106 protein-coding genes and 1 tRNA gene (2 of these 107 running past the window's edge) are annotated in these 112,046 nt (G+C 66.8%); 34 read left to right on the forward strand and 73 right to left on the reverse strand.

Features of this window, described 5'->3' with window-relative positions; all coding sequences use genetic code 11:
* The 11 genes from AC1RGU_RS27710 to AC1RGU_RS27760 all read right to left on the reverse strand — a co-directional run.
* A protein-coding gene (locus tag AC1RGU_RS27710; protein ID WP_492699443.1) for a YeeE/YedE family protein crosses the window boundary here: on the reverse strand, window positions 1–102 show its 5' end (the start). Its footprint begins 1,014 nt before the window's first position; the window shows 102 of its 1,116 coding nt (coding positions 1–102); its start codon is at window positions 100–102; its stop codon lies off the left edge, out of view.
* Between the two features lie 42 nt (window positions 103–144).
* Window positions 145–1,869, reverse strand: a complete 1,725-nt coding sequence (soxB, locus tag AC1RGU_RS27715) for a thiosulfohydrolase SoxB (RefSeq protein WP_492699445.1) — start codon at window positions 1,867–1,869, stop codon at window positions 145–147.
* Window positions 1,870–1,888: 19 nt separating this feature from the next.
* On the reverse strand, window positions 1,889–2,542 hold the full coding sequence (gene soxX, locus AC1RGU_RS27720) for a sulfur oxidation c-type cytochrome SoxX (RefSeq protein WP_492699447.1): 654 nt from the start codon (window positions 2,540–2,542) through the stop codon (window positions 1,889–1,891).
* A gap of 13 nt (window positions 2,543–2,555) precedes the next feature.
* Window positions 2,556–3,359, reverse strand: coding sequence for a sulfur oxidation c-type cytochrome SoxA (gene soxA / locus AC1RGU_RS27725; protein WP_062473848.1), 804 nt, complete (start codon window positions 3,357–3,359; stop codon window positions 2,556–2,558).
* Between the two features lie 67 nt (window positions 3,360–3,426).
* Window positions 3,427–3,738, reverse strand: a complete 312-nt coding sequence (soxZ, locus tag AC1RGU_RS27730; protein WP_172438442.1) for a thiosulfate oxidation carrier complex protein SoxZ — start codon at window positions 3,736–3,738, stop codon at window positions 3,427–3,429.
* Window positions 3,739–3,783: 45 nt separating this feature from the next.
* Complete coding sequence (soxY, locus tag AC1RGU_RS27735; protein WP_056576806.1) at window positions 3,784–4,242, reverse strand: thiosulfate oxidation carrier protein SoxY; 459 nt, start codon at window positions 4,240–4,242, stop codon at window positions 3,784–3,786.
* 19 nt (window positions 4,243–4,261) lie between these two features.
* The gene (locus AC1RGU_RS27740; protein ID WP_492699449.1) at window positions 4,262–5,308 is read right to left on the reverse strand and encodes a c-type cytochrome; all 1,047 of its coding nucleotides are present in this window, start codon (window positions 5,306–5,308) and stop codon (window positions 4,262–4,264) included.
* Entirely contained in the window at window positions 5,292–6,656 is a 1,365-nt protein-coding gene (soxC, locus tag AC1RGU_RS27745; protein ID WP_095747119.1) for a sulfite dehydrogenase, read from the reverse strand. The genes AC1RGU_RS27740 and soxC overlap by 17 nt, the downstream gene beginning before the upstream one ends.
* Before the next feature lie 19 nt (window positions 6,657–6,675).
* A complete protein-coding gene (locus tag AC1RGU_RS27750) occupies window positions 6,676–6,993 on the reverse strand; it encodes a c-type cytochrome (RefSeq protein WP_307581966.1) in 318 nt (105 codons plus the stop codon).
* Window positions 6,994–7,137: 144 nt separating this feature from the next.
* On the reverse strand, window positions 7,138–7,608 hold the full coding sequence (locus tag AC1RGU_RS27755; RefSeq protein WP_492699451.1) for a thioredoxin fold domain-containing protein: 471 nt from the start codon (window positions 7,606–7,608) through the stop codon (window positions 7,138–7,140).
* Window positions 7,605–8,564 (reverse strand): MBL fold metallo-hydrolase, encoded by a 960-nt coding sequence (locus AC1RGU_RS27760; RefSeq protein WP_492699453.1) that lies wholly within the window; start codon window positions 8,562–8,564, stop codon window positions 7,605–7,607. The genes AC1RGU_RS27755 and AC1RGU_RS27760 overlap by 4 nt, the downstream gene beginning before the upstream one ends.
* 111 nt (window positions 8,565–8,675) lie before the next feature.
* Between AC1RGU_RS27760 and AC1RGU_RS27765 the strand changes: the two genes are divergently transcribed.
* On the forward strand, window positions 8,676–9,089 hold the full coding sequence (locus tag AC1RGU_RS27765) for a DsrE family protein (protein ID WP_492699455.1): 414 nt from the start codon (window positions 8,676–8,678) through the stop codon (window positions 9,087–9,089).
* 40 nt (window positions 9,090–9,129) lie between these two features.
* Here the strand turns inward: AC1RGU_RS27765 and AC1RGU_RS27770 are convergent, their stop codons facing one another.
* Complete coding sequence (locus tag AC1RGU_RS27770; RefSeq protein ID WP_062473861.1) at window positions 9,130–9,456, reverse strand: ArsR/SmtB family transcription factor; 327 nt, start codon at window positions 9,454–9,456, stop codon at window positions 9,130–9,132.
* 287 nt (window positions 9,457–9,743) lie between these two features.
* Between AC1RGU_RS27770 and AC1RGU_RS27775 the strand changes: the two genes are divergently transcribed.
* From AC1RGU_RS27775 to AC1RGU_RS27795, 5 genes are read left to right on the forward strand one after another with little or no spacing between them, the layout of a single operon-like run.
* Entirely contained in the window at window positions 9,744–10,850 is a 1,107-nt protein-coding gene (locus AC1RGU_RS27775; RefSeq protein WP_492699457.1) for an efflux RND transporter periplasmic adaptor subunit, read from the forward strand.
* Window positions 10,847–13,945: a MexW/MexI family multidrug efflux RND transporter permease subunit gene (locus tag AC1RGU_RS27780; RefSeq protein WP_492699459.1), complete on the forward strand. Its 3,099-nt coding sequence runs from the start codon at window positions 10,847–10,849 to the stop codon at window positions 13,943–13,945. The genes AC1RGU_RS27775 and AC1RGU_RS27780 overlap by 4 nt, the downstream gene beginning before the upstream one ends.
* Before the next feature lie 12 nt (window positions 13,946–13,957).
* Complete coding sequence (locus tag AC1RGU_RS27785) at window positions 13,958–15,400, forward strand: efflux transporter outer membrane subunit (RefSeq protein WP_492699461.1); 1,443 nt, start codon at window positions 13,958–13,960, stop codon at window positions 15,398–15,400.
* Window positions 15,401–15,435: 35 nt separating this feature from the next.
* A complete protein-coding gene (locus AC1RGU_RS27790) occupies window positions 15,436–16,101 on the forward strand; it encodes a helix-turn-helix transcriptional regulator (RefSeq protein ID WP_492686917.1) in 666 nt (221 codons plus the stop codon).
* 54 nt (window positions 16,102–16,155) lie between these two features.
* A complete protein-coding gene (locus AC1RGU_RS27795) occupies window positions 16,156–16,737 on the forward strand; it encodes a superoxide dismutase (RefSeq protein WP_487847486.1) in 582 nt (193 codons plus the stop codon).
* A 50-nt stretch (window positions 16,738–16,787) separates the two neighbouring features.
* Here AC1RGU_RS27795 and AC1RGU_RS27800 read toward each other — a convergent pair whose 3' ends face one another.
* Both AC1RGU_RS27800 and AC1RGU_RS27805 read right to left on the reverse strand, forming a co-directional pair.
* Complete coding sequence (locus AC1RGU_RS27800; RefSeq protein ID WP_492699463.1) at window positions 16,788–19,373, reverse strand: hypothetical protein; 2,586 nt, start codon at window positions 19,371–19,373, stop codon at window positions 16,788–16,790.
* Window positions 19,374–19,478: 105 nt separating this feature from the next.
* Window positions 19,479–19,856 (reverse strand): VOC family protein, encoded by a 378-nt coding sequence (locus tag AC1RGU_RS27805; RefSeq protein WP_095747129.1) that lies wholly within the window; start codon window positions 19,854–19,856, stop codon window positions 19,479–19,481.
* Window positions 19,857–20,101: 245 nt separating this feature from the next.
* Between AC1RGU_RS27805 and AC1RGU_RS27810 the strand changes: the two genes are divergently transcribed.
* On the forward strand, window positions 20,102–21,091 hold the full coding sequence (locus tag AC1RGU_RS27810) for a Bug family tripartite tricarboxylate transporter substrate binding protein (protein WP_492699465.1): 990 nt from the start codon (window positions 20,102–20,104) through the stop codon (window positions 21,089–21,091).
* A gap of 149 nt (window positions 21,092–21,240) precedes the next feature.
* Here the strand turns inward: AC1RGU_RS27810 and AC1RGU_RS27815 are convergent, their stop codons facing one another.
* Genes AC1RGU_RS27815 through AC1RGU_RS27830 form a run of 4 tightly spaced genes read right to left on the reverse strand, consistent with a single transcriptional unit; the run spans window position 21,241 to window position 23,601 of the window.
* Window positions 21,241–21,498, reverse strand: coding sequence for a hypothetical protein (locus AC1RGU_RS27815; RefSeq protein ID WP_062473877.1), 258 nt, complete (start codon window positions 21,496–21,498; stop codon window positions 21,241–21,243).
* A 16-nt stretch (window positions 21,499–21,514) separates the two neighbouring features.
* Complete coding sequence (locus tag AC1RGU_RS27820; RefSeq protein ID WP_492699467.1) at window positions 21,515–22,288, reverse strand: SDR family NAD(P)-dependent oxidoreductase; 774 nt, start codon at window positions 22,286–22,288, stop codon at window positions 21,515–21,517.
* A gap of 58 nt (window positions 22,289–22,346) precedes the next feature.
* Window positions 22,347–22,826: a hypothetical protein gene (locus AC1RGU_RS27825; RefSeq protein WP_062473882.1), complete on the reverse strand. Its 480-nt coding sequence runs from the start codon at window positions 22,824–22,826 to the stop codon at window positions 22,347–22,349.
* A 10-nt stretch (window positions 22,827–22,836) separates the two neighbouring features.
* The gene (locus tag AC1RGU_RS27830) at window positions 22,837–23,601 is read right to left on the reverse strand and encodes a Crp/Fnr family transcriptional regulator (protein WP_062473884.1); all 765 of its coding nucleotides are present in this window, start codon (window positions 23,599–23,601) and stop codon (window positions 22,837–22,839) included.
* A gap of 84 nt (window positions 23,602–23,685) precedes the next feature.
* Between AC1RGU_RS27830 and AC1RGU_RS27835 the strand changes: the two genes are divergently transcribed.
* From AC1RGU_RS27835 to AC1RGU_RS27865, 7 genes are all read left to right on the forward strand, one after another.
* Window positions 23,686–25,650, forward strand: coding sequence for an AMP-dependent synthetase/ligase (locus AC1RGU_RS27835; RefSeq protein ID WP_492699469.1), 1,965 nt, complete (start codon window positions 23,686–23,688; stop codon window positions 25,648–25,650).
* Complete coding sequence (locus tag AC1RGU_RS27840; RefSeq protein WP_062473888.1) at window positions 25,647–26,432, forward strand: ABC transporter ATP-binding protein; 786 nt, start codon at window positions 25,647–25,649, stop codon at window positions 26,430–26,432. The genes AC1RGU_RS27835 and AC1RGU_RS27840 overlap by 4 nt, the downstream gene beginning before the upstream one ends.
* 2 nt (window positions 26,433–26,434) lie before the next feature.
* Entirely contained in the window at window positions 26,435–27,364 is a 930-nt protein-coding gene (locus AC1RGU_RS27845) for a branched-chain amino acid ABC transporter permease (protein WP_070062998.1), read from the forward strand.
* A gap of 2 nt (window positions 27,365–27,366) precedes the next feature.
* Window positions 27,367–28,431, forward strand: a complete 1,065-nt coding sequence (locus AC1RGU_RS27850) for a branched-chain amino acid ABC transporter permease (RefSeq protein ID WP_062473892.1) — start codon at window positions 27,367–27,369, stop codon at window positions 28,429–28,431.
* Between the two features lie 68 nt (window positions 28,432–28,499).
* A complete protein-coding gene (locus tag AC1RGU_RS27855; protein ID WP_062473894.1) occupies window positions 28,500–29,831 on the forward strand; it encodes an ABC transporter substrate-binding protein in 1,332 nt (443 codons plus the stop codon).
* A gap of 85 nt (window positions 29,832–29,916) precedes the next feature.
* Complete coding sequence (locus AC1RGU_RS27860; RefSeq protein WP_062473897.1) at window positions 29,917–30,729, forward strand: ABC transporter ATP-binding protein; 813 nt, start codon at window positions 29,917–29,919, stop codon at window positions 30,727–30,729.
* Window positions 30,730–30,775: 46 nt separating this feature from the next.
* On the forward strand, window positions 30,776–32,023 hold the full coding sequence (locus AC1RGU_RS27865) for a phenylacetate--CoA ligase family protein (RefSeq protein WP_307581995.1): 1,248 nt from the start codon (window positions 30,776–30,778) through the stop codon (window positions 32,021–32,023).
* On the opposite strand, the gene AC1RGU_RS27870 is transcribed toward AC1RGU_RS27865, so the two are convergent.
* Together AC1RGU_RS27870 and AC1RGU_RS27875 are read right to left on the reverse strand one after the other, a co-directional pair.
* Entirely contained in the window at window positions 32,014–32,967 is a 954-nt protein-coding gene (locus tag AC1RGU_RS27870; protein WP_492699534.1) for a hypothetical protein, read from the reverse strand. The two genes, AC1RGU_RS27865 and AC1RGU_RS27870, sit on opposite strands and share 10 nt — an antisense overlap.
* Window positions 32,968–32,983: 16 nt before the next feature.
* On the reverse strand, window positions 32,984–34,168 hold the full coding sequence (locus AC1RGU_RS27875; protein WP_487847494.1) for a M48 family metalloprotease: 1,185 nt from the start codon (window positions 34,166–34,168) through the stop codon (window positions 32,984–32,986).
* Window positions 34,169–34,372: 204 nt separating this feature from the next.
* Here AC1RGU_RS27875 and AC1RGU_RS27880 point away from each other — a divergent pair, with 204 nt between their 5' ends.
* Window positions 34,373–35,347: a tripartite tricarboxylate transporter substrate-binding protein gene (locus AC1RGU_RS27880; RefSeq protein WP_139700556.1), complete on the forward strand. Its 975-nt coding sequence runs from the start codon at window positions 34,373–34,375 to the stop codon at window positions 35,345–35,347.
* A gap of 80 nt (window positions 35,348–35,427) precedes the next feature.
* Here AC1RGU_RS27880 and AC1RGU_RS27885 read toward each other — a convergent pair whose 3' ends face one another.
* On the reverse strand, window positions 35,428–37,554 hold the full coding sequence (locus AC1RGU_RS27885; protein ID WP_492699472.1) for a carboxypeptidase regulatory-like domain-containing protein: 2,127 nt from the start codon (window positions 37,552–37,554) through the stop codon (window positions 35,428–35,430).
* A 181-nt stretch (window positions 37,555–37,735) separates the two neighbouring features.
* Between AC1RGU_RS27885 and AC1RGU_RS27890 the strand changes: the two genes are divergently transcribed.
* A complete protein-coding gene (locus tag AC1RGU_RS27890; protein ID WP_062473909.1) occupies window positions 37,736–38,719 on the forward strand; it encodes a helix-turn-helix transcriptional regulator in 984 nt (327 codons plus the stop codon).
* A 69-nt stretch (window positions 38,720–38,788) separates the two neighbouring features.
* Here AC1RGU_RS27890 and AC1RGU_RS27895 read toward each other — a convergent pair whose 3' ends face one another.
* A complete protein-coding gene (locus AC1RGU_RS27895; protein ID WP_492699474.1) occupies window positions 38,789–40,921 on the reverse strand; it encodes a PQQ-dependent dehydrogenase, methanol/ethanol family in 2,133 nt (710 codons plus the stop codon).
* Between the two features lie 143 nt (window positions 40,922–41,064).
* On the opposite strand from AC1RGU_RS27895, the gene AC1RGU_RS27900 reads away from it, so the two are divergent.
* On the forward strand, window positions 41,065–42,324 hold the full coding sequence (locus tag AC1RGU_RS27900; protein ID WP_492699476.1) for a helix-turn-helix domain-containing protein: 1,260 nt from the start codon (window positions 41,065–41,067) through the stop codon (window positions 42,322–42,324).
* 4 nt (window positions 42,325–42,328) lie between these two features.
* Here AC1RGU_RS27900 and AC1RGU_RS27905 read toward each other — a convergent pair whose 3' ends face one another.
* The 4 genes from AC1RGU_RS27905 to xylF all read right to left on the reverse strand — a co-directional run bounded on the left by AC1RGU_RS27905 (window position 42,329) and on the right by xylF (window position 46,639).
* On the reverse strand, window positions 42,329–43,483 hold the full coding sequence (locus tag AC1RGU_RS27905) for an ROK family transcriptional regulator (RefSeq protein ID WP_492699478.1): 1,155 nt from the start codon (window positions 43,481–43,483) through the stop codon (window positions 42,329–42,331).
* Between the two features lies 1 nt (window position 43,484).
* Entirely contained in the window at window positions 43,485–44,288 is an 804-nt protein-coding gene (locus AC1RGU_RS27910) for an ATP-binding cassette domain-containing protein (RefSeq protein ID WP_095747145.1), read from the reverse strand.
* Window position 44,289: 1 nt separating this feature from the next.
* On the reverse strand, window positions 44,290–45,480 hold the full coding sequence (locus AC1RGU_RS27915) for a sugar ABC transporter permease (RefSeq protein ID WP_070062989.1): 1,191 nt from the start codon (window positions 45,478–45,480) through the stop codon (window positions 44,290–44,292).
* Window positions 45,481–45,616: 136 nt separating this feature from the next.
* Window positions 45,617–46,639 carry a D-xylose ABC transporter substrate-binding protein gene (gene xylF / locus AC1RGU_RS27920; protein WP_390349644.1) on the reverse strand — a complete coding sequence of 341 codons (1,023 nt, stop codon included), beginning with the start codon at window positions 46,637–46,639 and terminating at the stop codon, window positions 45,617–45,619.
* Window positions 46,640–47,119: 480 nt separating this feature from the next.
* Between xylF and AC1RGU_RS27925 the strand changes: the two genes are divergently transcribed.
* The 3 genes from AC1RGU_RS27925 to AC1RGU_RS27935 are packed head-to-tail and all read left to right on the forward strand — an operon-like array spanning window position 47,120 to window position 49,566.
* The gene (locus AC1RGU_RS27925) at window positions 47,120–48,142 is read left to right on the forward strand and encodes a thiamine pyrophosphate-dependent dehydrogenase E1 component subunit alpha (RefSeq protein ID WP_492699480.1); all 1,023 of its coding nucleotides are present in this window, start codon (window positions 47,120–47,122) and stop codon (window positions 48,140–48,142) included.
* Entirely contained in the window at window positions 48,133–49,095 is a 963-nt protein-coding gene (locus tag AC1RGU_RS27930; RefSeq protein WP_492699482.1) for an alpha-ketoacid dehydrogenase subunit beta, read from the forward strand. Before AC1RGU_RS27925 ends, AC1RGU_RS27930 begins: the two co-directional genes overlap by 10 nt.
* A gap of 21 nt (window positions 49,096–49,116) precedes the next feature.
* Complete coding sequence (locus tag AC1RGU_RS27935; protein WP_070062984.1) at window positions 49,117–49,566, forward strand: MarR family winged helix-turn-helix transcriptional regulator; 450 nt, start codon at window positions 49,117–49,119, stop codon at window positions 49,564–49,566.
* Here the strand turns inward: AC1RGU_RS27935 and AC1RGU_RS27940 are convergent.
* Complete coding sequence (locus AC1RGU_RS27940; RefSeq protein WP_369645539.1) at window positions 49,554–50,330, reverse strand: SDR family oxidoreductase; 777 nt, start codon at window positions 50,328–50,330, stop codon at window positions 49,554–49,556. The two genes, AC1RGU_RS27935 and AC1RGU_RS27940, sit on opposite strands and share 13 nt — an antisense overlap.
* A gap of 123 nt (window positions 50,331–50,453) precedes the next feature.
* On the opposite strand from AC1RGU_RS27940, the gene AC1RGU_RS27945 reads away from it, so the two are divergent.
* Both AC1RGU_RS27945 and AC1RGU_RS27950 read left to right on the forward strand, forming a co-directional pair.
* On the forward strand, window positions 50,454–51,383 hold the full coding sequence (locus tag AC1RGU_RS27945) for a LysR family transcriptional regulator (RefSeq protein ID WP_492699485.1): 930 nt from the start codon (window positions 50,454–50,456) through the stop codon (window positions 51,381–51,383).
* Window positions 51,384–51,454: 71 nt separating this feature from the next.
* Entirely contained in the window at window positions 51,455–52,492 is a 1,038-nt protein-coding gene (locus tag AC1RGU_RS27950) for a Bug family tripartite tricarboxylate transporter substrate binding protein (RefSeq protein WP_095747153.1), read from the forward strand.
* Between the two features lie 125 nt (window positions 52,493–52,617).
* Here AC1RGU_RS27950 and AC1RGU_RS27955 read toward each other — a convergent pair whose 3' ends face one another.
* Complete coding sequence (locus tag AC1RGU_RS27955; RefSeq protein ID WP_070062980.1) at window positions 52,618–52,947, reverse strand: DUF1840 domain-containing protein; 330 nt, start codon at window positions 52,945–52,947, stop codon at window positions 52,618–52,620.
* Between the two features lie 17 nt (window positions 52,948–52,964).
* On the reverse strand, window positions 52,965–54,233 hold the full coding sequence (locus tag AC1RGU_RS27960; RefSeq protein ID WP_062474832.1) for a class I SAM-dependent methyltransferase: 1,269 nt from the start codon (window positions 54,231–54,233) through the stop codon (window positions 52,965–52,967).
* Window positions 54,234–54,352: 119 nt separating this feature from the next.
* Here AC1RGU_RS27960 and AC1RGU_RS27965 point away from each other — a divergent pair, with 119 nt between their 5' ends.
* The 6 genes from AC1RGU_RS27965 to AC1RGU_RS27990 are packed head-to-tail and all read left to right on the forward strand — an operon-like array spanning window position 54,353 to window position 61,296.
* Window positions 54,353–56,737 carry a bifunctional salicylyl-CoA 5-hydroxylase/oxidoreductase gene (locus tag AC1RGU_RS27965; protein ID WP_095747154.1) on the forward strand — a complete coding sequence of 795 codons (2,385 nt, stop codon included), beginning with the start codon at window positions 54,353–54,355 and terminating at the stop codon, window positions 56,735–56,737.
* Window position 56,738: 1 nt separating this feature from the next.
* Entirely contained in the window at window positions 56,739–57,218 is a 480-nt protein-coding gene (locus AC1RGU_RS27970; RefSeq protein WP_056576953.1) for a MarR family winged helix-turn-helix transcriptional regulator, read from the forward strand.
* A complete protein-coding gene (locus AC1RGU_RS27975) occupies window positions 57,215–58,069 on the forward strand; it encodes an enoyl-CoA hydratase family protein (protein ID WP_492699487.1) in 855 nt (284 codons plus the stop codon). The genes AC1RGU_RS27970 and AC1RGU_RS27975 overlap by 4 nt, the downstream gene beginning before the upstream one ends.
* A gap of 5 nt (window positions 58,070–58,074) precedes the next feature.
* A complete protein-coding gene (locus AC1RGU_RS27980) occupies window positions 58,075–59,268 on the forward strand; it encodes an acyl-CoA dehydrogenase family protein (RefSeq protein ID WP_307582028.1) in 1,194 nt (397 codons plus the stop codon).
* A 4-nt stretch (window positions 59,269–59,272) separates the two neighbouring features.
* Window positions 59,273–60,901, forward strand: a complete 1,629-nt coding sequence (locus AC1RGU_RS27985) for an AMP-binding protein (protein WP_492699490.1) — start codon at window positions 59,273–59,275, stop codon at window positions 60,899–60,901.
* The gene (locus AC1RGU_RS27990; protein ID WP_056576966.1) at window positions 60,898–61,296 is read left to right on the forward strand and encodes a RidA family protein; all 399 of its coding nucleotides are present in this window, start codon (window positions 60,898–60,900) and stop codon (window positions 61,294–61,296) included. The genes AC1RGU_RS27985 and AC1RGU_RS27990 overlap by 4 nt, the downstream gene beginning before the upstream one ends.
* 204 nt (window positions 61,297–61,500) lie before the next feature.
* Here AC1RGU_RS27990 and AC1RGU_RS27995 read toward each other — a convergent pair.
* From AC1RGU_RS27995 to rplN, 18 genes are all read right to left on the reverse strand, one after another.
* Window positions 61,501–61,577, reverse strand: a tRNA-Met gene (locus tag AC1RGU_RS27995).
* 18 nt (window positions 61,578–61,595) lie between these two features.
* Window positions 61,596–61,994 (reverse strand): 50S ribosomal protein L17, encoded by a 399-nt coding sequence (gene rplQ, locus AC1RGU_RS28000; protein ID WP_056576970.1) that lies wholly within the window; start codon window positions 61,992–61,994, stop codon window positions 61,596–61,598.
* Between the two features lie 94 nt (window positions 61,995–62,088).
* The gene (locus AC1RGU_RS28005; protein ID WP_056576973.1) at window positions 62,089–63,078 is read right to left on the reverse strand and encodes a DNA-directed RNA polymerase subunit alpha; all 990 of its coding nucleotides are present in this window, start codon (window positions 63,076–63,078) and stop codon (window positions 62,089–62,091) included.
* Between the two features lie 142 nt (window positions 63,079–63,220).
* On the reverse strand, window positions 63,221–63,844 hold the full coding sequence (rpsD, locus tag AC1RGU_RS28010) for a 30S ribosomal protein S4 (RefSeq protein WP_056576976.1): 624 nt from the start codon (window positions 63,842–63,844) through the stop codon (window positions 63,221–63,223).
* Window positions 63,845–63,974: 130 nt separating this feature from the next.
* Window positions 63,975–64,379 (reverse strand): 30S ribosomal protein S11, encoded by a 405-nt coding sequence (rpsK, locus tag AC1RGU_RS28015; RefSeq protein WP_009124825.1) that lies wholly within the window; start codon window positions 64,377–64,379, stop codon window positions 63,975–63,977.
* A gap of 12 nt (window positions 64,380–64,391) precedes the next feature.
* On the reverse strand, window positions 64,392–64,757 hold the full coding sequence (gene rpsM, locus AC1RGU_RS28020) for a 30S ribosomal protein S13 (protein WP_013544105.1): 366 nt from the start codon (window positions 64,755–64,757) through the stop codon (window positions 64,392–64,394).
* A 23-nt stretch (window positions 64,758–64,780) separates the two neighbouring features.
* A complete protein-coding gene (gene rpmJ / locus AC1RGU_RS28025; protein WP_013544106.1) occupies window positions 64,781–64,894 on the reverse strand; it encodes a 50S ribosomal protein L36 in 114 nt (37 codons plus the stop codon).
* Window positions 64,895–64,960: 66 nt separating this feature from the next.
* Window positions 64,961–66,274 (reverse strand): preprotein translocase subunit SecY, encoded by a 1,314-nt coding sequence (gene secY, locus AC1RGU_RS28030; RefSeq protein WP_056576979.1) that lies wholly within the window; start codon window positions 66,272–66,274, stop codon window positions 64,961–64,963.
* 27 nt (window positions 66,275–66,301) lie between these two features.
* Complete coding sequence (gene rplO / locus AC1RGU_RS28035; RefSeq protein ID WP_056576982.1) at window positions 66,302–66,733, reverse strand: 50S ribosomal protein L15; 432 nt, start codon at window positions 66,731–66,733, stop codon at window positions 66,302–66,304.
* Between the two features lie 11 nt (window positions 66,734–66,744).
* Window positions 66,745–66,927, reverse strand: a complete 183-nt coding sequence (gene rpmD, locus AC1RGU_RS28040; protein WP_019653974.1) for a 50S ribosomal protein L30 — start codon at window positions 66,925–66,927, stop codon at window positions 66,745–66,747.
* Window positions 66,928–66,962: 35 nt separating this feature from the next.
* Window positions 66,963–67,481 (reverse strand): 30S ribosomal protein S5, encoded by a 519-nt coding sequence (gene rpsE, locus AC1RGU_RS28045; protein ID WP_056576983.1) that lies wholly within the window; start codon window positions 67,479–67,481, stop codon window positions 66,963–66,965.
* 18 nt (window positions 67,482–67,499) lie between these two features.
* On the reverse strand, window positions 67,500–67,865 hold the full coding sequence (gene rplR / locus AC1RGU_RS28050; RefSeq protein ID WP_056577252.1) for a 50S ribosomal protein L18: 366 nt from the start codon (window positions 67,863–67,865) through the stop codon (window positions 67,500–67,502).
* A 14-nt stretch (window positions 67,866–67,879) separates the two neighbouring features.
* Entirely contained in the window at window positions 67,880–68,413 is a 534-nt protein-coding gene (gene rplF / locus AC1RGU_RS28055) for a 50S ribosomal protein L6 (protein ID WP_062474819.1), read from the reverse strand.
* Between the two features lie 24 nt (window positions 68,414–68,437).
* Entirely contained in the window at window positions 68,438–68,833 is a 396-nt protein-coding gene (rpsH, locus tag AC1RGU_RS28060; protein WP_062474816.1) for a 30S ribosomal protein S8, read from the reverse strand.
* Between the two features lie 20 nt (window positions 68,834–68,853).
* Window positions 68,854–69,159 (reverse strand): 30S ribosomal protein S14, encoded by a 306-nt coding sequence (rpsN, locus tag AC1RGU_RS28065; RefSeq protein ID WP_056576989.1) that lies wholly within the window; start codon window positions 69,157–69,159, stop codon window positions 68,854–68,856.
* Window positions 69,160–69,167: 8 nt separating this feature from the next.
* Entirely contained in the window at window positions 69,168–69,707 is a 540-nt protein-coding gene (gene rplE, locus AC1RGU_RS28070; RefSeq protein ID WP_056576993.1) for a 50S ribosomal protein L5, read from the reverse strand.
* Between the two features lie 11 nt (window positions 69,708–69,718).
* On the reverse strand, window positions 69,719–70,051 hold the full coding sequence (gene rplX / locus AC1RGU_RS28075; RefSeq protein WP_062474813.1) for a 50S ribosomal protein L24: 333 nt from the start codon (window positions 70,049–70,051) through the stop codon (window positions 69,719–69,721).
* Window positions 70,052–70,063: 12 nt separating this feature from the next.
* Window positions 70,064–70,432, reverse strand: a complete 369-nt coding sequence (rplN, locus tag AC1RGU_RS28080) for a 50S ribosomal protein L14 (RefSeq protein WP_009124801.1) — start codon at window positions 70,430–70,432, stop codon at window positions 70,064–70,066.
* Between the two features lie 215 nt (window positions 70,433–70,647).
* Here rplN and AC1RGU_RS28085 point away from each other — a divergent pair, with 215 nt between their 5' ends.
* The gene (locus tag AC1RGU_RS28085) at window positions 70,648–71,832 is read left to right on the forward strand and encodes an esterase-like activity of phytase family protein (protein ID WP_492699492.1); all 1,185 of its coding nucleotides are present in this window, start codon (window positions 70,648–70,650) and stop codon (window positions 71,830–71,832) included.
* On the forward strand, window positions 71,829–72,686 hold the full coding sequence (gene proC / locus AC1RGU_RS28090) for a pyrroline-5-carboxylate reductase (protein ID WP_369630561.1): 858 nt from the start codon (window positions 71,829–71,831) through the stop codon (window positions 72,684–72,686). The genes AC1RGU_RS28085 and proC overlap by 4 nt, the downstream gene beginning before the upstream one ends.
* Before the next feature lie 13 nt (window positions 72,687–72,699).
* Here proC and ubiA read toward each other — a convergent pair whose 3' ends face one another.
* The 22 genes from ubiA to AC1RGU_RS28200 all read right to left on the reverse strand — a co-directional run bounded on the left by ubiA (window position 72,700) and on the right by AC1RGU_RS28200 (window position 101,440).
* On the reverse strand, window positions 72,700–73,563 hold the full coding sequence (gene ubiA, locus AC1RGU_RS28095; RefSeq protein WP_492699494.1) for a 4-hydroxybenzoate octaprenyltransferase: 864 nt from the start codon (window positions 73,561–73,563) through the stop codon (window positions 72,700–72,702).
* Between the two features lie 95 nt (window positions 73,564–73,658).
* Window positions 73,659–74,243 (reverse strand): Dps family protein, encoded by a 585-nt coding sequence (locus AC1RGU_RS28100; protein ID WP_369630563.1) that lies wholly within the window; start codon window positions 74,241–74,243, stop codon window positions 73,659–73,661.
* A gap of 137 nt (window positions 74,244–74,380) precedes the next feature.
* Window positions 74,381–75,346 carry a LysR substrate-binding domain-containing protein gene (locus AC1RGU_RS28105; RefSeq protein WP_062474802.1) on the reverse strand — a complete coding sequence of 322 codons (966 nt, stop codon included), beginning with the start codon at window positions 75,344–75,346 and terminating at the stop codon, window positions 74,381–74,383.
* Window positions 75,347–75,414: 68 nt separating this feature from the next.
* Window positions 75,415–76,158 carry a hypothetical protein gene (locus AC1RGU_RS28110; RefSeq protein ID WP_492699497.1) on the reverse strand — a complete coding sequence of 248 codons (744 nt, stop codon included), beginning with the start codon at window positions 76,156–76,158 and terminating at the stop codon, window positions 75,415–75,417.
* Between the two features lie 434 nt (window positions 76,159–76,592).
* Entirely contained in the window at window positions 76,593–77,276 is a 684-nt protein-coding gene (locus AC1RGU_RS28115) for a hypothetical protein (protein ID WP_492699499.1), read from the reverse strand.
* The gene (locus AC1RGU_RS28120; protein WP_492699501.1) at window positions 77,273–79,486 is read right to left on the reverse strand and encodes a hypothetical protein; all 2,214 of its coding nucleotides are present in this window, start codon (window positions 79,484–79,486) and stop codon (window positions 77,273–77,275) included. The genes AC1RGU_RS28115 and AC1RGU_RS28120 overlap by 4 nt, the downstream gene beginning before the upstream one ends.
* 11 nt (window positions 79,487–79,497) lie before the next feature.
* Window positions 79,498–82,134 carry a type VI secretion system Vgr family protein gene (locus tag AC1RGU_RS28125; RefSeq protein ID WP_492699503.1) on the reverse strand — a complete coding sequence of 879 codons (2,637 nt, stop codon included), beginning with the start codon at window positions 82,132–82,134 and terminating at the stop codon, window positions 79,498–79,500.
* Window positions 82,135–82,287: 153 nt separating this feature from the next.
* The gene (locus AC1RGU_RS28130; RefSeq protein ID WP_492699505.1) at window positions 82,288–82,806 is read right to left on the reverse strand and encodes a hypothetical protein; all 519 of its coding nucleotides are present in this window, start codon (window positions 82,804–82,806) and stop codon (window positions 82,288–82,290) included.
* Entirely contained in the window at window positions 82,803–83,702 is a 900-nt protein-coding gene (locus tag AC1RGU_RS28135; RefSeq protein WP_492699507.1) for a DUF6708 domain-containing protein, read from the reverse strand. The genes AC1RGU_RS28130 and AC1RGU_RS28135 overlap by 4 nt, the downstream gene beginning before the upstream one ends.
* Before the next feature lie 36 nt (window positions 83,703–83,738).
* Window positions 83,739–84,281 (reverse strand): DUF6708 domain-containing protein, encoded by a 543-nt coding sequence (locus AC1RGU_RS28140; RefSeq protein ID WP_492699509.1) that lies wholly within the window; start codon window positions 84,279–84,281, stop codon window positions 83,739–83,741.
* Window positions 84,223–85,050, reverse strand: coding sequence for a hypothetical protein (locus tag AC1RGU_RS28145; protein ID WP_492699511.1), 828 nt, complete (start codon window positions 85,048–85,050; stop codon window positions 84,223–84,225). Before AC1RGU_RS28145 ends, AC1RGU_RS28140 begins: the two co-directional genes overlap by 59 nt.
* Before the next feature lie 44 nt (window positions 85,051–85,094).
* Window positions 85,095–87,923, reverse strand: a complete 2,829-nt coding sequence (locus tag AC1RGU_RS28150; protein WP_492699513.1) for a T6SS effector BTH_I2691 family protein — start codon at window positions 87,921–87,923, stop codon at window positions 85,095–85,097.
* Complete coding sequence (locus tag AC1RGU_RS28155) at window positions 87,920–88,843, reverse strand: DUF4123 domain-containing protein (RefSeq protein ID WP_492699515.1); 924 nt, start codon at window positions 88,841–88,843, stop codon at window positions 87,920–87,922. The genes AC1RGU_RS28150 and AC1RGU_RS28155 overlap by 4 nt, the downstream gene beginning before the upstream one ends.
* A complete protein-coding gene (locus AC1RGU_RS28160; RefSeq protein ID WP_492699517.1) occupies window positions 88,840–91,674 on the reverse strand; it encodes a type VI secretion system Vgr family protein in 2,835 nt (944 codons plus the stop codon). Before AC1RGU_RS28160 ends, AC1RGU_RS28155 begins: the two co-directional genes overlap by 4 nt.
* 38 nt (window positions 91,675–91,712) lie before the next feature.
* Window positions 91,713–94,439, reverse strand: coding sequence for a type VI secretion system ATPase TssH (gene tssH, locus AC1RGU_RS28165; protein WP_492699519.1), 2,727 nt, complete (start codon window positions 94,437–94,439; stop codon window positions 91,713–91,715).
* Between the two features lie 41 nt (window positions 94,440–94,480).
* The gene (gene tssG, locus AC1RGU_RS28170; protein WP_159274859.1) at window positions 94,481–95,602 is read right to left on the reverse strand and encodes a type VI secretion system baseplate subunit TssG; all 1,122 of its coding nucleotides are present in this window, start codon (window positions 95,600–95,602) and stop codon (window positions 94,481–94,483) included.
* Window positions 95,566–97,416 carry a type VI secretion system baseplate subunit TssF gene (tssF, locus tag AC1RGU_RS28175; protein WP_492699521.1) on the reverse strand — a complete coding sequence of 617 codons (1,851 nt, stop codon included), beginning with the start codon at window positions 97,414–97,416 and terminating at the stop codon, window positions 95,566–95,568. Before tssF ends, tssG begins: the two co-directional genes overlap by 37 nt.
* A gap of 29 nt (window positions 97,417–97,445) precedes the next feature.
* Window positions 97,446–97,937 carry a type VI secretion system baseplate subunit TssE gene (gene tssE, locus AC1RGU_RS28180; RefSeq protein ID WP_062474770.1) on the reverse strand — a complete coding sequence of 164 codons (492 nt, stop codon included), beginning with the start codon at window positions 97,935–97,937 and terminating at the stop codon, window positions 97,446–97,448.
* A gap of 109 nt (window positions 97,938–98,046) precedes the next feature.
* Window positions 98,047–98,559, reverse strand: coding sequence for an Hcp family type VI secretion system effector (locus AC1RGU_RS28185; protein WP_062474768.1), 513 nt, complete (start codon window positions 98,557–98,559; stop codon window positions 98,047–98,049).
* An 84-nt stretch (window positions 98,560–98,643) separates the two neighbouring features.
* Window positions 98,644–100,134 carry a type VI secretion system contractile sheath large subunit gene (gene tssC / locus AC1RGU_RS28190; protein WP_062474765.1) on the reverse strand — a complete coding sequence of 497 codons (1,491 nt, stop codon included), beginning with the start codon at window positions 100,132–100,134 and terminating at the stop codon, window positions 98,644–98,646.
* A 2-nt stretch (window positions 100,135–100,136) separates the two neighbouring features.
* Window positions 100,137–100,652 carry a type VI secretion system contractile sheath small subunit gene (tssB, locus tag AC1RGU_RS28195; protein ID WP_062474762.1) on the reverse strand — a complete coding sequence of 172 codons (516 nt, stop codon included), beginning with the start codon at window positions 100,650–100,652 and terminating at the stop codon, window positions 100,137–100,139.
* Window positions 100,653–100,771: 119 nt separating this feature from the next.
* Complete coding sequence (locus AC1RGU_RS28200) at window positions 100,772–101,440, reverse strand: tetratricopeptide repeat protein (RefSeq protein ID WP_157755218.1); 669 nt, start codon at window positions 101,438–101,440, stop codon at window positions 100,772–100,774.
* Between the two features lie 218 nt (window positions 101,441–101,658).
* Here AC1RGU_RS28200 and tssJ point away from each other — a divergent pair, with 218 nt between their 5' ends.
* The 4 genes from tssJ (at window position 101,659) to tssA (ending at window position 105,676) form a co-directional block, all read left to right on the forward strand.
* Window positions 101,659–102,279, forward strand: a complete 621-nt coding sequence (gene tssJ, locus AC1RGU_RS28205; RefSeq protein ID WP_062481131.1) for a type VI secretion system lipoprotein TssJ — start codon at window positions 101,659–101,661, stop codon at window positions 102,277–102,279.
* A gap of 79 nt (window positions 102,280–102,358) precedes the next feature.
* Complete coding sequence (gene tssK / locus AC1RGU_RS28210; RefSeq protein WP_062481129.1) at window positions 102,359–103,705, forward strand: type VI secretion system baseplate subunit TssK; 1,347 nt, start codon at window positions 102,359–102,361, stop codon at window positions 103,703–103,705.
* 16 nt (window positions 103,706–103,721) lie between these two features.
* Window positions 103,722–104,519 (forward strand): type IVB secretion system protein IcmH/DotU, encoded by a 798-nt coding sequence (icmH, locus tag AC1RGU_RS28215; protein WP_062481127.1) that lies wholly within the window; start codon window positions 103,722–103,724, stop codon window positions 104,517–104,519.
* Complete coding sequence (tssA, locus tag AC1RGU_RS28220) at window positions 104,516–105,676, forward strand: type VI secretion system protein TssA (RefSeq protein WP_492699524.1); 1,161 nt, start codon at window positions 104,516–104,518, stop codon at window positions 105,674–105,676. The genes icmH and tssA overlap by 4 nt, the downstream gene beginning before the upstream one ends.
* A 57-nt stretch (window positions 105,677–105,733) precedes the next feature.
* Here tssA and AC1RGU_RS28225 read toward each other — a convergent pair whose 3' ends face one another.
* The 4 genes in view from AC1RGU_RS28225 to AC1RGU_RS28240 are tightly spaced (at most 24 nt apart) and all read right to left on the reverse strand, a layout consistent with a single transcriptional unit that may run on beyond the window.
* Window positions 105,734–106,573, reverse strand: coding sequence for an OmpA family protein (locus tag AC1RGU_RS28225; protein WP_307582083.1), 840 nt, complete (start codon window positions 106,571–106,573; stop codon window positions 105,734–105,736).
* Between the two features lie 7 nt (window positions 106,574–106,580).
* On the reverse strand, window positions 106,581–107,564 hold the full coding sequence (gene tagF, locus AC1RGU_RS28230) for a type VI secretion system-associated protein TagF (protein WP_095950376.1): 984 nt from the start codon (window positions 107,562–107,564) through the stop codon (window positions 106,581–106,583).
* Window positions 107,561–111,427, reverse strand: a complete 3,867-nt coding sequence (gene tssM / locus AC1RGU_RS28235) for a type VI secretion system membrane subunit TssM (protein ID WP_492699526.1) — start codon at window positions 111,425–111,427, stop codon at window positions 107,561–107,563. The genes tagF and tssM overlap by 4 nt, the downstream gene beginning before the upstream one ends.
* A 24-nt stretch (window positions 111,428–111,451) precedes the next feature.
* Window positions 111,452–112,046 carry the final stretch of a hypothetical protein gene (locus AC1RGU_RS28240; protein ID WP_492699528.1) on the reverse strand. It continues 878 nt past the right edge of the window, so only the last 595 of its 1,473 coding nucleotides appear in the window; the start codon falls outside the window, past its right edge; the stop codon is at window positions 111,452–111,454.

Below are 112,046 nucleotides of genomic sequence, written 5' to 3' on the forward strand. Positions count from 1 at the left end.
GCAAAAGCGCGTGGCGCGCGCGACGGCGCCGAACACCGCCGACAGCACGAAGGCCGCCACGAGCGCGAGCGTGGTGAGAAGGGAAAGCTGCGCGATGGACATGCCCCGATTCTAGGGAGCGACCCCGCGCGTGCGGGGGCCCATTCAGCCCAGGCCGGGGTTCGGCGCGATGTTCTTCAGCACGGGTTCGTCGAGCCGGCGCGTGGTCACCACCTTGCGCGACTTCAGCCACGGCTCGATGACCTCCCACACCGGCTTGTTGCCGGCGGTGCGCGCCTCTTCGCTCACGGGCGCCCAGCCCGCGACCTTGTAGCTGCGGCTGGCGTCGATGGGCTTGCCGCCCAGGCGCATGTCCTGGATGCGCTGGCCCATGGCGGCCGTCGGGTCGCAGGTGTATTGCAGCCCGCCCACGCGCACCATGTCGCCGCCCTGCTGGTAGTAGGGGTCGGGGTTGAAGAGGTTGTCGCAGACGTCTTCGAGCACGGTCTTGAGCGTCTCGCCGGTCATCTGCGTCACCGTCGCGTACGAGTACGTGGTGGCCGTCATGTCCATCAGCCACTCGCGCGTGATCGCCTGGCCGGGCAGCAGCGAGGTGCCCCAGCGGAAGCCGGGCGAGAAGGCGATGGGCGCGTCCTGCACTTCCATGAGCGCGTCGAGCAGCAGCTGGTCGCCGGTGCCGTTGAAGTTGCCGCGCCGGTACAGCGCGCCGTCGGTGTGCGCGAGGGTTTCGGACAGCTTGGCCTCGTAGGGCGCACGCACGCGGGTGATGAGCGCGTCCATCTCCTTGTCGGCCGGAATCAGGTCGGAGAACACGGGCAGCAGGCGGTAGCGGAAGTCGCTCACCTTCTTGCCCTTGACGTCGAAGTCGATCACGCCGAGGAACTTGCCGTTGGAGCCGCCGTTGACCACGATGGTCTTGCCGCCCGCGTTGCTCACGAGCGTGGGCATGGGCGTGCCGTCGTGCGTGTGGCCGCCCAGGATGGCATCGATGCCGGTGACGCGGCTGGCCATCTTCAGGTCGACGTCCATGCCGTTGTGCGACAGCACCACCACCACCTGCGCGCCCTTGCCACGCGCCTCGTTCACCACGCGCTGCAGGTTGTCGTCCTGGATGCCGAAGGTCCAGTCGGCCACCATGTAGCGCGGGTTGGCGATGGGCGTGTACGGAAAGGCCTGGCCGATGATGGCGCAGGGCACGCCGTTGATCTCGCGCATCACGTACGGCTTGAACACCGGGTCGCCGAAGTCGGCGGTCTTGACGTTCTGCGCCACGAACTCGACCTTGCCGGCAAAGTCCTTCTCGATGATCTGCTGCACCCGCGCCATGCCGTAGGTGAACTCCCAGTGGCCGGTCATCACGTCGACGCCGAGCAGCTTGCAGGCATCGACCATGTCCTGCGCATCGGTCCACAGCGAGGTGGCCGAGCCCTGCCAGGTGTCACCACCGTCGAGCAGCAGCGCGCCGGGACGGCTGGCCTTGAGCTGTTTCACCAGCGTGGCCAGGTGCGCAAAGCCGCCGACCTTGCCGTAGCGCTGCGCGGCCTTGTCGAAGTCGAGGTAGGTGAGCGCGTGCGCCATGCGCGTGCCGGGCTTCACGCCCGCGGCTTTCAGCAGGTGCTCGCCCACGAGGTGCGGCACCTTGCCGCGCATGTTCCCCACGCCAATGTTGACGCCCGGCTCGCGGAAGTACAGCGGCTTGAGCTGCGCGTGGCAGTCGGTCATGTGCAGCATCGACACGTTGCCGAAGGCCGGCACGGTGTACATGCCGTCGAGGCCGGCGGCCATGCTGCTGCCGTGGCGGCCCAGGCCCAGCCCGGCGACAGCGCCGGCACCGAGCATCTGGACGAACTCGCGCTTGGAAAGGTTCATGAAGAAAGAAGCCGGGCGTTCAGCGGTTGACGGGAGACTGGGGGTCGAGCAGCAAGCCCATCACGTCGCGGATCTGCTTCTCGTTGAGGATGCCGGAATGGCCGACGCGCGGCATGTTCGAGCAGGCGTTGTAGGCGCGCGCGTTCCACAGCTTGCCCCAGGTGTATTCGACGATGGGCTTGGACGCGGCGCTGGTCGGGTCGCTCACGCCGCGCAGCTTGCCGTAGTGGTACAGGCTCGGGCCGAGCGTGCCGAAGGAGATTTCTTCCTTCGACATCTGATGGCAGTTGTAGCAATTGCCGCCGTTGGCCGCATTCGCAGCGTCGGTCCAGGTGAGGCCGCGGCCGTTCTGCGCGATCTTCTCGCCCTCGCGCCAGTCGCCGACGAACTTGCCGTCGGAAGGCCAGCGCACGGTCTTCATGTTGGCGGCCTCGATCTCCTTGGTGCGCTGCTCGTCCAGCGGCTTGCCGCTGGCCTCGGCCTCGCTGCACGCGAGGTTGGCGGGGTCTTGCACGAGGCGGTCGACCTTGGCGATGCCCTGGTCGCGGAAGGAGCGCTGCAGCGCGTCGGCGGTGAGCTTGTCGAGCTCGGCGGCACTGTCGACGGACGCGCAACCGAACACGGTGAGCGCGCAGGCCACGGCGGCCAGGCCGAAGAAGTGATCTGATTTCATGGGCGTGGCTCCTTCAGCGCTTGATGGCGGGCGCGGTGGTCTTGCCGCCCTTGCCGTTGACGCCCATGTACACGGCCAGCGCCACGGTCACGTCGCTGGCGTAGCCCGGGTACGGAAAGCGCTGCTGGCGGAAGCAGTCGTTGAGCCGCCGCTGCATGCCCCACAGCTCGCCGGACGACACGCGGTAGGCCGGCCAGGCGCCGAAGCCTTCACCGGCGCCGGGGTTCTTCGTGAGGTTGGGCAGGTCCTGCAGGCGGATGCGCTTGCCGTCGGCGCCGTGGCAGGTGGCGCAGGCAAAGTCGTGCGGGCCGGCGCGCAGGAAGAACAGGCGCTTGCCCACTTCGTACGCACGGCGTTCGCTCGCATGCGACTGCGGCAGGTTCAGCGGCAGGCCTTTCGATTCGGCCGAGATCCACGCCACCAGCCCCTCGAGGTTCTTCTGCTCGCCCTGGCCGAACGGCGTCTTGGCGATGGCGGCGGCGTCGAAGCCCTGCAAGGTTTCCATGCAGGTGAGCAGGCGCGACTCCATGTCCTGCACGCGGCCGGTGTCGGGAAAGTAGCGCGGCAGTTCGGCGAACGCGCCCTTCACCACGCCCGGACCCTTGCCGAGGTCGCACTTCTCCATCGACGCGGCCTTGGGGCCGCGCTTCTGTTTCCAGAGGTCTTCGCCCTTGGCCTCGAACAGTTCGGCGGGGTTGCCGTCCTGCAGCAGCGCGCGGTACTCGGCGATGCCTTCGGCCGTGGTCTTCTGCGCCGCGGCGGGCAGTGCGATGCTGCCGGCCAGCACCAGCAGGCTCAGGCATGTGGTTGTCCTCATGGGGCCGCCTTTTTTTCTCGTGGGGAACACAACACGCGAGCGAACGCCCGCGTGGGCGAAGAAAGCGTCAGCTGACGGTGGCTTCGTCGGTGCGGGTGTCGCCGCGGTTGTCCTTCCAGGTCACGGCGATCTTGTCGCCGGCCTTCGCGCCCTTCAGCGTGAACTGCATGAAGGGGTTCTTCGACACCGCGGGGCCCCAGTCGGCCGTGAGCACGGTCTTGCCGTTGAGCGAGGCCGTGACCTCCTGGATGAACCAGGCGGGGATGGTCTTGCCGGCGGCGTCCTTGCGCTGGCCGGTTTCCATTTCGTGCGCCATGAGGATGCGCACGGTCGTCTTGTCGCCCGCGGCCTGGGCGCGGATGCGCATGGGATCTGCCATGGTGGTCTCCTTCTTCTCGTCGTGTTCTGTGTGTGAAGCCGTCGTTCAGCCGCCGCAGCCGCCGAGCGTGACCTTGACTTCCTTCTTGGCGAAGAGCGCCTTGCCGTCGTTCATGACCGCGATCGCGTACACGTCGGACGACTGGCCCAGCTTGGCGCGCGTGGTGAAGTTCGACTCAACGAACTCCGAGGTGTTGAAGATCGCGACCACGGCGTTCGGGTTCTTCTCGACCAGCAGCATGAGCTGCTTCACGCCGGGCAAGGCGGTGGCCACGCTGAGCGGCACCACGGCGCCGTTCTCGGCGATGTCGGGGCCGGTGATGGTGACGTCCTTGCTCTCGGTGGGCGCGCCGGTGACACCGACGGCCTTGAGCGCGTCGGCCACGCTCTTGGCGTCGAAGGCGTCTTTCGAATACGCGAGGGCGGTGGCGGGAAGCCAGCCGGCGGTGGCCGCCAGGCCTGCGAGGGCGGCGGACTGCGTGAGCATCTGTCTGCGGTTTTTCATGGGGTTGTCTCCTGTCGAATCATGGTCCGGCGCTGTCGGCGAGCCAGCGTGCGATGGCCTTGGCATCATCGTCGGCCAGGGTCTGCGGCGGCATCGGGATCGCCCCCCAGACACCGGTGCTGCCCGCCTTGATCTTCTGCAGCAGGTGGTCGGTCTGGCCGGGGTACTTCTTCGCGATGTCCGAGAAGGCGGGGCCGACGAGCTTTTGCGTCATGCCGTGGCAGGCGGTGCAGCTGTTCTTCTCGAGCAGCGCCACGGGCACTTTCGGTGCGGCAGCCGGTGCGCTGGTCTTCACTGCAGCAGCGGGTGCGGCGGTGGCGATGCCGCGCTGCGCACCCACCAGCCGGTTCTGGTCGGCGAGGTTGCCGTGGCTGCCGCGCGCATGCGCCGGCAGTTGCGCGACGGACGACGCCGCCGGCACGCAGTCGCGCATGCAGGCCACGGCCGACACGTCGGGCTTCGTCGCGCGGCCGAACTCGCTGCCGGGCCACATCGCGTGCGCGGTGGTGCCGCCGTTGCGGTTGGGCATGCGGGCCTGCACCTCGCGGATGTTCTTGTCGGACAGCGTGAAGTCGTCGGGCACGATGCCGCCGAGGTTCAGCATGTAGGCGGTGACGGCGTACACGTCGTCGGGCGTCAGCGACTTGGGCTGGTTCCACGGCATGGCGCGGTACACGTAGTCCCACACGGTCGACAGGCTCGTGACCTTCATCAGCGTGGTGCGGCCCGGGAAGGCCGGGTCTTTCAGGCGCGCGACGTGGCCGCTCTTGATGTCCTCGGCCGTGGTGCCGCCGACGATGGGGCTGAACACCTGGTTCGATTCGCCGAACACGCCGTGGCACGAGGCGCACTTGCCTTCCCACAGGTCCTGCCCGCGCGTGACCGAGCCCGAGCCGGGCGGCAGGCCCTTGAAGTCGGGACGCACGTCGATGTCCCACGCGGCCACTTCCTTGGGCGTGGCGTCGCGGCCGATGCCGGCGTAGCCTGCCGTCTTGGGCTGTGCCCATGCGGCCGCGCCGCAAGCGAAGACCAGCAACAGCAGCGCGCGCTTAGGAAAGCTGGACATTCGCCACCTCCCCGTTCGCCTGCACCTGCCACGACTGGATGGCGTTGTTGTGATAGATCGAGCGCGTGCCGCGCACCGCGCGCAGCTGCTTGTAGCTGGGCTGCACGTAGCCGGTGTCGTCCATCGCGCGGCTCTGGATGATGGCGGGCGTGCCGTCCCACACCCAGTCGATGTTGAAGCGCGTGAGGCACTTCGAGAGCACGGGCGATTCGAGCCGCGCGGTGCGCCAGTTGCGCCCGCCGTCCACGCTCACGTCCACGCGCTTCACCTTGCCGCGGCCCGACCATGCGAGGCCGGTGATGTTGTAGAAGCCCTTGTCGAGCAGCATCTGCCCGCCCGAGGGCGTGGTCACGACGCTCTTGCATTCCTGGATGCTCGTGTACTGGCGGTGCTGGCCGTCGGGCATGAGGTCGACGTAGTGCACGGTCTCGTCCTTGGCGCCGTAGGGCTGGTCGCCGAGTTCGATGCGGCGCAGGTACTTGACCCAGCTCACGCCCTGCACGCCGGGCACCACGAGCCGCAGCGGGTAGCCCTGCTCGGGCCGCAGCATCTCGCCGTTCTGGCCATAGGCCACGAGCACTTCGCCCGAGCGGATGAGGCTCATGGGAATGGTGCGCGTCATCGACGAACCGTCGGCGCCTTCGGCGAGCACGAAGCGCTCGCCCTTCAGGTCGGCACCCGCCATCTCGAGCAGCGTGATCAGCGGCACGCCGGTGAACTCGCTGCACGACAGCATGCCGTGCGTGTACTGGGCCGTGGGCACGGCGACGTTGCCCCACTCCATGCCGGTGTTGGCGCCGCACTCGATGAAGTGAAAACGCGACACCGAGGGCAGGCGCATCAGCTCGTCGAGCGTGAAGACCTTCGGCGTCTTCACCATGCCATTGACCATCAGGCGGTGCTTGGACGGATCGATGTCCCACCAGCCCTGGTGGTGCCGCTCGAAGTGCAGGCCGCTGGGCGTGACGATGCCGAACAGCGACTGCAGCGGCGCGAACGACACCGAGGCCTGCGCGGTCGGCGTGAGCCCCGGGCTCTGGCGGCGCTGCACATTGGCTTCGTACTTGGAAGGCTTGCCGTAGCCGTCGGTGACCACCGGCTGGCCGAGGCCCGTGCTGTGCGCGGGCAGGTTCAATATGGCGGGGTCGCCGTCGCCCACCGCGGTGCGCGTTTGCGCGAGCGCGGAGGACGTGGCCGCCGTGCCTGCGACGGCCGCAGCGAAGGCGTTGCGGATGAAGTCGCGCCGCCCCTTGCCGGCTTCGGCGAAGACGGCGCGCACGCCCTGCGCGTCGAGAAAGTTCTCGGGTGCCTTGCGCACCTGCCCGGTCTGCTGGATGCTGCCGCTCATCGCGTCGCGTCCGTGGGCCTTACTTGGCGCCGCCCAACACCCAGGCGGCCAGCGCCTTGGCATCGGCCTCGCTCATCGCGGGCTGCGCAGGCATGGGCACGGCGCCCCACTTGCCGGTGCTGCCCTTCTGGATGCTCGCGGTGAGCGCGGCGAGCGCGTCGGCCTGGCCGGTGTACTTCTTCGCGACGTCGAGGTAGGCGGGGCCGACCAGCTTCTTGTCGACCGCATGGCAGGCGAGGCAGGCGTTCTTCTGGGCCAGTTCCTTGTTGGCAAGGGCCGGCGTCGACAGCAGGATGGCGGTGACAGCGACGGCGAGCGACGGCAGCAGCAACTTCAATTCGGTCTCCTCGAAACGCGCCCCGAAGCGGCCGGTTTCATCGTTAAATAAGTAAATCGTTATGTATTGATTTTAGGGACGATCGTGAACAAGGGAAGGGCTTTGCTCTTGGGGGAAACCCGTTCGGTTTCGCCATGCATAACGTCAGCTTCGGACGGCGGTGCGCGCTTGCTGCAGGCGTGCTTCGAGGTAGGCGCCGTAGAAGTCCGAGTCGCCGCCGGTCAGGCGCTCGGCGACCTCGCGGCCGTTGCGGCCGAAGAAGAGCACGGTCGGCGCGACGCTGACGTGCCACGCCTTGATGAGCGCGTCGTGCGTGCGCGTGGCGCCGTCGAAGTCGCGCACGGTGCGCGCGTCGCGAAAGTCGATCTGCACCACGGGCAGGCCTGCAGCGAGTTCGGGCACGAGGTAGTGCTCGCGCGCGATCTTGCAGAAGGGGCAGCCCTGCAGGCTGGCCATGACGACCAGCGGTTGCGCGCGGGCCAGCGCCGCGGCGAGCGCGCCGGCCAGCGAGGCAGGCGCGGGCAACTGCACATCGGCCGCATGCACGGCCACTGGCGCGACGCACCACGCGGCGAGGCTCGCAACGAGCTGCCGGCGCGTGCGGTCGCCGCTCATCGCGCCTCCTGCTCTAGCAGCAGGTAGGTGTTGTAGGCGTTCATGCGGTTGGCCACCTTGAACAGCGGCCAGGCCTCGAAGCGCGACCAGTCGGTGGCGGCGTAGGCCTCGTCGAAGGGCGTCATCTCGGTGGCGGCTTTTTGCATCGCGCCGCGCAGGAAGACGAGGTAGTCGCGCGTCTGCCGCAGGTCTTGCGCCGGGTCGTCCGACGCGGGGCCGTGGCCCGGCACGATGGTGCGCGCATCGAGGGCGAGCAGCGCGTCGAGCGACGCGATCCAGTGCCGGCTGTCGGCCGAGCCCACATACGGCGTGCGGTTGCGGAACACGATGTCGCCGGTGAACAGCACCTTCTGCTGCGGCAAAAAGATGGCGAGGTCTTCGGGTGTGTGCGCGGGGCCGGCGGGCTGGATCACGAAGCGCGTGCCGCCGATGGTGAGCTCGGTGCGCCCGTCGATCCACACGTCGGCCGGCACCAGCCGCGTGCGCTCGTCGATCCACGGTGCGAGTTCCTGGCGCGAGGCCTCGAGCCGCAGCCGCGCGGTGTCGGACGTGAGGTAGCTCTTGCCTCGCGCGTGCGCCACGATCTGCGCACCCAGCGCCTTGAACACCTGCAGGCCGTAGATGTGGTCGGCGTGGTAGTGCGTGAGGATGACGTGGCTGATCGGCTTGGGCGTGAGCTTGCGGATCTCTTCCACCATGCGCTCGGCGACGGCGGGCGAACCGAGCGCGTCGATCATCACGACGCTGTCGCGCGTGACGACGAAGCCGGCGTTGGAGATGAAGTTCTGGTTGTCCTTGGAGCCCAGCGCGGGGATGCCCTGCACGTAGTAGATGTCGGGCGCCACCGGCAGCGGGCGGATCTCGGGCGCGGCGAACGCGGCACTGGCGCTCAGCCAGAGCGCAGCGCACATCAGCAGCGCCTTCGCGCGAACGGCGGTGGGCCGGCACGGGAACATCGTGGGTCGTCTCCTGCGGGCTGGGCGGCGAGGGCCGCGGGCTTGCCCGGCTGTAAATATAAGCAGAAGATGATATTTTGCGGGCAACGACAACAGCCAGAGGGTTTCCCCATGAGACACGCATTCATCGCTTTCCTGCTCGCCATGGTCGCCACGTTCGCGGGCGCGCAGGAGACCAAGGTGGTCTACCACGTCAACACCGGCGTGGAGAACAGCGCCGCCATCCTCGCGAACATCACGAACCACCTGAACGCAGACCCGAAGGCGAAGATCGTCGTAGTCACGCACGGCCCCGGCATCGACTTCCTGCTGAGCGACGCCAAGGACAGCAAAGGCCGCGAGTTCAGCGGCCCGGTGAGCGCATTGGCGGGGCGCGGCGTGGAGTTCAAGGTGTGCAACAACACGCTCACCACTCGCAACATCGACGCGGGCAAGCTGCTGATGGAAACCAAGGTGGTGCCCTCGGGCGTGGCCGAGGTGGCACGGCTGCAGGCGAAGGAAGGCTACGTCTACCTGAAGCCCTGAGGCGCGAAAGCCGGCTGACGCCGGCCTTCTTCTCTTCTTCTTATTCCTGCTCGATGGCGATCTGCACGCAGATGCTGCGGCACAGCGCCACCACGGTCTCGTTCGCGATGCTGTAGTAGATGCTCACGCCGTCGCGGCGTCGGGCGAGCACGCCCGCCTGGTAGAGCGTGTTCAGGTGCTGCGACATGTTGGGCTGCGTGGTGTCGATCTGCGCGAGCAGCTCGCTCACGTTCTTCTCGCCGTTGCACAGCAGACTCACGATCTTCAGCCGCATGGGCGCGGCCATGGCCCGGAACAGGTCGGCGGCCATGTCGAAGACCTCGTCCTCGGTGACAGCCGCGGACTTCTTACGGGGTTTGGTGGCCATGCTGAATAGGTTCATGCGCAGGTCGCAATGTACATCGGCGCCTGGCGCAGCGAGCGATGTCCCGGCGGCCGTACGGCGATTGCGCACCGCCGCCGCGTCACAAAAGCGACGCGCCGCCCGTCTTCGGGGTGCGGGGATGTCCCCGCGCAACCACCCGGAGCACCCACCATGCACGCGACGCCAAAGATAGCCCTGTCCTATCGGGGCCATTGCCACGTCTTTCTCGACAGCGTTCGGACGCGATCTAATAATCAAAGTACTTTCTTTGATAAAAAAGCAGGTTGCGTATGAACAAACAATCCAGGACCTGGCTCGGCGCCGGTCTCACGGTCGCGGTGCTGGGCGCGGCGGGCTACGGGCTCGTGGCGAAGTTCCAGCCGGCCCATGCACAGGGCGGCGCCATGCCGCCGGCCAAGGTGGCGGTGGCCCCAGCGCGGCAGACCGAGATGGCGCGCTTTCTCGGCGGCATCGGCACGCTGGAGGCCAACCGGCAGGTCGAGGTGCCGGCCGAGGTGGAGGGACGGGTCGCGAAGATCCTTTTCACGCCGGGCGCGCAGGTGCGTGCCGGCCAGCTGCTGGTGCTGCTGAACGACGCGCCCGAGCAGGGCGACCTCGAACGGCTGCGCGCCCAGCAGGCCAATGCCAGGGCCCTGCTCGAGCGCACGCGCCGCCTGCTGCCGCAGCAGGCCGCCACGCAGGAGCAGATGGAGCAGGCGCAGGCCGCCTTCGACCAGGCCAGCGGCGAGCTGCGCCGCGTGCAGGCGCTCATCGAGCAGAAGCACATCCGGGCGCCGTTCGACGGCGTGCTGGGCATCCGCAAGGTCAACCTCGGCCAGTTCGTGCGCGCCGGCGATGCGCTGGTGTCGCTCACCGATGCGCGCACGCTGTTCGCCAACCTCACGCTGCCCGAGAACGCGCTGCCGGCGCTGCGGCGCAACCAGGCGGTGGCGCTCGCGGTCGATGCCTACCCGGGCCGCGTGTTCCCCGCCAAGCTCAGCGCCATCGAGCCCATGATCGGCAGCGACACGCGCACCGTGCGGCTGCAGGCCACGGTCGACAACGCCGATGGCGCGCTCACGCCCGGCATGTACGTCAACGCCAAGGTGGCGCTGCCCGCGCGCGCCGACGCCATCGCGGTGCCTGAAACCGCCATCACCTACAGCACGCACGGCGACTCGGTGTTCGTGGTGCGCGCCGGCGACAAGGGCGACGGCTTCTCGGTGCAGCAGGTGTTCGTGAAGACCGGCGAACGACAAGACGGCCTGGTCGTCGTCGAGCAAGGCCTGAAGGCCGGCGAGCAGGTCGTCACCTCGGGCCAGCTGCGCCTGTACAACGGCGCCGCCGTGGCCCCGGCCGCGAAGGACACACTGGCCCTGCAGGACGCGAAGTCATGAAGTTCACCGACCTCTTCGTGCGCCGGCCCGTGCTGGCGTTGGTGGTGAGCACGCTCATCCTGCTGCTCGGCGCGCGTGCGCTGGGCGACCTGCCGGTGCGCCAGTACCCGCTCACCGAGAGCACCACGCTCACCATCACCACGCAGTACCCCGGCGCCTCGCCGGAGCTGATGCAGGGCTTCGTCACGCAGCCGATCGCGCAGGCGGTGGCGACCATCGAGAACGTCGACTACCTGTCGTCGTCGTCCACGCTGGGCCGCAGCGTGATCAGCGTGCGCATGAAGCTCAACGCCGACGCCAACCAGGCGCTCACGCAGGCCATGGCGCAGGTCAGCCAGGTGAAGTACCGGCTGCCGGCCGAGGCCTTCGACCCGGTGATCCTCAAGTCGTCGGGCGAGGCCACGGCGGTTGCGTACGTGGGCTTCTCGAGCAAGACCATGCCGGTGCCGCAGCTCACCGACTACCTCTCGCGCGTGGTGCAGCCGCAGTTCGCGTCGATCGAGGGCGTCTCGGGCGTCGAGGTGTCGGGCGGGCAGACGCTCGCGATGCGCGTGTGGCTGGACGCCAACCGCATGGCCGCGCGCGGCATCTCGGCCGGCGAGCTGGCCGACGCGCTGCGCCAGAACAACGTGCAGGCCGCCCCCGGGCAGGTGAAGGGCCTGTACGTGGTGTCGAACATCCGCGTGAACACCGACCTGGTGAACGTGGCCGAGTTCCGCGACATGGTCATCAAGCGCGACGGTGACGCCATCGTGCGCCTGGGCGACGTGGCCACGGTGGAACTGGGCGCGGCCAGCGCCGACAGCAGCGCGACGATGGACGGCGACAAGGCCATCTACCTCGGCCTGCAAGCGGCGCCCAACGGCAACCCGCTGGTGATCGTGAAGCGCATCCGCGACCTGCTGCCCGGCATCAAGCAGAACCTCCCGCCGGGCGTGGAGGTGCAGCTGCCTTTCGAACTCGCGCGCTTCATCGAGGCCTCGATCGACGAGGTGCAGAAGACGCTGCTCGAAGCCATCGCCATCGTGGTGCTGGTGATCTTCCTGTGCCTGGGCTCGCTGCGCGCGGTGCTCATTCCGGTGGTGACGATTCCCTTGTCGATGCTCGGTGCCGCGGCGCTGATGCTGCTGTTCGGCTTCAGCATCAACCTGCTCACGCTGCTGGCGATGGTGCTGGCCATCGGCCTGGTGGTGGACGACGCGATCGTGGTGGTGGAGAACGTGCACCGCCACATCGAGGAAGGCAAGTCGCGCGTGCAGGCCGCGCTGATCGGCGCACGCGAAGTGGCCGGCCCGGTGATCGCGATGACGCTCACGCTGGCCGCGGTGTACGCGCCCATCGGCCTCATGGGCGGGCTCACGGGCTCGCTGTTCAAGGAGTTCGCCTTCACGCTGGCCGGCGCGGTGGTGGTGTCGGGCGTGATCGCGCTCACGCTGTCGCCGGTGATGAGCTCGTTCCTGCTGCCGCAGGACGCCACGGCGGGCCGCATGGCGCGTTATGCCGAGGCCTTCTTCCACAAGCTGGCCACGGCCTACGGGCGGCTGCTCGACGTGTCGCTGCACCACCGCTGGGTCACGGGCCTGCTGGCCGCGGCGGTGCTCGTGAGCCTGCCCTTCTTGTACAACGCGGCGCAGCGCGAGCTGGCGCCGGGCGAAGACCAGGCGATGGTGATGACCGTCATCAAGTCGCCGCAGCACGCCAACATCGACTACGTCGAGAAGTTCGGCCAGAAGTGGGACGAGGTGCTGGCCAAGCTGCCCGAGAACACTGGCCGCTGGCTCATCAACGGCTCGGACGGCGTCTCCAACAGCATCGGCGGCGTGCAGCTGTCCGACTGGAACGCTCGCCAGCGCAACGCCGACCAGATCCAGGGCGACGTGCAGGGCGGCATGAACGAGGTCGAGGGCAGCAGCGTGTTCGCCTTTCAGCTGCCGTCGCTTCCCGGTTCGACCGGTGGGCTTCCGGTGCAGATGGTGATCCGCAGCGCGGGCGACCACCGCAGCGTGTTCGAGGCGATGGAAACGCTGAAGAAGGCGGCGCGCGAGAGCGGCAAGTTCGCCGTGGTCGACAGCGACCTGGAGTTCAACAACCCCGTGACCGAGGTGCGCGTGGACCGCGCCAAGGCCAACAGCATGGGCGTGACCATGAAGGCCATCGGCGACACGCTGGCGGTGCTGGTAGGCGAGAACTACGTCAACCGCTTCGGCATGGACGGGCGCTCGTACGACGTGATCCCGCAGTCGCCGCGCGATCAGCGGCTCACGGCCGAGGCGCTCGCGCGCTACTTCGTGAAGAGCGCGAGCGGCCAGCCCGTGCCGCTGGCCAACCTGGTGCAGCTGTCGACCAGCGTGGGGCCCAACAAGCTCACGCAGTTCAACCAGCTCAACGCCGCCACCTTCCAGGCGATTCCGATGCCGGGCGTGACCATGGGCGACGCCGTGGCGTTCCTGAGCGAAGAGGCCAAGAAGCTGCCGGCCGGCTTCAGCTACGACTGGCAGTCGGACGCACGCCAGTTCACGCAGGAAGGCTCGGCGCTGGTGATGGCTTTCGTGTTCGCGATCGTGGTGATCTACCTGGTGCTGGCCGCGCAGTACGAGAGCCTGCGCGACCCGCTGATCATCCTGGTCAGCGTGCCGATGTCGATCTGCGGCGCGCTGGTGCCGCTGGCGCTGGGCTTTGCCACCATCAACATCTACACGCAGATCGGGCTGGTGACGCTCATCGGGCTCATCAGCAAGCACGGCATCCTGATGGTGGAGTTCGCCAACGAGATCCAGGAGCGCCTGAACCTGGATCGCCGCGCCGCCATCGAGCAGGCCGCGCGCATCCGGCTGCGCCCGATCCTGATGACCACGGCCGCGATGGTGGTGGGCCTGGTGCCGCTCTTGTTCGCCAGCGGCGCGGGCGCCAACAGCCGCTTCAGCATCGGCCTGGTGATCGTGGTCGGCATGCTGGTGGGCACGCTGTTCACGCTGTTCGTGCTGCCCACCATGTACACGCTGCTGGCGCGCGACCACCGCACGGTGGGCCGCTCGCAGCGCGCCGCCGAACTCGAGGCGCTCGTGGCGCGCGAGCCTGCCGGCGACACCGTCTGAGACACCGGGAGCATGACCATGACGACAAGAAGACCCTTCTCCTACGCCGCACCGTTCGCCCTCAGCCTGCTGGTGCTGGCCGGTTGCGCGGTGGGGCCGAAGTACGCCGCGCCGAACGATGCGCCGGTGGCCATCGCCGCCCCCGAGCGCGCGCTGTTCGCGCCCGACGCGGTGCAGCGCGACTGGTGGCGCCAGCTCGACGACCCGCAGCTCGACGCGCTCATCGAGCGTGCGCTGGCCGGCAACCACGACATCCGCATCGCCCACGCGCGGCTCTTGGAAGCGCGTGCGATGCAGACCGAGGCCGAGCTCGACCGCCTGCCCGTGGTGACGCTGGGCGCCAGCAAGACGCGCAGCATCGCGCAGGGCAACGGCGTGCCGGCCGATGCGCGCACGCTGGCCCAGAGCAGCCGCGCCGGCTTCGATGCCGGCTGGGAGATCGACCTCTTCGGCCGACTGCAGCGCCTGGACGAAGCCGCCACCGCGCGCGCCCAGGCCAGCGCGGCCGACCTCGCGCAGGTGCGCATCGTGGCCGTGGCCGAACTGGCGCGCAACTACTACGAGATGCGTGGCGCCGAGCAGCGCCTGGCCGTGACGCAGCGCACCCTCGAGAGCCTGCGCCAGAGCCTGCGCGTGACCGAGGCGCAGGTGCGCACCGGGCGCGGCCTCGAAGGCGACCTGGCAAGCGCGCAGGCCAACCTGGCCAGCACCGAGAGCCAGCTGCCCGCGCTCGAGACCACGCGCCGCCAGGCCGCGCACCGCGTCGCCGTGCTGGCGGGCCTGCGCCCGGCCGAGCTGACGCCGATGCTGCAGCCGCACCCGCTGCGCGTGCTCGACAAGCGCCTGCCCATCGGCGACCTGGGCGAGCTGCTGCGCCGCCGGCCCGACGTGCTGCGCGCCGAGCGCGGCCTGGCCGCCAGCACCGCCGACGTGGGCGCGGCCACGGCCGAGCTGTACCCGCGCGTCGACATCGGCGGCTTCCTGGGCTTCATCGCGCTGCGCGGTGCCGACCTGGGCAGTTCGTCGAGCCGCGCCTTCAGCGTCACGCCCGGCGTGAGCTGGCCTGCGCTGCGGCTGGGCTCGGTCAAGGCCCGCCTGCGCGGCGCCGAGGCGCGTGCCGAGGGCGAGCGCGCCGTCTACGAACAGACCGTGCTGCGCGCCATCGAGGACGTCGAAAGCGCCCTCACCGGCTACGGCCAGAACCAGCTGCGCCTGCAGCGGCTGCTCGAGGCCTCGACCCGCAGCGGCCGCGCCGCCGAGCTGGCCGAAGTGCGCTACCGCGAAGGCGCCGCGCCCTACCTGAGCGTGCTCGACGCGCAGCGCACCCTGCTGCGCGCGCAGGATGCCGTGGCCGAGGCTGAAACGGCCTCGTTCACCAGCCTCGTGGCGCTTTACAAGGCGCTCGGCGGGGGGTGGCAAGCGCCCACGGATGCGAGGGGAGGCCCAACCACCTGACAATGACGCTGTTTTCCCCCACGACCGAAGCCGCCATGTCCGCCCCCGATGCCACCAAGCCCACCTGGATGCCGCACCAGCCGGCAGACCGCATCCTCTCCACGCTGAAGACCCGCGGCGCGCTCGGCATCCCCGACATCGCCAAGGTGCTCCACGTGACGGTCGAGGCGGTGCGCCAGCAGATGTCCAAGCTCGAGACCGAAGGGCTGGTGGACGCCGAGAGCCGCTCCAGCGGCCGCGGCCGCCCGACCCAGATCTGGCGGCTCACCGGCGAAGGGCACAAGCGCTTTCCCGACACGCACGCCGAGATGACGGTGCAGATGATCAGCGCCGTGATCAGCGTGTTCGGCGAAAAGGGCATGGACCAGCTCATCGGCGCGCGCGAAGCCACCATGCGCGCCACCTACACCGAGGCCATGCGCGGCGCGCGCAACCTCGAGACGCGGCTCGAACGGCTGGCGGACATCCGCAGCCGCGAGGGCTACATGGCCGAGTACCGAGCCGAGGGCGACGGCTTTCTCTTCATCGAGAACCACTGCCCCATCTGCACCGCGGCGCAGGCCTGCACCGGCTTTTGCCGCAGCGAGCTGCAGCTCTTCGACGAGGTGCTGGGACCCGAGGCCGACGTGAGCCGTGTCGAGCACGTGCTCGCGGGCGCGCGGCGCTGCGCCTACCGCATCGTGCCCAAGGCCCGCGCCTGAAACGCCGACGCATCTTTTTGTTTTTATCCACCAACTAGAAAGAAAGACTCCACCATGGAACACACCCTTCCCCCGCTGCCGTACGCCATCGACGCGCTGGCCCCCGAGTACTCGCAGGAGACGCTCGAGTTCCACCACGGCAAGCACCACAACGCCTACGTGGTGAACCTGAACAACCTGCAAAAGGGCACCGAGTTCGAAGCGATGACGCTCGAAGAGATCGTCAAGAAGTCCAGCGGCGGCATCTACAACAACGCCGCGCAGATCTGGAACCACACCTTCTTCTGGAACTGCATGAAGCCGCAAGGCGGCGGCGCACCCACCGGCGCGCTGGCCAAGGCCATCGATGCCAAGTGGGGCAGCTACGACGCCTTCAAGGAAGCCTTCGTGAAGTCGGCCGTGGGCAACTTCGGCTCGGGCTGGACCTGGCTGGTGAAGAAGGCCGACGGTTCGGTGGACATCGTGAACACCGGCGCCGCCGGCACGCCGCTGACCACCGCCGACACCGCGCTGCTGACCGTGGACGTGTGGGAACACGCGTACTACATCGACTACCGCAACCTGCGCCCGAAGTTCGTCGAGACCTTCCTGGCCAAGCTGGCCAACTGGGACTTCGCAGCGAAGAACTTCGGCTGAAGCCCGCGCTGTCGGCATGAAGAAAAAGCCGGCCTGCGGGCCGGCTTTTTTCATGGGCGCGCCGTCACCATCCAGTCGATCCAGCGCGCCACGTGCGCCTGGTCGAGGTCGAAGTAGTGGGTGTGGGCTCCCAGGCCGAGGCAGGCCTCGTGCTCGGCCGCAACGCACCAGGCCGGCGGCGTCGTCACCTGCTCGTAGGGCTTGTCGTCCTCGCCCCAGAGCCAGCGGCCCACGTAGTCGCCCGCCGTGTAGAGGTTGACCCAGCGGGCCACGCCGACCTGGGCCGCGCTCGGCCCGCCGCCGTTCGCGTCTTCCGCCGTGACCCAGCCGTAGAGGTGCGGAAAACGCGCCGCATACAACTGGCGCAGCGGGCAGCCGGCGGTGAGCAGCAGCAGGCGGCTCTTGTTGAGCGCTGCCCAGAGGTCGGTCACCCGCGCATCGACCTGCTGCGCCGCGCGGAACTGCAGGTAGCGCAGCAGCTCGGTCGAGATCACCGTGCCCTGGCTGTGGGCCACGATCACGATGCGGTCGTAGCCCTGCGCCGCCACGTGCTCCAGCAGCGACACGTAGCGCGAGAAGATGCGCGCGCGCGGGATGGCGCGGCGCGGAAACTCGCGGAAGTGGCCGTCGACGTCCAGCGCCACGTCGAGCGGCATGCGCAGGCCCGGCACGGTGCGCGTGAGAAAACCGCCGAGCAGCGAGACGGCGGCGGCCAGCGTGGCGGCGGTGAAGATCAGCGGCTTGAGCCCGCTTTGCGACAGCGCCGACACCCAGATCACCGCATCGTCGATCCACCCGCCGACCGAGACATTGCACTGCTTGAGCACCAGCAACAGGGCCACCGCGAAGGCGACCACCACGCTGGCGCTGGTCAGCACGGCGACGAAACGGTCCAGCCGCCGGTAGCCCGCGCCGAGCCAGCGGCCCAGGCCCTGCGAGGTGCCGAAGGCCACCTTGAGCTCGGCGAACAGGCTGGGCACCAGCACCGCCACCAGGTAGGCCAGCAGCGACAGCGTGAGGCCGGCCGTCAAGGCGAAGGCCTGCGTGCTCCGTTCATAGCGGTCGTGCAGAAAGTTCGCACCGTCGCCCCAGCACATGTCCTTGGAAAACCAGAACGGCGCATAAGAAACGCCCCGTGCACCCAACTCCACCAGATTGGTCAGCACGGCCCAGGCCACCATCGTCAGTGCCACGAACGCCGCCAGCGACACGAACAGCCCCAGCCGCCCCGTGGCGATGCTGGCGCGCGCGGCGGCGTCGCGGTCGGGCACCGTCTCCCCGGCGAGCAGCCAGGCGATGAGCAGCACGCCGGCCACGCCCCACCAGGCCACGACGCCCAGCAGCAGGTACTCGACCACCCGCATGCCGGCGCGCACCCAGTGGCGCAGGTCGTCCGTGGCGCCCGCGGCCGAGGCGTTGATCGCCACGTGCACCAGCAGCGCCGCCGCGGTCAGCGCCATCAGCCCCAGCCCCCAGGTGCGCGCCGCCGGAAAGCGGTCGCGCGCGATGCGCAGGGCGCGGTCGGCCAACGCGGCGAGCAGCGCCAGCCAGGCCACGCCGACCACCCAGTGCGCGGGCACCAGCGCCCACAGGAACCAACCCGCCAGCAGCGCGTACAGGCCCACCACGATCCGCGAGGAGGCCTGGCTGCGCGCCTGGTAGCAGTACCACCAGATCGCCAGCACCGGCACGATCACCGCCAGCACCCGGCGCAGCAGTTCGGTGAGCGACAACGCATGGGGCGCGGGCTCGACCCGCGCCAGTCCGCCAAGCCCCGCGATCACCAGCCCGACCAGCAGCAGCTGCAGGAAGAGGTTCGCCAGCAGGTTGGCAAAGGCCCAGTCGAGCGCGGTCTGCAGCGAGGCCAGGCAGGCCCAGCGCCGCGCGCCCGGCGGCCGGGGCTTCCTGTTCACGCCGGCCGCCTCGGCGGCGCGGTCCACCGCGTCGCGGCCCAGCTGCGAGAGGCGGAACACGATGGTGAACAGCTCGGCGACGATGCGCGCCACCGAACCCGGCAGGCGCGACAGGTCGGCCCAGTACATCTCGTGCACATCGATGCGCTGCTGCACCGGCTGCCCGTGGGCATCGGTGGCGTCGCGCGTCATGCGCACGCGCGTGGCCTCGTAGGCCTCGTGGTCGGGCTCGGCGCGCTGCGACTTGAACAGCAGATAGTCGCTGAAGGCGATGTCGGGGTTGCTCCGCTTCAGCTCGCGCGGCGTGAGCGGCCCGCGCCCCTTGGCGGCGCGCACCACGCCCGCGTCGTCGGCCTCGGCGGTCGAGATCCAGTCGTCGGCGCTGAAGTCGGACGTCTTCGACTGCCGCATCGCCTTGCGCACGGGCGGCACGTAGGCCTTCTGCGCGGCGGCGCCTTCCGTGGCGGCCTTCTCGTTCTTGTCTTGATGCCCCGTGCGCTGCTGCACCATCGAGGTCAGCGGCGGCACCGGCAGGAGGTGGCTGTCGCAATCGGCCTGGCGGTAGGTGGCGTCGGGGCCGGGGTGGTTGAGCATCAGCGAGGCGATGGCGCGGGCCGTGTCGCCGGCCTTCTGGTCGGCCACGCCGTGGATGGCGATGACCGCGACGCGCTCGGGGCGTGCGGGTGGTTCAGGCGTTGACTGCTCGGGCGACGGTGCGCTCATGTGGAAACTCCTCCATGCCAGGCCGGCGCATGGCAGGAGGGATTGTCCGCAGCGCGTCGCCCTTGGCTTCCCCCAAACGGGGGATGCCGGATGGACAGGGGCCCCTCAGACGTTGATGAGGTTCAGGATGTTCCCGTCGGGGTCCTTGAACCACGCGACCTTCATCTCGCCCATGACGTGGATGTCGCCCGCGAGCGTGGTGTCGGGCATGTCGTAGTGCTCGAAGCGCACGCCCTTGGCCTTGAGCGCGGCCACGAGGCGCTCGATGTCGCCGTCGACCGACCAGGTCACGGCCGTGGCCTGGTTGGTGCCCGCGAAGGCCGAGCGGTAGACGTTGAGCCGCGTGTTGCCGCTGCGGTAGACGACGACCTCGTCGCCTTCGGCATCGACCTGCGCCAGGCCGAGCGTGTCTTCGTAGAAGCGTCGGGCCACGGCGAGGTCTTTCACCGCCAGGTTGGCCACTGCGTTGATGTGTCCGAGCATAGGTGCCTCCTGCAAAGAGGAATGGCGCCCGGAAGCCGCCAAGCGCCGGGCGAGCCAAAAATACTCAACCATTTGGTGGAGTATTCGACGCGCGATGGGCGGTGTCAAGGCGTCCGAAAGTACGCACCGCCCCGTGTTCTGCCCCCGCCAGCCGAGACGAGGGCCATCGCGAACCGCGAAAACCCCGCGCCGGCACTTCCGGCAGACTGCATCCCCCCTGCCCCCAGAACGAGACAATGCACCCCATGACCCGATCGACACTCATCCGTCCGCTGGCGTTCGCGCTGGCTTTTGCCGCCGTGGCGGCCACCGCCCCGGCCCACGCCCAGACCGCCGCCTACCCCGCCAAGCCCATCCGCATGGTCGTGCCCTTCCCGCCCGGCGGCGGCACCGACATCCTGGCGCGCCTGGTCGCGCAGAAGCTCACCGAGGCCAACCACTGGACCGTGGTGCCCGACAACCGCGCGGGCGCCGGCGGCACCATCGGCATCGCCGAGGCCGCGCGCGCCACGCCCACGGGCTACGACATCGTGATGGGCCAGAAGGACAACATGGTCGTCGCGCCCTGGCTCTACAAGAGCCTGAGCTACAGCCCGGTGAAGGACCTCACGGCCGTGGCCCACGTGGCCTACACGCCCGTGGTGATCGTCACGCAGGCCAACTCCAAGTTCAAGACGCTGGACGACGTGGTGAAGGCCGCGCGCGCCGCGCCCGACACCGTCACCTACGGCTCGCCGGGCAATGGCACCACCATCCACCTGGCCGGCGAGATCTTCAACGGCGCCGCCAAGATCAAGATGCGCCACGTGCCCTACAAGGGCTCCAACGCGGCCATGATGGACGTGCTCGCGGGCAACGTCGACCTGATGGTGTCGTCGGTGCCCTCGGCCATGGCGCAGATCAAGGCCGGCAAGCTGCGCCCGCTGGCCGTCACCTCCGCCAAGCGCAGCACCTCGCTGCCCGACACGCCCACCGTGGCCGAGCTGGGCTACAAGGACTTCGACGTGAGCACCTGGTACGGCGTGTTCGTGCCGGCCGGCACGCCCAAGGACGTGGTCGCCACGCTGAACGCGGCGATCAACAAGCTGCTGGCCACGCCCGAGATGAAGGCGGCCATCATTGCCCAGGGCGCCGAGCCGCAGAGCATGACGCCGGAGCAGTTCGCCGCGCTGCTGAAGACCGACTACGAGAAGTGGAAGGGGATCGTGCAGGCCTCGGGGGCGACGATCGAGTAAGGACAGCGATGCTGTCTTGCCCCTTCCCCTCCCGGGGGAAGGTGGGGATGGGGGCAGGCCTTCGATGAAGCGCTGCGCTTTTCAGGAGGCCGTCGTGCCCCCACCCCGGCCCTCCCCCAGCGGGGGAGGGAGAAATTTCCGAAGAACGCTCAATCAGGCACGAACTTCGCGTTGAAGATCTCGACGTCCGCCGCATCCTCGAACGTCGCCACCTGCCCCATCTTTCCGTCGCTCATGCGGCAGGCCGAGAACAGGCTGTAGCGGCCCTTGAAATAGAACTCGTCCATCACGATCAGCGCGTACGGGTACGGCACGAACACCTGGTGCTCGAAGACGATGCGGTGCACGTTCCTCGGCGACGGGAAGAGCTTGTATTCGACGGTGTCGATGGACTTTGCGGTGGCCATGATGTGGTCGCCGCGTTCAGGCCGGGTCGCGCACGTCGGCCACGGGGTTGCTGCCGAAGTCCGCGCGCGCCAGGTAGGCGAGCACCTTGGCCGCGGCGCTCTGGGGGCTGTCGAGCCGGCCTTCTTCCTTCATGCTCACGAAGCGCGTGCGGTCCGGGAACTGTTCGGCCGACGCGCCGCGCAGCTGCACCTGCATGTCGGTGTCGATGATGCCGGGCGCCAGCGACACGATGCGCGCGCCGTTCGGCGCATGCACCTCTTCGAGCGCCACGGCGCGCGAGAAATGGTCCATGCCGGCCTTGGCCGCGCAGTACGGCGCCTGGCTGCCCAGGGCGTTGCGGCCCAGGCCCGACGAGATGTTCAGCACCTTGCGCGCACCGCGCCATTCGCGCGTGCCGCCCAGGAAAGCAGCCGTGAGCAGCATCGGTGCCTCGAGCCCGATGCGCAGCGCCTGGGCCAGCTCGGCCGGCACGGCGCGCGACAGCGGCGCGGGGTTGCCGACGGTGCCGGCGTTGTTGATGAGCGTGACGCTGTCGAAGCGCTGGCCGTCCAGCGTGCGCAGCCAGTCCGACAGGCGCGCCGCGGCGGCGACCGGGTCGGACAGGTCCTGCTCCCATTGCGTCAGTTCGGCGCCGCCGATCTTGGGGGCTTCGGCCAGTTCGGGCGAGGACTTGCGCGCGATGCCGAGCACCGTGTGGCCGGCCTGCAGCAGCTGTTCGGCCATGGCACGGCCCAGGCCGCGCGAGGCGCCGGTGATGACGGTGAGGTGGGAAGAGGCGGAGGTGGTCATGGTTGTGTGGAGGCAGGAGAAGGCCGCAAGGCTAAGGGATATCGAAAAGCCGCGCGCGTCAGCCGGTACGGAACTGGGCGCGCAGGAAGTTGCGGTGGCGGGCGATGTGCTGCAGCTGCGCGGGCGCGATGGAGCCGCCGAGGTCGACCTCGTCCGCGCCGTTGAGCACCGCATTGGCGTTCGCCATGGCGCGCGCCACGACCTCTTCCTCGCTCACGCCGAGCTGCGCCGCCAGGTCGAGTGCGACGCGGCGCATGGCGCGCTGCGACAACATCCACATCGCGCCGAAGCGGTCCCAGGCCAGCGCGGCCTCTTCCGACTTCTCGCGGTCGGCCAGGATGTCCTTGAGCGGGCGCGCCAGGATCTCGTTGAGCGCGTCGATCTGTTCGCCCAAGGCCTCGGCGCGGTCGATCGCTTCTTCGAGTGTCGGGCCGTCGTCTTCCTCGTTGCGGGCCTGCGTGGCCTGTTGCTGCTGCGGCGGCAGAAAGCTCGCCTGTGCGTCGGCGGGCACGATCTGCAGGTGGTCGGAGAGGGCCATGTTTTTTCTTTCAGTTCGAAGTGCTGTTGTTCTTGCGGCTGGACATCGCGGTGGCGCGCAGGCCCGGCAGGTCGAGCACGCGCAGGCCACCGTACTCCACGCGGATCAGCCCCTGCGCCGACAGCGCATTGAGCGCCTCGTTCACGCGCTGGCGCGACAGGCCGACAAGGTACGCCAGTTCCTGCTGCGTGATGCGCAAGACCTCGCCCACGCCGGGGTACAGCACCGGGTTGAACAGCGACACCAGGTTGCGCGCCACGCGCGCGTCGGGGTTGTTGAGGCGGTCGATCTCCAGCGCCGCGATGAACTGGCCCAGCCGCTCGTTGAGCTGGTTCATCACGAAGCGGTTGAAGCCGATGGAGTGGTCCAGCAGCCAGTGGAAGCTCTCGATCGGCAGCCCCGCCACGAGGCTGCGGCGCAGCGCCTGGATGTTGTAGCGGTAGGGCTCGCGCTTCATCACCGTGCCCTCGCCGAACCAGCCGCCGGGCGGCACGCCGGTGTAGGTGACCGAGCCGCCGTCGGCGTTGTCGTTGCTCATCTTCAAGAGGCCCTCGACCACGCCGAACCAGTAGGTGGGCGAACGCCCGACGCGGCACACCAGGTCGCCGGGCTCGGCCTCGCCCACCACGAGCGTGGCCTCGGCGCGGCGGCGCTCGGCGGGCGTGAGCGTGGGCAGCCACGGAATGCCGTCGAGTTCAGCGGCATTGGCGGGGCGCACGCGGTCCTTGATGGAACCGCCGAGCACGTTCTGTGGGTTGAGGTTGCCAGGAGGCATCGGGAAACTCCGGGGAGTAGTGTCCCTAGGATTGTCGTTGGAACGACAACCGGGCGTCAAAGTGGGACCTACGATCCGGCCACTGTGCAAACCACCGCCCCCACCTTCCCCCGTCTGCTGCTCGCGCATGCCGAGGCCCGTCCCGAGGCTCCCGCCGTGCGCGAAAAAGACCTTGGCATCTGGCAAACCTGGACCTGGAACGCCGTGGCGCAGGAAGTGCGCGAGATGGCCTGCGGTCTGGCAAGCCTTGGCTTCAAGGCCTTCGACAACCTTGCGATCGTCGGTGCCAACCGGCCGCACCTGTACATGGCCGTGCTCGCCGCGCAGAGCCTGCGCGGCGTGCCCGTGCCGCTGTACCAGGACGCGGTCGCGAGCGAGATGGTCTTCATGCTGAACGACGCGAGCATCGAGTTCGTCATCGTCGAAGACCAGGAGCAGGTCGACAAGCTGCTCGAGTGCCGTGAACTGCAGCAAGGCCAGGAGGGCCAGCAGCAGGGCATCCGCCACATCATCTACGACGACCCCAAGGGCCTGCGCCATTACGAGCAGCCGGGGCTCATGAGCTACGAGCAGCTGCGCGAGCTGGGCCGGGCCTTCGACAAGGCCAACGCCGGCTACTACGACCGCGCCGTGGCCAGCGGCGAGGCGTCCGACGTCGGCGTGATCCTCTACACCTCGGGCACCACCGGCCGCCCCAAGGGCGTGTGCCAGACGCACGCCAGCTTCATCGCGGCGGGGCGCGGCGGCGTGGAGACCGACAAGCTCGGCCCCGGCGACAACATCATGAGCTACCTGCCGATGGCGTGGGTGGGCGACCACCTGTTCTCGGTGGCGCAGTGGCTGGTGGGCGGCTTCACGCTCAACTGCCCCGAGTCGGCCGAGACGGTGATGAACGACATGCGCGAGATCGGCCCGAGCTACTACTTCGGCCCGCCGCGCACCTTCGAAGGCCTGCTCACGGCCGTGTCGATCCGCATGGAAGACGCGGCCGCGCCCAAGCGCTGGCTGTATGCGAAGTTCATGGCGCTGGCGCAGCGCGTGGGCGCCGACATCCTGAACGGCGCACCCGTGAGCACCGGCGACCGCGTCATGTACAGCCTGGGCAACCTGCTCATCTACGGCCCGCTGCGCAACGTGCTGGGCATGAGCCGCATCCGCGTGGCCTACACGGCCGGCGCGGCCATCGGGCCCGACCTGTTCCGCTTCTACCGCTCGATCGGCGTGAACCTCAAACAGTTCTACGGCCAGACCGAGACCTGCGCCTATGTGTGCCTGCAGCAGGACGGCAAGGTCAAGCTGCAGACCGTGGGCACGGCGGCGCCGGGCATCGAACTGAAGATCGCCGACGACGGCGAGGTGCTGGTGCGCGGCGTGTCGGTGCTCAAGGAGTACTACAAGCGCCCCGACGCCACCGCCGAGGTGCTCGATGCCAACGGCTACTTCCACACCGGCGACGCCGGCGTGCTCGACAGCGAAGGCCACCTGCGCATCATCGACCGCGCCAAGGACGTGGGCCGGCTCGTGGGCGGCGCGATCTTTGCGCCCAACTACATCGAAAACAAGCTCAAGTTCTTCCCGCAGATCAAGGAGGCCGTGTGCTTCGGCAACGGCCGCGACGAGGTCTGCGCCTTCGTCAACATCGACTTCGAGGCGGTCGGCAACTGGGCCGAGCGCCGCGGCCTGGCCTACGGCGGCTATGTGGACCTGGCCGGCAAGCCCGAGGTGTTGACGCTGGTGGCCGAGTGCATCGCCAAGGTCAATGCCGACCTCGCGGCCGAGGACGGCATGGGCGAGACGCAGATCGCGCGCTTCCTCGTGCTGCACAAGGAACTCGACCCCGACGACGACGAGCTGACCCGCACGCGCAAGGTGCGCCGCGGCTTCATCGCCGAGAAATACGCCGTGCTGGTCGACGCGCTGTACGGCGGCAAGACCGCGCAGTACATCGAGACCCAGGTCAAGTTCGAGGACGGACGCACGGGGGTTGTCAGCGCCACGCTGAAGATCAACGACGCCAAGACCTTCCCCATCGTGAAGGCCGCCGCATGAGCAATCGGAAAATTGGCGACGTCATCCTCGACGTCCAGAACATCAGCCTGAGCTTCGGCGGCGTGAAGGCGCTGACCGACATCAGCTTCAACGTGCGCGAGCACGAGGTGCGGGCCATCATCGGCCCCAACGGCGCGGGCAAGAGCTCGATGCTGAACTGCATCAACGGCGTGTACTGGCCGCAGCAGGGCTCCATCACCTTCCGCGGCCAGACCTTCAAGCACATGAACTCGCGCCAGGTGGCCGAGATGGGCGTGGCGCGCACCTTCCAGAACCTGGCGCTGTTCAAGGGCATGAGCGTGCTCGACAACATCATGACCGGGCGCAACCTCAAGATGAAGAGCGGCCTGTTCGCACAGGCGCTGCGCTGGGGCCCGGCCGAACGCGAAGAGCTGCAGCACCGCGAGTTCGTCGAGCACATCATCGACTTCCTGGAAATCCAGGCGCACCGCAAGACGCCGGTGGGCCGCCTGCCCTACGGCCTGCAAAAGCGCGTCGACCTCGGCCGCGCGCTCGCGATGGAGCCGCAGGTGCTGCTCCTGGACGAGCCCATGGCCGGCATGAACGTGGAAGAGAAGCAGGACATGAGCCGCTTCATCCTCGACGTGAACGACGAGTTCGGCGCGACCATCGTGCTCATCGAGCACGACATGGGCGTGGTGATGGACATCTCCGACCGCGTGGTGGTGCTGGACTACGGCAAGAAGATCGGCGACGGCACGCCGGATGAAGTTCGGAACAACGAAGACGTGATCCGGGCATACCTCGGCGTGGAGCATTGACCATGGGATTTTTCCTCGAAACCCTTTTCGGCGGCCTCATGGTCGGCATGCTGTATTCGCTGATCGCGATCGGCTTCGTGCTGATCTACAAGGCCTCGGGCGTCTTCAACTTCGCGCAGGGCGCGATGGTGCTGTTCGCGGCGCTGGCCATGGCGCGCTTCGCCGAGTGGTTTCCGCAGTGGTTCGGCTTCCAGAGCCAGATCCTCGCGAACATCCTGGCCTTCATCGCGGCCATGGCGGTGATGATCGTGGTGGCCTGGCTCATCGAACGGCTGGCGCTGAGCAAGCTGGTGAACCAGGAAGGCATCACGCTGCTGATGGCCACGCTGGGCATCGCCTACTTCCTGGACGGCGTGGGCCAGACGATCTTCGGCAACGACATCTACAAGATCGACGTGGGCATGCCCAAGGAACCGCTGATGGTGCTCGAAGGCACCTTCCAGGGCGGCCTGCTGCTGAGCCAGGAAGACCTGATCGCCGCGCTGGTGTCCGCCGCGCTGGTGGTGGTGCTGGCGATCTTCTTCCAGAAGACCGCCACGGGCCGGGCGCTGCGCGCGGTGGCCGACGACCACCAGGCCGCGCAATCGATCGGCATTCCGCTGTCGCGCATCTGGGTGATCGTGTGGTCGGTGGCCGGTTTCTCGGCGCTGGTGGCCGGGATCATCTGGGGCTCCAAGCTCGGCGTGCAGTTCTCGCTCTCGCTGGTGGCGCTGAAGGCGCTGCCGGTGGTGATCCTGGGCGGGCTGACCTCGATCCCCGGCGCCATCATCGGCGGCCTGTTGATCGGCGTCGGCGAGAAGCTGTCTGAAATCTATCTCGGCCCCATGCTCGGTGGCGGCATCGAGATCTGGTTTGCCTATGTTCTAGCACTGGTCTTCCTGCTTGTGCGGCCCCAAGGGCTGTTCGGCGAAAAGATCATCGATCGGGTCTGAGAATGTTCTACAGAGAAAACGGCCAGTTCAAGTCGAGCTACCGCGCCGACCAACAGATCTTCCCGATCGCGCAGGACCGCCTGGCGATCCTGGTGCTGCTGCTCGTGGCGTTCGTCGTGGTGCCGATGGGCGTGTCCGACTACTGGATGCGCGCCATCCTCACGCCCTTTTTGATCCTGTCGCTGGCGGCGCTGGGCCTGAACATCCTGGTCGGCTACTGCGGCCAGATCTCGCTGGGCACCGGCGCCTTCATGGCGGTGGGCGCGTACGCGGCCTACAACTTCCAGGTGCGCATCGACGGCATGCCGCTCATCGCCTCGCTGCTGCTGGGCGGGCTGTGCGCCACGGTGATCGGCGTGCTGTTCGGCATTCCGAGCCTGCGCATCAAGGGCCTGTACCTGGCGGTGGCCACGCTGGCCGCGCAGTTCTTCACCGACTGGGCATTCCTGCGCATCCAGTGGTTCACCAACAACTCGTCGTCGGGTTCGGTGAGTGTGGCGGGGCTGAACGTGTTCGGCGTGCCGATCGAGTCGCCAGTGCAGAAGTATTTGTTCTGCCTGATCTTCGTGGTGGTGTTCGCACTGCTCGCCAAGAACCTCGTGCGCAGCGCCATCGGCCGCGAATGGATGGCGATGCGCGACATGGACGTGGCCGCCGCGGTGATCGGCATCCGCCCGGTGTACGCCAAGCTCACGGCCTTTGCGGTGAGCAGCTTCATCGTCGGCGTGGCCGGCGCGCTGTGGGGCTTCATTCACCTGGGTGCGTGGGAGCCGGCGGCGTTCAGCATCGACCGCTCGTTCCAGCTGCTGTTCATGGTGATCATCGGCGGGCTGGGCTCGATCATGGGCAGCTTCTTCGGCGCCGCCTTCATCGTGCTGCTGCCGCTCTTCCTGAACCAGCTGCCGGGCTGGCTGGGCTTCTCGATCTCGACCGCATTGGCCTCGCACCTGGAGACCATGATCTTCGGCGCGCTGATCGTGTTCTTCCTGATCGTGGAGCCGCACGGCCTGGCGCGGCTGTGGTCCACGGCCAAGGAAAAGCTGCGGCTGTGGCCCTTCCCGCACTGACAGGTTCTGGTTCGTTGTTGTTCGTTCGTAAAAACCCGGCACCGAGGTGCCCACAAAAGGAGACAGGCATGACACTGAAATCGCTCGCTCTGACCGCCGCCCTGGTGGCCAGCACCCTCGGCGCGGCCTTCGCGCCTTCGCTCGCGCAGGCCCAGGCCAAGGAACAGTTCTTCCCGCTGCTGGTGTACCGCACCGGCCCCTACGCGCCCAACGGCACGCCCTGGGCCAATGGCAAGCAGGACTACATCAAGTACATCAACGCCACCGGCGGCATCAACGGCGTGAAGATCACGTACGAGGAATGCGAAACCGGCTACGCCACCGACAAGGGCGTGGAATGCTACGAGCGCCTGAAGGGCCGCCCGGGCGTGACGCTGTTCGACCCGCAGGCCACCGGCATCACCTTCGCGCTGACCGACAAGGTGCCCACCGACAAGATCCCGCTCATCACGCTGGGCTACGGCCTGTCGGCCTCGCAAGATGGCGGCGTGTTCAAGTGGAACTTCCCGCTCATGGGCTCCTACTGGACCGCGGCCGACATCCTGATCCAGCACATCGGCAAAAAAGAAGGCGGCATGGACAAGCTCAAGGGCAAGAAGATCGCCCTCGTGTACCACGACTCGCCGTTCGGCAAGGAGCCGATTCCGCTGCTGCAGGAGCGTGCCAAGCAGAACGGCTTCGAGCTGTCGCTGATCCCCGTGACCGCGCCGGGCGTGGAACAGAAGTCGGCCTGGCTGCAGGTGCGCCAGTCGCGTCCCGACTTCGTGCTGCTGTGGGGCTGGGGCGTGATGAACTCCACCGCCCTGAAGGAAGCCGTGGCCACGGGCTACCCGCGCGAGAAGATGTACGGCGTGTGGTGGGCCGGCGCCGAACCCGACGTGAAGGACGTGGGCGCCAACGCCAAGGGCTACAACGCGCTGGCGCTGAACACCTCGGGCACGCAGCCCAAGGTGATCCAGGACATCCTCAAGCAGGTGCACGACAAGGGCCAGGGCACGGGTCCGAAGGACGAAGTGGGCTCGGTGCTCTACACGCGCGGCGTGATCATCCAGATGCTGACCATCGAGGCCGTTCGTCGTGCGCAGGAGCGCTTCGGCAAGGGCAAGGTCATGACCGGCGAGCAGGTGCGCTGGGGCATGGAAAACCTTGCACTCGACCAGAAGAAGCTGGACGCACTGGGCTTCTCGGGCGTGATGCGCCCGGTGAGCACCTCGTGCCAGGACCACATGGGCTCGACCTGGGCGCGCGTGCACACCTGGGACGGCGCGAAGTGGGGCGGCATGTCCGACTGGTACGAGGCCGACAGCCAGATCATCAAGCCGATGGTGAAGGCGGCTGCCGACAAGTACGCGGGCGAAAAGAAGCTCACCCGCCGCGAAGCAGCCGACTGCCAATCCTGATGCACTGAGTGCCGTGGCGGCTCGCAAGAGCCGCCATTCGCAAGGACGGCGATGTGCCGTTCTTGCGAATGCTTCGGACCACACCATGAGCGAACCCAAGATCCTTCTCAACGTCAACGGCATCGAGGTCATCTACAACCACGTGATCCTCGTGCTCAAGGGCGTGTCGCTGACCGTGCCCGAAAGCGGCATCGTCGCGCTGCTCGGCGGCAACGGCGCCGGCAAGACGACCACGCTGCGCGCCGTGAGCAACCTGCTCGCGGGCGAACGCGGCGCCGTGACCAAGGGCACCATCGAGCTGCGCGGCGAGCGCATCGAGGCGCTGTCGCCGGCCGAGCTGGTCAAGCGCGGGCTGATCCAGGTGATGGAAGGCCGCCATTGCTTCGCCCACCTGACCATCGAAGAGAACCTGATGACCGGCGCCTACACGCGCACCGACGGCAAGGCCTCGGTGCAGGAGACGCTGGAGAAGGTCTACGCGTATTTCCCGCGCCTGAAGACGCGCCGCACCTCGCAGGCGGCCTACACCTCGGGCGGCGAGCAGCAGATGTGCGCCATCGGCCGTGCGCTGATGGCCAACCCGACCATGGTGCTGCTGGACGAGCCCTCGATGGGCCTGGCGCCACAGATCGTGGAAGAGGTGTTCGAGATCGTGAAAGACCTGAATACCAAGGAAAAAGTGACCTTCCTGCTGGCCGAGCAGAACACCAACATGGCGCTGCGCTACGCCGACTACGGCTACATCCTGGAGAACGGCCGCATCGTGATGGACGGCGAGGCCAAGAGCCTGCGCGAGAACGAGGACGTGAAGGAGTTCTACCTCGGCGTGGGCGGCGCAGACCGCAAGAGTTTCCGCGATGTGAAGAGCTACAAGCGCCGCAAGCGCTGGTTGGCCTGAAGTACCCACCCCAGAGCGACCGAATCGATAGACGAAGGGTACGGACATGAACGACCACTACGACCAACTGGAAATCCGCGACCCCGCCGAACGCGAACGTGACCTGCTGGCCGCGCTGCCCAAGCAGATCGCCCAGGCACAGACTGCAACGTCCGCCTTCACGAAGATCCTCGACGGCGTGAAGCCCGCCGACGTCACCTCGCGCGAAGCGCTCGCCAAGCTGCCCGTCACCCGCAAGTCGGAACTGCTCGAGCTGCAGAAGGCACGCCGCGCCGACGACCCCTTCGGCGGCTTCGCATCGATCGTGCGCGGGCCGCGCATGCCGCGCATCTTCGCGAGCCCCGGCACCATCTACGAGCCCGAGGGCGAGGCGCGCGACTACTGGCGCACCGCGCGGGCCCTGCATGCGGCGGGCTTTCGCAGCGGCGAGCTGATCCACAACAGCTTCAGCTACCACATGACGCCGGCCGGCTCCATCATGGAAAGCGGCGCGCATGCCATGGGCTGCACCATCTTCGCGGGCGGCACGGGCCAGACCGAGCAGCAGCTCGAAGCCATCGTCGACCTCAAGCCCGACGGCTATGCGGGCACGCCGAGCTTCCTGAAGATCCTGCTGGAGAAGGCCGAAGAAAAAGGCCAGAAGCTGCCGTGGTTCACCAAGGCGCTGGTGTCCGGCGAGGCCTTTCCGCCCAGCCTGCACGACTGGATCGCCGCGCACGGCGTGCAGGGCATCCAGTGCTACGCGACCGCCGACCTGGGCCTCATCGCGTACGAAACCAGCGCGCGCCAGGGCCTGGTGATCGACGAGGGCGTGCTGGTCGAGATCGTGCGCCCCGGCACCGGCGACCCCGTGCCCGACGGCGAGGTGGGCGAGATCGTCGTCACCACCTTCAACCCCGACTACCCGCTGGTGCGCTTCGGCACCGGCGACCTCTCGGCCGTGCTCGCGGGCACCTGCCCCACGGGCCGCACCAACAAGCGCATCAAGGGCTGGCTCGGCCGCGCCGACCAGACCACCAAGGTGCGCGGCATGTTCGTGCATCCGTCGCAGGTCGCCGAGGTCGTGCGGCGCTTTCCCGAGATCGTGCGCGCGCGGCTCGTGGTGTCGGGCGAGATGGGCGACGACCAGATGACCTTCAAGCTGGAATGCGCCGGCGCCCCGGCCGGGCTCGACGCGCGCATTGCCGACGCGGTGCGCGAAGTGACCAAACTGCGCGGCACCATCGAGCTGGTGGCGCCGGGCACCTTGCCGAACGACGGCAAGGTGATCGAGGACGCGCGCAGCTACAAGTAGGGGCGGTACAGGCGACGCGTGATGAAGCGCGTGAGCAGCACGGTCAGTAAGGGGTAGAGCGGTACGAGCGCGGCCAGCAGGATGACCAGGTCGCCGACACCGGCCATGCTGGTCTGGGACGGCTCCAGCAACCCCAGTCCCGCGAGGATGACGGCAGCGCAGCCCGCCAGCACCAGCACAAAGGCCAGCACCGACGCGGCCACGGCCCGGAAGGGCCGGACCCGTGTGGGGAGCGGGCCACGGCCGATGCCGAGCCACGCGCCCCAGAACGCCAGAGCAAAGACCAACAACGGCGGCGCGACCCAGCTCAGGAAGGGCGCCACGCGGTCCATGGTCCTCATGGCCTCGTGCCACGGGTCCGTGACCATCGCGCACCAAATCTGGATCGACGCGGACACGGCGGCGATCAACAGCGCTACCGTGGCGCGACCCGGCGATGCGCTCGCGGGCGCCACGGCGTCGGCATCGCCCGCATCGAACGACGCGGCCGATGCCTGAGTGCCCTGCCTCAGCGCAAGCCAGGTTGCCAGCCACACGCTCAGCACCAGCATCGCCAGTTGCACCAGCCGACCGCCCGGCATGTAGAGCAACCCCAGCCCGTAGAGCCATGGGCTCAGCACGAAGTAGTCCAGCACCCGCACGATGAGATAGGCCCCGGCATGGCGCACACGCGGGCCGCGCAGCTGCGCCAGGCGCGCACCGCCACGCACCTCCAATGCCTGGCGCGCATGGCTCCAGGCCAGCGCCGCGGCCAGCACCCAGGCCATCGCGAGGTTGGCCGCCATGCCTGCCCACACGTCCAGGTCATAGCCTTCGTGCCCCGAGCCAGGCCATAGCTGCCTGCCGAAGCGGACCCCCACGATGGCCGCTTCGACCGCCACGGTGATGAGCGCGAAGTCGCGCGGCAGGCGCCACGCGTGTGCGATGGAAGCGGGGGACGTCATCAGGGCCAATGCCCGGCTACTTCTTGCAGCTCGCCGGCAACGCCTTGTCCTTCAACCCCTCCCCCGCGCTGCAATGCCACGCAATGCCCCGGTCGGTCGACGACGGCTCCATGCGCAGCGTGCCCTTGGTCGTGGCCACCTCCACCACCATGCTGTCGGGGTCGAGCGTGAGGGTCGCGCCGTTGGGCAGGTTCTCCGGCAGGCCGACGGCGGCCAGGGTGTCGGGGATCTCGGCCTTTTCCTCGTAGTGGCGCGTGAGCGCGTTGCGCACCGGCGCGCCCTCGGCCCAGGCCTGCGCGACGACGGCGCGGGTCTGGTACTCCTGGTAGGCGGGGATGGCTGCAGCCGCCATGACGCCGATGACAGCCACCACGATCAGCACACCCGCCGCGCCGCCGCCGGCCCGGCCGGCATACGGCACGAAGAGCGCGAGCAGGTAGGCCACCGGGTTGCGCTCGGGCAGCTTGGCGCCCGGGTCGATGGCGCGGGCGACGCGCTTGGTGAGCCAGGGGTAGCCGCCGATGAGTTCGTGGAACGAGCCCCAGAAGCCGCGGTTGCCGGCCGACTGGGCGGCGTAGCGCTGCAGGTTCACGTTGCGCCACTGCTGCGCGCCGGCGGCCAGCGCCACCAGCGCGCGCGGCGCGGAGTCGACCTCGCGGCAGCAGGCGGCGCCGTGCAGGTCGCAGGTGTATTCCTTGGCGCGCGCATAGGCCGCGCCCAGCAGCGGCAGCCAGAGCACGGGCGCGCGCCAGATGTGGCCCGTGAGGTGGCCGCGGCGGATGTGGCCCAGCTCGTGGCCCATGTAGAAGTGGATGCCGTCGGGCTGCGCCTCCATGGCGTCGACCACGTCGGACAGCAGCACCACGAAGTTGCGCCCGAAAAAGCGCGTGGCAAAGGCGTTGAACATGCCGTCGCCGTGCAGCAGGTAGGCCTCGGGCGGCTGCGCGATGCCCAGGCGGGTGCAGCAGTCGACGAAGCGCGCGTGCAGCTCGGGCAGCTGCTGGGGCGACAGCTTCACGCCCGTGCCCTTGATCCAGGCGATGACCGCCGACTGCGCGAACACGTAGCCGATGAAGCCCAGCAGCACGTACAGCAGCGCGATGCCCAGCGTGCCGACGACGATCAGCGTCCAGGCCAGCAGGCCCAGAACGAGCGTGAGTTTGCCGAGCCAACGCTCGCGCGGATAGACCCAGGGATCCATTGGTTTCTTCTCCTCGATGCCGCCCGTCGGGCTGGCCTGTTTGTGGTTGTGGTCACCCCGGCGCGGGTGCGCGGGACGGGCGTGATCATGCCCCAGCATGGGGCGAAAACGGTGACATTCCTAAGGGCTATTCGGTATGGGTCAGCCCCCGGTCAGCCGATAAGATCGCGACCCTTTCCATTTAAAAACTCCGTCGGAGACATCATGAAGAAACTGTTTGCCCTCGCGGCGATTGCCGCGGCCGCCGTCGGCGCACACGCCCAGGATTTCCCCGCAGGCAAGCCCGTGACGCTGGTGGTGCCTTTCTCGGCCGGCGGCCCGACCGACCGCGTGGCCCGCGACCTGGCCGAATCGCTGCAGAAGACGCTGGGCACGACGATCATCGTGGACAACACCGCCGGCGCCGGCAGCTCGATCGGCACCGCCAAGGTGGCGCGCGCCAACCCCGACGGCTACACGCTGCTGCTGAACCACATCGGCATGTCGACGATGCCGGCGCTGTACCGCAAGCTGCCGTTCAACGTCGAGAACGACTTCGAATACCTCGGCATGGTCAATGAAGTGCCGATGACGCTCATCGGCAAGCCCGGCCTGCCCGCCAACAACTACAAGGAACTGACGACCTGGATCAATGCCAACAAGGGCAAGATCAACCTGGGCAACGCCGGCCTGGGCGCCGCCTCGCACCTGTGCGGCCTGCTGTTCCAGAGCGCGCTGAAGATCGAGATGACGCCCGTGCCGTACAAGGGCACCGCGCCGGCCATCGCCGACCTGCTGGGCGGCCAGATCGACCTGCTGTGCGACCAGACCACCAACACCACGTCGCAGATCGAGGCCAAGAAGGTCAAGGCCTACGCCGTGACCACCGCCAAGCGCCTGACCACGCCCGCGCTGAAAGACCTGCCCACGCTCGACGAGTCGGGCCTGAAGGGCTTCGAAGTGTCGATCTGGCACGGCGTGTACGCCCCCAAGGGCACGCCCGCACCGGTTCTGAAGAAGATCAACGAAGCCATCAAGGCCGCCATGAAGGACCCGGCGTTCATCAAGCGCGAAGAAGGCCTGGGCGCCGTGATCACCACCGACAAGCGCGTCGAGCCGGCCGAGCACAAGAAGTTCGTCGCCGCCGAAATCGCCAAGTGGGGCCCGATCATCAAGGCCGCCGGCGTCTACGCCGACTGATCCTTTCGATCTCTCAGAGAAAAAGCCGCCGACCCGAAAGGGCCGGCGGCTTTTTTCATGCGGTGACAGCAGGAAAAGAATCAGGGAGGCGAGTAGGTCCACGCCTCGAAGTTCTTGCGCACATCGACCTGGCGCGCGGTGCGTGCCGTGAAGATGAAGCTGCTGACCGACGAGCCCTGCGCGTATTGGTAGGCGTTGTTGCCGACGCTCACGCAGTGGTTGTCGCTCGGCGAGTTCACCGGCTGGCAGTAGATGACGGCCTTGCGCGCCGAGGTGCGCACGGTGATCGAGTCGGTGAAGCGGTTGTTGTTCGGGCCACGGCCGGCCACCAGGAAGGTGGTCGGCGCGTAGGCGCCGCTGGGCACGGCCCAGCCGTCGAGGTTGCCCTCGGCGCTGAAGTCGATGTTGTTGGCACTGGGGTCGGACGGCACCGGCGCGCCGAACACGATGCCGCGCGGGACACCGTCGATTTCCTGCATCAGCTCGGCGCGCAGGGCCGGCGTCATTTCCACGGTCGGCAGTTGCACGGCCTCGGCAAGGGTCGGCGCGCGCGAGAAGGTGCGCACGTACTGCACCGGGTTGGTCCCGCCGGCCGCCAGGTAGAACTCGAGCTTCCAGACCGCCTGGTCGGGAATGGCGCTCAGCTGCGCGTCGTCGAACTGCGGCGCTGCGAAGAGATTGCCGGACTCGACGCTGCTCGGGTTGCCGCCTTGCGCCGGGTCCACGTAGCGCGCGGCCATGCGCCACAGCGAGGAGTTCAGCGCGCCGTTGGCGGTGCCGTCGGTGGTGAGCACCAGGGTGGTCAGCCCGGCCCGGGGCACGAGGACCAGCTCGCGGCCCGGCAGCGCCGACGAGGTCGCCACCACCTTCGTGAAGATCGAGTCGCCGTTGCCGTCGAGCACGTTGTCCACCGACACGTTGTAGCCCGCGGCGTGGTACTTCAGGTTCGCGTGCTTGAGGAAGTCCTTCAGCTCCTGCTGCGGACGCACGGCGGCGCGGTAGGCGTTGCTGTTGCCGGTGAGCTTGAGCGCGCCATTCACGATCTTGGCGTTGAACACGTCGTTGTCGGTGTTGCCCACGCTGTCGGTCCAGCGGTAGGTGAGCGCGATGTCGCCGCCCGGGTGGAAGTATTCGAAATTGCCGCGGTCGTGCTTCAGGTTCGTCGGGCCGAAGCGGAACAGGCTTTCGAAAGGCCGGCGCGGGCCGCTCGACGCGCGCCCGATGTGCAGGCCGGCCGCGACGAAGCTGGCCGGGTCGTCGCCCACGAACAGCGTGCGGCAGGCCGGTGCGACCACGTCGGCGGCTTCGCCGAAGGCGTTGCCGTCGGAGCCGATGGTGCTGTCCACGCGCTCGTTCAGCGGCAGCGCGTAGCAGGCGTTGAGGCGGTCCAGCAGGTCCTTGACCATCGCCGGCGTGGGCGGCTGCACGAGGGCCGCGGCATCGACCGCGGGCAGCGGCGCGATGCTGCTCTCGCCGGTGCGAAAGACGATGGACACCGGCGCGCTCTCTTCGCTCGCGGGCTGCGCCTTGACGGTGATCTCGATGTTGGCGGCCGTGCCGTCGGGGCGCACCGACACGTTCAGCGTGTCGAGCACGCGGTCCTGTCCCGTGCCGTTGGCCTGGAAGGTGCCGCTCATCGGGTCGATGCTGGTGTTGAGCGCGTCCAGCAGCGGCTTGAGCGCGGCCACGAGCTTGGCCACCTGGTCGCTGATGGCGCCCGGTGTGACGGCGCCGGCGTCGGCCTGCACCGCGGCGGCGAGCTTCGACGGATCGCCGTTGGGCGACAGCTGCGCCACCACGACGGTGGTCAGCGGCGTGACGTTGGTGGTGCCGGTGGCGGTGCTGGCGGTGGTGCTGTAGAGCGTGAGGTCGTCGCGCACGGCCTGGATCACCAGCGGCGCCTTGGTGCCGGCGGGCAGCACGCAGCTGTAGGTGCCTTCGGCCGGCACGGTCACTTCGCAGACCTTGGCGCCGGTCTGGTCGAACACGGTGAGCGCGGCGCCGGCAAAGGCCGCGCCGGTGGCCACGGTGCCGCTCAGCGTGCCGGGCGACTCGGCGGCGGGCGGCGTGCCGCCGTTGCCGCCCGTACCGACGGGAAATGCGAAACCACCGCCGCCTCCGCCACCCCCACCGCCGCCGCAGGCGCCGAGGATCAACAGGGTGGCAAGGGACAGGGCGTGGGGGATTCTGGAGGTGGGGTGGGGCATCGTGGGTCTCTCGAAAAGGGAAAGGGCCTGGTCAGCAACCGAGGGCGCTGCAAACAATAGCTTTCGCTTTTGGAAATCAAATGATGCAAATGCACCATTCTTGAAACCGCGCGGCCGAGCCCCGCGCGCGTCACCGGAACATGGGATGGGCATGCGGCGCCGGGGCTGGAAGACTCCCCGCATGACCTTCACGGCCGGTGTCCCGCGCGACTTCAGCGACCTCCTGTTGCGGCTGTACCGCCTCTCGCACGAGCTGCCCATCGACGCCTTCCAGGACGCCGCGCTCGACCTCCTCAAGCCCGTGCTGCCCTTCGACTCGTCGATGTGGGGTACCGCCACCCGCACCGACCACGGCATCGACATCCACACGATCCACCTGCACAACCAGCCGCTCGAGATGGTCACGGCCTACGAGCAGGTCAAGCACATGGACACGGCCGCCGGCGAGGTGGCCAAGCAGTCGAACGCCACGCTCGCCTTCAATGCGCAGGCGTGGTTCTGCCGCGACGACCAGGCCGAGCTGCGCGACTACGGCCGCCGCTTCGAGCAGGCCAACTTCTTCATCACCTCGGATTCGAACCCGCAGACGAGCTTCGTCCACTGGCTCAGCCTGTTCCGCGCCGACCCGGAAGCCCACGGCACGGAGGAAGAGCGGCAACTGCTCGCCAGCCTCGCGCCGCACGTGATGCAGGCGCTGGCGCTGAACCGCGTGATGCACCTGGACCGCCTCGAAGCGGGCAGCGCGTCGCCCGGCGGCTCGGCCATCGGCGACCTGCGCGGCGTGCTGTACCACGCCGACCGGCTGTTCGAGGCGATGCTGAAGGCCGAGTGGCCGGCCTGGCACGGCCGCACGCTGCCCGATGCGCTGCTGCAGCACTTTCTGCAGGGCCACGCGCGCTTCAACGGGCGCGAGATCGTGGTCACGCACCGCGTCGAGCAGCGCCTGCTGTTCCTCAAGTGCCGCCATCGCTGCCGCGCCGACAGCCTCACGCCGCGCGAGCACACCATCGCCGAACTGCTGGCGCGCGGCGACACTCACAAGGAAGTGGCCGCCATCCTGAACCGCTCGCCGGCCACGGTGCGCAACCACATCCAGTCGATCTACGACAAGCTGCAGGTGGGCAACGTGGCGGGGCTGATCCACGAGCTGCGCCTCGCAGGCTGACAACCGCCCTGCCCAAAAGAAAAGGCGCCATCGGCGCCTTTTCTGTTTGGTTGCGCGGGTGCGCCCTGCTTACTTCGGCCGGATCGCGTCCGCCGTGCCCTGGATGAAGGCCTTGATGCTCTCGATGTCGTCGCCCGAGAGCTTGCCCGTGAAGTCGGGCATGCCGCGCGACATGGCCGGGCCCTTGAGCACGAACTTGTCGAGGTTCTCGATGTAGGCCGGGTCGAGGTAGCCCAGGTTCGGGATGTTGCCGCCGCGGTCCACGCCCGGCACGCCGTGGCAGAACACGCAGTTGCTCACGTACAGCATGGTGCCGGCCTGGACCTTGGCGGGGTCGTACTTCACGCCCTGCACCAGCTTGGCCATGCGGTACTCGACGAACGCGGGCATCTTGGCCGTGCCGCCGACCGCGAAGGTGTAGACCGTGCCCGGCCCCTGCCGCTCGGTGGCGCGCTGCGCCAGGCCGTACACGCCGCCCCAGCCCACGGCCACCGACACGTACTGCTTGCCGTCCACCATGTAGGTCGCGGGCGCCGCCACCACGCCGGTGCCGGTGGGCGTTTCCCACAGCTTCTCGCCGGTCTTGGCGTGGTAGGCCACCAGGCGCCCGTCGGCCGTGCCCTGGAACACCAGGTCGCCGGCGGTGGTCAGCGTGCCGCCGTTCCACGGCGAGGCGTAGTCCACGCCCCAGGCTTCCTTCTGCTTGATGGGGTCCCAGGCCACGAGGCGGCCGAAGGGCTTGCTCGTGGGCGGCTCGACGTTGGCGAACTTGCCGAGGTTCCAGCCCAGCGCCGCGTGCGGCCGGCCGGGCGCGTTCTCGTCGAACTTCCAGGCCTTGTCGTCCATCAGGTTGATCGGCACGTGCTGGGCCGGCAGGTAAGCCAGGCCGGTCTGCGGGTTGTAGGACATCGGGTGCCAGTTGTGCGCGCCGAACGGGCCCGGGATGCTGTCGCCCGGCTTCTCGTTCTGCCGCGCGGCGGGGACCTCGATGGGCCGGCCGTTCTTGTCGTAGCCCGTGGCCCAGTTGACCGCGACGAAGTTCTTCGCCGAGATGAACTTGCCGTTGGTGCGGTCGATGACGAAGAAGAAGCCGTTCTTGGGCGCATGCAGCAGCACCTTGCGCGCCTTGCCGTTCAGCTTGACGTCGGCCAGGATCATCGACTGGGTCGAGGTGTAGTCCCAGTTGTCGCCGGGCGTCTCCTGGTAGTGCCACTTGTACTTGCCGGTGTCGGGGTCGAGCGCGACCACCGAGCCCAGGTACAGGTTGTCGCCGCCCTTGGGGCTGCGCGCCTTGGCCGCCCAGGGCGAGCCGTTGCCGGTGCCCACGTACATCAGGTTGAGCTCGGGGTCGAAGGCGAAGCTGTCCCACGCGGTGCCGCCGCCGCCGGCTTCCCAGTACTTGCCGCTCGGGTCCCAGGTCTTGGCGGCGCGCGCCATCGACTCGTCTTCGAAAGGCTTGCTCGGGTCGCCGGGCACCACGAACCAGCGCCACTTCTGGTCGCCGGTCTTCGCGTCGTAGGCGGTGACGTAGCCGCGCACGCCGTACTCGGCGCCGCCGTTGCCGATGATGACCTTGCCCTTGAACACGCGCGGCGCGCCGGTGATGGTGTAGCTGCCCTTCTGGCCCTCGATGGTGTTCTTCTCCCACACCTTCTGGCCGGTGGCGGCGTCGAGCGCGATCAGGCGGCCGTCGTAGGCGGCCACGTAGACGCGGCCTTCGTACAGCGCCACGCCGCGGTTGACCACGTCGCAGCAGCCCCTGAAGCCCTTCGTGCGGTCGACCTGCGGATCGAAGGTCCAGATCTTCTGCCCGGTGCGCGTGTCGATCGCATGCACGATGCTCCACGAGGCCGTGACGTACATGATGCCGTCGACCACCAGCGGCGTGGCTTCCACGCCGCGCGTCGATTCGAGGTTGTACGACCAGACCAGCCCGAGCTGCTTCACGTTGCCGGTGTTGACCTGGTCGAGTTTGCTGAAGCGCGACTCGGCGTAGTCCAGCCCGTAGCTGGGCCAGTCGGGCGTCTTCTTCGCCGCGTTGGCGCGCACGAAATTGCCGTCGACGCGCTTGACGGCCGCACCGGCGCGGTCCTGCGGGCTGGCGGCCGTCTGGGCCAGCGCCGGGGCTGCAAGGCCCAGGCACAGCAAGGCGCCCGCAAGCAGGCGCCGCCCGGAAAAAGGCTGTGTCGTTGTCGTCTTCATCGGGGTCTGTCTCCTTCTTCGTTCTGCCCCAAGGATCGTTCGCACGGCATCGGCCTTCACCCCCGGGATTTCCCCAATCAAGCCTTGTTCCATTGCGGAACACATTCGGGAGGGTCCCTGAACCCGGAAGAGGTGGCGAACCCATGGCGCTCGACAGGCTCGGCACGGCGGATGCGCCGCGCCAACTCTTTGCCAGCACGCCGGCGCAGCGCGTGGCGCTGGCGCGGCAGCAGTTTTTCGAAGAAGGCGTGCGCCCCTCGGGGCTGGTCGGCGAGGCGGTCATCCAGTCGTGGATGCGCTGCAGCCGCACCCACGCCGACCGGCAGCGCGTGGTGGCCTTCGACGCCGTCACGCCCAGCCGGCTGCACACCACGCTCGCGCGCAACCGCGAGCTGCTGGACGTGGCGCGGCACGAGCTCGTGCAGATGGAGCACATGCTCGCGGGCACCGACTGCCGCGTGATCCTCACCGACCGCGACGGCGTGGTGGTGCACGTCACGAGCCAGCCCGCCGGCACGCACCAGCCCGTGCTGCGCCAGACCGCGCGCCTGGGCGTGAACATTTCCGAGCGCGTGGTGGGCACCACGGCGCCGGGCATCGTGGCCAGCACCGGGCAGGCCTGCACCGTGGACGGCGCCGAGCACTACTACGACGTGCTGTGCCACATGCAATGCGCCGCGGCACCGATCCGCGACGTGAGCGGCCGGCTCGCGGGCGTGCTCGACCTCACGGTGGAAGCGCGGCGCTTCGGCTTCGACGCGGCCTCGATGGTGGCGCTGCACGCCACCATCATCGAGAACCGGCTGCTGCAGGCGCAGTCGCGCGACCACCTGATCCTGCGCTTCCAGGCCAGCCCCACGCTGCTGGGCACGCCGCTCGAGGCGCTCGCGGGCATCGCGCCCGACGGCACCATCGCGTGGCTCAACAACGCCGGCGCGCGGCTGCTGGGGCGGCTGCCCGAGGCCCCCGACGACCGCGACGTGGAATGCCTGCTGGGCCACGACCTCGCGAGCCTGCTGCGGCTGGGCCGGCGCGAGGCCGCGCAGCCGCTGCGGCTGGCCAGCGGGCTCGGCGTGTGGATGCAGGCGCAGCTCAAGGGCGCGGACGGCGCGGACTTCCGCCACGCGGTGGCGATGCCGGACATGGCGAGCGCACAAGCCGATGCGCCCGTGGCGATCGACGTGCAGGCGCAGCCGCCCGTGGCGCTTGCACCCGCCAGCGACATCGAGCCGGTGCCGCCCACCGAAACCCTGCGCGAGCACAGCCGCAAGCTGATCGAGGACACGCTCGCGGCGCACGGCGGCAACGTGTCGCAGGCGGCGCGGCAGCTGCGCGTGTCGCGCGGCACGCTGTACCGGCGGTTGCGCGGCTGGCGCGACGACGACAGCGGCGCAGCGGACTGACGACTCAGGCGCCGGCGCGCGCCAGTGCGCGCGCGCGGCGCGCCTTCGCATCGGGCTGCAGCGGCCGCAGGTAGTCGTGCAGCGCCAACGCCGCCGCCCCCACCGCGGGCGCAAGCGCTTCGTAGCGTGCCGTGCGCAGTTCCGGCGCGGGCATGCCGGCACGCTCCGCATGCCCCTTCACGCCTTCGAACGCCGCCTGCGCGAACTCCGGATGCTCGGCGCAGACCTTGCCCCCGAGCACGATCGCGCGCGGGTTGAAGGTGACCCACAGGTTCTGCAGCAGCACGCCGAAGAACGCAGCGGCGCGCGCCATGTCCGCGCCCTCGCGCGCCAGCACGCGCGAACCGAAGAAGGCCTCGGCGCAGCCGCGCCGGCCACACGAGCACAGCGGCCCGTCCAGCTGCAGGATGGTGTGGCCGATCTCGCCGGCCATGCCCTGCGCACCGGTGAAGAGGCGGTCGTTCAGCACCACGCCCGCGCCCACGCCCACGTCGCTGTTGACGAAGATCAGCGGGTCTTCGCCCTCGCCCGCCGCGAACTCGTACTCGCCGAGCGCGGCGGCATCGGCGTCGTTCTGCAGCTGCACGGTGACACCCGGCAGGCCCGCCGCGGCCAGCGCCTTTTCGAGCGCGGGCAGCAGGCTCACGTTGCGCCAGCCGAGGTTGGGCGCGAAGCGGACCACGCCCGTGCAGTCGTCCACCGCGCCGGGCACGCACACGCCGATGCTCGACAGGCGCAGGCCGCGCTCGTCGAGCTGCGCGTGTGCCGCCGCCGCCATGCGCGCAAGCTGCGCGCACACGCGGGCGGGCTCACCGTCGTCCAGCGGCTCGGCCTGCGCGTGCAGCACCTCGCCCTGCAGCGAGACGCACACCAGGCGCAGCGTTTCGACGGCGATCTCCACGCCCATCAGCGCGCGCACGCCGACGTTGATCCGCAGCGGCGTGGACGGCCGCCCGAGCCCGTCGGCCACGGCGGCGCCCGATTCGCTGAGCCAGCCCTCGTCGAGCAGCTCGCGCACCAGCAGGCTCACGGTCGACTTGGTGAGCCCGCTTTCGCTCGCGAGCCGCGCGCGCGACAAGCCCGGCTGCGCGCGCAGCAACCGCAGCAGCACGCTGCGGTTCAGGCGCTTGAGCAGCTGCTGGTCGCCGATGGTCTTCATGTCATGCCGCTGCAGTGGCCGCGGTTGCTGCGTGGTGCGCCTGCTCGCGCCCCTCGGGCCGCTTGCCGGCAATGATCATCCCGAGCACTTCGTCTTCGGTGACGTCGGCCGTGCGGTAGGTGCCCACGAGCTTGCCGTTCTTCATCACCGCGAGCCGATCGCTCAGCGAGAACACGTCGGGCATGTCATGCGTGATGAGGAAGATGCCGACGCCGTCGTCCTTCAGCTGCTTGACGAGGCGCCCGACCATCGCCGTCTCTTCGGGGCCGAGCGCGGCGCAGGGCTCGTCCATGATGAGGATGCGTGCGTTGAAGTACAGCGCGCGCGAGATCGCCACCACCTGCCGTTGCCCGCCCGACAGGCGCCGCACCGGGATGCGGATGTTGGTGAAGTTCTTGTTCAGGCGCTGGAACACCTTGCGCGCCTGCACTTCCATGAAGTGGTCGTCCAGCGTGTTCCACGCCGTCATCTTCTCGCGGCCCAGAAAGAGGTTCGCCACCGAGTCGAGGTTGTCGGCCAGCGCGAGCGTCTGGTAGATGGTCTCGATGCCCTGGGCCTGCGCTTCGGCAGGCGTGCGGATGTGGACCTTCTCGCCGGCGATGAGCGTGTCGCCCGAATCGATCGGGTAGGCGCCCGCGAGCATCTTCATCAGCGTGGACTTGCCGGCGCCGTTGTGGCCCAGGAGCGCGACCACCTCGCCGGGGTAGAGGTTGATGCTCACGCCGTCCACGGCCTTCACGCCGCCGAAGGCCTTGCGGATCTCGCGCAGCTCGACCAGGGGTTTTGTCTTGTCGATGTCGGCCATGTCAGTTCTCCCCGAACTTGCGGCGGTAGAGCACGTCGAACACCACGGCCACGATCAGCACCTGGCCGATGATCACCATGCGCTTGCCGATGGGCACGTCGAGCAGCAGCATGCCGCTGTCCAGCGACTGCATGATCAGCGCGCCCAGCACCGAGCCGAAGATCGAGCCGCTGCCGCCCGCCAGCGCCGTGCCGCCGATGACGGCCGCCGCGATCACGTACAGCTCCATGCCCGTGCCCAGCGAGTTGGTGCCCGCGTTGAGCCGCGCGATCGACACGATGGCCGCCACCGTCACCAGCACCGCCAGCAGCGCGAACAGCATCAGCGTGACGCGCTGCACCGGAATGCCCACCAGCGCCGCCGCGTCGGGGTTGCCGCCCATCGCGAACACGTAGCGGCCAAAGCGCGTGCGGTGCACGATGAACGACAGCACGATCGCCACCGCCGCCCAGATCAGCACCGGAATCGGAATGCCCTGCGGCTCGCTCTTGGACGAGATCTGGTAGCTGTTCATCACCCAGGCGAAGCCGACCACCACCGCCACCGGCACGGCCGTGAGCAGCACGTCGAGCCACAGCGCCTCGGTCGGCATGTCGTAGCGCTGGCGCGCGCGGCGCTTTTGCACCATGCGCCCGAACAGCACCAGCGCCACCAGCCCCGCGAGCACCCAGCTGGCCGTGACGCCGATGCCGCCGTCGTAGCCGCCACCCAGGCGCTGGAAGAACTCGTCGTTCACCGGCTGCGTCTTGCCGTCGGCCACCAGGAAGGCCGCGCCGCGAAACGACATCAACCCGCCCAGCGTGACCACGAACGACGGCACGCCCAGCACCGCCGTGAGCCAGCCCTGGTAGATCGACACCAGCAGCGCCACCGCGAGCCCCGCGAGGCAGGCCGTGGGCCACGACCAGCCCGAGGTGTATTGCAGGTAGGCAATGAGCACGCCGACGAAGCCCATCACCGAGCCCACCGACAGGTCGATGTGGCGCGCCACGATGATCAGCACCATCACCGTGGAGACGATGCCGACCACCGCCGTCTGCTGCGCGACGTTGTAGAGGTTCTCGGGCGAGAGGAACACGCCGCCCGACATGACGCTGAACGCCACCGCCATCACGGCCAGCAGCACGCACATCAGGAGCAGGCGCAGGTCGATGCCGGTGCGGCGCCACCAGCCGGGTGTTGGATCGCTCATTTTTCAGACCCCCTCGGGACGGACTACAGGTGCGCAACCGCCCACCGGCTGGCCCTTGCGGGTCGGCCGGAAGCCATGTTGCGAAGAGATGGAGGGCGCGTTCAGCGAGAAGCTGAACGCGCCGGTGGTTGCGGCGTTACTTGCAGGCCGCGGGCGCGTTCGCGCCCGAGACGCCCTTGCACAGCTCGTCCTTCTTGATCCAGCCGGCCTTGACGATCACGTCGAGGTTGTCGCGCGTGATCGGCACCGGCGTCAGCAGGCGCGAGGACAGCGAGAGCTTCTTGGCGCCGCCGGCCCAAGGCGCAGCCTTGTCGACCGGCTTGCCGGCCGCCAGCGAGACCGCCGCCGTGGCGGCTTCGCGGCCGAGCTCGCGCGAGTCCTTCCAGATGGTCGCGGTCTGCGTGCCCAGTGCCACGCGGTTCAGCGCGGCGAAGTCGGCGTCCTGGCCCGACACCGGAATGCCGCGCAGGCCCTTGGCCGTGAGCGCCGCGACCGCGCCGCCGGCGGTGCCGTCGTTGGCCGCCACCACCGCGTCGACCTTGTTGCCGTTCTTGGTGAGGATCTGCTCCATGTTCTTCTGCGCGACTTCGGGCTTCCAGCCTTCGGTGTACTCGTCGCCGACGATCTTGATGTCGCCCTTCTTGATGGAGGGCTCGAGCACCTCTTGCTGGCCCGCGCGCAGGAAGTCGGCGTTCGGGTCGCTCGGCGAGCCCTTGATGATCACGTAGTTGCCCTTGGGCTTGACCTTGAGCACCTCGCGCGCCTCCATGCGCCCGACCTCGACGTTGTCGAAGGTGATGTAGAACACGCCGGGCGCCTCGATCAGCCGGTCGTACGCCACCACCGGCACCTTCTGCCGCGTGGCCTTGGTCACGGCGGGCAGGATCGCGTCCTTGTCCATCGCCAGCACGATGAGCGCCTTCGCGCCCTTGGACATCAGCCCCTCGATGTCGCCCAGCTGCTTCTCGGGCGAGCCGCCCGCGTCGGCGCTGATGTACTTCGCGCCGAGCTTTTCCAGCTGCGCCTTGATCGCGGCCTCGTCGGTCTTCCAGCGTTCTTCCTGGAAGTTGGACCAGCTCACGCCGACCACGGTCTGCGCCATCGCGCCCACGGCCGTGAGACCGAACGCCAGGGCGGCCAGGGTGTGTTTCGTTGTCAGTTGCATCGGTGTCTCTCCTCAGAACGGTGGGCCGGGGTAGTTAGTTTGAGTGGCGAACTAACTATCCCATCGGCGGGGGGTTCCGGGCACCCGGGAATTCCCGGACGGCACCGCCGCTCCAGATACAAATGGAAAACTCTGGGGACAGTTTCCGGACAAGCCCCCTGTTATCCACAGCGGGAACGCCCGCGCCCAAGTTGTTCCTGTTTTGATAGCACCGCGAAAGCACAGGAGCACACAGTGTCCGGGGTGTGACAAGTTGTTGTCAGGCAAGAGAAAAAGTGCCCTGTCCACAGGGCGGGTTTACCCTTATCTACTACTACTAACTTAAATAAGAAGAATAAATAGAGAAGAGAACAGGAAGCCCGCGCCCGAAAAAGAGGCCGGGCGGGGGGTCGAAGGGTTAGCCCGGTAGGTCGAATCCGTCTCGGTTGATACGATTTTTCTCAAAGCGCCGATCCCCAGGGCGTTGGAGACAAGATGGACCCGAGCAACCCCCCAGGCGCCGGCGAGGCGCTGTACCGCGTCATGGTGCGCATCCGCGCCTTCGAGAACGCCGCCGAAGCCGCCAGCCAGGGCGGGGTCAGCGCCTACGGCCAGCAGGCGGGCGGCGCCGCCAAGGTGCGCGGGCCGCTGCACCTGTCGACCGGGCAGGAAGCGGTGCCGGCGGGCGTGTGCGCCCACCTGCGCGCGAGCGACTACCTCACCTCCACGCACCGCGGCCATGGCCACACGCTGGCCAAGGGCGCGGACCTCACGCGGATGATGTGCGAGCTGTTCGGCAAGGCCACGGGCTTCAACGGCGGCAAGGGCGGCTCGATGCACATCGCGGACTTCTCGGTGGGCATGCTGGGCGCCAACGGCGTGGTCGCGGCGGGCTTGCCGATCGCCGTCGGCGCGGCGCATGCGCAAAAACTCTTGAAGCGAGGCGACGACATCACGGTCTGCTTCTTCGGCGACGGCGCGATCAACCGCGGCCCGTTCCTCGAAGCGCTGAACTGGGCCCGCGTGTACGACCTGCCCGTGCTCTTCGTCTGCGAGGACAACCGCTGGAGCGCCACGACCGCGAGCGGCCCGATGACGGCCGGCGACGGCGCCTCGGCGCGCGCCGAGTCGATGGACATCGCGGCGACGCAGGTCGACGGCAACGACGTGTTCGCGGTGCATGCGGCCGCGGCACGGCTGGTGGCCGAGGTGCGCAGCGGCGCGGGGCCGCGCTTACTGCATGCGCTCACCTACCGCGTGAAGGGCCATGTGTCGGTCGATCTCGCGGCCTACCGCGATCCGGCCGAGCTGGCGGCCGCGCTGGAGACCGACCCGATCGCGCGCGCCCGCGGCCACCTGCTGGACACCGGCGTGGCCGCCGCGACGCTGGACGCCATCGAGAACGCCGCGCGCGACGAGGTGGACACGGCCCTGGCCGTGGCCGACGCGGCGCCCTGGCCCGAGGCGAGCGCCGCCTTCACCGACGTGCAGACCACGGGAGCAGGCCAATGGCTGTGACGACGCTGAGTTATTCCGAAGCCGCCCTGCGCGCGCTGCAGCAGGAGATGGACGCCGACCCGCGCGTGGTCGTGCTCGGCGAGGACGTGGGCCGCGGCGGCATCTTCGGCCAGTACAAGGGGCTGCAGCAGCAGTATGGCGCCGAACGCGTGATCGACACGCCGATCAGCGAGGCCGCGATCATGGGCGCCGGCGTGGGCATGGCGCTCGCGGGGCTGCGCCCCGTGGTCGAGATGCGCGTGGTCGACTTCGCGCTGTGCGGCATGGACGAGCTGGTGAACCAGGCCGCGAAGAACCGCTTCATGTTCGGCGGCCAGGGCCGCGTGCCGCTGTTGGCGCGCATGCCGGGCGGCATCTGGGACGCGTCGGCGGCGCAGCATTCGCAGTCGCTCGAGGCCTGGTTCGCGCACCTGCCGGGCGTGGTGGTGGTGAGCCCGTCGACGCCGCAGGACAACCACGGCCTGCTGCGCGCGGCGCTGCAGTGCGGCGACCCGGTGGTCTACATCGAGCACAAGACGCTGTGGGGCGTGCGCGGCGAGGTGGACGACACGCTGGTCGTGCCGCTGGGCAAGGCGGCGCGCGTGCGCGAGGGCAACGCGCTCACGCTGGTGAGTTGGAGCAAGCAGATGCAGCCTTGCGCCGCGGCCTGCGACGCGCTGGCGGCCGAGGGCATCGCGGTCGACCTGATCGACCTGCGCACGCTGTGGCCCTGGGACCGCGAGACGGTGCTGTCGTCGTGCGCGCGCACGGGGCGGCTGCTGGTGGTGCACGAGGCGGTGCAGGCCGCGGGTTTCGGCGCCGAGATCGCCGCGAGCGCGGCCGAGGCCACGGGCTGCCGCGTCGCGCGGCTGGGCGCGCCGCGCATTCCGGTCGGCTACGCGCCGGTGCTGGAGGCGCAGTCGCGCGTCGGCGTGGACGCGATCGTGGCGGCGGCGAAGAAGCTGGCCGGCTGACACGCGCGAACCCGAACGGCCATGGACCCGCTCTTCTTCAAGCTGGTGCGGGTCGTCAACCTCACGGCGCGGCCGTTCCATGAGCGCGTGGGGCGCGAGCACCAGCTCACGCTGAACGAGTGGCGCGCGATGGCCGTGCTGGCCGCGCAGCCGGGGCTCAGCGCCACGCAGGTCGCCGACCTCACCGGCCTGGACAAGATGGCCGTGAGCCGCGCGCTGGCGGGCCTGAAGCGCCACCAGCGCGTGCAGCGCCGCAGCGACCCGACCGACCAGCGCTGCAGCCGCCTGTACCTCACGGCCGCCGGCAAGGCGCTGCACGCCACCGTCGGCGCGCTGGGCCGGCAGCGCGAGGCCGAGCTGTTCGCGGGCGTCGATGCGAGCGAGCTGGCCCGTCTGAGCGACACGCTCGACACGCTGATCCGCGCGGTGGAGCGCGCGCCCGACTCAGGCACTGCCGGTCAGACCGTGTAGCCGCCGTCCACGCTCAGGTTGGCGCCGGTGACGAAGCCGCCGTCGGGGCCCACGAGATAGGCGACCATGCCGGCGATTTCTTCGGCGCGGCCGTGGCGCGGCAGCACCATCACGTCGTGCATCGAGGCGGCGCGCGGGCCGGTGGCGGGGTTCATGGCGGTGTCGATCGGGCCGGGCTGCACGTTGTTCACGGTGATGCCGCGCGCGCCGAGGTCGCGCGCCAGGCCGCGCGTGAGGCCGACGATGGCGGCCTTGCTCATCGCGTAGACGCTGGCGCCCGCGTCCAGCACGCGCTCGGCGTTGATGCTGCCGATGTTGACGATGCGGCCCGTGCCGTCGCCCATGTGGCGCGCGGCGGCCTGGACGGCCACGAAGGTCGCGCGCACGTTGACGTCGATGGTGCGGTCGAAGTCTTCGAGCGAGAAGGTGTCGAGCTCGCCGCCGAGGTACACGCCGGCGTTGTTCACCAGGATGTCGAGCCGCTCGAAGGCGCGCGCGCCCTGGGCAATGGCGGCCGTGAGCGCGGCGGCGTCGCCGGCGTCGGCACGGATGGCCAGCGCGCGGCCGCCGGCGGCCTGGATCTCGCCGGCGAGCTTGTCGGCCTCGGCCTGCGCGCTGACGTAGGTGAAGGCCACGGCCGCGCCGTCGCGCGCCAGCCGGCGCACGATGGCGGCGCCGATGCCGCGCGAACCGCCGGTGACGAAGGCGACCTTGCCGGCCAGGACGGGGGAAGAGGAGGAGGAAGACACAGAGGTGGAAGCCATGATTTTTCCGATCGGGTGGAGGAGGAAGGCCTTCAGTGTCGGAATTCCATTCCCTTTGCGGTAGCCATCAATCGGCCCGATCAGATTCAACCCAAAGTTGAAGATGAACGTCAGAATGGCGGCATGCAACCGCTCAATCACCTCGAATCCTTCGTGCAGAGCGCCGAGGGCGGCAGTTTCTCGGCGGCCGCGCGCCGCCTGGGGCTCACGCCGGCGGCGGTCAGCAAGAACGTGGCGCGGCTCGAGGCGCGGCTGGGCGTGCGGCTGTTCCAGCGCAGCACGCGGCGGCTCACGCTGACCGAAGCCGGGGAGCGCTTCCTGGCGCAGGTGGGCGGCGCGCTGGCCACGCTGCAGGACGCGGTGGCCGGCCTCGCGCAGGACGACGGCCAGCCCTCGGGCACGCTGAAGGTGAGCATGGGCCAGGCCTTCGGGCGGGAGCACGTGCTGCCGTTCATGGGCGACTTCCTGGCGCGCTACCCGGGCATCGTGCCCGACTGGCATTTCGACAACCAGCAGGTCGACCTGGTCGGCGAGGGCTTCGACGCGGCCATCGGCGGCGGCATTGCGCTGTCGCCCGGCGTGGTGGCGCGCGAGCTGGCGCGCATCCACGTGGTCGCGGTGGCCGCGCCGGCCTACCTGGCGGGGCGCACGCTGCCCGCGCACCCGTCCGAGCTGGCGCGCTTCGACGTGCTGCTGCGCCGCTCCTCGCCCACGGGCCGGCTGCGGCCCTGGACGCTGCGGCACGCGAACGGCGAGGAAACCATGGTCGACCTGCCGGCGCGCCCGCGCGCGATCTTCAACGACCCCGAGGCGATCGCGCAGGCGGCGCTGCTGGGGCTCGGCGTGGCGATGCTGCCGATGCCCTTCGTGGAGCGCGGCCTGCGCAGCGGCGCGCTGGTGCGGCTGCTGCCCGGGTGGTACCAGGATTCGGGCGCCGTGTGGATCTACTACCCGAGCAAGAAGCTGCTGCCGCCCAAGACGCGGGTGTTCGTCGACTTCGTGCTGGCGCGCTTTCGCGAAGCGCAGTTCGCGCAGCGGATGCAGGTGGGCTGAGCGGCGATGTCCATCGAAGGCCGGGGTTTTTACTCGCGACGCCTTTGGCGCCCCCCTGTACAAAGGCGCGCATGACTTCCATCTCCCGCTCTTCTTCTTCCGTCACTTCCTCCACCCGCCGCTTCGCGCTCGTCGCCACGGCGGCAGCCACCCTCGCGCTGCTGGGCGGCGCTGCGCACGCGCAGGCCACCTGGCCGACCAAGCCGGTGCGCATCGTCGTGCCCTTCGCGGCAGGCGGCACCACCGACATCCTGGCGCGCGCCGTGGCGCCCGAGCTCTCGAAGGCCTTCGGCCAGCAGTTCATCGTGGACAACCGCGCGGGCGCCGGCGGCAACGTGGGCGCCGAGATCGTCGCGCGCTCGCCCAACGACGGCTACACGCTGCTGATGGGCACGGTGGGCACGCACGGCATCAACCGCGCGCTGTACCCCAAGCTGCCCTTCGACCCGATCAAGGACTTCGTGCCGATCACCCTGGTGGCCGCCGTGCCGAACGTGATGGAGATGAACGCCGAGAAAGCCAAGTCGCTGAACATCCGCAACGTGCAGGACTTCCTCAAGTACGCCAAGGCCAACCCGGGCAAGCTCAACATGGCCTCGAGCGGCAGCGGCACGTCGATCCACCTGGCGGGCGAGCTGTTCAAGAGCATGACGGGCACCTTCATGACGCACATCCCGTACCGGGGCTCGGGCCCGGCGCTGCTCGACCTGGTGGGCGGCAGCGCCGACCTGATGTTCGACAACCTGCCTTCGTCGATGGCGCAGATCAAGGGCGGCAAGCTCACGCCGCTGGCCGTGACCAGCGCCCAGCGCTCGCCCGCGCTGCCCGATGTGCCGACGGTGGCAGAAGCCGGCGGCCCCGCGCTCAAGGGCTACGAGGCGAGCTCATGGTTCGGATTGCTGGCGCCGGCCGGCACGTCGCCCGAGATCGTGAACCGCATCCAGCAGGAAGTGGCCAAGTCGCTGGGCACGCCGGCGATCAAGGAAAAGATGCTGGCCCAGGGCGCGATCCCGAGCGGCAATTCGCCGGCGGACTTCACGAAGCTCATTGCGAGTGAGCACGTGAAGTGGGCGAAGGTCGTGAAAGACTCCGGCGCAAAGGTGGACTAACCCCCAGTCTTCGCGCACTTCGTGTCGCTACGCCAACCCCCTTGCAGGGGGCAACACCAGCGGCCCGGCAAAGCCGGCTCCGCGGTGTTCCTCGAAAAGACAGGGTGACTTGCTGAGGTCGGGGCTCAGGTCCCCCAGGTCACATCCTTGCTCTCGGCCTGCGAGTCCTTGAGCATGTGCAGCAGCGGCGCGGCGCGCTGGTGCAGGCCGACATGCTGCTTCTCGGCGTCGGCGTCGTGGCCTTCGACGACGTGTTCGTCGTGGTTGTGCGGCGCGGGCTTGCTGCTTTCGAGCGCCAGTGCGGCTTCGAGGGCGGCAATGGCGCCGGGGATCTGCTCGACCGTGATGATGCCCTGCGGCGCGGCCGGCTTGCCGACGATGTCGAGCAGCTGGCGCGCATGCACCTCGAGCATCACGAAGTCTGGGGCGGCCCGGGATTTGAAGCGGTAGAGCATGGTGTTGGGGTCCTCACTTATTTGTAGATGTAATCACGGGCAAAAGGGTACACCGATTGCGCACCGCGCAAGGCACCGTGTTCGACCTTGCCGTCGGGCTTGGTCGACAGCATCTGGTGCAGCGAGATCCAGCCCTGCTCGAAGCTCATCGCCGAGCCCGCGAGGTACAGGCGGTAGGCGCGAAGGATGCGCTCGGCGTTCTCGCCCTGGCGCCCGCCGCTGCGGCCCAGCACTTCGCGCGCGGCATCGAGCTGCGCCTCGAGTGCATCCGACCACGCCCACAGCGTGCGCGCGTAGTGCGGGCGCAGGCTCTCGGTGTCGACCATCTCCAGCCCGGCCGCCGCGGTCTCGCGCAGCACGTGCGTCACGTGCAGCAGCTCGCCACCGGGGAAGATGTACTTCTCGATGAAGTCGCCCATGCCCGCGCCGAGCTGGCGATAGTTCAGCTCGCCCGAGGTGATGCCGTGGTTGAGCACCAGCCCGCCCGGCTTGAGCAGCGTGTGGATCTTGTGGAAATAGGTCGGCATGTTGGCCGCGCCCACGTGCTCGAACATGCCCACCGACGAGATCTTGTCGAAGGGCTGGTCGTCGGGCAGCTCGCGGTAGTCGCGCAGCTCCACGCGCACGCGGCCCTGCAGGCCTTTTTCCTCGATGAGCCGCTGCACATGCGCGTGCTGGTTCTTCGACAACGTGATGCCGGTGGCGTCCACGCCGTAGTGTTCGGCCGCCCACAGCAGCAGCGCGCCCCAGCCCGAGCCGATGTCCAGGTAGCGCTCGCCGGGCTGCAGCATGAGCTTGCGGCAGATGTGGTCGAGCTTGGCCTCCTGCGCCTGCGCCAGCGTGAGCTCGGGCGTGCGGAAGTAGGCACATGAATAGACGCGGCGCGGGTCCAGCCACAGCGCGTAGAAATCATCGGAGACGTCGTAGTGGAACTCGATCTGCGCGGCGTCCTTGCGCAGCGAGTGCGAGCCGCGCGACTTGGCGCGGCGCTGCAGGCGGCTCCACCAGGTGGTGTCGGTCTCGGCCGGGTTGCCGGGCAACAGGCCGACGGTGGCGTCGATCAGGTCGCGCATGGCGCCCTCGATCTGCACCTTGCCCTCGACGTAGGCCTCGCCGATGGCCCCGACCTGCCGGCCGGCCAGCTTGGCCAGCACCGACCACTCCTTGAAAGCCAGCGTCACGCGTGAACCCGCCTGGGCGACCCGGCGCCCGTCGGGCAGCTCCAGTGCGATGGGCACGGGCAGCGAGGCCAGCTGCGACTCGATCTTGGGTATCAAGTGTTGCATGCGTCCATGGTATTGATTTTTCCAAGGATTTGCATGACATCGCGCAGCCGCGCGGGCCGGGAGCCTCTGCAGAGAAGCCCTCGTTGACAACAGATTGTTTATGCCTAAACTATTCAACCATGAACAGCTTGACCTCCCCCCGCCTCGCGCCCGCCTCGGACCTCCAGCGCATCCTGTGCATCGGTGGGGGTCCAGCCGGCCTGTATTTCGCCCTGCTGATGAAGGCCCGCAACCCGGCGCTGCAGATCACCGTGGTCGAACGCAACCGCCCCTTCGACACCTTCGGCTGGGGCGTGGTGCTCAGCGACCAGACGCTGGGCAACCTGCGCGAGGCCGACGGCCCCACGGCCGCGCTCATCGGCAACGAGTTCCACCACTGGGACGACATCCAGGTCTTCTTCAAGGGCCGCCAGGTGCGCTCGGGCGGCCACGGCTTCTGCGGCATCGGCCGCAAGCGCCTGCTGAACATCCTGCAGGAACGCTGCCTCGAGCTCGGCGTGGAGCTGGTGTTCGAGACCGACGCCACCGACGACCAGGCCATTGCCGCGCAGTACAAGGCCGACCTGGTCATTGCCAGCGACGGCCTCAACAGCCGCATCCGCCAGCGCTATGCCGACGTGTTCAAGCCCGACATCGACCTGCGCAACTGCCGCTTCGTCTGGCTGGGCACGCACCAGACCTTCGACGCCTTCACCTTCGCCTTCGAACAGACTGAGCACGGCTGGTTCCAGGCGCATGCCTATCAGTTCGACGACAAGACCTCGACCTTCATCGTCGAGACGCCCGAAGCCGTGTGGAAGGCCCACGGCCTCGACCAGATGGAGCAGCCCGAGGCCATCGCCTTCTGCGAGAAGCTGTTCGCCAAGTACCTGGGCGGCCACGCGCTCATCAGCAACGCCACGCACCTGCGCGGCTCGGCCAACTGGATCCGCTTTCCGCGCGTGGTGTGCGAGCGCTGGACGCACCGCATCGACGTCGAAGGCCGCTCGGTGCCCGTCGTGCTCATGGGCGACGCCGCGCACACGGCGCACTTCTCGATCGGCTCGGGCACCAAGCTCGCACTCGAGGACGCGATCGACCTGGCCAACGAATTCGCGCAGGGCGGCACCGTCGACCATGTGCTCGAAGGCTATGAAGCGCGTCGCAGCGTCGAGGTGCTGAAGATCCAGAACGCCGCGCGCAACTCCACCGAATGGTTCGAGAACGTGCCGCGCTACACGGGCATGGAGATCGAGCAGTTCGCCTACTCGCTGCTCACGCGCTCGCAGCGCATCAGCCACGAGAACCTGCGCGTGCGCGACACGCAATGGCTCGGCGGCTACGAGCAGTGGCTGGCGGGCGGCAAGGCCGTGGCGCCGATGCTGATGCCGCTGAAGGTGCGCGGCCTCGAGCTGAAGAACCGCATCGTGGTCTCACCGATGGCGACCTACAGCGCGGTCGACGGCGTGCCGCAAGACTTCCTGCTGGTGCACCTGGGCGCACGCGCGCTCGGCGGCGCCGCGATGGTGTGCGTCGAAATGACGAGCCCCACGCCCGAAGGCCGCATCACGCCGGCCTGCACGGGCCTGTACAACGACACGCAGCAGGCCGCGTTCAAGCGCATCGTCGACTTCGTACACACGCAGTCGAGCGCCAAGATCGCGATCCAGCTCGGCCACAGCGGCCCCAAGGGCTCGACGCGCGTGGGCTGGGAAGGCACCGACGAGCCGCTCGAAAGCGGCAACTGGCCCGTGCTCGGCGCGAGCGCCCTGCCCTACGGCGAACAGAACCAGCTGCCGGCCGCGATCACGCGCGCCGAGATGGACACGCTGCGCGACCAGTTCGTCGATTCCACGCGCCGCGCGGTCGAGTGCGGCTTCGACTGGCTCGAGCTGCACTGCGCGCACGGCTACCTGCTGTCGGCCTTCATCAGCCCGCTCACCAACCTGCGCACCGACGAGTACGGCGGCGACATCGAAGCGCGCTGCCGCTACCCGCTCGAAGTGTTCCGCGCGATGCGCGCCGTGTGGCCGGCCGACAAGCCGATGAGCGTGCGCATCTCCGCGCACGACTGGGCGCCCGGCGGCAACACCGACGCCGACGCCGTGGTGGTCGCGCGCCTCTTCAAGGAGGCCGGCGCGGACTTCATCGACGTGTCCTCGGGCCAGACCACGCGCGCCGCCAAGCCCGTGTACGGTCGCATGTACCAGACGCCGTTCGCCGACCGCATCCGCAACGAGGTCGGCATCTCGACCATCGCGGTGGGCGCCATCACCGACGCCGACCAGGCCAACAGCATCATCGCGGCCGGCCGCGCCGACCTGTGCGCCGTGGCGCGCCCGCACCTGGCCGACCCGGCGTGGACGCTGCACGAAGCGGCCAAGCTGCAAAGCCGCGACGTCGACTGGCCCAAACAGTACCTGAGCGGCCGCGACCAGATGTACCGCGAGATCGCCAAGCAGCAGCAGATCGCCGCGGCCACCGCTGCCGCGGGCCGCGCGGCCGACGCCGAAGAGACGCACTGACATGGACCTCGAAGCACGCGCCCACAGCGAGCACCCCGAGGCGCTGCGCCTCTGGCTGCGCCTGCTCACCTGCACGCAGCTGGTGGAAAAGCAGGTGCGCAACGGGCTGCGCGCGCAGTTCGCCACCACGCTGCCGCGCTTCGATCTCATGTCGCAACTCGAGCGCTCGCCCGACGGGCTGAAGATGAACGAGCTCTCGCGCCGCATGATGGTCACCGGCGGCAACGTCACCGGCATCACCGACCAGCTCGTGACCGAAGGGCTGGTGGAGCGCATCAACGTCGAGGGCGACCGCCGCGCCTGGCGCGTGCGCCTCACGCCGCGCGGACGCAAGCTCTTCAACGAGATGGCGCAGCAGCACGAAGACTGGATCGTCGAGGCTTTCTCGAGCCTCAACCCCAAGGAGATCGCGCAGCTTCACAAGCTGCTCGGCAAGGTCAAGCAACATTCCCACAGCAGCCAATTGGCGGAGACCGCATGAAGCACTACATCGGCGCAAGCAATCCCATGCGCGCGCAATTCGAACCCAAGGCCGACTACAAGGCCGAGCACTTTGCCTGGCGTTTCGAGGCCGGCGTCGGCACCATCACGCTGAACCGCCCCGAGCGCAAGAACCCGCTGACCTTCGACTCGTACGCCGAGCTGCGCGACCTGTTCCGCGCGCTGACCTACGCAACCGACGTGAAGGTGATCGTCGTCACCGGCGCCGGCGGCAACTTCTGCTCGGGCGGCGACGTGCATGAAATCATCGGCCCACTGACCGGCATGCGCATGCCCGAGCTGCTCGAGTTCACGCGCATGACGGGCGACCTCGTGAAGGCCATCCGCAACTGCCCGCAGCCGATCGTCGGCGCGATCGACGGCGTGTGCGCCGGCGCCGGCGCGATGATCGCGCTGGCCTGCGACCTGCGCTACGGCACGCCCGCCACGCGCACCGCGTTCCTGTTCACCCGCGTGGGCCTGGCCGGTGCCGACATGGGCGCCTGCGCACTGCTGCCGCGCGTGATCGGCCAGGGCCGCGCCTCGGAGCTGCTGTTCACCGGCCGCGCCATGACCGCCGAAGAAGGCCAGGCCTGGGGCTTCTTCAACGCACTGCACGACAGCGCCTCGCTGCTCGACGCCGCCACCAAGGTCGCGCGCGACCTGGCCGAAGGTCCGAGCTTCGCGCACGGCATGACCAAGACCATGCTGTCGCAGGAATGGTCGATGACCATCGACCAGGCCATCGAGGCCGAAGCGCAGGCGCAGGCGATCTGCATGCAGACCGAAGACTTCAAGCGCGCCTACGAGGCCTTCGCGGCCAAGCGCAAGCCGGTGTTCGGCGGAGACTGACGCGCATGATGACCAAGATTCCTGCCCCACCTTCGACCGCGCACCTCGCGCTGCCGTTCTTCGACGACGCGCACCGCGCGCTCGCCAACGACCTGCTGCCCTGGTGCGCCGCCCAGGAGATCGATGAGCGCGACGACCGCGCGGCCTGCCGCGAATGGGTGCGCCGCCTCGGCGACGCCGGCTGGCTGCGCTACGCGGTGCCCGGCAGTGCCGGCGGCGCGCTCGAACGCCTCGATTCGCGTGCGCTCGTGCTGCTGCGCGAAACGCTCGGCTACCACTCGCCACTGGCCGACTTCGCGTTCGCGATGCAGGGCCTGGGCAGCGGCGCGATCACGCTGGACGGCACGCCCGAGCAGCAGTCGCAGTACCTCACGGCGGTCGGCAAGGGCGCGAAGATCGCGGCCTTCGCGCTCAGCGAACCCGAAGCCGGCTCCGACGTGGCAGCGATGGCGATGCGCGCCGAGCCCACCGCCGACGGCTGGCGCCTGAACGGCGAGAAGACCTGGATCAGCAACGGCGGCATCGCCGACTTCTACTGCGTGTTCGCCAAGACCGACCCGACGGCCGGCACGCGCGGCATCACGGTGTTCATCGTCGACGCGACGACACCGGGGCTCGACACCTCGGCCCACATCGACGTGATGGCGCCGCACCCGCTGGCCACCCTGCGCTTCGACAACTGCGTCGTGCCGCGTACCGCGCAGCTGGGCACGCTCAACGGCGGCTTCAAGCTCGCGATGCGCACGCTCGACATCTTCCGCGCCTCGGTGGCCGCGGCCGCACTCGGCATGGGGCGCCGTGCGCTCGCCGAAGCCATCGCGCATGCCAAGGGCCGCCGCATGTTCGGCCAGACGCTGGCCGACTTCCAGCTCACGCAGGCCAAGCTCGGCGAGATGGCCGCGCTGATCGACAGCGCCGCACTGCTCACCTACCGCGCCGCCTGGATGCGTGACGACGCCGAGCGCCGCGGCGCGCCGGCGGTCGGCGACGTGTCGGCTGCCGCGGCCATGGCCAAGATGTGCGCCACCGAGAACGCGAGCCGCGTGATCGACATGGCGCTGCAGATGCATGGGGGCCTCGGCGTGAAGGTCGGCACCAAGATCGAAAGCCTGTACCGGGACATCCGCTCGCTGCGCATTTACGAAGGCGCGACGGAAGTCCAGCAACTGATCATCGGCAAATCCGTTTTGCGGGGGTGAAACCGTGTCTGCCCAAGTCGATCGCTTCGTTCATGACCGCCTGCCGCCTGCCGCGCAGCTGCCGGTCTTTCGCTACGACCTGCCCGAGCTGCAGTTCCCCGACCAGTTGAACCTGGTCGAGGAGCTGCTGGACAAGGCGGTCGCCAAGGGCTTCGGCGACCGGCCGATGCTGCGCTCGCCCGCCGGCGTGCTCACCTACGCCCAGGCGGGCGTCGAGGTGAACCGCATCGCCCAGGTGCTGGTCGAGGATCTCGGGCTCGTGCCCGGCAACCGCGTGCTGCTGCGCGGCGGCAACTCGGTGTGGATGGCGCTGTCGTGGCTGGCCGTGGTCAAGGCCGGGCTGATCGCGGTGGCGACGATGCCGCTGCTGCGCGCCAAGGAGCTCGGCGAGATCATCGAGAAATCGCAACCCGTGGCCGCACTATGCGAAGGCCGCCTGCTCGAGGAGCTGGTGGCCGCGCAACAGGCGCACCCGGTGCTCGCGACGGTGATCGCCTTCAACCAGCCCGATGCACCCGATTCGCTGTCGGCGCGCGCGGCAAGCAAGAGCGGTGTGTTCCAGGCCTGCCCCACGGCGGCCGACGACATCGCGCTGCTGGCCTTCACCTCGGGCACCACGGGCAAGCCCAAGGCGCCCGTCACCACGCACCGCGACGTGGTCGCCATGTGCCAGACCTGGCCGCGCCACGTGCTGCGTGCGCGCAGCGACGACATCGTGGTCGGCACGCCGCCGCTGGCCTTCACCTTCGGGCTCGGCGGCTTGCTGGTCTTCCCGATGTGGGCCGGTGCGTCGGTGTACTTTCCCGAGGGCGCCTTCTCGCCCGAAGCGCTCGTGAAGCTCATCAACGAGGTCGGCGCGACCATCTGCTACACCGCGCCCACCTTCTATCGCCAGATGGCGCCCTTCGTCCGGCAGCACGGGGCGCCGAGCCTGCGCATCTGCGTGAGCGCAGGCGAGGCGCTTCCCGACGCCACGCGCCAGCTCTGGAAGGAGACCACCGGCATCGAGATGCTCGACGGCATCGGCGGCACCGAGGTGTTCCACATCTACATCTCTGCCGCCGGCGACGAAGTGCGCCGCGGCGCCGTCGGCAAGGCGGTGCCGGGGTTCACGGCCAAGGTGGTCGACGACCAGGGTAACGAGGTGCCGCGCGGCACAGTCGGCAAGCTGGCGTTGCAAGGCCCGGTCGGTTGCCGCTACCTCGACGATCCGCGCCAGGGCGACTACGTGAAAAACGGCTGGAACTACCCCGGCGACTCCTTCGTGCAGGATGACGACGGCTACTTCTTCTATCAAGCGCGTGCGGACGACATGATCATCACGGCCGGCTACAACGTCGGCGGCCCGGAAGTGGAGGATGCGCTGCTCAAGCACCCGGCCGTGGCCGAGTGCGGCGTGATCGGCAAGCCCGACACCGACCGCGGCATGATCGTGAAGGCCTTCTGCGTGCTCAAGCCCGGCAACACCGGCGACGCAGCGATGGTGAAGGCCCTCCAGGACCACGTGAAAGCCACCATCGCTCCCTTCAAGTACCCGCGGGAGATCGAGTTCGTGACGGCGCTGCCGCGCACCGAAACCGGCAAACTCCAGCGCTTCAAATTGAGACAACTCAACAGCAACACACCATCATGACGAACAAACTCATTCAGCCTCCGGGCTGGCTGCCCCCGAAGGGCTACGCAAACGGCATCGCGGCGCGCGGCACCCAGGTGTTCGTCGGCGGCCAGATCGGCTGGAATGCCCAGCAGCAATTCGAATCCGACGACTTCATCGACCAGTGCGGCCAGGCGCTGCGCAACATCGCCGAGGTGCTGCGCGAAGCCGGGGCAGGCCCCGAGCACATGGTGCGCATGACCTGGTACGTGACGGACCGCGACGAGTACAGCCGGCGCCTGTCCGAGCTCGGCCCGGTCTACCGCGACGCGCTGGGCCGCAACTTCCCGGCCATGACCTGCGTGCAGGTGGCGGCGCTGGTGGAACACCGCGCGAAGGTGGAGATCGAGGTGACAGCGGTCATTCCGGACTGATCCTGCGCTTGGGCTGTGCGTCAGCGCAGTCTTCGATCGCCGCTGCGGCGCACGTTCTCGAGACCGGCCTCTTTGTGGGGCTCGTCCAGAAACAGAAAAGCCCTCTTCGCGAGGGCTTTTTTTGTGTGGAATTTCGACTGGAAATTTCCAAAAGAATTCGGCCAAAGAAAAAGGCCCTTTGATTTCTCAAAGGGCCTTTTAAATTGGTTGCGCGAGCAAGATTTGAACTTGCGACCTTTGGGTTATGAGCCCAACGAGCTACCAGGCTGCTCCATCGCGCGGCAAGTATAAATTATAGCTTATTCAGCGGCGTTTTGCTCAGCGCCAGCATCTTTAATTTCAGCACGGTCGACCAGTTCGACGAGCGCCATCGGGGCGTTGTCGCCCACGCGGAAACCCATCTTCAGGATGCGGGTGTAGCCGCCCGGACGCGCTGCGAAACGCGGGCCGAGTTCGCCGAAGAGCTTGACGACGCTGTCGCGGCTGCGCAGGCGGTCGAAGGCCAGGCGCTTGTTGGCGAGCGTGGGCTTCTTGGCGAGCGTGATCATCGGCTCGATGACGCGGCGCAGTTCCTTGGCCTTGGGGACCGTGGTCTTGATGACTTCGTGCTCGATGAGCGAATTCATCATGTTCTGCAGCATCGCGAGGCGGTGCGAGCTGGTGCGGTTGAGTTTGCGGAGTCCGTGTCCGTGACGCATGGTGCTTTCCTTTACTTTATAAAAACAGACAGCCGTGTCAGGTACTGTCCGGTGCACTGGCCCTTTTCAGGGGCCGATTTCTCAAAAATTCAAATCAACGCTTGTCGAGACCAGCCGGCGGCCAGCTTTCGAGCTTCATGCCAAGGGTGAGGCCGCGCGAAGCGAGGACTTCCTTGATTTCGTTGAGCGACTTGCGACCCAGGTTCGGGGTCTTGAGCAGCTCGTTCTCGGTGCGCTGGATCAGGTCACCGATGTAGTAGATGTTTTCGGCCTTCAGGCAGTTGGCCGAGCGCACCGTCAGTTCGAGTTCGTCGACAGGGCGCAGCAGGATCGGATCGAACTGCTGGGCGCTGCGCGGTGCGGGTGCATCGAATGCAGCGAGTTCGCCGCCTTCGAGCTGCGCAAACACGGCGAGCTGCTCGACCAAGATTTTAGCCGATGCGCGAACCGCGTCTTCGGCGCTGATCGCACCGTTGGTCTCGATCTCGACCAGCAGCTTGTCCAGGTCGGTACGCTGTTCGACGCGGGCGCTTTCGACGGTGTAGCTCACGCGCTTGACGGGCGAGAACGATGCGTCGAGGACGATGCGGCCGATCGACTTGGTCGGCTCGTCCGCGTAGCGGCGCATCGTGCCGGGCACGTAGCCGCGACCCTTTTCGACCTTGATCTGCATGTCGAGCTTGCCGCCTTGCGACAGGTGCGCGATCACGTGGTCAGGATTGATGATCTCGACGTCGTGCGGGGTCTGGATGTCCGATGCGAGGACCGGGCCTTCGCCGTCCTTGCGCAGGCTCAGCGTAACTTCGTCGCGGTTGTGGAGCTTGAACACCACGCCCTTGAGATTCAGCAGGATGTTGACGACATCTTCCTGCACGCCGTCGATCGACGAGTACTCATGCAGAACGCCAGCGATCGTGACTTCGGTGGCCGAGTAGCCGACCATGGACGACAGCAGAACGCGACGCAGCGCGTTGCCGAGCGTGTGGCCGTAGCCGCGCTCGAAAGGTTCGAGCGTGACCTTGGCCTTGTTGGCGGCAAGTTGCTCGACCTGGATGGTCTTGGGTTTCAGCAGGGTGGTTTGCATGCAGACTTCCTCTCAATACCCCCGGCTCGTTACACCGGTAAGGCTGGTGAAGCGCCTGATCCGCAACAGAGTGCGGAGCAGGAACGTGAACAACAATATCAATCTCCCGCCGGCGCAAGGACGCGCAGGCGGGTAGAGAAAATCAACGCGAATACAGTTCGACGATCAGCGATTCGTTGATGTCGGCTGCGAATTCGTCGCGATCCGGGACCTTCTTGAAGGTGCCTTCGGCCTTGTCGGCGTTCACATCGACCCAAGCCGGCATGCCGACTTGTTGGGCCAGTTGCAGCGCTTCGACAATGCGGTTCTGCTTCTTGGACTTTTCGCGCACGGCGATCACGTCACCGGTCTTGACCAGGTACGACGGGATGTTGACCGACTGGCCGTTCACGGTGATCGCCTTGTGCGACACGAGCTGGCGTGCTTCGGCGCGCGTCGAGCCGAAGCCCATGCGGTAGACCACGTTGTCCAGGCGCGACTCGAGGATGAACAGCAGGTTGGCGCCGGTGTTGCCACGGCGGCGATCGGCTTCTTCGAAGTAGCGGCGGAACTGCTTCTCGAGCACGCCGTACATGCGCTTGACCTTCTGCTTCTCACGCAGCTGCAGACCGTAGTCGGAGGTGCGCTGACCCGAGGTGCGGCCGTGCTGGCCGGGCTTGGAGTCGAACTTGGCCTTGTCCTGGATCGAACGGCGGGCGCTCTTCAGGAACAGGTCGGTGCCTTCACGGCGGGAAAGTTTGGCCTTGGGGCCGAGGTAACGTGCCACGGTATTTCCTTGGTGTCATCTGCCGCAGTTGCCTGCGGGAGCCGTCGGCGGATGTGCCGATGGCGGTGGGCTTAGTGAAAAAACAAATGCGCAGCCGCTCGAAAGCTGGCTGCGCCTTGCGGACTGACGATCAGATGCGGCGACGCTTCTGGGGACGGCAGCCGTTGTGCGGAACGGGCGTCACGTCGGCAATGGAATTGATCCGGATGCCGAGCGCAGCCAGGGCGCGCACCGACGACTCGCGACCAGGACCGGGGCCCTTGATCTCGACGTCGAGGTTCTTGATACCTTGTTCGACAGCAGCACGGCCGGCCACTTCGGAAGCGACCTGCGCAGCGAACGGGGTCGACTTGCGCGAGCCCTTGAAGCCCTGGCCACCCGACGAAGCCCACGACAGGGCGTTGCCCTGGCGATCGGTGATCGTGATGATGGTGTTGTTGAACGAGGCATGCACGTGGGCGATACCGTCCGCAACGTTCTTGCGAACCTTCTTGCGAACGCGCTGTGCGGCGTTGTTTGCAGGTGCTTTAGCCATGCTTGTCTATCCTTATTTCTTCAGGGACTGCGCAGCCTTGCGCGGACCCTTGCGGGTGCGGGCGTTGGTGCGCGTGCGCTGGCCGCGCATCGGCAGGCCGCGACGGTGACGGAAGCCGCGATAGCAGCCGATGTCCATCAAACGCTTGATGTTCATCGTCGTCTCGCGACGCAGATCGCCTTCGATCGTGAACAGAGCGATCTGGTCGCGGATCTTTTCGAGATCGGCGTCGGTCAGATCCTTGATCTTCTTCGAATATTCGATGCCGCTCGCTTCGCAGATTTGACGGGCGCGGGTGCGACCGATACCGAAAATGGCGGTCAGGCCGATTTCAGCGTGCTTGTGCGGCGGGATGTTGATGCCAGCAATACGTGCCATGTGCGTCCTCTAATACTCTTCAATCAACCCTGGCGCTGCTTGTGGCGCGGGTCGGTGCAAATCACACGCACCACACCTTTACGGCGGATGACCTTGCAATTACGGCAGATGGTTTTGACCGAAGCCGAAACTCTCATTTCATTCTCCTAAAACTGTTTAACGTGGCGGTCTACCGCCCGGACTCAATACTGAAACTCACAGCCCTACGATGTCTTGAAGTTCGCCTTCTTCAGCAGCGATTCGTACTGCTGGGACATCATGTAGTTTTGCACCTGGGCCATGAAGTCCATCGTGACGACCACGATGATCAGCAGGGAGGTACCACCGAAGTAGAACGGCACGTTGTACTTCAGGATCAGGAACTCGGGCAGCAGGCAGACGAAGGTGATGTACACCGCGCCAGCCAACGTCAGGCGAACCAGAATCTTGTCGATATAGCGAGCGGTCTGGTCACCCGGGCGAATGCCAGGAATGAACGCACCACTCTTCTTCAGGTTGTCGGCCGTTTCCTTGCTGTTGAACACGAGTGCCGTGTAGAAGAAGCAGAAGAAAACGATCGCAGCGGCGTACAGCAGCACGTAGATCGGCTCGCCCGGGCGCAGTGCGCTGGCAATGTCCTTGATCCAGCGGAAGCCACCGTCACCGGCGCTGAACCAGCCCACCACCGTTGCCGGCAGCAGAATGATCGACGACGCGAAGATCGGAGGAATCACACCGGCCATGTTCAGCTTCAGGGGCAGGTGCGACGACTGACCGCCGTAGACCTTGTTGCCAACCTGGCGCCGCGCATAGTTCACGAGGATCTTGCGCTGACCACGTTCCACGAACACCACGAAGTAGGTGACCAGCACCACGACCGCGATGATGAAGAGCGCAACGATGGGGTTCATCGCACCGGTCGTCACCAGCGAAGCCAGGCCGCCGATCGCACCGGGCAGACCGGCCGCGATACCTGCAAAGATCAGGATCGAGATGCCGTTGCCCAGGCCGCGTTCGGTGATCTGCTCGCCGAGCCACATCAGGAACATCGAACCTGCCGTCAGGCTCACCATGGCAGTCAGGCGGAAGCCGAAACCGGGGGCGATCACCAGACCGGCCGACGATTCGAGGGCCACTGCGATGCTGAACGACTGGAACAGGGCCAGGCCGAGCGCGCCATAGCGCGTGTACTGCGTGATCTTGCGGCGACCGGCCTCGCCTTCCTTCTTCAATTGCTCGAAGGTCGGAAGCACGTAGGTCATCAGCTGCATGATGATCGACGCCGAGATGTACGGCATGATCCCCAACGCGAACACGGTGAAACGCGACAGCGCCCCGCCCGAGAACATGTTGAACAGGCTCAGAATGCCGCCCTGCTGGCCCTGGAACAACGCTGCCAGCTGGTCCGGGTTGATACCCGGCACAGGAATGTGCGCGCCAATCCGGTAGACCACGAGCGCGAGCAGCAAAAAGACGAGCCGACGACGGAGGTCGCCGAACTTGCCTGTTTTTGCGATCGTTGCCGCGTTAGTTGCCACGAAGAACTTCTTTCAGTCCGATGGTGATCAGGCGAGGCTGCCGCCGGCTGCTTCGATCGCAGCCTTGGCACCAGCGGTCGCACCCACGCCCGTCAGCTTGACGGCCTTGGTGAGTTCGCCGGTCTTGATGATCTTGACGACCTTGGCGAGCTGGCCCACGAGGCCGGCTTGCTTCAGTGCCAGGACATCGACTTCGGCCAGGCCGAGCTGCTCAAGAGCAGTCAGCGTGACTTCGGCGTTGTACTTCAGCAGGTGCGACTTGAAGCCGCGCTTGGGCAGGCGACGCTGCAGCGGCATTTGACCGCCTTCGAAGCCGACCTTGTGGAAACCGCCTGCGCGCGACTTCTGGCCCTTGTGACCGCGACCTGCGGTCTTGCCGATGCCGGAGCCGATACCGCGGCCGACGCGACGCTTGGCGTGCTTGGCGCCAGCTGCCGGCTTGATGCCATTGAGTTCCATATCAGTCTCTCTTACAGAACTTTGACCAGATAACTGATCTTGTTGATCATGCCGCGCACTGCGGGCGTGTCTTGCAGCTCGCTCACGCTGTTGAGCTTGCGCAGGCCGAGGCCACGCACGGTCGCGCGATGCGATTCCTTGGTGCCGATCGGGCTCTTCACCAGCTGCACCTTGAGGGTTTGTTGTTGCGTCATTTGAATGCTTCCTTCAGCCTTGCGAGAGCTTGCGCTCAGGCGAAGATTTCTTCGACGGTGAGACCGCGCTTGGCAGCCACTTGGCCAGCCGTCGTCGAGTTCTTCAACCCGTCGAGCGTGGCGCGAACCATGTTGTAGGGGTTCGACGAACCATGGCTCTTGGCCACGATGTCGGTGATGCCCATGACTTCGAACACGGCGCGCATCGGGCCGCCGGCGATGATGCCGGTACCCTTGGGAGCCGGGTACATCACGACGGTGGCAGCACCGTGGTGACCTTGCACCTGGTGGTGCAGCGTACCGTTCTTGATCGGAGCCTTGAACAGGTTGCGACGGGCTTCTTCCATTGCCTTCTGCACGGCAGCAGGCACTTCCTTGGACTTGCCCTTGCCCATGCCGACGCGGCCATCGCCGTCACCGACCACGGTCAGCGCTGCGAAACCGAGGATACGACCACCCTTCACCACCTTGGTGACGCGGTTGATCGCGATCATCTTCTCGCGCAGACCGTCCTCAGGACCTTCGTTCTGCGTTCTTGCTTGAATCTTTGCCATTTTGAATCTCGTGTCCGATTAGAACTGCAGACCGGCTTCGCGGGCTGCCTCGGCCAGCGCCTTGACGCGGCCGTGGTAGGCGAAACCTGCGCGATCGAAAGCGACCTTCTCGACGCCGGCAGCCTTCGCCTTTTCAGCGATGCGCTTGCCGATGGCGGTGGCAGCGGCGGCATTGCCACCCTTGCCCGAGGCGCCGAGTGCTGCGCGCACTTCGGCTTCGGCGGTCGATGCGGTTGCGATCACCTTGGTGCCGTCGTCGGAAATGACGGTGGCATAGATGTGCAGGTTGGTGCGGTTCACCGTGAGGCGAGCCACGCCCTGCGTCGCAATGCGGATGCGGGTCTGGCGCGAGCGGCGAAGACGCTGTGCTTTTTTGGTCAACATCATTTTGCTGCCCCTTACTTCTTCTTGGTCTCTTTGATCACGATCTTCTCGTCCGCATAGCGGATGCCCTTGCCCTTGTAGGGCTCTGGCGGACGAACAGCGCGGATCTCAGCGGCGATCTGGCCGACGCGTTGACGGTCAGCGCCCTTGATCACCACTTCGGTCGGGGTCGCGGTGGTCACCGTGATGCCTTGCGGCATGTCGATGTTGACCGGGTGCGAGTAACCGACTTGCAGGTTCAGCTTGGCGCCGGACGCTGCAGCCTTGTAGCCGACGCCGACCAGGTTGAGCTTCTTCTCGAAGCCCTTGGTCACGCCAACCACCATGTTGTTCACCAGCTGGCGAATCGTGCCGCTCATCGCATTCGCTTCACGCGAATCGTTGGCGGGCTCGAAGCTCAGCTTGCCGTCCTTGTTGACGACATTCACCAGCGCGTTGCGAGCCAGGCTGAGCGTGCCGCCCGTGCCCTTGACGCTGATCTGGTCTTCCTTGATCGACACATCCACGCCTGCGGGGATGGCGACCGGCATTTTTCCTACTCGGGACATTTCAGTAACTCCTCGATGTCTCGGTTAGGCGACGTAGCACAGAACTTCGCCGCCGACACCGGTGGCGCGCGCCTTGCGGTCGGTCATCACGCCCTTGGGGGTCGTGACGATCGCAACGCCGAGGCCGTTCTGGACTTGCGGAATGGAAGTGCTGGCCTTGTAGACGCGCAGGCCGGGGCGGCTCACGCGCTCAATGCGCTCGATGACCGGACGGCCAGCGTAGTACTTCAGCGAGATTTCAAGTTCGCTCTTGCCGGCTTCGGTCTTGACCTGGAAGCCGTCGATGTAGCCCTCGTCCTTCAGGACTTGTGCGATCGCGATCTTCACCTTGGAAGACGGGACCGACACGGTGGGCTTCGCCACCATCTGCGCGTTACGGATACGCGTCAGCAGGTCGGCAATGGGATCACTCATGCTCATGTTGTTTGCTCCTGCCTGGCTTACCAGCTGGCCTTGGTGACACCGGGGATGTCGCCGTTGAAAGCCAGTTCGCGGATCTTGGCGCGGGCCAGACCGAATTGACGGAAGGTGCCACGGGGGCGACCGGTGATTTCGCAACGGTTGCGCTGGCGCGTGGGGTTCGCGTTGCGCGGGAGCTTCTGCAGGGCCAGGCGGGCCGCTGCGCGCTCTTCGTCGCTCTTCTTCGCGTCGTTGGAAGTTGCCTTCAGTTCTGCGTGCTTCGCAGCGAACTTGGCAACCAGCTTGTCGCGCTTGAGTTCGCGCTGGATCAAAGATGCTTTAGCCACAGATCACCTCAGTTCTTGAACGGGAAACGGAAGCCAGCGAGAAGCGCCTTGGCTTCTTCGTCGGTCTTGGCCGTCGTCGTGATGCTGATATTGAGACCGCGCAGGGCGTCGACCTTGTCGTACTCGATCTCAGGGAAAATGATCTGCTCTTTGACGCCGATGTTGTAGTTGCCACGGCCGTCGAATGCGCGACCCGAGATACCGCGGAAGTCACGCACGCGGGGCAGGGCCACGGTGACGAAACGGTCCAGGAACTCGTACATGTGCACGCCACGCAGCGTGACCATGCAGCCGATCGGCTGGTTTTCGCGGATCTTGAAGCCGGCGATGGCCTTCTTCGACTTGGTGACCACAGGCTTCTGGCCAGCGATCTTGGTCAGGTCGGCGACGGCGTTGTCGAGGACCTTCTTGTCGGCGACTGCTTCACCCACACCCATGTTCAGGGTGATCTTGGTGAGACGCGGAACTTGCATCGGCGACTTGTAGCCGAACTTTTCCGTCAGGTCTTTCGCGATCTTTTCGCGATAGTGTTGTTGGAGACGTGCCATGTGAGTACCTCTTAGGCGAACTTGATTTCGTCGCCGCTCGACTTGAAGACGCGAACAGCCACGCGCTTGCCGTCGGCACCTTGGGTGACCTTGATGCCCACGCGATCGGCCTTGCCGGTCGCAGCATTGAAGATCGCCACGTTGGATTGGTGAATCGGCATGGTCTTCTCGACGATGCCACCGGTCGTACCCTTGAGGGGGTTCGGCTTGGTGTGCTTCTTGACGAGGTTGATGCCGTCGACGATCACATGCGAATCGTCTGCGCGCAGCGACACGACGCCGCGCTTGCCCTTGTCACGACCGGCCAACACGATGACCTGGTCGCCTTTGCGAATCTTGTTCATGGCGTTGTGTCCTTAGAGAACTTCGGGTGCCAGCGACACGATCTTCATGAACTTCTCGGTGCGCAGTTCGCGCGTGACCGGTCCGAAGATGCGGGTGCCGATGGGCTCCAGCTTGGCGTTGAGCAGCACGGCGGCATTGCCGTCGAACTTGACGAGCGAACCGTCAGCACGACGGATGCCCTTGGCGGTGCGGACCACCACTGCGCTGTAGATCTCGCCCTTCTTGACGCGACCACGCGGAGCGGCTTCCTTGATGCTGACCTTGATGACGTCGCCCACGCTGGCGTAACGCCGCTTGGAGCCACCGAGCACCTTGATACACAGGACGGATTTCGCGCCCGTGTTGTCGGCCACTTCGAGCCGGGATTCAGTTTGGATCATTTCTTGATATTCCCAACTTGTACCGATGAGCCTCCAGGAGGGAGACACCGCGGTCAGTCTTGGGCCCGTCGTCCACGCCTCGAACCACTCGAGACGCTTCCGCTTTGGGCTGAAAGCTTCGCCTTTTGAAAGCGAAGCCCGCGATTGTGGCACCCATGCCGGGCGATGTCAACTGCCTCATCACGCGAACTTCGACAGCCGCTAGACTTTGCGGCGTGCGCGCCCCCATCCACCCCCTCGTTTCGCCGCCTTCCCTGCTGCGCCGACGCCTGCTGGCGGGCGGCGCGGGCCTGCTCGGGCTGGGATCGCTGGGGCTTGCGGGTTGCCGCAGCGCAACACCGGCGCCGGACACCGGCCGGCTGCAGCGCCTGGGGGAAGCCCGCTGGGCGCACCGACGCTCTGTAGAGAGCACCACGGCAGGCGGCCTCTCGGGCATCGACTACGACCCCACTAAAGGTGAGTACCTGCTTCTCAGCGATGACCGGTCAGACCTGGCTCCCGTACGCGGCTACACCGTGCGCTGGCCCCAGCCGGCCAACGCCGCCCCGGAGCCCACCGGCGTTGTCCAGCTGCAACGCCCCGGCGGCGGCCCGTGGCCCGGGCGGCGCCAGGCAATCGACGGCCTGCCCGTGCCCGACCCTGAAGCCCTGCGCCTGCGCCCCTCGGCCGGCACCCTGCTCTGGACCAGCGAAGGCGACCTGGCCCGCGGCTTCGGCCCCGCCCTGTATGAATCGGCGCGCGATGGCCGCTTCCTGCGCGAATTCACCCTGCCGGCGATGTTCGCCCCCGACCCGGCCCAGCGCCGCGGCCCGCGCGACAACCAGACACTCGAGGGCCTGGCCCTCACGCCCGACGACCGGTCGGCTTGGCTCGCAATGGAAAACGCCCTGGTCCAGGACGGCCCCGTCCCGACCACCACCGCCCCCGGCGGCCCCTGCCGCTTCACCCAGGTCGACCTCGCGACCGGCCGCGCCATGCGCCAGATCGCCTATGTGCCTGACGCCATCCCGCTGCGCCCGTTGGTGCCGGGCACCTACGCCGACAACGGCGTGAGCGAGGTGCTGATGCTCGACGCCCACCGCATGCTGGTGCTGGAGCGGGCCTACGCCACCGGCGCCGGCAACTCGCTGCGCCTGTATGAAATAGACACCCGGGCCGCCGACGACGTGCTCGCCATCGACGCCCTCGCCCCCGGCAACCACCGCCCGGCCGCCAAGACGCTGGTGGCCGACTTCGCCACCCTCGGCCTCTCGCGCCTGGACAACACCGAGGGCATGTGCTGGGGCCCATCGCTGCCCGACGGCCGCCGCCTGCTGGTGGTCGTGAGCGACGACAATTTCAACCCGCTGCAAGTGACGCAGTTCGCCGCCTTCGCCTTCGCCTACACCGACCGACCATGACCATCGCCGTGACCTTCCTGCCCCGCACCGCGCCGGGCCCCCTGCCCCCCATCGCCTTCATCGGCGGCGGCAACATGGCCAGCGCCATCATCGGCGGCCTGATCCAGCAAGGCGTCGCGGCCGACAACTTCGAAGTGGTCGAGCCCTTCGAAGAGGCCCGCACCAGGCTGGCCCAGTCCTACGGCATCGTCGCCAGGGCCGAGGCCAGCGAGGCCCTCGCGCGCTGCGCCGTGGTAGTGTGGGCAGTCAAGCCCCAGACCTTTGCCGAAGCCGCCCGTCCGGTACGCGCCTTTGCGGCCGACGCCCTGCACCTGAGCGTGGCGGCGGGCATCCCGTCCGACAGCATCGCCCGCTGGCTCGGCACCGAGCGCGTGGTGCGCGCCATGCCCAACACGCCGGCCCTGGTCGGCAAGGGCATGACCGGCCTCTTCGCGCGGCCGGGCGTCGAAAGCGCCGACCGCGCGCGCGTCGGCCAGTTGCTGGCGCCGACGGGCGAGCTGATCTGGGTCGACGCCGAACCCGCGCTCGACGCGGTGACCGCCATGTCGGGCTCCGGCCCGGCCTACGTGTTCTATTTCATCGAGGCGATGACCGAGGCCGGCGTCGAGATGGGCCTCACGCCCGACCAGGCCCAGCGGCTGGCCATCGGCACCTTCACCGGCGCCTCGGCGCTGGCGCACAGTGCGACCGAGCCGCCGTCGGTGCTGCGCGAGCGCGTGACCTCCAAGGGCGGCACGACCTACGCGGCCCTGAGCGCGCTCGAGGCCTCCGATGTGAAGGGCCAGTTCAAGACCGCCATCCGCGCGGCGCAGAAGCGCGCGGCCGAGCTGGGCGAGGAATTCGGGCGCGGCTGACCCGCCCGGCGGGCTATCGGAGGGCGTAGCCCGCCACGATGCCCACGAACACCGCGAAGCCCAGCCAGTGGTTTTCGCGGAAGGCCTTGAAGCAGCCTTCCCGCGTGCGGTCATGGATCAGGCGCCAGTGCCAGAGCGCCTGCGCCACCGCCGCGGCAATGCCCAGATAGAAGAGCACCCCCAGCGACCGGCTGGCACCGGCCCAGATCCAGACCGCCAGGAAGATCGCATAGCTCGCCATCACCGCCGCCACGTCGAAGCGGCCGAAGGTGATCGCCGAGGTCTTCATGCCGATCTTCAGGTCGTCGTCGCGGTCCACCATCGCGTACTCGGTGTCGTAGGCCAGCACCCAGAACAGGTTGCCCGCCAGCAGCCACCAGGCAAAAGCCGGCACCGTCGACTGCACCGCGGCAAAGGCCATCGGGATGCCGAAACTGAAGGCAATGCCCAGCACCGCCTGCGGGATCGACACGAAGCGCTTGGCGAACGGATAGATCAGCGTGATCGCCAGGGCCGCGAACGACCACAGCACCGTCGTGTGGTTGGTGGTGAGCACCAGCCCGAAGGACAGCAGCGCCAGCACCGCGCCCAGCCCCAACGCCTCCTTGACCGACATCGCACCGCTCGTCACGGGCCGCTGGGCCGTGCGCTTCACGTGGCGGTCGAAGTCGCGGTCGGCCACGTCGTTGACGCAGCAGCCCGCGCTGCGCATCAGGAAGGTGCCGAGCGTGAACACCGCGAGCAGGTGCCAGCCGGGCCAGCCGTCGGCCGCGAACCAGAGCGCGCCCAGCGTGGGCCACAGCAACAACAGCCAGCCGGCCGGCCGGTTCCAGCGGATCAGATCGAGGTAGAGCGCAAAACGGCGGGCGAGAGGCATGCGGCGGACGGGCAGACGAAAAAAGAGCGGCCATTGTGCCGCTCTTGGAGGGGCTCCCGACACACATCAGGTGCAGGGAGATCAGGAGGCCGTCATCAGTCCTCGAGCAGCGAGCGCAGCATCCAGGCCGTCTGGTCGTGCACCGTGCAGCGCGCGGTCAGCATGTCGGCGGTCGGATCGTCGCCGGCCTCTTCGGCCACCGGGATGAACTCGCGCGCGATGCGCGACACCGTCTCGTGGCCCTTCACGAGGATGCGCACCATCTCCATCGCCTTGGGCGGGGTCTGCGGCACGTCGGGCACGGTGGCAATCTTGCTGAACTCGGCGTACGAGCCCGGCGCGTAGTGGCCCAGCGCGCGGATGCGCTCGGCGAGCACGTCCGTCGAGCCCCACAGCTCGGTGTACTGCGTCATGAACATCGCATGCAGCGAGTTGAAGTGCGGCCCCGTCACGTTCCAGTGGAAGTTGTGCGTCGTGAGGTACAGCGTGTAGGTGTCGGCCAGCACGCGGCTCAGGCCTTCGGCGATGGCCGCGCGGTCCTGGCGTTCGATGCCGATGTTGATGATCGGCGCATTGCGGCTGCCCGACTCCTGCGCGACGACGGCGCCGCCCTTCTTGGGCACCTTGCCGGCAGAAGCTGCGGGCGACGGGGACTTGGTTTTCTTCGAGGGTTTGGCCATGGCGGAGGGGTCTTTCTTGAAGTTGGGTGAACAACACCGAAATTCTGAAAGCCGGCAGGCGGCTTCGCAACAGCTTCACTCTATCCCAGCGATCAGCGATCCCAAACAGCCCGCGCGTAGGCGAAGGCCCCGAATCGCTAGGAGAGTCGTTTGACACCCGGCAGCTCGCACGCGTAGATCGCGTTGCGCAGCGCCGCAATGGCCTCGTAGCGCGTGAAGGTGCGGCGCCAGGCCAGCACCACGCGACGCATCGGCGGGTCGCGGTCCTGCGCGTCGCGCACGGGCAGGTAGCGCACCATCTGCTCGGGCTCCTTGCGGCCCTTGACCTTCGGCTTGAGCGCCTCGGCCGGCACCGACAGGCGCGGCACCAGCGTCACTCCCATGCCCGAGGCCACCATGTGCTTGATGGTCTCCAGCGACGAGCCCTCGAAGCTCTTGCGGATGCCCTCGGCATTGCTCGAGAAGCGCGCGAACTCGGGGCACACCTCGAGCACGTGGTCGCGGAAGCAGTGGCCCGTGCCCAGCAGCAGCATCGTCTCGCTCTGCAGCTCTTCCGACGTGATCGATTCGCGGTCGGCCAGCTTGTGCTTCACGGGCAGCGCCGCCATGAAGGGCTCGTCGTACAGCGGCGCCATCGCCAGGCCCGTGTCGGGAAAAGGCTCGGCCATGATCGCGCAGTCGATCTCGCCGGCGCGCAGCATCTCGAGCAGCTTGACCGTGAAGTTCTCTTGCAGCACCAGCGGCATCTGCGGTGTGCGCGCGATCACCTGGCGCACCAGGTCGGGCAGCAGGTACGGGCCGATCGTGTAGATCACGCCCAGGTTCAGCGGGCCGGCCAGCGGGTCCTTGCCGCGCTTGGCGATCTCCTTGATGCTGGCGGCCTGGTCGAGCACGCTCTGCGCCTGCTGGACGATCTGCTCGCCGAGCGGCGTCACGGTCACTTCACCGGCGCTGCGCTCGAAGAGCTTGACCTCGAGTTCGTCCTCGAGTTTCTTGATGGCCACCGAAAGCGTCGGCTGGGACACATAACAGGCCTCGGCTGCCTTGCCGAAGTGCCGCTCGCGGGCGACTGCGACGATATATTTGAGTTCGGTGAGAGTCATAGCTTGCGTCAATTATGCGCAAGGGTCTGTGACCCGGCTGGGGCGGGGTCAAAAGCCGCGGGCAGCGCTCAGTCGGGGCGGCTCCAGACCCATTGCACCGGCTGCCCGCCGTTCGAGGGCATCGGCTCGCCCTGCGTGACCGCCGCGCTCACGCGCAGGTCGGTCAGGCAGGCCCAGACGCCCGAGCGGGGGCAGGTCTGGCCCGTGTCCGCAAACAGCAGTTCATCGCGGCGCATGCGGTGCCCCTGGATCTGCGCCGAGCCATCGACCTGCACGGAGAACGCGACGCGGCCGGACGCGGCACGCTCTTCGAAGATCTCGATGGCGCCTTGCAGGGCGATGAAGAAATCCCAGTCGGACAGATCCTGCTCCGCCGCCGCGGCGGTGAAGTCGGCCTGGTACAGGCGCTGATAGCGCTCGGCGTTGTAGTCCAGCTCGAAGACGACTTGGCCTGTCGCGGCGTTCATCATCCGGAACTGGCCGAAGCCTTGCCGCAAACGCCCATCGCCGTACCGCGAAGGCGCGATCTCGCTGCGCAGGACGGGCGAGAGCATCACCACGGAGCCATCGTCGCGCTTCTGGCAGATCTCGAACACGGCACCGTCGTCGGTGCGAAAGACGAACTTCTCGTCGGACGTCCAATAGCTGTAGTAGCGCTTGTCGTTCTCGATCGTGTAGGCGCCTTTGACGGGGAGGTCGGCGAGCACCGAGGCGCCTGGCGGTTTTTCGGCGTCGTCGACTGGGCGCCAGCGGCCGGTTGTGGGGTCCAGGTCGATGAGGTCTGAGGCGGTGTGATGCAGGTAGAGCCACATGCGACTATTTCTTTGCTCGGCACTTGGCTGCTTTCGAGGACTCCTCTTTTCCGCTGCCGGGCAGCGCAGCTGCCTCGCAGCATCCGAATTTTCTGAGCAGCTGCGGACTGGCTTGCGATGTTGCCGGACCACGCGCGTAAGCGCCATTGCGAATCACCACAGGCATCGGTCCAGCCCGAGGGGCGAGCTCCTACTTCATGCCGGTCCAGTGCACTTTTCTTCGCTTTGCTCTGATTGGCGAGATGCGCGAGTGCGATGCGTTGCCCTCTGCAGGTGCAAGTGCGAACTCGCCTGCGGGGAGCCTGCGTTTTGGTGTGACCCGAGTCACCCACGCGCACGAGCGTGGTGTCATAGGCCCAGGCTGCAAGACCAACATCGCCTGCACCCAGGGTTGTTGGCACCTCAGCCAAAAACGCTCCTCCATCCGAAGTCGTCTATTGCACCAGTTCGATAGACCGAAACAGTTTTTCAACAGCGTCGACCTCTTCGATTGCCACACTGTCGTCGACCCTCAATAGAACGGAACTATAGGCTGCAGAAATTTTATTCTTTTTAAAGAAGGAGAAGTGCCGCTCCATGAATTGAGGTTCATTTTTTTGACTCCGATAAACTATCGTGCACACCAAAAAATCCCCCGAATTATTCTTCCAGTGCTGAACGCTTGCATCCGGATTTATCACCCCTCCAGACTCCTGCACTATTTTCGCAGCTCTCTGCTGATATACCGGCCACTCATTGACTGCTTGCAAAAATTTACTTTCATCAAAAAAATACCTACCTCTAGAAGCCTCGTATTTTACAAAATCAAAAATTGGCCCTGGGGGAGTTGTTCGATCCTTCCTCACGTACAAATAAGGCTTCTTTTCTTTCTGAGTCCTCTGCTCGCTCCTCTCATTGTCTCTCTCCAGTCTTACGACCAAAACTTTTGCTTCGGCGCTTTTCCATTTTTGACACGCTCCCTCATCGGAAGAGGATTTCAACTGCTCCAAACTAAATCCGTAAGTTTTGAATTTTATTGAGTTGCATAGATTGAAACTCTCAGCTTCACCAGCATGAAGGCATACAGAAAAAACAAAGATCAGGGGAATAAAACAAAAGATCCGAAGAAATTTCTTCATTTGATCCTCTTGAAATCATTGGGGGCGTTAGGCGAATCATTAACGGCATGCCATGCATGCAAAAAACCTGGCCACCGAAGCTCGGAAAAATGGTATTGAGCCGGATTTATGCATTTCGTCACTTGCCTCGCGTCATCTTCCTCCGCGCCTTGATCTGCCCAGTAACTTATTCCCAGCTTCCCCATTGGAACGAGCTTCTTGTTTTTTCCTATGGAGTATCTTTGCTTTGAAATCCAATAATACCCACTGGCATCACAAGTCAGGCTTGCGTCCGTCGCAAGCGACGAAGAGCCAGCATCCGTTACGTAAAGATTTGAGTCGCCCTTGAATCTTCCGTAATTCTCATAATTCGATCGACCTGTAATTTGAATGATTCCACGGCCTTTGAACCTTACGCCATCTCCAACGTCCGTGTTCCCCAGCTTTGCACCCTGATCAGTTCCTGGCTCATATTTATCAAAGTACGACGCCCCACCTTTTTCGATCATCGACTCGAGCCTGCCAGTCTCTTCAATCAATTGACCGAAAAGATGAGCTGAGCGCAATGATGAAGCAAGCCCGTACTTTCGCATCATTTTCTGAAGTGGAACATGCAGGCCTTGCGGCCGTCCGCCTTTTGCGGTGATTGACAAAGAAGTTTCCAGATAGGAAACAATGGTTGATCGAGCTATCAAGAGTTTGTCCACGTTTCGAACCAACCTCACAACATCATCTTTGCTCAGCCACCCGCATTTCCTGAAGTGTTTGATGAACTCCCTCGGGTGAAAGTGCCAGTGCTTGATCGTCAGGCGCGCCTTGTCTTCGGCGGGAAGCTCCTCCCAGAAGCAAAGCTTTTGCGCAAAGTCAGTCATTTCCGTGAAGTCCGTCTCGTCCTCCAACGGGTACGGCATGTAGGGGTTGCCCTTGTCGCGTGTCCACGCCCAGCGCTTGCGCACCTCGTCCTTGGCCCACTCCGTGGGGAACTTGCAGACCGTTTTGGCCAACTTCGCTTGAACAGCGGGTTTGCACAAGTTCTGCTTTCGGTTGGCCGCCTTTTGCTCTGGCGTGGTTGCAGCGCCTTCCGGCGCCTGCGGTGCTGGCACGGAAGGGCTGGTCATGTTCGGGGGGCTACTGGGTGGTGCCGCGGGCTGGGCCGCTGGGGCCAGCATGGCGTCGATCAGGGCCGAGTTGCACTGGCTGTTGTCGTCCTGGGTATCGTCGTCAATGAGCTTCCAGTCTGACCAGTGGGGGAAGTCGGCATCACTGAATTTCCTGGTGTTGCTGGCATTCAGGTCGAGCCAGACGCCCCCGGGCTGTCCGGGGACAACGACCTTGCGCCAATGGGCCGCATCGTTGGGCAGTGGGTCGCTGCCCAGCTTGCGACCGAAACGCAGCAGTTCGTACCAGCCGCTGGGGCTGCTGGTGGCTTGGGCGTTTGCGCTGAGGCGCCCGTGACGCGTGTTCGCTTCGGTATAGAGGTTGTACTCAGCGTCGGTTTCCACGATGGCCGCACTGAGGACCTCGCCTGTTAGTTGGTAGGTGGTCAGCGTGGCGTTGGCGACTTCGTACTTGATGCCAACGATCAGATCGGCACCGCCGCTGTCACCTGCCGCCGCGGGCAGGGTCGCGCCGGTTGGTTGTGCGCTGTAGTACGGGGTCTTGGCAGGCACCAGCACATAGACCTCACCGTACACCGCGTCGGCGCGACCGTCACTGGTGAGCGGCAGATCGCCAGTGTTGCGCCCCACAAGGCTCCGAGTATCGGCATCACCAGCAACAATCTCCAGGTGGATGCAGTTGGCGCGGCCATAGATGGTGCCGGCCAGTCCCAGCTTGTCCTTGCGGTAGACGATCTGATTGACGGCCGGCAGATTGGCATCGAGCAGGCGCAGGTGCTGATAGATGGAGTAGTAGACAACTTCAACTGCGGTGGCGTCGTTGGCGCCGATCTCGGTCTTGTGGCGAATCACGACACATCCCGTCGAATGGTCTTGCGCGTCATAGCGGGCGGTGCCGCCATCGCGCCGGAAGATCACGGTGCCATCGGCGATGGCGCGCACCGGTTCGTCGGCCGTGGGGGCGTTGATGTGGATGCCGCCATGCCAGGCCATTGCCTGGCTGACGGGAAATGCGCCGCTGCCGACGATACCGCCGGGCATCACGTCGCTGACGCACTGTTCGCTGTAGACGGGGATGTCCGGCTGAGACAGAAAGGGTGGGCTGATGATCATCGCGTGCTCGCCTAAACCGAAAACTTGAACTTGCGGGGCGGTGGTGTGACATTCGGTGGCTCTTCGAACACCGCTATGCCCGTGGGCAGTGCCGGCAACTTTGCGGGCTTTCCTCCCGGGCCCACGAAGCTCTTGGTCGTCCCCTTGATGTCCAGCAGCCCTGGCATCTTCAAGGTGATGTTCATCCCATCCAGCTCGATGCTCGTCTGCCCACCCTTGAGCGTGATCTTCTTCTGCGCCAGCACATGGATCTCGTCATTGCTGCTGGTGACTGTGAAGCCTTCCTTGGCCAGCCATTCGAGTTCGTCGGTGTGCGCCTGCACGCTCACCGGCCCGTCTTGCGCGATGACCTGGATGCCGCCCTTGTGGCTGTACAGCCCCACGGATTTGGCGGCCGCAAAGCTCACGGTCTTGCCCGCTGCGATGTGGGCCTGCGCCTGCGCAGTCCAGTGGATCGCCTCGCCCGCGTACACAGTCGCGCTGGCGGGCGTGGCCATGTTCAGGCTCATGGCCGCATCGAGCACCATGAGCGGTCGGGCGAAGGCGGGCACGGGGTCTTGCCCTTCGCGTGAGCCTGCGCCCTCTCCACCCTTCGGTTCGCGCGCGTCCTGTCCGTTGACGTTGCCGGGATAGTGCCCGCTCTTCTGCGGATCGATGTCGTCGATGAGCGGCTGCAGCAGCGCCGTGGCGCTCAACGCCAGCGCCTTGGCGCCGCCGGCCGCATCGGACAGCTTCTGCGCCTCGCGCAGCGCGCCCGCAAGCTGGCCGCGCACGCTGGTGGTGTCCTGCACGCTGCCCGCCGCACGCTCCTGGGCCAGCGTGGAGATCAGCAAGCCCTCGCCGGCGCGCGTGGCGACCCAGGCGTCGGAGCGCAGCTCGGCGCCGCTGCCGCGCCAGGCGCCGCGGCTGCTCTCGTCGGGTGACTGGGCGTTGAGGTGGCCCAGGTTCAGCTGGCTCGCGGCGTGCGAGCTGGCCAGGCGGGTGCGCACCTGTCCGGGCGCATCGTCGGCGATCCACTGGTTGTAGCCGCTGCCGTCGAGCGCGCGGCTGTGCCAGCCCGAGAGCACGCCGGCGTGGTTGGCCGATGAATCGGTGCCGGCGGACCAGGGCGGCAGGTCCTGTCCGTTGTAGAGCTGCTGGGCGACTACCGGTCGGTCGATGTCGCCTTCGATGAAGGACACGAGCACTTCAGAACCCACGCGCGGCAGGTGATGTGCGCCCCAGTTCGGGCCGGCAACGGGCGCAGCCACGCGCAGCCAGACGGACTGGCGGTTGCTGGCGTGGCGACCGGCAGCGACCAGGCTGCCTTGTCCGTTGCCCGTCGACTGCTGCTGGCCCGCACGCTGGGCCTGCCAATGGAAACGCACCTGCACACGATGGTCGCGCTGGGTGTGGACAGCCGTCGGTGCCTCGTCGTCATCGCCGCCGACCACGAGCGCGACCATGGCCTCGGGGGCTGTGGGCTTGGGGCGCCACAGCGGCACGACCTGCGCCTCGGCCGGCTGCGCCTCGAAGCTGTTGCGGTAGCTGCCCTTCTCGAGTTCGCCGGCTTCGAGCACCTGCGCGGCCTGTGCACCTAAGTTGTTGGCCGCTTCGTGGCGCACGCGCAGTGCGAGGAATTTGCGGCCGTCGTAGCGGTCGTGCTGCGTGAGCGTGAAGCGCTCGCCGGCACCGAGCTGTCGCACGCTGCCTGCGGCGCCGTAGCGCTTGATGCGCGATTCGAAGGCCACCAGCTGTTGTTCGGCGCGGCGGGCGGCGGTGGCGCTGTCGGCGTAGCGCTGCGCGCCGGTGCCGTCGTAGTGCTCCAGCACGGGCACGTCACCCATGGCCAGCGCGCTCTGCACCGCGCCGGTGGGGGCCTGCAACACGCTGGCGTCCCAGGCGTTGCGCATGACGGCGTTGGTGGTGGCCTGGCGCCGGCTGCTCCAGGCGGTGATGGCGTCGGTCGCTTCGGTGGCGTCGGCGCGGTGGAAGCGAATCTGAGAAAGGGCGCAGTCGGGCGGGGTTGCCGCGCGGTCGAAGATCACCAGGCGGTGGTGCGAGGGCGTGGTGTTGCCACTCCCGCCACCGGTCGACTGTTGCTGCTCATGCTCGAAGCGAAAGCTCAGGCCCTCTTCCGCCAGCAGGCGCAGCACGAAGGCCAGGTCCGACTCGCGGTACTGCACGCAGGTGGGCCGCACGGGCATCTCCTGCGTGACTTCGAAGCTGAAGCTGGCGGTCGTGTGGTCGGCGAACACTTCACTGACGATGTCCTGCACGTGCTTGGCGGCGTACACGAAGCTGTCGCGGCGCAGGCCGAGCGCGGCGAGCCAGGGTTGCAGGTGCAGCCGGTAGCGCGCCAGGCCGCCGTCACCGCCCAGCGCATCGACGGCCGTGAGGTAACCGTGCCAAGTGCGAAAGCTGCCGTTGGCCAACAGCAGGCGCAGGCTCAACTCTTCGCCGATCAGCGCGAACGGGTCGAACTCGCTCGAGGTGGCGAGGGTGTCGATGGTGAACTCGAAGAGCTCGTTGAGGCCTTCGGTGCCGGTGAAGCGCTCGACGACGACGGCGTTCTGCGGCGCCGACGTGGGCAGCTGCAGCTTGATGAGCCGCGCCTGCTCCGAGAGCCGTGCGACATTCAGGCCTTCGAGCTTCCATGGCGTCGGCATGAAGCTGCTTGATGTGTCTGATGACATGGATATCCACCTCCCTGGTGTCAGTGCCGGTCGTGCCGGTCTTCGTTCGATGCATGGCCGCGCGCGATCTTCCCGCCCTGTCGGTTCAGGGGCTGGCCGATCGACATCGCGTGGACCGAAAAAATCCTAGTTCGCCAACGTTGCATGTGCGTTTGCTGTGCCACAGCTGAATGTCATGACCGCAGGCGGCGGAAACACGGTGTTCGATCCGAACAGCCAGTAGCGCCTTGCATTGATCGTGACGGTCTGAGTGAACGAGCCTGTCAGCCCCAAGTCGGAGGCGGTCGGATTCGTCTCGTCGAAGCTCAAGCTTTCCGCAGACTGGAATGGGTCCTTGGGAATGTTGAGGACCACATGGATGGCGGCTGTAGGAATGGTTTCATTTCCAAGACGGATTCCGAACCAGTTGCGTGTCACGAACGTGGAGGACTTTTCCAGCCACGCGTCATGGACCGAGCAATCGCCAAAAGACGGTGCATCGAAACGAAGCTTCGCCAACAGCCTTCCCTGGGCCCGGCTCTCGTCGCTCGATACCGCGGTTGAAGTGTCGGAAGTGCTCGTGTTCACCCGATAGCCGCGGTACGCCACAGCCGATGCGATGAGGACTGCAACAGCAACTGCGGCAAGTAGAGCGAATCGCTTCATAGGGCAAAAGAACGGCTGTGCAGCGCACCGGCCACACCGGCCGGACCCACCAGCCGGACAATCTCTTCCACACTCAACGCCGGCCCGCCGGCCGCTGCAATGACCTGCGGCGGCAACTCGGGCAGCTTGCCCGCACCGCTGGTGCGCAAGGTCTCGCCCGGTTGGATGGCCGGGCCGCCCTCTTCCATGTAGCGCCGGATGTGTTCCCACAGACGCCAGAGTGCAGCGTCTTCGTACCAACCGAGATAGCCGATCAAGGCAATGCCTTCCAGCTTGCGCGGGTTCCGGGCCTCGCCCCACAGCAGGCGTAGCACATGGGTGTCGCGGGCCGCCTCGCCAGTGAGTTGCATGATCTTGTAGCTGCGGGCCTGCAAATCGTCCCACGAGGTGGTGATCACTTTGTCGATGCCCACGCGCTCCCAGAAGCGCCAGAAGCGCAAGCGCCCCTGCACGCAGATGCTGACTTCTCGGGTCTTGCGGTTGAAGACGATGGGGATATCTCGGGGAGCAAGGTGAGACATGCGAAGGGCAAAAGAAAACGCATAAAAACCAAGCAAGAACATTGCCGCGCTCAGCGCCCAGCCCAAGACATCAGCACCTCTTGGTGTCATCCATCCCCCCAAGCCCATAAGTCCCACCGAAAAGAGAATGTAGGTATTTCCCGTCCCGATCACCTCCCCCGTACCCATTGGCGCCCCGATCTGAATCGCATCCGGGTGCACCGCAAGCAGCGAATCGCAGGTGCTCGCACTCTCGTGCACTGGTTGCTTTTTGTCCTCTGGCGCAACGCGCGAGATTCGTCCGTTCAGCAAAGCACCCAGTGCATTGCTGATTTCGAATTTAGTTTCCTGCCCTTCCCAGCTTGGCAGTAAGACGTTGTATTCGGATCGGCTCATTGAGAAGTCAAGATTTGATTGACCACATAGTCGCGGTTAACAGGGCCGGCTAGCACTTGCCACGCCAATCACTTGCTTCACCTCTGCCGGCCAGTCCACCTTGACAGCAGTCTTGTAGCTCAACCAGTTGCCCGTTCCCCACAGCAAGAACATCGGCAAGGTCACCGGCAGTGCCAAATGCATGAACCACATGTAGCCAGGCTGTTCGTCCCAACGCTTCATATAACCAGCGCCGAAAGGGCCGGTGGCACCCACGCTGTGCCACCAATCGAGGGGGGCTTCTAAATTGGCTAACGGTTCGAAGGGCTGTGGAAGATGTGGGCCACCCTCTTCCATGAAACGGCGAATATGCTCCCACATCGCTGGCACGAGCTTTTCACTCAAAGAACTGGCATTGGCAATGGCCTTGCGCAGCAACACGTTGTATTCCAGGCGGCTCATAGAAAGTCGGAATGTGACGGCCGCTCCTTCACATGCGGCTTCCTGGCAACGGCAAAAGGAAAATCCCCGCTCGCGAATTTCATGCCCCATCCGATGCCATTGACAGCTTGCCATCCTCAATGGCTTGCTTGTAGTCATGTGTATTCCTAAGTTGCTCGGAGCCCATGCTCAAAATGAGTGGTTCGGGTGGAAGCGTGAATGTCCCTTCGCGTAACTCTTTTCGTTTGGAAGAAATCAGCTGCATGCGCTTTCGCGACTCAACAAGCGAAAGCTGATATTTGTTGAGATTGACCTTCTCTGGCGTTGAAAACCCGAGGATTCGGAAGATCTCTGTTGATGGCGTCGCAAGTATCTGCATGTCCTTGTTCGCCCAAAATGCGACGCCAAGACACAAGAAGGCACTGGATAGAACGATCCACACTTGAACCTCCAGGAAACTCCGATGCCCCGTCCCACCAAGCCAGCTGAAGATCGTTAACCCTATGTAAGCGAAGCCAAAGCACCATGCAGCAATCTTCCAATTTGCAGCAACTTCAGCCGCGCCCCCCCAAGCATGGCCGACCCATACCAATCCCTGTTTCTCGTCCAGGATGCCGCGGGCAACAACCACATCACCACTCCGCTCGCCGGCAATCCGCACTCTGTGGCCCTCTTTCAGTAGCTGAGCCCCAGCAAACTGACCACAAACGACTTGCCCGTCCACTAGGCAAGCGAAGTTCTGCGTGTTTTCCCCGTCATACATTGCAAGCATCGCCGCATTTGCGGTCTGCCCGAACAAGTCTCCAGCTACTGCAGCAGCCCCCGTGACAGCACCTTTCCCTCGGTAATGCTTGTCAATTTGCTGCAGAAGGTTTTCTCGACCTTCCTCAACATGAAGCTCGCGAATGACCCCTTCAAGGGTGAACATGCCCGATTCAACGCCATTGCCTGTTTGATTGCTCCTTTCCACAGTCAACCTCCGACTCCAACGGCCTGCGCGGCTTTCTCAAGCTCGGTCAGTTCTTGCACCGATCCTTCTGTGAAGTAGTCCTCCGTGACCTGACGACCCAGCCAGTTCTGTGAAACCTTCTCTTTTCTAAAAACGCATTTCTCACACCAATTTTGAAGATCGTCATCCCTCAGAAGCAGGTACCCGATTTCTATGCCCGTCAATGTCAATCCGATGAGATTGAACCGGGCAACCCACACCAAGAGGCGAACGCGCAATGCCCACCTTCCAGCAAGCTCGCCAGCCGCCAAGAGAACCCGGTATCGAACCGAGTGTGTCGCGTACCCTTTCGCCATATGACCGAGCAGCGGCTTGGCATACGAGAACGCAGCGGCGATCGTCAATCCAGCGCTTACCAGTCCGGTTACCGCACGAAGGGCATAGATCGTTGCCAACGTAGTGTTGCGTTCTTGTGTGAACTTCATCCAGTCAAGGGACGCACTACAGAGCCCTGCGCCAAAGCCCAGTACACCAGCCCCCAACTTGAACCCACCCCGCACGATATCTGCGCCCTTGTTGATGGCGCTGATCGAGCTGTAGGGCTTGATCTCTCGAATCGACTTTGCACTGGAGTAGTACGTATCGAGCACGATGCTTCCCACTGCCATCGCGGAGCCTCCGACCTCCAAGTACCCCTTTGTTCCAAACTCAAAGTGTGTGAGCTTCTCGCCCAGGGCAATCATCTCGATGCACCCCAGCAATACGCCGATGCGTGCCTGATGGTAGTTGTTGGTCGGCAGGCTCTTGTTGCCCTCAACCTCTTTCAACGAGAGCTGTACCTTGGCACGCGCTTTCTCCTGCGCGTCAGCCACCAGTACCTCCAAGGAATCGTCCACCTGGCTCGCGACTTTGGCCGCGCCCGCTGCGGCCTTGTCGGACCGCCGTCCCTCGGCACGGCGCTGCGCTCGAGCTTTCGCATTTGCCGCAATCTTTTCCTTCGGAATTGAGAGCATCAATTCTTCGTACGCCAACGTTCCAACGGTCGCACGCAGACGCGCGTACAGCTGTCCACTCAAGACAGCGGTCAACCCCTTATCGAAAACACCTCCGAGACCTGCACGAAATACCGCACGGGTCATATCAGAGGCCTTGTGATAGAGCACGATTTCCAGGCTCTTGACCCATTTCTTTGAAAAGTCTTGCCCCTGATTTCGCGCCCATTCGTCGAAGGCCGAATCCACTTTCTTGAAGCCGTCAACCAAGCCCTTGGTTGCCTTGAGCATGACCGCCGTCGTCAAGGCCGAGGCATAGTCGACCTGACCGACAGCATCCTTGATCTTCTGGTTCGCAGTCGTCACTTCGGCGATTAACGTGTCCTGGTTGTAGTAAATCCCACGCGAGTACAGGTTCTTGCGTTCGACCGACGATGCCTTCAACCACGCATCTATCTTGTCCTCGCCCACCTTGCACCCGGAGAGCCCCAAGGTACAGATGGCCGATTGAACGGCGAAGTCGTAGCCCGACGGTGAATTCACTGGATCGAACATGTCGAATGCACTCACCAAGCGATCCGCTTCGAACCATTTCAGGTGATCGCCTGCTCGCGCAACGGCTGCATCAGACGCCGCCTGCGTGTGCCTTTTTAGTGTTCGGTCGAACAGCGACATTTCATTGAGATCGAGGCGATTCGCATAGTCTTTCTCCCATTTTTCCTGGGCATCCCTTCGGGCTGCCTCGAGATGCTGGTTGTAGTTCAGCTCGCGAACCGCACGTTTGCTTTCCACGTCTTTCTCAATGGACACTGCATCCTCGACCCGCCCTTCCATACGCAATCGCTTGGCGAACTCCAGCTGCTGATTCATCCGGCCGTCGCTCCACTGCCGGTGGTCATCCTGAAATTTCTGGGTGCTGGTGACCACCCCCGTCTTCATTCCGTTTTCAATTTCGCGGATGGCCTCATACACCTGTAGGCGCTGCAGATTGCTTGCGCCGTACTTGTCGACCATGGCGAGATAGTGCTCGACTCCCTCCATCGGGGCATTGCGGAAATCGTTGAGCTCTTGCGTGATCCCGATGTGATCGAAGAGCACGCACACCATGGCCTTCTGCGCTGCGAGCCTCCGCGCCAAAACGCCCAGATAGCCGTTCTCTGTCCCGTCCGGGTTGGGAGGCGTTCCGGCATATGCGGCGCTGATTGCCGGAAACAGCTGCTCTTTCATGACCAGCCCCAGCGGACTCGTCAGCGCTTCCTTGCCTTGCGCATACAGAATAAATTCAGGAACATCTGTCTTGAGATGCGCCGGCGTCAGCATGTGCGTTTGCATCGTTCCCGCCGTTGCCCACGCCTTGACGTCGAACACCTGCATCTTTCCCTTGGCCGCGTACTCATCGGCATTCTTCTTGTATTCGTCGAGCTTGGCTTTGGTAAGGAAGCTGGGCGAAAACATCAACCACACGGCCGAAACGTCGTTGACCTTATCGATAGAGATCACGCTGGCACCGACTCCACAACTGGTGCGCTCGCAGCTGAACTCGACTGGTTGCTTGGGTGGGCTCTCCGGTTCGAACTGATAGAGAAGGCTGTCTTCCACCACGAGGTAGGCCTGCCAATACCGTATCCCACTTCGCTCGACCAAGGCATAGATGCAGCCGCCCCGACTTACGCGCACGGTGTATCTTGCATTGGCGCCCAGCGCGATGTCCGTCACGCTCTGTCCGAGTGATCCGGGAAGCCCCCCCGGAATAGGATTCAGATTGGCCGGATTGGCTGCCACAGCCACGGCGTAACGCAATGGATAGATCCAAACGCCCTGCTTATCGCAGAATTTGCAGTCCTTCTTGGGTGACGTCATGACTTCGAATCCGATTGGATGATTGGCAAGAGGCGCTCTCTGGCGTACTCCTTGAATGGCAAGCCTTGCTGTGCCAGGGAGATGCCCGCAACGACCTGCGCGTGAACCTTCATGGCTTCGAGCCCTTCCGGCCATAACCAGGCCAACGCCGCATAGGCGGCCAGATCTTCGGGCGTGCCCAAACCCGTGCGCTGCGCCTGTGTGATTGCTCGGTCAATCTTCTCGTCCTCGTGGAGAGGGACTACGTGCCCTCCCATGCGCAGCGAGCGAACAGCAAGGTTCAGTGCCTCGATGCGAAGTGCACCGTTCAGCGCGTGCTCCGAAAGCGAGAGGCGAGCATGTCGACCATCGCCCTTTGGACCCAACGCCTGCAACTCGGCAATTTCACCGTTTCTGCGAACCAGAACCCATCGGTCGACAGGGCCGAGCAGCTGACTTCTCTGCTCTGTATCCAACACATTCCACAGGCGAGGAAGAACACGCGGGTCTTGGAAGCGCAGGAATATCCTGCGTCCATCGTGCGTCACTGGATTGTGCTGGCGACTGAGATGAGCAGCTACCAGCCTCACAGACTGCACTGCTGTCACGGGAAATCCGCACACACAGACGTCCGGCTGTTCCGGGTCCAACGCCGCTTGCACGGCGGCACCGGCCAGCGCGTCGAGAAGCGTCATGTGCCGCACAGTCAGGCGCAGCAATTGCGGGGCTAGCTGCCCAGCGGCTCCGAAGATCGGGTCGTGCAATTCAGCCCGTTCTTCGTCGTCAAGCGCGGCCTCCTTTATGGAGGCTTCGAGCGCCTCCGGAATAGGATTGAACCGATCGATCAGAACAAGGACATGGCCGTGGTCCTTGCAAAGTGAGAACAACCGCGCCGACAGACGGTGCAGCGTTTCATTTCCGAGATTGCCGATTGTGTTCATCGTGCAACCACGGCACCGCCACTTGCCGATGCCGCGCTCATGCGCAATGCGCATCCTTCGAGTTCTGCCTTGCCCACGCTGTTGCTGCTGCTGTCCCCTTGCGGCCCCACGAAGTTATGCATCCCCCTGAACGTCACCTTCCCCGGCGCATGGATCTTGATGCTCGATCCTTCCAGCCTGATGTACGCCCCCGCGCTGGTCAGCAGCACGTGTTTCGGCGCCTCTACGGCCACGTCCTTCGCCGTGCTGGCGATCGTCACCTTCTTGTCCGCCGCGATCTTCGTGGCGCCGGTCTGGCTCTGAAGGCTCACCTTGCCGCTGGCCGCATGCAGCGCGATGCCGCGCTCCTGGTTCGGCTCGCCGCCTTCTCCGGCCTTCGCGCCCACCGTGTACAGGCTCACCCCGCTGGCCACGCTCACCGCGATCTGCCCTTGCGCGGGCAGGTCGACATCCTGGCTCGCGACGATGGCGGTGTGCTGCCCGCTCACGGCAATCACTTCCTTCGGCGTGACGAAGCCGATGCCCATGGGCGCGCTGAACTGCAGGTGCGGCTCGCTGTACGCGGTGACGCTGCCGTGGCCGCCTTCGATGGCCTTGATCTCGCCGCCGCCCGATCCGTTGCTTGATGCCGCAGCACCGCCCTCCTGCTTCGCCTCCAGCACTTCAGCCACATGCTTCAGCGCGGCGATGGCCGGCAGCTCGCCCGGAGCCCCTTCACCCTTGATCTGCGCCTTCTGCGTCTGCGCACTCTGGGCGAGTGAAGTGGCGAGCTCTTCCGCCTGTTTCGTCTGCTGCTGCGCTTCGCGACTCGCCATGAACGCGCCCTTGGCGTTCGGCTGCGCATACGCGCTCACGAGCAGGCCCGCGCCGGCGCGGATGGCGCCTTGCGCGGTGGTGGCCAGTTCGGCGCCGTGGCCGCGGCCCTTGCCGCGGGCGTTGTCGTCCTGCTGCTTGTGGTGGCCCAGGTGCAGGCGGCTGCTGGCCTGGGTGGTGGCCAGGCTGGTGCTGCCCTGGCCGGGGGTGTCGTCGAAGACGAGCTGGTTGTAGCCCCCGTCGCCGCTCTGGCTGGCGCTCAGTTCCTGGGTCTTGATGCCGCTGAAGACGGCGTTGTGCGCGTGCTCCCTGGCGCCCTTGCCTTCGCCGGCGAACCACGCAGGCGCGTTGCCGGTGGACTGGGCGGCGCCTGCGGGTTTCTGGTTGTGCTGGGCGTCGACCTGGCCGGCGCCGTTGTACAGCGCAGCAACGACCACGGGGCGGTCGATGTCGCCGTGGTGGAACTCGACGAGCACTTCCTGGCCCACGCGCGGCAGGCTCATCTGGCCCCAGTTGTCGCCGGCGGCGCTGGCGGCCACGCGCACCCAAGCGCCCAGGCGGTCGGCGGCGGGCGCGTTGTCCTGGCCGTCGGTGCGCGACTGGCGCGCGCTCGACGCGCTGCCGCGCTGCCAGTGGAACTGCACCTTGATGCGGTGGTCGCGGTCGGTGTGAACCGGCGCATCACCGCCGCCCACGCCGATGACGATGGCGCTCTGGCTGCCGTGCACGCTGGGCTTGGGGTGGATGCGCTGGCCGTGGCCGTCCAGGCTCAGCGGCCGGTAGGGGATGGCCGCGCGCACGGTGGTGAACTCGTTGCGGTAGTGGGTGACGGCGTCTGCGGTCGTGTCGCCGTTGCCGCTGTCGAACACGGTGGCGATGTCCGGCAGGCCCAGCCGCTCGCCGATGCCGGTCTTCAGGTCTTCGTCGAAGTTGTTGCGTGCGATGTGGCGCACGGCGAGCACGGCGAAGCGGCGGTCCTGCTCGCTGTCCTTGTCGTGCTGTTCGTGCCCGTTCAGGGTGAAGGTGGTGGCGGGCGCCAGGGTGCGCACGGCGCTGCGGCCTTCGAAGCGCTTGTTGCGCAGCTCCAGCGCCTGCAGGGCGTTGGCCAGCAGGCGCTCGCCCTGCGCGGAGGTCTCCCAGCCGTAGGCGCCGGGGTCGTCGCTCCAGTGCAGGGTGCGCTGGCCCGCGGCGCGGCTTTGCTGTTGCACGGGGCGTGCGTTCACGCTCTTGTAGTCCCAGCTCTGCTGCGCGAGGCTGTTGGTCTGCAGCTGACGGTGGCCGCGCCACTGCTGGATGGTGTCCTCGCGCTCGCTGGCATCGGCGCGGTGGAAGCGAATGGTGGCTTGCGCGTTGGCGCGGAAGGCGCCGTTGTGGTCGGCGATAACGAGGGTGTGGCTGCCCAGTGCACCGTCCTTGCCCGTGGTGTGTTCGAACCAGTAGCACAGGCCCTCTTCCGCCAGCAGCCGCGCGACGAAGTCGAAGTCACTTTCCTGGTACTGCGTGGTGATGCCGCGCACGGGATAGATGTCGCGCTGGGCGATCTCCCAGCGCCACTGGGGCGCGAGCTGGCCCTGGCTCTGGTAGCGCCCGAACACGGCGTCGACGATGTCGAACACGTTCTGGTGCTGGAACAGGCAGCTGTCCTGGCGGTACCGCAGGAAGGCCATCCAGGGTTCGATGACGAGCCGGTAGCGCGCCATGCCGCCGTTGCTCGACACGCACTCGGCCTCGCTCACATGGCCGTGGAAGGGGCGCAGCTCCGTGCGGCTTTGCGCAGTCTGCAGGTCCAGGCGCACGCCCTGGCCGATGAGGGTCTTGAGCTCGATGTGCGCGTCGTCGCTCAGCGCGGTGAGTTCGAAGCGAAAGCCGCCGCCGTCGATGCACTCCACGCCGTCCAGGCGCTCGGCCAACAGCTTGTTCTCGCCCAGCGGTGTGTGCAGCACCAGCAGGCGATCGCGCTGCGTGGTGCCCGCGCGCATGAGCCCGCCGAGCGAGGCCGATGTGAAGGTCGTCGTCATTGTTTTTGTTCTCCCGTGGGCACGCGCGGCGGCTGCGCCTAGGTGATCCGGTAGCGGAACTCGCCGCCCTTGCCGCAGCTGGCCTTGATCTTGGCCAGCGGCGTCTCGTCGGCCATGCGCGTGAGCACGGCCTCGGCGATCTCGGGCAGCAAGGTGCCGTTGAGGATGTGGTCGACGTTGCGCGCGCCCGAGTCGACCTCGGTGCAGCGCGCCAGAACGGACTCGACCAGCGCGTCGTCCCACTCGAACACGGCCTTGTGGTTGGTCTCGATGCGGTCGCGGATGCGGCCCAGCTTGAGCGCGATGATCTGCTCCAGCACCGCATCGGTGATCGGATAGAACGGCGCCACCTTCATGCGGCCCAGGAAGGCCGGCTTGAAGGCCTTCATGAGCACGGGGCGCAGCGCGTCGGCCAGCGCGTCGGGCGCGGGGCGCTCGTCGTCGGCCTTGTTGAGGCACGCCTGCATGATCTGCGACGAACCGATGTTCGAGGTCAGGATGATCAGCGTGTTGCGGAAGTCGATCTCGCGGCCCTCGGCGTCGTCCATCATGCCCTTGTCGAACACCTGGAAGAACATCTCGAGCACGTCGGGGTGGGCCTTCTCCACTTCGTCGAGCAGCACCACGCTGTAGGGCTGGCGGCGCACGGCCTCGGTGAGCACGCCGCCTTCGCCATAGCCCACGTAGCCGGGCGGCGAGCCCTTCAGGCCCGAGACGCTGTGCGCCTCCTGGTACTCGCTCATGTTGATGGTGATGAGCTTCTTCTCGCCGCCGTACAGGATGTCGGCCAGCGCGAGCGCGGTCTCGGTCTTGCCCACGCCCGAGGGGCCGACGAACATGAACACGCCGCGCGGCTTGTTGGGGTCTTCCAGGCGCGCGCTCGCGGTGCGCACGCGCTGGGCCACGGCAGCGAGCGCGTGGTCCTGGCCGATCACGCGCTCGGCCAGCAGGGTGTCGAGGGCGCGCACGGTCTTGATCTCGTCCTTGACCATGCGACCCAGCGGCACGCCGGTCCAGGCCGAGACGATCTCGGCGACGACGTGGCCATCGACCTGCAGCGGCACCATCGGCGTGGTGCCTTGCAGGGCGCGCAGTTCGGCGAGCAGGGCGTCGAGTTCGTCGCGCGCGGGGTCGGCGGTGGCAGCCGTTTTCTTGCGGCTGGTGGCGCGGGCCGGCGCTTTCTCCGCCACCGCGGGTGCGGCCTCGGGCTGCTGAGCGACCGACTCGTCGCGTTGCGCACGCAGCGCGCGGATGCGCTCCACCAGCGCGTTCTCTTCGGCCAGGCGCTGCTGGCTCGCGGCGAGCTCGGCCTGCAGCGCGCCCTTCTTTTCCGCGAGTTCGGCCAGGCGCGCTTCATGGCGCCCGCCGGCCGCGGTGTCGCGCACCAGCGCGGCGCTCTCGGCCTCGATGCGTTCGAGGCCGCGGTTCGCTTCCTCGATCAAGGCCGGCGTTGCGCTCTGGCCGAGCGCGACTTTCGCGCACGCGGTGTCGAGCACGCTCACCGCCTTGTCGGGCAGCTGGCGTCCGCTGATGTAGCGGTGCGACAGGCGCACGGCCTCGGTGATGGCTTCGTCGAGCACGCGGATGTTGAAGTGCTTCTCCATCAGCGGCACCATGCCGCGCAGCATGGCGGCGGCCAGCGTTTCGCTGGGCTCCTCGACCTTCACGACCTGGAAGCGCCGCGCGAGCGCCGCGTCCTTCTCGAAGTACTTCTTGTACTCGCCCCAGGTGGTGGCAGCGATGGTGCGCAGCTCGCCACGCGCGAGCGCGGGCTTGAGCAGGTTGGCCGCATCGCTCTGTCCGGCCTGGCCGCCCGCGCCGATCATGGTGTGGGCTTCGTCGATGAACAGCACGATCGGGTGCGGGCTCTTCTTCACTTCGGCGATCACGTTCTTCAGGCGGTTCTCGAACTCGCCCTTCACGCTCGCGCCGGCTTGCAAGAGGCCCATGTCCAGCGTGTGCAGCGCCACGGCGCGCAGCGATTCGGGCACGTCCTGCGCCGCGATGCGCAACGCCAACCCTTCGACCACCGCCGTCTTGCCGACGCCGGCCTCGCCGGTGAGGATGGGGTTGTTCTGACGGCGGCGCATCAGGATGTCGATGACCTGGCGGATTTCCGTGTCGCGGCCGATCACCGGGTCGAGCGCGCCGTCTTTCGCGCGCTGCGTGAGGTTGGTGGTGAACTGGTCGAGCGCGGGCGTCTTGCCCGGCACGCCCGCGGCCAGCGGGTCGGCCGGCGCTTGCTGCGCATCGCCCTCGACGGCTGCGCCCGAGGCACCGGCTTCCGCCGCTTCGTTCGAGCCGTCGGTGAGCTTGTCGAAGTCGTGCTTCAGGTCTTCGAGGCGGATCTTGGCAAAGAGCGGCGAGCCGCGCTGCGCCAGCTGCGCGAGGTCGGGCTGCGTGAGCAGCGCGAGCAGCAGGTGGCCCGAGCGGATCTGTGCCGCGTGCGCGTCGAGCGAGGCCAGCAGCCATGCCTGCTGGAACAGCTGCTGCAGGTGCTGCGAGAACACGGGCGTTCGCGTGTTGCCGTTCTTGAAGGTCTGGATCTCGCGCTCCAGGTCCGACTGGATCGCGGTGGCGCTGATGCGATTGGCGCGCAGCACGCGCGCGAGGTCGTTGTCGGTCTGCTCCAGCAGCGCCAGGAACAGGTGCTCCAGGTCGACCTCGTAGTGGCCGTGGGCCAGGCACAGGTTGGCGGCGCGCTGCGTGGCCATGCGGGCGCTGGCGTTGAGCTTGGTGATCAGTGTCTTCAGCGAGGTGCTCATGAGCGGTGGTGTTCTTCTGTCGGTCGTGTTCGTTGAAAAGGTCACTGCAGGGGCTGAAGCTCGTACTGCGTGTCGCTGCGGTCGCCCTCGGCCTCGCGGGTGGTGATGAAGCTGTCCCAGCCGAGGTGGCTGCCGCCACTGTCGCTGAGCTGCACGGCGGCGACTTCTTCGCGCGCCAGGATCAGGCGCACTTCGTATTCGCAGGTCACGCCGGCCAGCAGCGCCAGCATCTTTTCGAGCGCCTTCGCATGCGCGCGGCCCGGAAAGAACTCGCGCAGCGCGCTGCGCTTGAGCGGGCCGATCCACAGGCGGATGCGCAGGTCGCGCTGCCAGATGCGTTCGCCCGCCATCGCGTTCTGGCCCAGGCTCACGTTGCCCTCGCCCAGCCTGGAGCGCTGCTGCACGGGCATGTCGTACCACTTGCCCAGGAACTGCTCGATGCGGATGTGGCTGCGGAAGTAGTCGGACAGCACGCGCTGCAGGTAGGCCGCCGACATCGGCCGGTGGCGCACCGCGGCCGCGTAGCCGGCCACGGTTTCGTCGAACACGGTGCCCGTGCCGTCGGTCAGCGGATCGCGCTGCGCCGTGTGCTCCAGCCCGGCCATCGACAGCAGCACCGGCAGGTAGGCGCGGCTGCGTTCGTGCTCGTAGTGCAGCGGCAGGCGGTACTTGCGCCAGGCCGCATAGAAGAGCGCGGCGGCGCGGTTGCTGAACACGTCGAGAAAGGCGCGCGCCGAGCTGTCGCGCAGATGCTGCTCGCGGCGCATCAGCATCTCGGTATAGACGATGGGCAAGGCGCCCGACACGCCCAGCATGCCGAAAGACGCGGGCGTGAGCTCGATGCGGCTCAGGCCGTGGTCGTCCTCATGCGGCAGTGGCGGCTCGCACAGCTGCGCGCCCGACATCAGCTCGCCCACGGCGTCGCGCACCGCCAGCGCCTCGATCTCGCTGGGCGGGAAGTTCAGGCTCGTGGAGCTGCGAAAGCGCACCCAGCGCGGCACCATGCGTTCGCCGGGCACCAGGCGCTGGTGCACGTCGCGCTCCTGCCGCTTGAGCAGCATGAGCTCGATCAGCCGCACCGCCTGGAAAAACTCGAAGCGGTAGGGTTCGCGCAGCAGCCTTTCGGCTACAGGAGGATCGATTCGCCGCTGCGGGGCTTGCATCGCACCAGCTCCTCCTTGTCGCGCGCCGAAACGATCACCAGCTGGGTGAAGCTGTTCAGGTGCACATAGAGACCGAAGAAATGGTCCATCACGCGGGCAAAGGCCTGCAGGCTGCTGCCCACGAAGCCGGTCTCGTCGACCGTGAGCTTGAGCTCGATGCCGCGCACGAAGGTCGCGAAGGGCTTGCCCGGCAACCACTGGGTGGTGGCCTGCTGCTCGATCGCGGTGATGGCCTCGATCTGCCGCGCCGACACGGCCGAGCGGCCCAGGTCGTACAGCCGCAGCATTTCCTTCAACGCCGGCAGCCCGCTGGTGGCCAGCGACAGGTGGTTGAGCGACAGGTGCGACACCAGCCGCCACTGCACGCCCTTGCCGCGCGGCATGCGCAGCGTCTGCGTGGGGCGGCGCAGCATGCGGATCGAGCGCGCCACCGAGTTGCCTTCGATGAAGAGGTCGCCGCCCGGCAGGCCGAAGGCCAGCGAATGCGGCAGGTCGCGGTTGGTGCAGGTGAGGTCAATGCTCAGCGTTTCGGTCTGCGGCAGCGAGGGATGGAAATCGATGTCGACGATCGAGAGCTCGGTCTCGTAGCCCGGGCTGCGCTGCGCCACGAGCTCGTTGCGCCGCGCAAACCAGTAGTGCTCGGCCTCCTTCGGATGCTCGCCGTGGTGCAGCGAGTAGAAGGGCCGGAACTCGATGTAGGCATCGCCCTCGGCGGTCTGCTTCACGAGCTTGACCGAGTCGATGCTGTAGACCTCGAAGCCGAAGGCGCGGCGCGCGTCGGCCACCACCGGGTAGGCGGCCGCGGCGTGCGTGACGCGGATCGGGTCGCTGCGCTGCTTGAAGAGGTTGATGACGGGCGTGCAGCCCAGGCGCAGGTTGCGGCTGGACACGCCCTCGAGCAGCCGCGCCGTGGGCGAGTCGGCGCGCACGCCGGTCATCACGAGGTGCAGCGTGATCGAGCGGCACGAGCCGATGTGGCGCAGCGCGTTCGCCAGGTCGATGTCGACGAAGTTGAACTTCTCGGGGAACGCGAAGTACTCGCTGAGCAGGCGGTAGGCCGGGTGCGAGCGCGCCGGCAGCTCGATGAGCGCATCGGCCTCCTCGAAGCCGACGGGGTGCAGCGCTTCGCCCTGCACCAGCGTCCACTTGCCGCTGCGCTCGGGCTCGACGAAGACGGCGGCTGTCTTCAGGAAGATGGCGTCGGCCAGCGCCGTGGCCAGCGAGGGCTCGGCGTCGATGAAGGTGCGCAGGCGCGCCAGCGTGAGCGCCAGGGTGCCGAGCGACTTCTGCTCGCCGGTGGCCTCGAGCGTGACCGACAGGCAGCCCGTGGCGTTGCGCGGCAGCGAGGCCTGCGCGGGCGCATTCACAACCGAGTGATAAACCACGTTCGACACCTGCACCGCCGCCAGCGTGACGTCGTACACGCTGCGAAAGCGGCAGGCGCCGCCGCGCACCGGCTGCGAGGTGAGCTCGGTGCCGCGCGCGATGGTGACGGGCTTGCTGAGCTTGGCGAGCGCCGCACCGCCGGCGTCGAACTGCGCGATGGAGCACGACGGAAAGGGCCGCAGGTAGTGCGGGTACATCACCTCGAGCAGCGCTTCGGTGAGCTCGGGGTAGTCGTCGTCGAGCTTCTTGCTGATGCGGGCCGTGAGCAGCGCGAACGACTGGATCATGCGTTCGACGTGCGGGTCTTCGCTGGCGTCGGCCGAGATGGCCAGGCGCGCGGCGATCTTCGGGTAGCCCTTGGCGAACTCCTGCGAGTAGCCGCGCAGGAAGGCCAGCTCGCGTTCGTAGAAGGGCAGCAACTCGTCCATGGTGTGCGTCGTGTGCGCGGATCGTGGCGCTAGGCGTACCGGCTCTTGCCGGTGCCGCGGGTGATGGAGTACTGCAGCGTCGTGGGCTGCAGCATGGCGTCGAAGTTCACCGGCTCGGCCAGCTCGGGCAGCACGAGCAGGGCGGTGATTCCGAAATAGAGCATGTGGGTGCTGGCCTGGCCGTCGACCTCGAGCGACACCGAGACATCGCGCAGGCGCGACTCGTGGCGCGCGATCGCCTGCTCCAGCGAGCGGCAGATGAACGAGCGGTCGTAGTGGCTGGCCAGGCTCAGGCCCGAGAAATCGCTCAGGCCGTAGGTCATGACGGAACGCCGGCACTCGGGGTAGGCCTGGAGCTTGGCGTCGTCGAAGACCATGCGCGTGTTGAGCAGGGATTCGAGATCGCGTGCGACCACGTTCTTGACCTCGTCAAGCGACAAGTGCCGCAGCACCGGCGAAGCCGGCCCGCGCCAGTCGTCATCGAACAGCTTGTCGAGCAGGCCCGGTTCGAATCCTGTCATGGGTCACTCCCTGTCTCTCGCGTCGGACAACGGGCAGGGCACCGCGCGAGGGGCGCGGCGCCAAAAAGAAACCGCGGCCTGCGCCGCGGTCGTCATTGCCCGACTGGCGTCAGACCGAGTAGGTCTTGTCGTTCTTCGTGAGGCTCCAGGCGCCTTGCGAGTTGCCGCCCTGGTTGCCGCCGATCTTCTGCTGCGTGTACTTCCACTGCACGGCGGCGTACTTCAGCGAGAAGGTCTCGCTCGGCACGCTGGCCACGTCGGTGCTCACGACCTTCGGGTTCACGCTGGCGATCAGCACGTACTTGAGCTTGATCTCCATGTACTGCACGCGCTTGCCTTCGCCGTCGGCACGGTAGAACTGCACCGTGACTTCGTCGAAGGTGGTGCCGCCCGACGCGTGCTGGTACAGCAGCGGGCTCACGACGTCCATGTCCTTCGTGAAGATCATCTCGCCGTGCTCGCAGCGCTCGGCGGTGTGGCCGCCGGCGGTCGACGCGGTGGCCGAGCGCGGCTGCACGATGCTGTGCTGCCACGAGCTGACTTCGATCCAGTCCTTGTGGTCCTTGTCCTGCGACTCGCCGTTGATGGCCGGGCTGCCGAACTTGACGTAGATATCTTTCATGTTTCTTCCCCTTCTTGATTGATTGATTACTGACAGTTAACGTGTTGCAGCACGGCCCCTCGGCCGCGCACCCGATCTGCCTCCTTACTTATTCACTGACTTCGGCAGATCGGCGACCAAGCGCAGTGAAATAGACAGTTCATCCAGCTGGAAGTGCGGGCGCAGGAACGCGACCGCGCGGTACACGCCGGGCCGCCCGGGCACTTCGCCGACCTGGATGGCGGCTTCGCGCAGCGGGAACTGGGCCTTCTGTTCCTGCGTCGCGTTGTCGTCGAGCAGCACGTACTGCGCGATCCAGCGGTTCAGGAACTGTTCGACGTTGTGCGCCGAGGCAAAGCTGCCGATCTTGTCGCGCATCATGGCCTTGAGGTAGTGCGCGATGCGCGACACCGAGAAGATGTACTGCAGCTGCGCCGAGAGCACCGCGTTGGCGTTGGCGCTGTCGGTGTTGTACTTCTTGGCCTTCTGCAGCGACTGCGCGCCGAAGAACGCCGCGTAGTCGGAGTTCTTGCAGTGCACGAGCGGAATGAAGCCCAGGTCGCTGAGCTCCTTTTCGCGCCGGTCGGTGATGGCGATCTCGGTCGGGCACTTCAGGGCGATCTCGCCTTCGTCGGTCTTGAAGGTGTGCGTGGGCAGGTCTTCGACCAGGCCGCCACCTTCGACGCCGCGGATGGCCGCGCACCAGCCGAAGTCGTCGAACGCGGCCGTCAGGCGCGTGGCGAAGGCCCAGGCCGCGTTGCACCAGAGGTACTTGGCGTGGTCGGTGCCGTCGACGTCTTCGACGAAGTTGAAGCTGTCGACCACCGTGCCTTCGCGCGGGTGGTAGGGCAGGCGCCCGAGGAAGCGCGGCAGCGTGAGACCGACGTAGCGCGAGTCTTCCGAATCGCGGAACGACTTCCACTTGGCGTACTCGACGGTGTCGAACACCTTGGCCATGTCGCGCGGCTTGCCCAGGTCGGCAAAGCTTTCCAGGCCCAGCAGCTCGGGCGAGGCCGCGCCGATGAAAGGCGCATGGGCGGCAGCGGCCACGTGCGCCATCTGGTCCAGGAAGTACATGTCTTCCGGCTGGCGCGTGACGTCGAAGTCGCCCACCAGCGCGCCGAACGGCGCACCGCCGAAGGTGCCGAACTCTTCTTCGTAGACCTTCTTGAACATCGCGCTCTGGTCGAACTCGACGGCGGCCTTGAAGTCGCGGATCAGGTCGCGCTTGGTGGCGTTGATGACCTTGATCTTGAGCATGGTGCCGGTCGGCGTTTCCTTGACCAGGTACTCCAGGCCGCGCCAGGTGCTCTCCAGCTTCTGGAACTCGGGCGCGTGCATCACGGCGCTGAGCTGGGCGGAGATGAGCGCGTCCAGGTCGGCCACGCGCGCGTCGATCATGGCCGACACGTTGTCGGAGACGATCACCGAGCCTTCGAGGACCTGGCTGACGAGTTCGCCGATGAGGTCCTTGGTGCGCGTGTGTTCCACGTCGGACTTGGCGACCTTGCTCTTCTCGACGATCTGGTCGAGCAGGTCGACCGAGGCTTCAGACGAAGCGGCACCGCTCGATGCCGAAAGTGCTTGCGCGGTCATGTTCAGCTTTCGTCCTTCTTGCCAACGCCTTGTCCCAGGCGCTGGAGTTGCTCGGTGTTGTTCAGCACGTCGGCCAGCAGGTCTTCGAGCTTGCTGTTGCCGGCCATCTTGTTGCGCAGGTCGGCCAGCTTGGTGCGCGCGTCGAGCAGGCGCTTGAGCGGCTCGATCTGCTCGACGACGGCTTCGGGCGAGAAGGCGTCCATCGAGTTGAAGGTGAGGTCGACACCGAAGCTGCCGCCGCGCCCGTCCAGCTTGTTCGGCACCTGGAAGGCGGCACGCGGGGCCACGCCCTTCATGACGTCGTCCATGTTGTCGCGGTCGATGTTGACGAACTTGCGGTCCTTGAGCTTGGGCTGCTCCACCTCGGACTGGCCCGCCAGGTCGGCGATCACGCCGACGACGAAAGGCAATTCCTTTTTCTCGATGGCGTCACCGAGCTCCACGTCGTACGTGAGTTGCACGCGCGGCGGGCGCACTTTTTGGAGACGCTTCTGCACGCTCTGTCTTTTGGTCGCCATAAGCTTCAATACCTTCGCAATAGGACTGAGAAACGAATTAAAAAGTTGTACGACCCATTTTCAGATCGCACGCCCATTCGTTAATACATTGGTTTAAAACCAATTCAAAAACCGGACAATTACTTGAGCGCGTCAAATGGATTGCCGCCACCCGCGCGCGGGGCGGGCGCGGCAGGTGCCGGGCGCGGCGCGGCGACCGGGGCGGGCCGTGCGGCGGCGACCGGGGTCGGCGCGGCGGACGATGACGACGAGGGCGCGGGTGCCGGGCTGGGGGCCGCGGCGCGGCGCGTGGGTGCCGGCTTGGCTTCGGGGCCGGCGGGCACCAGGACCGACAGGCCCAGGGTTTCGCGCAGCAGGGCGGCCAGGCGGTAGGCGTCGGCGTTGGCGTCGCCGCTCAGGCTGCTGTCCTTGCCCAGGTCCTCGATGGAGCGGGCTGCCAGGCGCAGGCCGCCCACGGCGGTGATGCTCTTGGCCTGGCGGCTGGACGGGTCGCGGCGCAGCGACTCCTCGGCGGCCGAGATGGCCAGGCTGTAGCGGCCTTCGTTGAAGTAGATCTGCGCGATGCGCGACCACGGCTCACCGCGGGTCGGGTTGTCGGTGGCGAGCTGCTGGTACTGGCGGATGACGGGCGCCTTGTCGCCGGTGGCGGCTGCCGCGGCGGCATCGACCTCGGCCAGGCTCTTGTTGTAGGCGGCGGTCGCCTGCGCAACGGCCGCGTCCGGCGTGGTGGTACAGGCCGACAAAAAGACGGTGCTCGCAATGGCACCGGCAATCATCGTGCGCGACATGATTTTTCGAATCGACACATTCCCCCCCTGATCTGACTTTTTAGCAGGCCGCAATCATTCATTAAATTGCGACCGTTGACAATAACAATACACGATACTACAGCCGCGTGGATGGCAAATGACGGGGGCGGATTAATGCTAATTTCCTAATCGAAAGTCATTTTCGAAATCGGTTAATCCTATTTGGTCCATCGAAATATTGTTACGACTCGCTTTTAATGAAAATATTAATTACATCTGGCGCGCTGCTGGCCGCGTTGATGCTCGGCGGGTGCAGCTCGCCGGCGCTCACGATCGCCAACATCGCGCTCGAGGCGAGCGGACTGAAGAAGCCCGAGCTGCCCGAGTCGCAAAAGCCCCCGCGCAAGGTGACGATGTCGATCGCCGCGGGCAAGAACCTCAACGCCGATGGCCGCAACCGCCCGCTGTCCGTGGTGATGCGCATCTACAAGCTGAAGGAAACGACGGGCTTCTACCAGTCGTCCTTCGACGCCTTCGTCACGCCGGGTCGCGACAAGACACAGCTGGGCGACGACCTCGTCGAGAGCCGCGAAATCACGCTCATTCCCGACCAGCAATACACCTGGACCGAGATGGTTCCGCGCAGCGCCAACGCGGTGGCCGTGGTGGTGCTGTTCCACTCGCCCGATGCGCAGCGCTGGCGCTTCGCCTTCAACGCCGCCGACGCCGAGAAGACCGGCATCGTGATGGGCGCGCATGCCTGCGCGCTCACCGTCACGACAGGCGCGGTGGTGGGCCAGCAGAACGCACAAGGCGCCGCCCCCACGGGCGCGCTCAACCTGTTGGGGCCGGTAACTTGCCGGCCCTCGCCCGCCTGATCTGCAGCGACGGCGGGCCTGTCCGAGTCGACACGACGATGCGATACATTCAAAAAAAATTGTGGGGAGTTGATCCGACGTGAGCTACGCAGCCAAGGTCCTCTGGGGAGAGGGCTTGTTTCTACGCCCCCAGCATTTCCAGCGCCAAGACGCGTACCACGAGGCGCGCCTGCGCGCCACGGCGCAGACGCTGCATCCGTACTTCTGGGGCGTGCGCTCCATCAGCTTCGACCTCGATGCGCTGGCCAGCGGCATGCTGCGCGCCTCGCAGCTGTCGCTGGTGTTCCCCGACGGCGAGCCCTACGCGGCGCCGCAGGCCGACGCGCTGCCCCCGCCCATCTCGCTGGACACGCTGAGCCCGGGCCAGAACGAGATCACCTTCTACCTCGTGCTGCACCCGGTGAAGGAACTCGGCAAGAACTACACAGACCCCAACGAGGAAGGCTTTGCCGCGCGCTACACCAGCGACGCGACGCAGTCGCTCGACCTGTACACCAACGCCGTGAGCGCCGAGGTGGTGTTCCTGCGCAAGAGCGTGAAGCTCTTGGCCGACACCGAGCCGCGCGAGCAGTTCGTGTCGATCCCGGTGATCCGCATCCGCCGCACCGCCGCGGGCGGCTTCGAGATCGACCGCAGCTTCGTGCCGCCGTGCACCAGCATCGACGCCTCGCCCACCGTGTTCCAGCAGCTGCGCCGGCTGCTCGACGTGCTGCAAGCCAAGGTCAATTCGCTCTACGGCATCCACCGTGAGCCGAGCAAGAACATCATCGAGTTCCGCTCGGGCGACATCGCCTCGTTCTGGCTGCTGCACACGGCCAACTCGGCCTTCGCCTCGCTCTCGCACCTGTTCCATCATCCGTCGCTGCACCCGGAGCGGTTGTTCCAGGAACTGCTGAGCCTGGCCGGCGCGCTGATGACCTTCGCCAAGACCTACTCGCTGAACGACCTGCCGGTGTACGACCACGAGAAGCCGGGCCCGGCCTTCGCCGAGCTCGACCGCATCGTGCGCGACCTGCTCGACACCGTGATCTCCACGCGCTACTTCGCCATTGCGCTCACCGAGACGCGCAACGCCTTCTACCTGGGGCGCCTCGATTCCGGAAAGATCGACGAGAAGACCGTGTTCTACATGTCGGTCACCGCCAGCATGCCGGCCGCCGAGCTGGCCGAGGTGGTGCCGCAGCGTTTCAAGATCGGCGCACCCGAAGACGTCGACAAGCTCGTGCTCTCGGCCATGCCGGGCGTGCGCATCGTCTACGCGCCGCAGGTGCCGCCGGCCATTCCGATCCGCGCGGGCGCCTGCTACTTCTCCATCGACAGCAAGAGCCAGCTGTACGACCGCATGCTGCAGGCGCAGAGCGTCACCATCTACGCGCCGGCCGGCATCCCCGACATGCAACTCGAACTGATCGCCGTGACCGGCTGATCACCCGCCCGATCGTATGAACACCACCACCCTCAACAAGGCCCCTTCCCTGCTGGGCGCCGATGCGCCGCCGGCCTCGTTCACGCCGGCCGGCGTGGCGCCCGACGCCGACTCCAGCCTGCTCGACCTGCTGTACGACGGCTTCGTGATGCTGTTCCTGCTCAAGAAGAAGCAGCAGCCGGCCACCACCGAGCAGTTCCTCACGGGCATCCGCAACTACCTGGGCGAGTTCGAGCGCAACGCGCGCAAGCTCGACGCCACGGCCGAGCAGATCCACGCGGCCAAATACGCCTTCTGCGCCACCGTCGACGAGTTCGTGCTCTCGGCGCCCGAGTTCGCCATCCGCTCCGAATGGGAGCGCCGGCCGCTGCAGCTCACGCTGTTCGGCGACCAGCTGGCGGGCGAGAACTTCTTCAACATGCTCGAGGTCGAGCGGGCGCACGGCGCCGCGCGCATCCAGACGCTCGAGGTGTTCTACATGTGCCTGCTGCTGGGCTTCCAGGGCAAGTACGCCATCGACGGCACCGAGAAGCTGGCCTACCTCACGGCGCGCGTGGGCGACGAGATTGCCAACGCGCGCGGCAAGCGCACGCCGTTCGCGCCGCACTGGCCGCTGCCCGACCTGATCTCGCACTCGCTCAAGCGCGAGGCGCCGCAGTGGGTGGTGGCCGCGCTGTTCGCGCTCATCGGGCTGCTGGGCTTCATCGGCCTGTCGGCGCACCTGGGCAGCACCACGCAGGGCGCGCTCGCGAGCTACCAGGACATCGTGAAGCTCGGCCCGCGCCAGGCCAACCTGACGATCTCGCTGCCATGACCACGGCCGCGACGAACCGCCTCGACCTCGCGGCCCTGCTGGCCCCGATCTCGGAGGCCAAGCCCTGCGGCGAGGACATGCTGTTCTCGCGCGAGTTCGACGCTATTCAAGAAGCGCGCAAGCACGACGACCCCTCGCTCGAACAGGGCGAATGGGTCATCGAACTGAAGGAGGCCAATTGGCCCTTCGTGATTGCCGAGTGCGACAAGCTGCTGCGCGCGTCCACCAAGGACCTGCGCCTGGGCGTGTGGCTCACCGACGCGCTGGCCAGCCAGCGCGGCTTCGAGGGGCTGGCCGACGGCTACCGCCTGCTCAGCGGCCTGTGCCGCCAGTACTGGGACGAACTGCATCCGCAGCCCGAGGGCGGCGACATCGAGATGCGCATCGGCACCGTCACCTGGCTGATCTCGCGCTCGGTCGAGCTGCTGCAGCGCGCGCCCATCGTGAGCGACGGCAGCACCGGCCACAGCGCGCTGGTCTGGGAGACCGCATTGGCGCTCGACCAGGCCATCCGCCGCACGCCGGCGCAGGCCGACGAGCTGCAGCGCAACAAGGTGACGCTCGAGCAGTTCGACCGCCTGCGCCGCGCCACGCCCGCGAAGTTCTTGCAGAAGACGCACCGCGACGTGCAGGCCTGCGAGCAGGCGCTGGCCGAGTTCGAGGCCGTGTTCGACGAACGCACCGCTTCCAACGGCCCGAGCTTTCGCGCCGCGAAGGACGCGGCCACGGCCATCCGCCAGGCCGTCGAGCGCTTCGCGCGCGAGGCCGGCGTGCCGATCGACAACGGCGCGGCGCCACAAGCCACTGCCGCTGCACCGGCCGCCAGCGCACCGGCTGCCCCGACCCGCATCGAACCTGTCTTCGACGCCGCCATGCCCCATTCATCTCCCACCTACCACGCCGCGGTGCATGTGCCCGCCGCGCTGCCACCCGGCATCCACAGCCGCGCACAGGCCATCGCGCAGCTCAAGGAAGTGGCGGCGTATTTCGAGCAGACCGAGCCCTCGAGCCCGGCCGCCTACATGGCGAACAAGGCCGCGCGCTGGGCCGACATGCCGCTGCATGCCTGGCTGCGCAACGTGATCAAGAACGAGCAGGAACTGGCCCAGCTGGTGGACTTGCTCGACCTGCCAAAGGGCGACGACGAGTCGCGCTGACTTCGCGCCTTCGCGCTGAGTGAAAGAAGAAAGGCCCGCGTTGCGGGCCTTTCTTCTTTAGCGTCCGACGCGGAACTCGATGCGCCGGTTGCGCGAGCGCCCCTCGTCGGTCGCGTTGCTCGCCACCGGCTGGTCCGGGCCCACGCCCGAGGTCGTGAGCGTCATCGGGTCGATGCCCTTGCCCACCAGGTAGCCCTTGACCGACTCGGCGCGCGACTGGCTCAGCGCCAGGTTCGACGTGCGGTTGCCCGCGTTGTCGGTGTGGCCCACCACCGCCACCGACTTGTTCGTGAGCTTCTGCAGGATGGGCGCCATCTCGTCGAGGATGGCGCGGCCCTTGCCCGTGAGCGTGGCGCTGCCCAGCTCGAACTCGATGGTGCGGTTGCCCAGCACCTGGTCGACCGCGATCTGCTCCGACACGGGCACGCGCAGGCTGTTCTTGATGGTGTAGGTCGGGTTGAGCGAATTCGCCATGTCGCTCACGATCTTCTGGCGCAGCGCCTCGTTGCCAACCTCGCCGCTCAGCGCCATCTGCGTGCCCTCGATCTGGAGCTGGCCGCGGTGGATGTCCTTGAGCGAGGACGTGATCAGCCGCTGCACGTTGGCGCTCCAGTTGGCCGGCATGCTGACGGTGTTCACCACCTCGATCTTGTCGATCACGCCGCTGGGACCATAGACGCGGCGCAGCGCCTCGATGACGGCGATGCGCGTGGCTTCGTCGGGCACCTGCCCGCCGGCCACGACCGGCTCGCCCTTGCCGACGGCCGCGGGCGTGGTCTCGACGCGGGCGGCGGTGGCGCCCGCCGCCGGTTGTTGTGGTTGCTGGGCCTGCACGGCCGGTACGAGCGCGAGCCCGCAGGCCATGGACAGCACGAGAACGCGCAAAGAACAATTCATGACCGTGTCATTCCCCGATGAAGACTTCGCGAAAGGCGGTGAGCACGATGTCCAGCGGCAGCTGCGGCTGGTCGAGGTAGCTCACCAGCTTGAACATCGCGTAGTTGCTGTGGATGGTGTCCTCGACCCACTCCGGGTTGTCGATGTCGATGTTGTGCTCGGTGTAGACCTGCGGATGCAGCACGCTTTGCAGGCTGCGCGGCGACAGGCCGTTGAAGCCGATCACCAGCCGCGAGCGGCCGTCGATCTCGGTGACCAGCAGCACCAGTTCGAAGTCGGCCTTGGCCAGGAACTGCGACACCATCTCGAGCCAGAAGGTGGCGATCAGCGAACGGTCGACCGGGTCGCGCGGCAGCGGCAGCGTGAGCCCCTTTTCCAGGTGCGACACCGCGCTGGCCATCACCGGCTGCAGCAGCAGGCCCAGCGCCAGGATGGCGCGGCGCAGCGACACCTTGTGGCCGTCGAAGTTGAGCATCTGCTCGATGCGCAGCAGGCTGGTGTCGCGCGTGAACGCCGCATAGGTGGCGCGCGAGGCCGACTTCTTGAAGCCGGTCTCGATGGCCGGGTCGATGGCCTCGAACTTCTTCAGCTCGTTGTCCAGGTCGGTGCCGGCCGCCAGCGACTGCACCTGCACCGCCATGCGGTCCCAGTAGGGGCCGATGAGCATCGGCGCGCCGCGCATGAAGTCGAGCGCCTCGTCCACGTCCACCGAGGTGGCCGCCAGGAACGGGTAGCGGCGCGACGACTCGTCGCGGCTGGGGCGCACGTGCCCCGCAATGGCGACGCGGCTGCGCGAGCCCAGGCACACGAAGTGCATCGGCGCCGCGTTGTCGTAGATCAGCTTCCAGCGCGGGTCTTCCGACAGCATCTCCATGGTCTGCGACAGCCAGTGGTCGAACACCTTGATGAGCTGCGGGTTGTACAGGCCCTTCACGAAGTCGCCGCGACCGGGCAACTTGCCGAAGTAGCACAGCTGTTGTGGCGCGCTCATTTGCCTGCTCCCCCTGCCTGCACCGGCGCCTGGGCCGGTGCCTGAACCGCTGCGGGTGCTGCTGCGCGCGGCACACCGATCTCTGCGACCGTCGACGGCAGCACCGTGCCGCGCAGGCCCTTGCCTTGCGGCGAATCGCCGCCCGAACCGGCCGACTGCGTGTTCTGGATCACGCGCAGCTTGACGGTCACGCTCGCGTTGTCGCGCGCCCAGGTGAGCTCGAAGCTGCCGTCGGGCAACTTGGTGCGCTGCGCCGTGCTCAGCAGGCGCTCCAGGCCGAAGTTGCCCGGCTCGTTGATCAGCTCGACCGTGCGCCCGTCGAAGGTGACGGCGGTGATCTTCGCGCCCGGCGTGCCCTGTGCGTTGGGCCAGACGAAGTTGGACCACTGCGGCGGCGTGTTGCGGTAGCGCAGCTGCTGGCCATCGATCTCGACCATGTATTCCGTCAGGCCCGACACGGGCTGCGGCAGGATCTGGAACAGCGTCTGCGGCTGCGCGCTGCCGCCGGCCCCGGCCACGGCACCGCCCGACAGCGGCGCCACCCACTGCGCAAAACCGTTCACGAAGTCGGGGCTCAGCGTGAGGCCCTGGTCGCCCCAGGCGCGCGGCGACAGCAGGTCGCCGCGGCGGATCACCAGCGAGCCCAGCGTGGTCGTCACGAACTTGCCGATGGCGCCTTCAGGTCCGAAGAACTGCGCGATTTCCGCCGGCGAGGCCTCGATCTTCGCGCTCGCCGAGAACGGGTACTTGGTGGCCAGCGACTGCTGGAAGGGCTGGTGCACCTGCGCGCTCCAGATCTTGTTGACCTCGACCGCCGTCGGCTGCACCGTCACCGCGTAGGCCTGCAGCAGCGGGCGCACCAGCAGCGGTCGCAGCGCCTGGCGCTGCGCGGCGTCCATGCCGGTGAGCATCTGCTCGTCGACGTACTTGAGCGCGTCGGCCAGCTCGGAGCCGTTGCCTTCCAGCGTCTGCTGCATGAGCTGGCGCGCGCCCGGTCCGGGGTCGCCCTGGTTCTTGATCTGGTTGAAGCGCCCGCGCAGCTTGGACAGCGTGCCCAGGTAGCCGCGCAGCAGCGAGGTGTTGTCGCGCTCGACCACCAGGCGTGCCACGCCCGCAAACTCGCGCCCGATCGGGCCCATCGGGATTTCGGTGGCACCGCCGTTGAGGTCGACGTTCACGTTGACCTGCGACGGCGTGGCGCGGCTGAAGAGGCGCTTGAACCAGTTGAAGGCCCCGGTGCGCGCTTGCTGCAGGCCGGCGTTGACCAGCGAGGGGTTGTCCCACGAGGTCTGGTCGTACACGGTGTCGAAGACCTTGCGGATCGGCGAGTTCTGCGGATCGCCCAGCTGGTTCATCGCCACCACGGCCTGCTCGAAGCTGCCCATGTCCTTCACCGCGATGCCCTGCAGGAAGCGCTGCCACTCCTTGGCGTACTCCAGCTTGTACATGGTGGCCAGCGTCTTGCGGATCTGCTCCGGGCTGCCTTCGAGCGTCAGGTCGTCGTTGCCGGCGACGTTGAGCACCCAGTCCTTGCTCGATGTTTCCTTGTTCGCCGCGTCGCGGATCGCGTCGTCCACGTACTGCTGCCAGGCCTCGCGCGTGAACGCGCCCGAGATGGCGACGCTGCCGGCAAGGGTGCCTTCGGCTTCGGCGCTGCTGGCCGTGGCCCCGAGGATGCGCGCCACCGTCATCGGTGCGAAGCGCGTGGAGGCGCGCGCCTTGATCTCGGCGTACACGCGTTCGCGCGCCGGCATGCCGCGCACCACGCGGCGCAGGTTGTCGCGTGTCTGCTCGACCAGCGCCAGGTTGGTGTCGGCCAGCGCGGGCCAGTTGTCGTCGCCCACGCGGCGCAGGTAGAAGGTGATCATTCGCTCGGCATCGCGGATGACCGCCGCGCGCGGCATGTCGCCGCGGTTGCTCTCGAGCCAGCCGCGCCAGAAGCGCGAGATCTGGTCGGTGAGGTGCGCCGTTTCCACCTGCCGCTTGTCGGACAGCATGAGGTAGGTCTTGAGCGCGTTGTAGGCGTCCTGCACGTCGGCCGGCGAGGAGCCGGCGTACAGGCCGCCGCCTTCCGGCGCCGCGGCGGGTGCCGTGGTGGTCGTGGCACCGGCGACCGGCAGCGGCGCAGGCGATGCGCCGCCCGTCAGCGCGGCTACCGCGTCGGCGCGCTTCAGGCGGTCGGGGTGCGCATTGACCTCGCGCAGGAAGGCCTGCAGGTTGTCGGACACCGGCGCGAGCATGAGCTGCTTCACGCCGCCGTAGTACTCGGCCACCAGCTTGTCTTCGAGCTGGTTGCCCTGGTACAGGCCCAGCGACAGCGACAGCGGCCGGTCGTTGCGGAATTTCTCGAGCTGCTCGATGCGGTCCTGCAGGATGCCCAGCGCCTCGAAGCGTGTGCGCAAGCCGTTGTCGCTGGCCTGCAGCTTGACCACCTTGTCCAGGTCGGCCTGCACGTTCTCCACCAGCTGCCGGTTGCCCAGGTACGACCAGGTCCAGCCGCCCAGCAGCAGGCCCAGCACGGCGACGAAGGCGAAGAAGCTCACGTAGCGCACGCGCGCCTTCACGGGGCTGGAGAACTGCCGCACCGTCTTCTTGTCGGCAAAGATCACCTTGGAGAACAGGTCGCGCAGGAAGAACCCGTTCTGCGAATAGATTTCCTTGGACTTGGTGGCCGCGTTGCTCAACGTGAGACCGAAGCGCTTGGCGATGCGCTCGGTCGACAGGCTGCGCATCGTGCCCTCTTGCAAGGCGCTGGTGAAGTAGAAGCCGCGAAACACCGGCTTGTGCTGGAACGGGTTGCTCTCGAACAGCGTGGCCAGGAAGGCGCGCAGCGCGGGCTTGATGGCCGCGAACTCGAGCGGGAAGATCAGCAGTTCGGGCGACGGATCGCTGCTGCGGTGGTTCGCGAAATGCGAGACGCTGATTTCCTTCAGGCCCATGTAGAGCTCGTCGAAGCGCTTGTCGAACAGCGCCACGGCGTCCTGCTTCTCGTCGCCGTCGTAGGGCAGCGAGGCGCCCCACACGCGGTCGCGCTCCATCTTGTCGCTGTCGCCGAAGAATTCCGCAAAGCCGGTGATCAGGTCGGCCTTGGTGAACATCACGTACACCGGCGCGAACACCTCGAGCCGCTCGGTGAGCTCCTGCATGCGCTGGCGCAGGTTCTTCGCGAGCTGGATCGCGAAGTCGGGCCGGCTGCCGATCAGCTCGGGAATGCTGGCCGTGATGATGATGCCGTTGATGGGCGCCTTCGGCCGGTACTTCTTGAGCAGGTCGAGGAAGCCGAACCACTCCTTGCGGTCTTCCTGGTGAATCGAGTAACGCCCCGCCGTGTCGAGCACGATGCCTTCGGTGGTGAAGAACCAGTCGCAGTTGCGCGTGCCGCCGATGCCCTGGATCACCGCGTTGCCCTTGTCGGCGAACGGGAACTGCAGGCCCGAATTCAGGATGGCGCTGCTCTTGCCCGCCGCCGGGTTGCCGATGACCATGTACCAGGGCAGCTCATACAGCGCCTCGCTGCCCGACATCTGCCCGATCTTCGAGGTCTTGATGGTCTTCACCGCCTCGACCATGCGCCCGCGCAGCTCGTCGATCTCGGCCTTGCGCTCGGGGTCGCTGTCGCGCACGGCGGCGTCGGCCTGGTCCTCGAGCATGTCGCCGAGCTTGCGGTTGGCCGCGCGCGTGCGCATGCGCCGCACGAACCACACGAGCAACCACAACAACAACAGCACCACGAAGATGCCGACGGCCCAGATCGCGCCGACTTCGAGCGTCTGCGCCCCGAGCAGCAGGAACGCGCCGAGCGCGATGGCGCCGATCACCGACAAGGTGCGCGGATCGGCCAGGAAACTGAAGAATCGCCGCATAGAAGTTTCTGGAATCGGTCCTGTTTAAGTAGCGGGTGACGCGGGGCTCGCCGGGCCGGCCAGCAAGGCCGTTCGGGCGAGCGCGTCCTGCACGGAAATGGCGAGCACATGCCGTGCATCGCGCGCGGCCAGGTGGCACGCGAGCACGACGGCGCTCATGTCGGCCGCGGCCCCCAGGTGACCCAGGGTGGCGCAGACAGAGAGGTTGTTTTCGAAGGGCACGTGCGGCAGCCGCTCCTGCACGAGCCTGGCCACTTCGGTGACGCGGCTGGTGCGGTGGTCGGCGTCGCTCACGACCCAGTCGACCTGGGCGGTCTCGAGAGCCGACGTAGCCATCAGATGTTGAGCAAAGCGATCGAGCAAGCTCGCATCGGGCGTGCGCGCGGTGTCGGCCGAGGCCTCGCGCTGGCCGCTTGCGCTGCGCGACAGGCGCACGGCCTCGGGCGGCGCCAGCAGCGCATCGCCGGCGCGCACGAGCAGCAGGCCCGCGGCGGCTTCGCCGGGCACGCGGCCCTTGCGGCGCGTGGCGGTGTACAGCAGGCCATCGGCCTCCCAGCGCGCAATGCTCGCTTCGGACACCGAGGAGTCGGCCGCCAGCGCGATCCACAGCGCGGGCCTT

The organism is Variovorax sp. GW823-FHT02B07 (assembly GCF_058797695.1).

Bases quoted from the DNA above. Each gene is read 5' to 3' on its own strand.
- AC1RGU_RS27780 (WP_492699459.1), top strand. From the start codon at position 10,847: ATGAAGTTCACCGACCTCTTCGTGCGCCGGCCCGTGCTGGCGTTGGTG.
- AC1RGU_RS27775 (WP_492699457.1), top strand. From the start codon at position 9,744: ATGAACAAACAATCCAGGACCTGGCTCGGCGCCGGTCTCACGGTCGCG.
- AC1RGU_RS27870 (WP_492699534.1), bottom strand. From the start codon at position 32,967: ATGACGTCCCCCGCTTCCATCGCACACGCGTGGCGCCTGCCGCGCGAC.
- tssH (WP_492699519.1), bottom strand. From the start codon at position 94,439: ATGAGCACCTCGCTGAAGACACTGATCACCAAGCTCAACGCCAGCGCC.
- AC1RGU_RS27970 (WP_056576953.1), top strand. From the start codon at position 56,739: ATGGACCTCGAAGCACGCGCCCACAGCGAGCACCCCGAGGCGCTGCGC.
- AC1RGU_RS27790 (WP_492686917.1), top strand. From the start codon at position 15,436: ATGTCCGCCCCCGATGCCACCAAGCCCACCTGGATGCCGCACCAGCCG.
- AC1RGU_RS27945 (WP_492699485.1), top strand. From the start codon at position 50,454: ATGCAACCGCTCAATCACCTCGAATCCTTCGTGCAGAGCGCCGAGGGC.
- AC1RGU_RS28130 (WP_492699505.1), bottom strand. From the start codon at position 82,806: ATGAAGCGATTCGCTCTACTTGCCGCAGTTGCTGTTGCAGTCCTCATC.
- AC1RGU_RS27875 (WP_487847494.1), bottom strand. From the start codon at position 34,168: ATGGATCCCTGGGTCTATCCGCGCGAGCGTTGGCTCGGCAAACTCACG.
- AC1RGU_RS27865 (WP_307581995.1), top strand. From the start codon at position 30,776: ATGAACGACCACTACGACCAACTGGAAATCCGCGACCCCGCCGAACGC.
- AC1RGU_RS27975 (WP_492699487.1), top strand. From the start codon at position 57,215: ATGAAGCACTACATCGGCGCAAGCAATCCCATGCGCGCGCAATTCGAA.
- rpsH (WP_062474816.1), bottom strand. From the start codon at position 68,833: ATGAGCATGAGTGATCCCATTGCCGACCTGCTGACGCGTATCCGTAAC.
- AC1RGU_RS27885 (WP_492699472.1), bottom strand. From the start codon at position 37,554: ATGCCCCACCCCACCTCCAGAATCCCCCACGCCCTGTCCCTTGCCACC.
- AC1RGU_RS28005 (WP_056576973.1), bottom strand. From the start codon at position 63,078: ATGCAAACCACCCTGCTGAAACCCAAGACCATCCAGGTCGAGCAACTT.
- AC1RGU_RS27990 (WP_056576966.1), top strand. From the start codon at position 60,898: ATGACGAACAAACTCATTCAGCCTCCGGGCTGGCTGCCCCCGAAGGGC.
- AC1RGU_RS27805 (WP_095747129.1), bottom strand. From the start codon at position 19,856: ATGCTCGGACACATCAACGCAGTGGCCAACCTGGCGGTGAAAGACCTC.
- AC1RGU_RS27860 (WP_062473897.1), top strand. From the start codon at position 29,917: ATGAGCGAACCCAAGATCCTTCTCAACGTCAACGGCATCGAGGTCATC.
- AC1RGU_RS27770 (WP_062473861.1), bottom strand. From the start codon at position 9,456: ATGGCCACCAAACCCCGTAAGAAGTCCGCGGCTGTCACCGAGGACGAG.
- AC1RGU_RS28115 (WP_492699499.1), bottom strand. From the start codon at position 77,276: ATGAAGAAATTTCTTCGGATCTTTTGTTTTATTCCCCTGATCTTTGTT.
- AC1RGU_RS27855 (WP_062473894.1), top strand. From the start codon at position 28,500: ATGACACTGAAATCGCTCGCTCTGACCGCCGCCCTGGTGGCCAGCACC.
- AC1RGU_RS27910 (WP_095747145.1), bottom strand. From the start codon at position 44,288: ATGGCCGACATCGACAAGACAAAACCCCTGGTCGAGCTGCGCGAGATC.
- soxX (WP_492699447.1), bottom strand. From the start codon at position 2,542: ATGAAATCAGATCACTTCTTCGGCCTGGCCGCCGTGGCCTGCGCGCTC.
- AC1RGU_RS27940 (WP_369645539.1), bottom strand. From the start codon at position 50,330: ATGGCTTCCACCTCTGTGTCTTCCTCCTCCTCTTCCCCCGTCCTGGCC.
- AC1RGU_RS27825 (WP_062473882.1), bottom strand. From the start codon at position 22,826: ATGGCCCTCTCCGACCACCTGCAGATCGTGCCCGCCGACGCACAGGCG.
- rplQ (WP_056576970.1), bottom strand. From the start codon at position 61,994: ATGCGTCACGGACACGGACTCCGCAAACTCAACCGCACCAGCTCGCAC.
- AC1RGU_RS28120 (WP_492699501.1), bottom strand. From the start codon at position 79,486: ATGATCATCAGCCCACCCTTTCTGTCTCAGCCGGACATCCCCGTCTAC.
- soxA (WP_062473848.1), bottom strand. From the start codon at position 3,359: ATGAGGACAACCACATGCCTGAGCCTGCTGGTGCTGGCCGGCAGCATC.
- rplX (WP_062474813.1), bottom strand. From the start codon at position 70,051: ATGAACAAGATTCGCAAAGGCGACCAGGTCATCGTGTTGGCCGGTCGT.
- rpsK (WP_009124825.1), bottom strand. From the start codon at position 64,379: ATGGCTAAAGCACCTGCAAACAACGCCGCACAGCGCGTTCGCAAGAAG.
- rplE (WP_056576993.1), bottom strand. From the start codon at position 69,707: ATGGCACGTCTCCAACAACACTATCGCGAAAAGATCGCGAAAGACCTG.
- AC1RGU_RS27795 (WP_487847486.1), top strand. From the start codon at position 16,156: ATGGAACACACCCTTCCCCCGCTGCCGTACGCCATCGACGCGCTGGCC.
- AC1RGU_RS28225 (WP_307582083.1), bottom strand. From the start codon at position 106,573: ATGAATTGTTCTTTGCGCGTTCTCGTGCTGTCCATGGCCTGCGGGCTC.
- AC1RGU_RS27900 (WP_492699476.1), top strand. From the start codon at position 41,065: ATGGCGCTCGACAGGCTCGGCACGGCGGATGCGCCGCGCCAACTCTTT.
- AC1RGU_RS28140 (WP_492699509.1), bottom strand. From the start codon at position 84,281: ATGACTACAAGCAAGCCATTGAGGATGGCAAGCTGTCAATGGCATCGG.
- AC1RGU_RS27755 (WP_492699451.1), bottom strand. From the start codon at position 7,608: ATGAGCGGCGACCGCACGCGCCGGCAGCTCGTTGCGAGCCTCGCCGCG.
- tssJ (WP_062481131.1), top strand. From the start codon at position 101,659: ATGAAAATATTAATTACATCTGGCGCGCTGCTGGCCGCGTTGATGCTC.
- AC1RGU_RS28110 (WP_492699497.1), bottom strand. From the start codon at position 76,158: ATGTGGCTCTACCTGCATCACACCGCCTCAGACCTCATCGACCTGGAC.
- AC1RGU_RS27905 (WP_492699478.1), bottom strand. From the start codon at position 43,483: ATGAAGACCATCGGCGACCAGCAGCTGCTCAAGCGCCTGAACCGCAGC.
- rplF (WP_062474819.1), bottom strand. From the start codon at position 68,413: ATGTCCCGAGTAGGAAAAATGCCGGTCGCCATCCCCGCAGGCGTGGAT.
- AC1RGU_RS27800 (WP_492699463.1), bottom strand. From the start codon at position 19,373: ATGAGCGCACCGTCGCCCGAGCAGTCAACGCCTGAACCACCCGCACGC.
- proC (WP_369630561.1), top strand. From the start codon at position 71,829: ATGACCATCGCCGTGACCTTCCTGCCCCGCACCGCGCCGGGCCCCCTG.
- AC1RGU_RS28100 (WP_369630563.1), bottom strand. From the start codon at position 74,243: ATGGCCAAACCCTCGAAGAAAACCAAGTCCCCGTCGCCCGCAGCTTCT.
- AC1RGU_RS28145 (WP_492699511.1), bottom strand. From the start codon at position 85,050: ATGTTCACCCTTGAAGGGGTCATTCGCGAGCTTCATGTTGAGGAAGGT.
- AC1RGU_RS27840 (WP_062473888.1), top strand. From the start codon at position 25,647: ATGAGCAATCGGAAAATTGGCGACGTCATCCTCGACGTCCAGAACATC.
- rpmD (WP_019653974.1), bottom strand. From the start codon at position 66,927: ATGACGCAACAACAAACCCTCAAGGTGCAGCTGGTGAAGAGCCCGATC.
- rpsE (WP_056576983.1), bottom strand. From the start codon at position 67,481: ATGGCAAAGATTCAAGCAAGAACGCAGAACGAAGGTCCTGAGGACGGT.
- AC1RGU_RS28200 (WP_157755218.1), bottom strand. From the start codon at position 101,440: ATGTCGCGCACGATGATTGCCGGTGCCATTGCGAGCACCGTCTTTTTG.
- AC1RGU_RS27890 (WP_062473909.1), top strand. From the start codon at position 37,736: ATGACCTTCACGGCCGGTGTCCCGCGCGACTTCAGCGACCTCCTGTTG.
- AC1RGU_RS28135 (WP_492699507.1), bottom strand. From the start codon at position 83,702: ATGAGCCGATCCGAATACAACGTCTTACTGCCAAGCTGGGAAGGGCAG.
- rpsM (WP_013544105.1), bottom strand. From the start codon at position 64,757: ATGGCACGTATTGCTGGCATCAACATCCCGCCGCACAAGCACGCTGAA.
- AC1RGU_RS28185 (WP_062474768.1), bottom strand. From the start codon at position 98,559: ATGAAAGATATCTACGTCAAGTTCGGCAGCCCGGCCATCAACGGCGAG.
- soxC (WP_095747119.1), bottom strand. From the start codon at position 6,656: ATGAGCGGCAGCATCCAGCAGACCGGGCAGGTGCGCAAGGCACCCGAG.
- AC1RGU_RS27830 (WP_062473884.1), bottom strand. From the start codon at position 23,601: ATGCCTCCTGGCAACCTCAACCCACAGAACGTGCTCGGCGGTTCCATC.
- AC1RGU_RS28125 (WP_492699503.1), bottom strand. From the start codon at position 82,134: ATGCCGACGCCATGGAAGCTCGAAGGCCTGAATGTCGCACGGCTCTCG.
- AC1RGU_RS27895 (WP_492699474.1), bottom strand. From the start codon at position 40,921: ATGAAGACGACAACGACACAGCCTTTTTCCGGGCGGCGCCTGCTTGCG.
- icmH (WP_062481127.1), top strand. From the start codon at position 103,722: ATGAACACCACCACCCTCAACAAGGCCCCTTCCCTGCTGGGCGCCGAT.
- rplR (WP_056577252.1), bottom strand. From the start codon at position 67,865: ATGTTGACCAAAAAAGCACAGCGTCTTCGCCGCTCGCGCCAGACCCGC.
- soxB (WP_492699445.1), bottom strand. From the start codon at position 1,869: ATGAACCTTTCCAAGCGCGAGTTCGTCCAGATGCTCGGTGCCGGCGCT.
- rplO (WP_056576982.1), bottom strand. From the start codon at position 66,733: ATGGAACTCAATGGCATCAAGCCGGCAGCTGGCGCCAAGCACGCCAAG.
- AC1RGU_RS27815 (WP_062473877.1), bottom strand. From the start codon at position 21,498: ATGGCCACCGCAAAGTCCATCGACACCGTCGAATACAAGCTCTTCCCG.
- AC1RGU_RS27955 (WP_070062980.1), bottom strand. From the start codon at position 52,947: ATGCTCTACCGCTTCAAATCCCGGGCCGCCCCAGACTTCGTGATGCTC.
- rpmJ (WP_013544106.1), bottom strand. From the start codon at position 64,894: ATGAGAGTTTCGGCTTCGGTCAAAACCATCTGCCGTAATTGCAAGGTC.
- AC1RGU_RS28155 (WP_492699515.1), bottom strand. From the start codon at position 88,843: ATGAACACAATCGGCAATCTCGGAAATGAAACGCTGCACCGTCTGTCG.
- AC1RGU_RS28105 (WP_062474802.1), bottom strand. From the start codon at position 75,346: ATGACTCTCACCGAACTCAAATATATCGTCGCAGTCGCCCGCGAGCGG.
- tssB (WP_062474762.1), bottom strand. From the start codon at position 100,652: ATGGCGACCAAAAGACAGAGCGTGCAGAAGCGTCTCCAAAAAGTGCGC.
- tssM (WP_492699526.1), bottom strand. From the start codon at position 111,427: ATGCGGCGATTCTTCAGTTTCCTGGCCGATCCGCGCACCTTGTCGGTG.
- tssA (WP_492699524.1), top strand. From the start codon at position 104,516: ATGACCACGGCCGCGACGAACCGCCTCGACCTCGCGGCCCTGCTGGCC.
- AC1RGU_RS27980 (WP_307582028.1), top strand. From the start codon at position 58,075: ATGATGACCAAGATTCCTGCCCCACCTTCGACCGCGCACCTCGCGCTG.
- rplN (WP_009124801.1), bottom strand. From the start codon at position 70,432: ATGATCCAAACTGAATCCCGGCTCGAAGTGGCCGACAACACGGGCGCG.
- tssG (WP_159274859.1), bottom strand. From the start codon at position 95,602: ATGCAAGCCCCGCAGCGGCGAATCGATCCTCCTGTAGCCGAAAGGCTG.
- AC1RGU_RS27930 (WP_492699482.1), top strand. From the start codon at position 48,133: ATGGCTGTGACGACGCTGAGTTATTCCGAAGCCGCCCTGCGCGCGCTG.
- AC1RGU_RS27880 (WP_139700556.1), top strand. From the start codon at position 34,373: ATGAAGAAACTGTTTGCCCTCGCGGCGATTGCCGCGGCCGCCGTCGGC.
- AC1RGU_RS27950 (WP_095747153.1), top strand. From the start codon at position 51,455: ATGACTTCCATCTCCCGCTCTTCTTCTTCCGTCACTTCCTCCACCCGC.
- ubiA (WP_492699494.1), bottom strand. From the start codon at position 73,563: ATGCCTCTCGCCCGCCGTTTTGCGCTCTACCTCGATCTGATCCGCTGG.
- AC1RGU_RS27740 (WP_492699449.1), bottom strand. From the start codon at position 5,308: ATGTCCAGCTTTCCTAAGCGCGCGCTGCTGTTGCTGGTCTTCGCTTGC.
- AC1RGU_RS28160 (WP_492699517.1), bottom strand. From the start codon at position 91,674: ATGACGACGACCTTCACATCGGCCTCGCTCGGCGGGCTCATGCGCGCG.
- tssE (WP_062474770.1), bottom strand. From the start codon at position 97,937: ATGACAGGATTCGAACCGGGCCTGCTCGACAAGCTGTTCGATGACGAC.
- AC1RGU_RS27935 (WP_070062984.1), top strand. From the start codon at position 49,117: ATGGACCCGCTCTTCTTCAAGCTGGTGCGGGTCGTCAACCTCACGGCG.
- AC1RGU_RS27915 (WP_070062989.1), bottom strand. From the start codon at position 45,480: ATGAGCGATCCAACACCCGGCTGGTGGCGCCGCACCGGCATCGACCTG.
- soxY (WP_056576806.1), bottom strand. From the start codon at position 4,242: ATGAAAAACCGCAGACAGATGCTCACGCAGTCCGCCGCCCTCGCAGGC.
- AC1RGU_RS27845 (WP_070062998.1), top strand. From the start codon at position 26,435: ATGGGATTTTTCCTCGAAACCCTTTTCGGCGGCCTCATGGTCGGCATG.
- tagF (WP_095950376.1), bottom strand. From the start codon at position 107,564: ATGAGCGCGCCACAACAGCTGTGCTACTTCGGCAAGTTGCCCGGTCGC.
- AC1RGU_RS27850 (WP_062473892.1), top strand. From the start codon at position 27,367: ATGTTCTACAGAGAAAACGGCCAGTTCAAGTCGAGCTACCGCGCCGAC.
- tssC (WP_062474765.1), bottom strand. From the start codon at position 100,134: ATGACCGCGCAAGCACTTTCGGCATCGAGCGGTGCCGCTTCGTCTGAA.
- AC1RGU_RS27925 (WP_492699480.1), top strand. From the start codon at position 47,120: ATGGACCCGAGCAACCCCCCAGGCGCCGGCGAGGCGCTGTACCGCGTC.
- AC1RGU_RS27760 (WP_492699453.1), bottom strand. From the start codon at position 8,564: ATGTTCCCGTGCCGGCCCACCGCCGTTCGCGCGAAGGCGCTGCTGATG.
- AC1RGU_RS27765 (WP_492699455.1), top strand. From the start codon at position 8,676: ATGAGACACGCATTCATCGCTTTCCTGCTCGCCATGGTCGCCACGTTC.
- soxZ (WP_172438442.1), bottom strand. From the start codon at position 3,738: ATGGCAGATCCCATGCGCATCCGCGCCCAGGCCGCGGGCGACAAGACG.
- tssF (WP_492699521.1), bottom strand. From the start codon at position 97,416: ATGGACGAGTTGCTGCCCTTCTACGAACGCGAGCTGGCCTTCCTGCGC.
- AC1RGU_RS27810 (WP_492699465.1), top strand. From the start codon at position 20,102: ATGACCCGATCGACACTCATCCGTCCGCTGGCGTTCGCGCTGGCTTTT.
- AC1RGU_RS27785 (WP_492699461.1), top strand. From the start codon at position 13,958: ATGACCATGACGACAAGAAGACCCTTCTCCTACGCCGCACCGTTCGCC.
- AC1RGU_RS27820 (WP_492699467.1), bottom strand. From the start codon at position 22,288: ATGACCACCTCCGCCTCTTCCCACCTCACCGTCATCACCGGCGCCTCG.
- AC1RGU_RS28150 (WP_492699513.1), bottom strand. From the start codon at position 87,923: ATGACGTCACCCAAGAAGGACTGCAAATTCTGCGATAAGCAGGGCGTT.
- AC1RGU_RS27960 (WP_062474832.1), bottom strand. From the start codon at position 54,233: ATGCAACACTTGATACCCAAGATCGAGTCGCAGCTGGCCTCGCTGCCC.
- AC1RGU_RS27965 (WP_095747154.1), top strand. From the start codon at position 54,353: ATGAACAGCTTGACCTCCCCCCGCCTCGCGCCCGCCTCGGACCTCCAG.